This is a genomic window from Pseudomonas sp. R25(2017) (genome assembly GCF_002112565.1).
In the GTDB taxonomy this organism is placed as follows: Bacteria; Pseudomonadota; Gammaproteobacteria; order Pseudomonadales; family Pseudomonadaceae; genus Aquipseudomonas; species Aquipseudomonas ekonensis.
The window spans coordinates 228313-339055 of sequence record NZ_NEHZ01000004.1 but is presented as its reverse complement, the minus strand read 5'-3'; the positions used below and the strand labels follow the sequence as shown (position 1 = coordinate 339055).

The following is a 110743-nucleotide window of genomic DNA, read 5'->3' as shown; positions in this document are numbered from 1 at the left end:
GGAATCCCACAGGCTGATGGGCGAGAATCCGATGCCGGTGTGCAGCCCGGCCCTGCTCGGCCACAAGACGCACCTGACGCCGGACGAGATCGCCGATCTGCCCCTGCTGCAGCAGACCACTCGCCCGTATGCCTGGCGCCAGTGGTTCAACTCACAGCACCTGAATGTGCCCCGCGACATGACAGGCCCGCGCTACGAGCTATTCTCCATGCTTGCCCAGGCGGCCATGCACGACATGGGCATTGCGCTGATTCCGCCGTTCCTGATCCAGCGTGAACTGGCCGAAAAACGCTTGGTGATCGCCAACCCGAACGCGCTCTCCAGCATCAAGGCGTATTACCTGATGATTCCCGAGCGAAAAGTGGAATCGGCGTCGCTGAAGGCATTTCGCGACTGGCTGGTGAACCAGGCACACGGCTACAACCTAGAGGAATAAAGGCCTACAGCTTTTGCTGACCTCGTAGTCAACAAAACTGAAGCACTACAGATATAAGTATTTGTCGCAAATCCGCAGACTGTATCCGAAAGTCGTACAGACGTCCCACAAGCGCCTGACGACGTGGCTTTGCGCCACCCAATGCGACTCATCACGGCCCATTCACGCCACCGATGAGATTTTTTTTCAAATTCAGCCAGAATCCTTGAAAGGCACGGCCTGCAAGGGATTCAGCTGGCCATCTGCGACATTCGGTCACGGGATGACTTGTAGTTAATTTTCCGTCACCCGTCATAATCCCTTGAAGGGCATAAACTTCGCCTGCAAAATGCCGCGCCCCGCCTTGATTCGGCGGGGTCGTGCTGATCGGCCGCCCCAGCCGCACCATCCGAAGTGCATGGGTTTACTCAATAAGATCACGCAGGAGATTTGACGTGCACATTGGTGTTCCTCTCGAAACCCAGACCGGTGAAACACGGGTTGCTGCAACCCCGGAAACCATCAAGAAGCTGATCGGCCAAGGTCATAAGGTCACTGTGCAAAGCGGCGCCGGCATCAAGGCCAGTGTTGTGGACAGTGCCTATGAGGCGGCAGGCGCAACCATCGGCAGCGCCAACGATGCGTTCGGCGCCGAGCTGATCCTCAAGGTGGTCGCCCCCAGCGACGCCGAACTGACGCTGATCAAGCGCGGAACGGTGCTGGTGGGCATGCTCAACCCCTTCAGCAACGAAACCATCGCCAAAATGGCCGAGTGCGGGATCACCGCCTTCGCCTTGGAAGCGGCGCCGCGCACCTCCCGGGCCCAAAGCCTGGACGTGCTGTCGTCCCAGGCGAACATCGCCGGTTACAAGGCCGTGCTGCTGGCCGCCCACTACTACCCGCGCTTCATGCCGATGCTGATGACGGCAGCCGGCACCGTGAAAGCGGCGCGCGTGCTGATCCTCGGCGCAGGCGTGGCCGGGCTGCAGGCGATCGCCACGGCGAAACGTCTGGGTGCGGTGATCGAAGCGTCTGACGTGCGTCCTGCCGTCAAGGAGCAGATCGAATCCCTCGGCGCCAAGTTCGTCGACGTGCCCTACGAGACCGACGAGGAGCGCGAATGCGCGGTCGGCGTCGGCGGTTACGCCCGTCCGATGCCGGCGAGCTGGATGCAGCGCCAGGCCCAGGCCGTGCACGAGCGCGCCAAACAGGCCGACATCGTCATCACCACCGCCCTGATTCCGGGCCGCAAGGCGCCGACGCTGCTGAGCGCGGAAACCGTGGCGCAGATGAAGCCAGGTTCCGTGGTCATCGATCTGGCCGCAGCCCAGGGCGGTAACTGCCCGCTGACCGTGGCCGACCAGGTCGTGGTGAACAGCGGCGTGACCATCGTCGGCCCGACCAACCTGGCCGGCGAGGTCGCGGCGGACGCCTCGGCGCTGTATGCCCGCAACCTGCTGGACTTCCTGAAGCTGGTCTTCACCAAGGAAGGCCAGTTCGAAGTGAACCTCGAAGACGACATCGTCGCCGCGTGCCTGATGTGCCGCGACGGCCAAGTCATCCGCAAAAACGCCTAAGCAGGGATTCAGACGATGGAAGAGCTTATTTCCCCCGGTATCTACAACCTGATCATCTTCGTGCTGGCGATCTATGTCGGTTACCACGTGGTCTGGAACGTTACGCCTGCGCTGCACACGCCGCTGATGGCGGTGACCAACGCCATTTCGGCGATCGTGATCGTCGGCGCCATGCTCGCCGCCGCCCTCACCATCACCCCGCTGGGCAAGGCCATGGGCACCCTCGCCGTGGCGCTGGCGGCGGTCAACGTGTTCGGTGGCTTCCTGGTCACCCGCCGCATGCTTGAGATGTTCAAGAAGAAAGCCCCGAAAGCCGCACAAGAAGAGGCGCCGAAGTAATGAGCATGAACCTCGTCACGACGCTCTACCTGATCGCGTCGATCTGCTTCATCCAGGCCCTCAAGGGCCTGTCGCACCCGACCACGTCGCGCCGCGGCAACCTGTTCGGCATGCTCGGCATGGCGCTGGCGATCCTCACGACCGTAGGCCTCATCTATAAGCTGGGCGCTGAGCTTGCCACCGCCGGCATCGGTTACGTGATCGTCGGCCTGCTGATCGGCGGCACCGCCGGTTCGATCATGGCCAAGCGCGTGGAAATGACCAAGATGCCTGAGCTGGTCGCGTTCATGCACAGCATGATCGGCCTGGCGGCGGTGTTCATCGCCATCGCGGCGGTGGTCGAGCCGCAGTCGCTGGGCATCGTCAAGCAACTGGGCGACCCGATCCCGGCGGGCAACCGTCTGGAACTGTTCCTCGGTGCCGCCATCGGCGCGATCACCTTCTCCGGTTCGGTGATCGCCTTCGGCAAGCTGTCGGGCAAGTACAAGTTCCGTCTGTTTCAGGGTGCACCGGTACAGTTTGGCGGTCAGCACAAGCTGAACCTGCTGCTGGGCCTGGCCACGCTGGCGCTCGGCGTGACCTTCATGGTCACCGGCAACCTGGCCGCGTTCGCGCTGATGCTGGCTCTGGCGTTCGTGATGGGCGTGCTGATCATCATCCCGATCGGCGGCGCCGACATGCCGGTGGTGGTGTCGATGCTCAACAGCTATTCGGGCTGGGCGGCGGCGGGCATCGGCTTCTCGCTGAACAACTCGATGCTGATCATCGCCGGTTCGCTGGTGGGTTCAAGCGGTGCGATCCTGTCGTACATCATGTGCAAGGCGATGAACCGCTCCTTCTTTAATGTATTGCTGGGCGGTTTCGGCAATACCGCCGACGCGGGCCCGGCCGGCTCGAAAGAGGCCCGCCCGGTGAAGTCCGGTTCGGCCGACGACGCCACCTTCCTGCTGACCAACGCCGACACCGTGATCATCGTGCCGGGCTACGGCCTGGCGGTGGCCCGTGCCCAGCATGCGCTGAAGGAACTGACCGAGAAGCTGACCCACCACGGCGTGACCGTGAAGTACGCGATCCACCCGGTGGCCGGCCGGATGCCGGGGCACATGAACGTGCTGCTGGCGGAAGCCGAAGTGCCGTACGACCAGGTGTTCGAGATGGAAGACATCAACTCCGAGTTCGGGCAGGCCGACGTGGTGCTGGTGCTCGGCGCCAACGACGTGGTCAACCCGGCCGCCAAGAACGATCCGAAATCGCCGATCGCCGGCATGCCGATCCTTGAGGCGTTCAAGGCCAAGACCATCATCGTCAACAAGCGTTCGATGGCCAGCGGCTATGCCGGCCTGGACAACGAACTGTTCTACCTGGACAAGACCATGATGGTGTTCGGCGACGCGAAAAAGGTCATCGAAGACATGGTCAAAGCGGTCGAGTAACCCTCTCCCGCACCACCAAAACGCCCCGCTCCGTCGGGGCGTTTTCGTTGGCGCAGATCGTTGGACAATTTGCCGCGTTGTTACCGATCCGGTAACGGTGTTTTACTCGGAACCCGCTGAATAGACGCCTCTTTTGCGACCTTGGTAGCGGGACAGGCGTTCGCGAAATTCAATAGACTGCGCATCCTGCTACTCGCTGCCCGAGATAAAAATCCATGTACCGTGACCGTATTCGCCTGCCTTCGTTGTTGGATAAAGTGATGAGCGCCGCCGAGGCCGCCGCTTTGATTGAGGACGGCATGACCGTCGGCATGAGCGGCTTCACCCGCGCCGGCGAAGCCAAGGCCGTCCCCCATGCACTGGCCGAGCGGGCCAAGGTCACGCCGCTGAAGATCAGCCTGATGACCGGCGCGAGCCTGGGCAACGACCTCGACAAGCAACTGACCGAGGCCGGCGTGCTGTCGCGGCGCATGCCGTTCCAGGTCGACAGCACCCTGCGCAAGGCGATCAACGCCGGCGAGGTGATGTTCATCGACCAGCACCTGTCGGAAACCGTCGAGCAACTGCGCAACCAGCAGCTCAAGCTGCCGGACATCGCCGTGATCGAAGCCGTGGCCATCACCGAGCAGGGCCACATCGTGCCGACCACCTCTGTGGGCAACTCGGCGAGCTTTGCGATCTTCGCCAAGCAAGTGATCGTCGAGATCAACATGGCGCACAACGCCAACCTCGAAGGCCTGCATGACATCTATATCCCGACCTACCGTCCGACCCGCACGCCGATCCCCCTGGTGAAGGTCGATGACCGCATCGGCAGCACCGCCATCCCGATCCCTGCGGAGAAGATCGTCGGCATCGTCATCACCCAGCAGCCCGACTCGCCGTCCACCGTGCTGCCGCCGGATGCCGACACCAAGGCCATCGCCGACCACCTGATCGCGTTCTTCAAGCAGGAAGTCGACGCCGGGCGCATGACCGACAAGCTCGGTCCGCTGCAGGCCGGCATCGGCAGCATCGCCAACGCGGTGATGTGCGGACTGATCGACTCGCCGTTCCACGACCTGACCATGTACTCCGAAGTGCTGCAGGACTCGACCTTCGACCTGATCGACGCCGGCAAGCTGAGCTTCGCCTCGGGCAGTTCGATCACGCTGTCCGAACGCCGCAACAGCGATGTGTTCGGCAACCTGGAACGGTACAAGGACAAGCTGGTGCTGCGGCCCCAGGAGATCTCCAACCACCCCGAAGTGGTGCGGCGCCTGGGCATCATCGGCATCAACACGGCGCTGGAGTTCGACATCTACGGCAATGTCAACTCCACCCACGTCTGCGGCACCCGGATGATGAACGGCATCGGCGGCTCCGGCGACTTTGCGCGCAACGCCCACCTGGCGGTGTTCGTGACCAAGTCGATCGCCAAGGGCGGCGCGATCTCCAGCGTGGTGCCGATGGTCAGCCACGTCGACCACACCGAGCATGACGTCGACATCCTGGTCACCGAGATCGGCCTGGCCGACCTGCGCGGCCTGGCCCCGCGCGAGCGCGCCCGGGCGATCATCGACAACTGCGTGCACCCAGACTACCGCCAGGCCCTGAACGATTACTTCACCGCCGCCTGCGCCATCGGCGGCCACACGCCGCACATCCTGCGGGATGCCCTGAGCTGGCACATGAACCTGGAAGAAACCGGGCGCATGCTGGCTGTGTAATTCACACAGATCCCCCGCTGACGCAAACACAGTTTTCGTCAGCGGGGGATTGCAAACACTTAACCTGACAAAAACTGTACTTCTGTACCGGTACTTTTCAGCTGTTTTCCCCGCACCTTTCTCTCCAAATGAGCAATAACGCACCAATCAGGTGCGGACAGGTACAGTTTGCTCAATTTTGACCCGTACACCCCCTATAAACAGTTAACTGGTCACTCACAATACAAGTGAACTGTATCTACAGAGACTGGGCAAACGAGAGGATCATGGGCACCAGTTAAACCACTACCTGATCCCGCCACAAGCGGAAGGATGACCACCATGGAACGTACACTCAGTTCCGAACTGTTCTTCGAAGACAAAGCTGTAAAATCCCAGGCTTCCATGCCTCTGCGTGTTCTCGCCAACCTGATGCTGTGGCAGCGCCGCATCTCCAGCCGCCACCAACTGGCCCGTCTGGATTCGCGTCTGCTGGCTGACGCCGGTATCAGCGAAGCACAACGCTACGAAGAGCTCAGCAAGCCGTTCTGGCGCTAAGCAGCGTCGCTGGCCCTGGTCGCAAGACCCACCGCCAGCACCCGAATTGAAACGACAAGGCCCGTCGCGGGAAACCGCGACGGGCCTTGTCGTTTGGGCGTGCCAGAATCTGCGGAACAGGTGCACCGCACAATGACAGGTACAGTTTTAAAATTACTCAAACTGAACCAGTACAATTTAGCCTCGGTGTGTCTGCTCCGTTCTCGGCGCCAGGCTCAACATGACCTTCTCTCCCGCCGCCCAAGGAACAGGTCATGAATGAGTTACAGGACGTATCCAAAGAACAGAACCGGCCCTGCGCGCAACGTCCGTTCACGCGGCTGCTCAAAGGCCTGCTGCAAGGTCTGGAACGTGCCAAAACCCGGCGCCTGCTGGCCGGGCTCGATGGCCGGGATCTCGCCGACTTGGGCCTCAGCCACGCCGACCGGCTGAATGAAATGGATAAGCCGTTCTGGCGCTAGCACTCTGCCCACTGGGCGAATCCGGTGCGCAAGCCTAATATCCACGCAGAACGTGGCGAATGCTGTGCGATCGGCGTCTGACTCCCAGACACCGTGCCACCTCTCAATACGGTTTTATCCACAGGAGTTCTCCCATGTCCGCTCTTCGCCTGCTCAGCGCTGCCGCCCTGCTGGCCGTCGCCGCCAATGCCAGCGCCACCAGCTTCATCGTCACCACCGATGCCGTGGTCGGCGCGCTCAAGTCCTCCTCCGACGCCACCTCCGACGTCACTTCGTCCTTCCGCGACGACAAGATCGTCCTGGCCGCCCGTGACGACGCCGCCAGCTTCGTGGCCAGCGAAGGCGACATCCGCGGCGTGAAGCTGGAAAGCGCCCTGGATCACATCCGCCATCAGGCACCGCAACTGAACGCCACCGACGCGCAGCTGGCCCAGGCCATCCTGACCCTCTGAAACCGTTGCGTCACGGGACACGCCAGCCGTGTCCCGATGTTTCGGCGCTGGCTCTGGCCCGGGCGTTGCGTTAGCCTTCAGGCTCTTCAACCGCAGCCGAGCCCCATGCGTTTTCTTGCCAATCTGCTTATCCCTTCCGTTCTGACGGCAGCCTGCTGGGCCACGCCGGCCAACGCCTTCGATGTGTCCACGCAGAGCACCGTGGTCAGCGTCTACGCCACCGGCATGGTGTCTTCCGCGCCGTTCGACCGTAAACTGCTGCTCGCCGCGCACGACGATGCCGCGGCCTTCGTTGCCAGTGACGGCGAATTGCGAGGCGCCCGGCTGGAATCCGCACTGCATTACCTGCGCAAATCCCGGCCCAAACTTCATGTCAGTGACCTTGAACTGGCACAGGCAATTCTCGTCCAATAGTCATCCATGCCCTTTCGGAGTCGTTCCATGCGTAGCCCGCTGATTGCTGCCGCCCTTGGCCTGCTGTTGTTGGCCGATATGGCCCAGGCGCACACCCTGGTAGCCACCAGTAACATCATTGTCCGCGCCTCCCAGCGCACCATCGATTTCACCTCCGACACCACCACGTCGATCCGCGATTCGAAGATCATCCGCGAAGCCCATGACGACGCCGCCAGCTTCGTCGCCAGCAACGGCGACATCCGTGGCGCGCACCTGGAAGCCGCACTCAATACCTTGCGCACCCGCGTTCCGGAAGCCCGTGACGCCAGCGACCAGGTGCTGGCCGAAGCCATCCTCGCACTGTGAAGTCACTCGGCACCTGGCTGCTGGCCGGGGCGCTGTTGCTGACCGGCCACAGCGCCCACGCCGGCCTGCAACTGCGGCTCAAGACCGACGGCCTGAGCCCCGCCCAGCAACAGGCCAGCCAGGCGCTGCTCGATGAAGCCATGCAGGCGCTTCCGCCCAGCTTCATAGAGCGGCTGGACCGGCGGATCGACGTCGGCTGGACCGACGACATGCCCGGCAACGCCTACGGCCAGGCCACGCTGGTGGCCGAACTGGACCTGAACCGCAAATTGCTGGCCGGCCTCACCGACGGCAGCGCCGCCAAGGAAAAGACCGGCCGCCCCCACGGCACCGTCCGCCAGGAACTGCTGGCCACGGTGCTGCACGAAATCACCCATATCTACGACCGCGCCCGGCTGTGGCCCGCCGCCGAACGCACGCTGATCCAGCGCTGCACCCGGCGCAACGACAGCAGCGGCCTGGTCGGCATCCCGGATGAATGCCGTGGTCAGAACGGCCGCCGCTTCACCTTGAGCGACGATCCCCGCCTGCTGGATCTCGCCGGCTGGCAGCAATACGTCGGCCGCCGCGGCGAACGCGAGCAGCACAACCGGCAGATCGCCCGCAGCCCGGATCTGTACGAAACCTCCAGCCCCAAGGAGTTCGTCGCGGTCAACATGGAGTACTTCCTTCTTGACCCGAGCTACGCCTGCCGCCGGCCCGCGCTGTATCGCTACTACAAGGAACACTTCGGCTGGGCGCCGCCCGCCAAGGACACGTGCGCCAAGACCTTCGCCTTCCTCAACGCCGGCAACGACTTCGCCAAGCAGCCGCTGGGCCAGGTCGACCCGGAACGGGTCTACGCCGTCGACTACCTGCTGGCCGAGGCCAACCAGAACTGGGTCAGCCGCTGGGGTCACAGCATGCTGCGCCTGGTGATCTGCGCCCCCGGCCGGCCGCGCGGCCCGGACTGCCGGTTGGACCTGGACCAGCACCTGGTGCTGTCGTACCGCGCCTTCGTCGGCGACGTGCAACTGTCGAGCTGGGACGGCCTGGTGGGCAAATACCCGTCGCGGCTGTTCGTGCTGCCGCTGGCCCAGGTGATCGACGAATACACCAAGACCGAACTGCGCAGCCTGGCCTCGGTGCCGCTGAACCTGTCGCGCAGCGAGATAGAAGACGTGGTCGAGCACGCTGCCGAGATGCACTGGAGCTACGACGGCAACTACTTCTTCCTGTCCAACAACTGCGCGGTGGAAAGCCTGAAACTGCTGCGCAGCGGCAGCAATAACGCACAGCTTGCCGGCCTGGACAGCATCATGCCCAACGGCCTGCTGGAGGTGCTCAAGGGACGCGGCCTGGCGGACACCCGGGTGCTCGACGATCCGAAGGAAGCCCTGCGCCTGGGCTATCGCTTCGACTCGTTCCGCGAGCGCTATCAGGCGATGTTCGATGTCTTGAAGAAACAGTTGCCGATCCCGCAGGCCACCGTCGAAGACTGGCTGTCGCTGTCCGCCGAAGAACGCCGGCCTTGGTTCGAGCGCGCTGACCTTCGCACCAGCGCCGCGTTGCTGCTGTTGGAACAGGCCAGTTTCCGCCGCCAGTTGCTGCTGGCCCAGGACGAGGTGAAGCAGCGCTACCTCGGTGCCCGGGAGCTGGAGAACGGCGGCATGGAGAAGGCCAACGCCACCCTGCAGCAGATCCTCGCCAACAGCGGCTTCCTCAGCCGTCCGGCGGAGCTGCTCGACTCCCGCGGCTACGGCCTGCCGCAGCCGAGCGAGTTCAGCCGGCTGGAGGCCGAAAGCAGCCAGCGCCAGAAGCAGTTGCTGGCGCTGAGCGGCGACCTGGACAAGGAAGTGCGGGCCTTGCTGGAGCCCAAGCGCGCTGCGGAGATCGCGGCCAGCGAGGCCAATGTGAAGCAGATCGGCGAGCATCTGCGCAAACTGCACAAGGCAGCGGGCGGGTTGGAGTTGCCTTGACCGGCCTGCCGCATGGGCCGAACGAAAAAAGGGATCCGGAGCTTAGCCCCGGATCCCTTTTTACTGCCTGATCAGTCGATGGCGAGCGGCCCCCGCAACGGGAGCCTTGCCCTCAGCCGATGCGCGCCTTGCGCACGCCTTCGGCCAGCGAAGCGCACAAGCCCAGCACACCGTCGACCGCCTGCGCCGGCGTCTGCGCATTGGCGATGTGGTCGATCAGCGCCGAACCCACCACGACACCGTCGGCCAGGCGCGCGATGGACGCCGCCTGCTCCGGGGTGCGGATGCCGAAACCGATGCTGATCGGCAGGTCGGTGTGGCGACGCAGGCGCGCCACCGCTTCCTCGACATGCTCCAGCGTCGCGGCGCCGGCACCGGTCACACCGGCCACCGACACGTAGTAGACGAAGCCGGAGCTGCCGTTGAGCACCTTCGGCAGGCGCGCGTCGTCGGTGGTCGGGGTGGTCAGGCGGATGAAGTCCAGGCCTGCCGCCTGGGCCGGGTCGCACAGCTCGGCGTTGTGCTCCGGCGGTATGTCGACCACGATCAGGCCGTCGACGCCGGCCTCGTTGGCGTCGCTGATGAAGCGCTCGACGCCGTACTTGTGGATCGGGTTGTAGTAGCCCATCAGCACCAGCGGCGTGTCGCTGTTGCCCTGACGGAACTCGCGCACCATCTGCAAGGTTTTCGCCAGGTTCTGCTTGGCGCCCAAGGCACGGATGTTGGCCAGCTGGATCGCCGGGCCGTCGGCCATCGGGTCGGTGAACGGCATGCCCAGCTCGATCACGTCGGCGCCGGCGGCCGGCAGGCCCTTGAGGATCGCCAGCGAAGTGTCGTAGTCCGGGTCGCCGGCGGTGACGAAGGTCACCAGTGCGGCGCGGTTTTCCTGCTTGAGGGCGGCAAAACGTGTTTGCAGGCGGCTCATCAGTGTTTCTCCTGCGTCGATTGTTCCATGTGGTGCATGACGGTCTGCATGTCCTTGTCGCCGCGGCCGGACAGGTTGATCACCATCAGGTGATCCTTCGGCAGCTTGGGCGCGCGCTTGAAGGCTTCGGCCAGGGCGTGGGAGCTTTCCAGGGCCGGGATGATCCCTTCCAGTCGGCAGCACTGGTGGAAGGCGGCCAGGGCTTCGTCGTCGGTCACCGAGGTGTACTGGACGCGGCCGATGTCATGCAGCCAGGCGTGTTCGGGGCCGATGCCGGGGTAGTCGAGGCCGGCGGAGATCGAATGGGCGTCGATGATCTGGCCGTCGTCGTCCTGCAGCAGGAAGGTGCGGTTGCCGTGCAGCACGCCCGGCACGCCGCCGTTCAGGCTGGCCGCGTGCTTGCCGGTCTCGATGCCGTAGCCCGCGGCTTCGACGCCGACGATCTCGACGCTCTTGTCGTCGAGGAACGGGTGGAACAGGCCCATGGCGTTGGAGCCGCCGCCGATGCACGCCACCAGGCTGTCCGGCAGACGGCCTTCCTGGGCTTGCAGCTGCTCGCGGGTTTCCTTGCCGATGACGGCCTGGAAGTCACGCACCATCGCCGGGTACGGGTGCGGGCCGGCCACGGTGCCGATCAGGTAGAAGGTGTTGTCGACGTTGGTCACCCAGTCGCGCAGCGCTTCGTTCATCGCGTCCTTCAGGGTGCCGGTGCCGGCGACCACCGGGATCACCTCGGCGCCCAGGAGCTTCATGCGGAACACGTTGGCCTGCTGGCGCTCGATGTCGGTGGTGCCCATGTAGATCACGCAGTCCAGGCCGAAGCGCGCGGCCACGGTGGCGGTGGCCACGCCGTGCATGCCGGCGCCGGTCTCGGCGATGATGCGTTTCTTGCCCATGCGCCGCGCCAGCAGGATCTGGCCGATGCAGTTGTTGATCTTGTGCGCGCCGGTGTGGTTCAGCTCTTCGCGCTTGAGGTAGATCTTGGCGCCGCCGCAGAACTCGGTCAGGCGTTCGGCGAAGTACAGCGGGCTAGGACGTCCGACGTAGTCGCGCTGGAAGTAGGCCAGTTCCTCCTTGAATGCCGGATCTTCCTTCGCCGCTTCATATTCGCGGGCCAGGTCGAGGATCAGCGGCATCAGGGTCTCGGCGACGTAACGGCCGCCGAACGCGCCGAACAGGCCGTTGTCGTCCGGGCCGCTGCGCAGGTTGGAGGTGTTCGAAGTCTGGGTCATGGATGACTCCCGGTGAATTCGCCTAAGGGACAATGGCATTCACTCTACCCCTGACGATCCGGGCTGAAAACCGATAAGATCGCCGCAACCTGTCAGGAAAACTCACAAATAAAATGAGCCATGACCTCCCCCCGCTGAACGCCCTGCGCGCCTTCGAGGCCACCGCCCGGCTGAACAGTGTCAGCCAGGCCGCCGAGCAGCTTCACGTCACCCACGGCGCCGTCAGCCGCCAGCTCAAGGTGTTGGAAGAACACTTGGGCGTGAGCCTGTTCATCAAGGAAGGGCGCGGCCTGAAACTCACAGATGCCGGCGCCCGGCTGCGGGACGTCAGCGGCGAAGCGTTCGAGCGGCTGCGCAACGTGTGCGCCGAACTCAGCCAGAGCACCGCCGACGCCCCGTTCGTGCTCGGCTGCTCCGGCAGCCTGCTGGCACGCTGGTTCATTCCACGGCTGGGACGGCTGAACGCAGACTTGCCGGACCTGCGCCTGCACCTGTCGGCCGGCGAAGGCGACCTCGACCCCCGGCGGCCCGGCCTCGACGCCCTGCTGCTGTTCGCCGAACCGCCATGGCCGGCGGACATGCAAGTCTACGAGCTGGCCGCCGAGCGCATCGGCCCGGTCATGAGCCCGTTGTTCAGCGGCGCCGCCAGGCTGCACGGCGCACCGGCCGAGGCCCTGTTGAGCGAGCCGGTGCTGCACACCACCTCCCGTCCGCAAGCCTGGCCGGCCTGGGCACGGCAAAGCGGCCTCGACGCCAAGGCGCTGAAGCTGGGGCAGGGTTTCGAGCATCTGTATTACTTGCTGGAGGCGGCGGTCGCCGGCCTCGGCGTGGCCATCGCGCCGGAACCGCTGGTGACGGAAGACTTGAAGGCTGGGCGCCTGATCGCGCCGTGGGGCTTTTGCGAAACCCCGGCGCGACTGGCGCTATGGCTGCCCAAGCGCGCCGCCGACGGGCGCGCCCGGCAATTGGCGCAATGGCTGAAGAACGAATTGCGCCAGACCGATCACTCGCCGCGCTTGAACAGCAGGTAAGCGGCCAGCAGGCCCAACGCACCGACCGCCACGCCGGCGGTCGTCCAGGGATGTTCCTGCGCGTAGTCACGGGTGGCGATCCCGGTCTCGCGGGTCTTGGTCTTGACCTCTTCATAGGCGTCGCTGAGCAGGCTGCGCGAATGCCGCAACGCACTTTCGGCATTGCCCGTGAGTGCCTTGAGGGTCTTGCGCGACTCGTCCGAAGCGTCGTCCTTCAGGCTTTCCAGCGACTTGAGCAGACTCTCGATCTCGGCTTCCATGCTTTGCAGCGAAGCTTTGCGTAACGAGGTGTTGGCCATGGTGGTTCTCCTGCATTGGTGAGAAACGGCGTGTGATGGTTGGGACTTCGCCCGTCCCGGAAAGTGCAGAAAATCTGAGCCGCCTCCCCCGCGGCATGCCGGAACCGACACGGCAAATCGCTGCTAGGCTCTATGGCACACTTCAAGGAGAGCGCCATGAGCGACCATCACACCTACAAGAAGATCGAGCTGGTCGGTTCGTCCACCAGCAGCATCGAAGACGCCATCAACAACGCGCTGGCCGAAGCCAGCAAGAGCGTCAAGTACATGGAATGGTTCGAAGTGACCGAGACCCGCGGCCACATCAGGGACGGCAAGGCCGCCCATTTTCAGGTGACCCTCAAGGTCGGGTTCCGGATTGCCAGCAGCTGAGTTTGGTCTACGCTTCTGAACTTGCGCGCTGGCCGAGTGCCATAGGAATGGCAAAGCGCTACAGGGCGAGCGCACCGGACGAACGCTCCGGTGCCGTCTCTTTCGATCCGACCAGGGAGTGCAACCGATGAAGAAGTTCATGTTGGCGGTAGGTTTGTTGAGCCTTGCGGGTGGCGCATTCGCTGCCGGCAAGTCGTGTGAGGAACTTAAGGCCGAGATCGCGGCCAAGCTGGATGCCAAGGGCGTTTCCGGCTATTCGCTGGAGATCGTGGACAAGGGGGCAGCGGCGGGCGGCAAGGTCGTCGGCAAATGCGAAGCCGGCGCCAAGGAAATCGTCTACAAGCGAGGCTGACGGCGCCTGAAAATCAAAAGCCGACGCAACGCGTCGGCTTTTTTGTGGCCATCGTTTCCAGCGAAACGGACTCAGCCCTTCATCACCTGCGCCAGCAGCTCATAGGAATGCAGCCGGTCAGCGTGCTCGTACAGGTCGCAGGTGAAGATCAGTTCATCGGCCTGGGTCTGCTCGATCAGCACCTCCAGCTTGGCGCGGATCTTCTGCGGACCGCCGACCATCGCCAAGCCGAGGAAGTCCCCCACCGCCTCGCGCTCATGGGGCAGCCACAGGCCGTCCATGGTCTTCACCGGCGGCCTTTGCACCAGGCTTTGCCCACGCATCAGCGCCAGGATCCGCTGGTACACCGAGGTGGCCAGGTAATCGGCCTGCTCGTCGGTGTCGGCCGCCACCAGCGGCACGCCCAGCATCACGTACGGCTTGTCGAGCACCGCCGACGGCTGGAAGTGGTTGCGGTAGACGCGGATCGCCTCGTGCATGTAGCGCGGGGCGAAGTGTGAGGCGAAGGCGTAGGGCAGGCCCCGCTGGCCCGCCAGTTGCGCACTGAACAGGCTGGAGCCCAGCAGCCACACCGGCACCTGGGTGCCGGTGCCCGGCATCGCGATCACCCGTTGGTCCGGGGTGCGCGGGCCGAGGTAGCGCACCAGTTCGGCGACGTCCTCGGGAAAATCGTCGGCGCTGCCGGAACGCTCACGGCGCAACGCCCGGGCGGTCATCTGGTCGGAGCCGGGCGCACGGCCCAGGCCCAGGTCGATCCGGCCCGGATACAGGCTCTCCAGGGTGCCGAACTGTTCGGCGATCACCAGCGGCGCATGGTTGGGCAGCATCACCCCGCCGGAGCCGACGCGGATGCTCGACGTGCCGCCCGCCAGGTAGGCCAGCAACACCGAGGTGGCGGAACTGGCGATGCCGTCCATGTTGTGGTGCTCGGCGACCCAGAACCGGGTGTAGCCGAACTTCTCCACGTGCCGGGCCAGATCCAGCGAGTTGCGCAGCGACTGGCCGGGGCTGCCGTTCTCGCGCACCGGCACCAGATCGAGGGTGGAAAACTTTACGTCGGACAGTTGCTTCATAAAGTGCTTCTCCGGGTGAGGGTGCAGGTTCATCCATGCGAACGCCGACCTGCCCCGTTCATAGGCGTGTCCTGTGCAATGAGGGCATATACCCGAGTTTCAATAGCCGATTGGAAAATTCCTACTAAAAAAGTCAACGATTCTCATGGGGCAGAGGTTTGAGCCGGGTCAGAACCTGCCCGGCCAAACGGTGGTCGAATGGTTGACCGCAGCCTTCGCGCATCTTCGTGCGCGCTGCGTCGAGGGAGCTTCAACCATGAAACGTTTTGCTGTGGCGGTGTTTGGTCTGACCCTGGCCAGTGCAGTGCTGGCGGCCCCGAAACCCTGCGAGGAACTCAAGGCCGAGATCGAAGCCAAGATCCAGGCCCAGGGCGTGACCTCCTACACCCTGGAGATTGTCGCCAACGAGGAAGTCCACGATCAGAACATGGTCGTCGGCTCGTGCGAAAACGGCACGAAGAAGATCATCTACCAGAAGAACGACCGCTGATCCGGGCTAGATGATGCAGTTGACCTCACGGTCCTCGGCGACGATTTCCCGCTTGGCGTTGTACAGCCGGGCGCTCGGCGTGAAAGCCAGGGAGCGGCCTTCGAGCAGGTAGCGCTGGCCCGCCTCGAAATGATCGTAGCGGATAGTCAGGTAGCACAGGCGCTCGACGGGCCCGGTCATCAGGCTGCCGCCGCCGCCGAACACCTCAAAGTCGAAGCGCACCCGCAGTTCGTGGCTGCCGGGTGTGACCTGAAAGAAGCGCCCGTCCCTCAGGCGCTGGTTGTCGAGCCGCTCGGCCATCAACAACTTGCCGCCAGGGGTGGGCGTCGAGAAGTCGACCCAGGCCATCGCGGGATCGACCGGCGGCATCGGCGTCTGGCAACCGGCGATCAGGCCGGCCGCCAGCAACAGCATCAACGTGCGCATGATGAATGTCCGTGGATTCGGGCACCCAGCATAACGCCGATCAGGTGCGCTGACAGCCCGCCGGCTTGGCCTGCCCCACCACCTTGCGCTGCTGATCGTACAGTTTGGCCCATGGCCGGAAACCGATGTTGCCGGCCTGCAACTGATAGCGCTCGCCGGCGTTGAAGTCCTTGAAGGTCAGGCTCAACCGGCAATCGCGCCACAGCGGCTCCGCATCCGGGCCGATGTTGGTCGCCTCCACCGGGAACTGGTAACGCACCTTCAGCTCATGGCTGCCGGGCTGCACTTCGAAATATCGTTTGTCGACCGCCGCCCTGGCATCGACCTCCAGAGCCTGCAGCGCCGTGTCCTGCTGGCGGGACTCCAGGTCGATCCAGGCTTGCGAAGGGTCAGGGGCGGGCATTCCGAATCCGGCACAGCCGGTCAGCGTCAGCAGGCCGGCGGTCAGCATCAACTTGCGCATGGCGAAGCTCCTATGGGCGGGATAGTCTTGCGGGCAGACTGTCCGGGGGTTTCTTATTTTGTTCAGGCCGCTACCCAGCCTTGGGTTACTTGATCGCGTTTTGCGGATTTTGTTTCCGGGTGTTTTGCTTTTGCTGCTCAACGGTTGCGCAAGCCTCAGTTACTACAGCCAGTTGGCCGGCGGTCAGCTGCAACTGCTGCGGGCCCGGGAACCGGTCGCCGAGGTGATCGCCGACCCCGCCCGCGACCCCAAACTGCGCGCGCACCTGGCCGAGTCGCAGAAGGCCCGGGACTTCGCCAGCCGTCACCTGCACCTGCCGGACAACCAGAGCTACCGGCTCTACGCCGACATCGGCCGGCCGTTCGTGGTGTGGAACGTGTTCGCCACCCCGGAGTTCTCCTTGAGCCCGCAAAACCATTGCTTCCCCATCGCCGGCTGCGTGGCCTACCGCGGCTACTACAGCCAGGGCGCGGCCCGGGGCGAAGCGGCGATCCAGCGCCTCAAGGGCATGGACGTGTCGATCGGCGGCGTCGAGGCCTATTCGACCCTGGGCTGGTTCAACGACCCGATCCTCAATTCGATGACGGGCTGGGGCGACGAGCGCCTGGCCACGCTGATCTTTCACGAACTGGCCCATCAGCGCTTCTATGTGCAGGACGACACCGAGTTCAACGAGTCCTTCGCCACGTTCGTCGAGCAGGAAGGCACGCGGCAATGGCGGGCGTTCCGCGGGCTGGCGCCGGACAACGGCTCGCGCCTGCAGCAGCGCGACCAGTTCATCGGCCTGATCCTCGACACCCGTGCCCGTCTGGAAGCGCTCTACGCACAACCGCTGGCGGCCGAGGTCATGCGCCAGCGCAAGGCCGAGGCGTTCGAACGGTTTCGCCGGGATTACCGGGCCCTGCGTGACCGGCAGTGGGCCGGGGACAAACGCTACGATGCGTGGGTGAACGCGCCGCTGAACAATGCGCGGCTGTTGCCGTTCGGGCTGTATGACCAGTGGGTGCCGGCGTTTGCGGCGCTGTTCGGGCAGGTGGGTGGGGATTGGGTGAGGTTCTACGCCGAAGTCGAGAAGTTAGGCAAATTGGGCGCAGTTGAGCGCAAGTCGGCGCTCAAGGCCTTGGCGAACCCTGAACCAGCCGGCTGAACCGACCGGCTGGTTCCCACAGAAACGCCTCAACACGTGTGGGAGCCAGCCTGCTGGCGATGGCTGCCCGATCAGCGCCGCAGGAACGCCTGATGCAGCTCGTCCAGCGTCTCGAAGTGATAGGCCGGTGCCTCGGCGCTCAGCTCCTCATGGCTGCCGAACCCATAGCCCACCGCCGCCGCGTCCAGCCCGTTGCGGCGTGCGCCGATCAGGTCGTGCTTGCGGTCGCCGATCATCAGTGTGTCGGCCGGATCCAGTCCTTCCTCGGCGATCAAATGGGCAATCAGCTCGACCTTGTCGGTGCGGGTGCCGTCCAGTTCGCTGCCGTAGATCACCTTGAAGTGCCGGGCGAAATCGAAATGACGGGCGATCTCCCGGGCGAACACCCAGGGTTTGGAGGTCGCGATGTACAGTTGCCGGCCCTGGTCACCGAGGGTTTCCAGCAACGGCATGACACCGTCGAACACCCGGTTTTCGTAGAGACCGGTGACCTTGAAGCGCTCACGGTAGAAATTCACCGCCTCCCACGCCTTGGCCTCGTCGAAGCCATAGAACTGCATGAACGCCTGCAGCAGCGGCGGGCCGATGAAGTGTTCCAGCTTGCTCAGGTCCGGCTCGTCGATGCCGAGCTTGGCCAAGGCGAACTGGATGGAGCGGGTGATACCCTCGCGCGGGTCGGTCAGGGTGCCGTCGAGGTCGAACAGTACGGTCTGGTAATGCATGAAAATTCCTGGGCTTGTGCGGGACGGTTCAGATCTGGTCGTAGCCTTCGGCCAGGTGCAGATCCTTGAGCTTCACGTAGTTCGCCGCGCTGTAGGTGAAAAAGGCGCGTTCCTTGTCGGTCAGCGGCCGGGCCTGCTTCACCGGGCTGCCCACGTACAGGAAGCCGCTTTCCAGGCGCTTGCCCGGCGGCACCAGGCTGCCGGCGCCGACGATCACGTCGTCCTCGACCACCGCGCCGTCCATGACGATGCTGCCCATGCCGATCAGCACCCGGCTGCCCACCGTGCAGCCGTGCAGCATGACTTTGTGGGCGACGGTCACGTCGTCGCCGATCAGGCACGGGAAACCGTCCGGGTTGAAGGGGCCGGCGTGGGTGATGTGCAGCACGCAGCCGTCCTGGATGCTGGTGCGCGCACCGATGCGGATGCGGTGCATATCGCCGCGGATCACGGTCAGCGGCCACACGGAGCTGTCTTCGCCGATTTCGACGTCGCCGATCACCACCGCGGAGCCGTCGACAAAGGCGCCTTTGCCAAGGCGCGGGGTGTGGTTCTGGTACTTGCGAAGGGACACGATAAGTTCTCTCTCTGTCGCCGATAGCTGCGGTCGCTGCCGATTGTAATTAAGATGGGCCCACGATTCTAAATGCCTGTTCCCTTCTGCCAAGGTGCCAACCGTGAGCGTGAACAACCCACTTCTGCAGCCCTACGACCTGCCGCCGTTCTCCGCGATCCGTGCCGAACACGTGCAGCCCGCCATCGAAACCATCCTGGCCGACAACCGCGCCGCCATCGCCGAGATCCTCAAGGCCCAGGGCACGAACCCGACCTGGGCCGGCCTGGTGCTGGCGATGGACGAACTCAACGACCGCCTCGGCGCCGCCTGGAGCCCGGTCAGCCACCTCAACGCCGTGTGCAACAGCGCCGAACTGCGCGAAGCCTACGAGGCCTGCCTGCCGGCCCTGAGCGCCTACTCCACCGAGATGGGCCAGAACCGCGAGCTGTTCCAGGCGTACGAAGCGCTGGCCAACAGCCCGGAAGCCGCCGGCTTCGACGTGGGCCAGAAAACCATCCTTGAGCACGCCCTGCGCGACTTCCGCCTGTCGGGCATCGACCTGCCGGAAGCCGAGCAGAAGCGCTACGCCGAAGTGCAGAGCAAACTGTCGGAGCTGGGCAGCCGCTTCTCCAACCAGTTGCTCGACGCCACCCAGGCCTGGACCAAGCACCTCACCGACGAGGCCGCCCTCGCCGGCCTGACCGACTCGGCCAAGGCGCAGATGGCCGCCGCCGCCCAGGCCAAGGGGCTGGACGGCTGGCTGATCACCCTGGAGTTCCCCAGCTACTACGCGGTGATGACCTACGCCCAGGACCGCGCGCTGCGCGAGGAAGTCTACGCCGCCTACTGCACCCGAGCCTCGGACCAAGGCCCGAACGCCGGCCAGAACGACAACGGTCCGGTGATGGACGAGATCCTCGACCTGCGCCAGGAACTGGCCAAGCTCCTGGGTTTCGCCAGCTTCTCCGAACTGAGCCTGGCCACCAAGATGGCCGAGTCCAGCGACCAGGTGTTGAGCTTCTTGCGCGATCTGGCCAAGCGCAGCAAGCCGTTCGCCGCCCAGGACCTGCAGCAGCTCAAGGCCTACGCCGCCGAGCAGGGCTGCGCGGACCTGCAGAGCTGGGACAGCGGCTTCTACGGCGAAAAGCTGCGTGAACAACGCTACAGCGTGGCCCAGGAAACCCTGCGCGCCTACTTCCCGATCGACAAGGTGCTCAGCGGCCTGTTCGCCATCGTCCAGCGCCTGTACGGCATCGAGATCGCCGAGCTCAAAGGCTTCGACGCCTGGCATCCGGACGTGCGCCTGTTCGAGATCAAGGAAAACGGCCAGCACGTGGGCCGCTTCTTCTTCGACCTGTACGCCCGCGCCAACAAGCGCGGCGGCGCCTGGATGGACGGCGCCCGCGACCGTCGCCGCACCGTCGAAGGCGTGCTGCAGAGCCCGGTGGCCAACCTGGTGTGCAACTTCACCCCGGCCGACAGCGGCAAGCCGGCGCTGCTGACCCACGATGAAGTCACCACCCTGTTCCACGAATTCGGCCATGGCCTGCACCACCTGCTGACCCGCGTCGACCATGCCGGCGTGTCCGGCATCAACGGCGTGGCGTGGGATGCGGTCGAGCTGCCGAGCCAGTTCATGGAGAACTGGTGCTGGGAGCCGGAAGGCCTGGCGCTGATCTCCGGCCATTACGAAACCGGCGAACCGCTGCCCCAGGACCTGCTGGAGAAAATGCTCGCGGCGAAGAACTTCCAGTCCGGCCTGATGATGGTGCGCCAACTGGAGTTCTCGCTGTTCGACTTCGAGCTGCACGCCACCCACGGCGACGGCCGCAGCGTGCTGCAAGTGCTCGAAGGCGTGCGCGACGAGGTCTCGGTGATGCGTCCGCCGGCCTACAACCGCTTCCCCAACAGCTTCGCCCACATCTTCGCCGGCGGTTATGCGGCCGGCTACTACAGCTACAAGTGGGCGGAAGTGCTGTCGGCGGATGCGTTCTCCAAGTTCGAAGAGGACGGCGTGCTCAACGCCGACACCGGCCGCGCCTTCCGCGAAGCCATCCTGGCCCGCGGTGGCTCGCAGGAGCCGATGGTGCTGTTCGTCGACTTCCGTGGCCGTGAGCCGTCGATTGACGCACTCTTGCGTCACAGCGGCCTGAGCGAGGACGCGGCAGCATGAGCGAGGCACCTGTGAAGACGAAGAAACGCTTTATCGCCGGAGCGGTCTGCCCGGCGTGCAGCGAGCCGGACAAGCTGATGATGTGGAGCGAGGACGACATTCCCCATCGCGAATGCGTGGCCTGCGGTTACGCGGACACGCTCAACGAGCAAGGCCTGTCGGTTCCGAAGGAGCTGGGCACGCGGGTCAACACCGTCGCGCTCAAGCCTGCGCCGGACAAGAGCGTGCAGGCGGTGCAGTTCTTCCCGAATCCGAAGCTGAAGAAAAAGTCAGACGACTGACCTGCCGTCAGCCCCGGACAGGGAGCCTCTGCGGCGAGGGCGCCAGTGCCTCGCCGCAGAAGGTCCGGTTCACTTGAGGTTGACGCTCTGGAACCAGCTCTTCATCGAGCACGTGGCGAAGGGGCTGGTGCTGCAGTCGCCATTGGCCAGCGCCGTACGCAACTTGTCGACATCGGCCTGCATCACGTAGCGGACGCCGTCCTTGAAGTGCCCGCTTTCGCCAAACCCGCCCTGAGTCATCTCATTCAGCGCATCTTCCTTGCTCCAGCCCTGCACCACGATTCGGTACATCGCCGCCATCAGGCCGGTGCGGTCGGAGCCGTGCTTGCAGTGCATCAGCACCGGGCCCTCGGCCTCGGCGGTCTGGATCGCACGCAACGTCTTGAGCACATCACTGTCATCCACGTGGTTGGTGCGGTAAGGCAACTGCACAAGGTTCACGCCAGGGGACTTCAGCCAGCCCGAGTCGGACTCCGGCAAGAAGTTGATGACCGTGGCCACCTTCAGGTTCTTCAGCAGCGGCACGGCGCCGCCGTCGGGCAACGCGCTGCGGTAGAGGGTCGGCGACATCTGGAACAGGTTGTATTGCACCTCCACCGGCTGCGCCCATTCGGCAGGACGGGCCGCCGGAGCCTCGGCGGCCTGGACCGGCACCCAGTGCAACACGACAGCAAGCGAAAGACACATGGCGGGGAGGAAACGCAATCGGGACATGCTCGGTGGACCGTAGGGATTCATGATGGAAGGGCCTCGCAGCTTCAGGGTTCGGCAGTCAAATCCCTGTGAGGCGCTTGTCAAAGAATCGTGAACCGACCGGTGCCCTTCGTCGCAATCACGGTTTTTTCAGATGAATCGATTCATCTCGATGCTTAGCCTGCTACCATTTGTCACATGATGTTGCAGACGCGTTCCCCTTCTCCTGGCCGTTCCGGCCACGTCGCAGCCAAACAACCTTAAGCCACCCGCAGAGGCGGCTGACAACCATCAATGCCTGATGAGGTGCACCCCCATGTCTGATGAAAGTCGAGACAACCCGCGGCGTGAGTTCTTGCGCAAGTCCCTGACCCTGATTCCCGTCGTCACCCTGGCCGGCAGCGGTCTGGGCAGCAGCGTGCTGCAGGCCGCCCCTGAAGCCGCGCCTGCTGCGCCTGCCGCAAAACCGGCTGCGGCCCAGACGGGCGAGTATCAGCCAAGCTATTTCACCGCCGAAGAGTGGGCGTTCATCAACGCCGCCGTCGCGCAGTTGATCCCCAACGACGCCCAAGGCCCCGGCGCCCTCGAAGCCGGCGTGCCGGAATACATCGACCGTCAGATGAACACGCCTTACGCCGCCGGCGCCCTGTGGTACATGCAAGGCCCGTTCAACGCCGACGCCGCGCCGGAAATGGGCTGGCAGAGCAAACTGGTGCCCAAAGAGATCTATCGCCTGGGCATCGCCGCTGCGGATCAGTGGGCAAAATCCCTCAACGGCAAAACATTTGCCGAGCAAGACAGCGCTACCCGAGACGAATTGCTCAGGCAGCTCGAAGCCGGAAAACCGCAGTTCGACGCCGTCCCGGCCAAGGTTTTCTTCAGTCTGCTGCTGCAGAACACCAAGGAAGGGTTCTTCTGCGACCCGATCCACGGCGGCAATAAAGGCATGGTCGGCTGGACCCTGATCGGCTTCCCCGGCGCCCGCGCCGACTTCATGGACTGGGTGGAGCGCAACGAGGCGTACCCCTTCCCGGCCGTTTCGATCCGCGGCGAGAGGGCGTGAACATGGCAACGGTAATGAAAAAAGTAGATGCGGTGATCGTCGGCTTCGGCTGGACCGGCGCAATCATGGCCAAGGAGCTGACCGAGGCTGGCCTCAACGTGCTGGCGCTGGAGCGCGGGCCGATGCAGGACACCTACCCTGACGGCAACTATCCCCAGGTGATCGACGAACTCACCTACAGCGTGCGGAAAAAACTCTTCCAGGACGTTTCCAAGGAAACCGTCACCATCCGCCACAGCGTCAACGACATCGCCCTGCCGAACCGCCAATTGGGCGCGTTCCTGCCGGGCAACGGCGTGGGCGGTGCAGGCCTGCACTGGTCGGGCGTGCACTTTCGGGTCGATCCGATCGAGCTGCGCATGCGCAGCCACTACGAAGAGCGCTACGGCAAGCACTTCATCCCCAAGGACATGACCATCCAGGACTTCGGCGTCAGCTATGAAGAGCTGGAGCCGTTCTTCGACTTCGCCGAAAAGGTCTTCGGCACCTCCGGCCAGGCCTGGACGGTGAAGGGGCAACTGGTGGGCCAGGGCAAGGGCGGCAACCCCTATGCGCCGGATCGTTCGAACCCGTTCCCGCTGGAATCGCAGAAAAACACCGTTTCCGCACAGCTGTTCGGCAAAGCGGCCACGGAGGTCGGCTACAAACCCTACAACCTTCCTTCCGCCAATACCTCGGGACCTTACACCAACCCCTACGGTGCACAGATGGGCCCGTGCAACTTCTGCGGATTCTGCAGCGGCTACGTCTGCTACATGTACTCCAAAGCCTCGCCGAACGTGAACATCCTGCCGGCGCTCAAGCCTTTGCCGAATTTCGAGCTGCGGCCCAACGCCCATGTGCTTCGGGTCAACCTCGACAGCAGCAAGACCAAGGCCACCGGCGTCACCTACGTCGACGGCCAGGGCCGGGAGATCGAGCAGCCGGCGGATCTGGTGATCCTCGGCGCGTTCCAGCTGCACAACGTGCGGCTGATGCTGCTGTCCGGCATCGGCAAACCGTATGACCCGGTCAGCGGCGAAGGCGTGGTCGGACGCAACTTCGCCTACCAGAACATGGCCACGATCAAGGCGTTCTTCGACAAGGACACCCACACCAACAACTTCATCGGCGCCGGCGGCAACGGGGTGGCGGTGGACGACTTCAACGCCGACAACTTCGACCACGGCCCCCACGGTTTCGTCGGCGGCTCGCCGATGTGGGTCAACCAGGCCGGCAGCCGGCCGATCGCCGGCACTTCCAACCCGCCGGGCACGCCCGCCTGGGGCAGCGCCTGGAAACGCGCCACCGCCGACTACTACACCCATCAGGTGTCGATGGACGCCCACGGTGCACACCAGTCCTACCGGGGCAACTACCTCGATCTGGATCCGGTGTACCGCGATGCCTACGGCCTGCCGCTGCTGCGGATGACCTTCGACTGGCAGGAAAACGACATCAAGATGAACCGCTTCATGGTCGAGAAGATGGGCAAGATCGCCGAAGCCATGGGCCCCAAGGCCATCAACGTGATCAGCAAGAAGGTCGGCGAGCACTTCAACACCGCGTCCTACCAGACCACCCACCTCAACGGCGGCGCGATCATGGGCACCGATCCGAAGACCAGCGCCCTGAACCGCTACCTGCAGAGCTGGGACGTGCACAACGTGTTCGTCCCTGGCGCCTCGGCATTCCCGCAAGGTCTGGGCTACAACCCGACCGGGCTGGTCGCCGCCCTGACCTACTGGTCGGCGAAGGCGATCCGCGAGCAGTACCTGAAAAACCCCGGCCCGCTGGTCCAGGCTTAAGGAGCGATGACCATGAAGACTTTCGTTATCGCGACCCTGGCGTTGCTCGGCAGTGCCTCCCTGTACGGCGCCGACGTCGATCCATCTTTGATCAGGCAAGGTGAGTACCTGGCCCGCGCAGGCGACTGCGTGGCCTGCCACACCGCCAAGGACGGCAAACCGTTCGCCGGCGGCCTGCCGATGGAAACCCCGATCGGCACGATCTACTCGACCAACATCACCCCGGACAAGCGCGGCATCGGCGGCTACAGCTTCGAGGACTTCGACCGGGCCGTGCGCCATGGCGTGGCCCGCAACGGCAGCACGCTGTACCCGGCGATGCCGTACCCGTCCTACGCCCGCGTCAACGAAACCGACATGAAGGCGCTGTACGCGTTCTTCATGCACGGCGTCGAGCCGGTGGCCCAGGAGAACAAGGCCAGCGACATTCCCTGGCCGTTGAGCATGCGCTGGCCGCTGACGGGCTGGCGCTGGCTGTTTGCGCCGAAGGTCGAGGACTACAAAGCTACCTCGGACGATGCCGTCATCAGCCGTGGGGCTTATCTGGTGGAAGGCCTCGGACATTGCGGCGCTTGTCATACGCCACGGGCCCTGACCATGCAGGAAAAGGCCCTGAGCGCAGGCGAAGGCAGCACTTTCCTGTCAGGCAGCGCACCGTTGGAAGGCTGGATCGCCAAGAACCTGCGCGGCGACCACAAGGACGGCCTCGGCGGCTGGAGCGAAGAGCAACTGGTGCAGTTCCTGAAGACCGGGCGCAGCGACCGCAGCGCGGTGTTCGGCGGCATGAGCGACGTGGTCACCCACAGCATGCAGTACATGACTGACGCCGACCTGACCGCGATCGCCCGCTACCTGAAATCGCTGCCGGCCAAGGATCCCGCCGACCGCCCGCACCAATACGACGAAACGGCCGCCAAGGCCCTGTGGAACGGCGACGACAGCCAGCGCGGCGCAGCGGTGTACATCGACAACTGCGCGGCCTGCCACCGCACCGACGGCCACGGCTACACCCGCGTGTTCCCGGCGCTGGCGGGCAATCCGGTGCTGCAATCGGAAGACCCGACCTCGCTGATCCACATCGTGCTCCAGGGCGGCACGCTGCCGGCGACCCACGCGGCGCCGTCGGCCATCACCATGCCGGGGTTCGGCTGGCGGCTGTCGGACCAGGAAGTGGCGGACGTGGTGAGCTTCATCCGCGGCAGTTGGGGCAACAAGGGAGCGCCGGTCAGCGCAGATGAGGTCAAACACTTGCGTGCCGAACAGATGAAGACGGCATCGACGCAAGAGCCTGCCCACTGACACACCGCAACATAAAAAAGGCCCTCCCCGCGGCAATGCGGGCAGGGCCTTTTTTATTGCACGCCGCAACTTTCGCGGCATGCCAAGCCTCAAGGCGTTTTGATACTGACATAAGCCTTGACCAACGCCAGCAACTTGGCCTTATCGTCTGCATCGATATCACCGTCGCCATCGATGTCTTTTTCGTTGCGAACAGTGAACGTCTTGCCGCCGTCGTAGGAAGCGGCGATGAGTGTGCGGGAATCGACCAGGGAGTCCGTCGACACAGCGTTCTCAGCATCCCAGCCGGACTCCTTCAGCGCGAATTGCAGGGATACCAGCACTTCCTTGGGATTGACCGGAGTGGGGCCGAGTTTCTGCAAAAAGATGCCACGAGGATTGAGGTAAGACATGGTTAATTCCTTTTATTTAAATCATCCGAGTTACAACGCAGGCAATCCTAACGCCATAGCAACTAACGAAACTACGCTGAATATATAACCTCACGTTTCTCTCAACTAACGATCCCGATACCGACGCGTTGCGGAGTCAGAACCCGCAGGGGCCGAGCGGCAGAATCGCCGAACGGCACTGGCCGTTTGCGAAGACCAAGGATACTGTATGCACATACAGCACACAGGACACCGCCGATGCACACGCCCTTGCCTCCCCGCGGCCGCGGCACCGCCGCCAACCCGCACAACCGCTTCGCGCCGAGCCGCTCGGTGGCCGAGGACGACGGCTGGCATCAGGAAGTGCCGCAGACCCAAGGCACCGAGGTGCGGATCGAGACGGCGAAAACCATCATCACCCGCAACACCTCACCAGACCTGCCCTTCGACCGCTCGGTCAACCCGTACCGCGGTTGCGAGCACGGCTGCATCTATTGCTACGCCCGGCCCAGTCACGCCTACTGGGACCTGTCGCCGGGGCTGGATTTCGAAACCAAACTGATCGCCAAGACCAACGCCGCCCAGGTGCTGGAAGAACAGCTGGGCAAGCGCGGCTACCAATGCGCGCCGATCAACCTGGGCTCCAACACCGATCCCTACCAGCCCATCGAACGCGAGCAACGGATCACCCGCCAGATCCTCGAAGTGCTGCTGCGCCACCGGCATCCGGTGACAATCGTCACCAAGGGTTCGCTGATCCTGCGCGACCTCGACCTGCTCACCGAACTGGCGCAACAGAGGCTGGTGGCGGTGATGATCAGCCTCACCACCCTGGACGACGAGCTCAAGCGCATCCTCGAGCCCCGCGCCGCCGCGCCCAAGGCCCGGCTGCGGGCAATCCGGGTGATGCGCGAAGCGGGCATCCCGGTGGGCGTGCTGTGCTCGCCGATGATTCCGATGATCAACGACAGCGAGATCGAAAGCCTGCTCACCGAGGCCCACGCGGCCGGCGCCCAGAGCGCGGCGTACATGATGCTGCGCCTGCCGCTGGAGGTGGCGCCGCTGTTCGAGGAGTGGCTCCAGGCGCATTACCCGCAGCGCGCGACCCATGTGCTGAGCCTGATCCGCCAGAGCCGCGGCGGCGAGCTGTACGACAGCCGCTTCGGCGCCCGCATGCGGGGCGAAGGGCCGTTCGCCGACCTGCTGGCCCAGCGGTTCGCCAAGGCGCTGAAGCGTCTGGGGCTCGACCGTCGGGAAGGCTTCGGCCTCGATTGCTCGGCCTTTTGTCCGCCGGGTCGCCAGATGTCGCTGATTTAGCGACAATTGCCCCAAGGTTGAGTGACGGAACCGCTCGACCGGTTGCGCCGGTCACGTTTTTTGTGACCTGGAACACAGGTTCCAGAGCCTTTGATTCAGTTTGAGTTAAGTTTCGGCGGTTACCTTGTTCATCGAGTGACTGACGGGTCAGGATCGGCCCGGATGTTTGAACAGCCACTGGCTTCACACCGGAATACACGGGAATGACTCCCCGAATCCGCCAAAGAGGATGAATCATGAGTGACAAGGATAAACAGCCGTTGGCTGCGTCGGCGCCGGCCCCTGAGGCGGAAACCGCCGATGCAGCGCTGAAGCACATCGTCGACGGCTTTTTGCATTTTCATCATGAGGTCTTTCCGCAGCAGGAAGAACTCTTCAAGAAACTCGCCACGGCCCAGTCGCCACGGGCGATGTTCATCACCTGCGCCGACTCGCGCATCGTCCCCGAACTGATCACCCAGAGCTCCCCCGGCGATCTGTTCGTGACCCGCAACGTCGGCAACGTCGTACCGCCCTACGGCCAGATGAACGGTGGCGTGTCCACCGCCATCGAATACGCCGTGCTCGCCCTGGGCGTGCAGCACATCATCATCTGCGGCCACTCCGACTGCGGCGCCATGCGTGCGGTGCTCAACCCGGACAGCCTGGAGAAGATGCCGACGGTCAAGGCCTGGCTGCGCCACGCCGAAGTCGCGAAAACCATGGTGCAGGACAACTGCAACTGCGCCAACGAAAAAGAAAGCATGCCGATCCTCACCGAGGAAAACGTCATCGCCCAACTGCAGCACTTGCGTACCCATCCCTCGGTAGCCTCGCGCATGGCGAACGGTCATCTGTTCATCCATGGCTGGGTCTACAACATCGAAACCAGCGAAATCAAAGCGTACGACGCGGACCAGGGCTGCTTCCTGCCGCTGGACGGCAGCCATCCGATCCCGGTGGCGACGCCAAAAGCGCGCTTCTAGATCCTCCTAAAAATCTCTGTGGTTTGACGCCGGCCGCTGTTTCAGCGGTCCGGCCTCGCCACGCCTGAAGAAAAGTCCGGGAGAATCCCTATGCGTGCCGCTCAATTGAAAGCTGTTCTGCCACGGGAGCTGTTGGCTTCGGTGGTTGTGTTCCTGGTCGCCCTGCCGCTGTGCATGGGCATCGCCATCGCGTCCGGCCTGCCGCCGGCCAAGGGCCTGATCACCGGAATCATCGGTGGGCTGGTGGTGGGTTGGCTGGCCGGCTCCCCGCTGCAGGTCAGCGGGCCGGCGGCGGGTCTTGCGGTGCTGGTGTTCGAGCTGGTGCGCCAGCACGGCGTCGAGATGCTCGGGCCGATCCTGCTGCTGGCCGGGCTGCTGCAACTGGCGGCCGGGCGCCTGAAGCTCGGCTGCTGGTTCCGGGTCACTGCGCCGGCGGTGGTGTACGGCATGCTCGCCGGGATCGGCGTGCTGATCATCCTGTCCCAGGTGCATGTGATGCTCGACGCCGCGCCGAAACCCTCCGGCCTGGACAACCTCACCGCGTTCCCCGGTGCCGTGGCCCAGGCCCTGCCGTCGTTCGGCTGGCAGGCCGGGCTGTTGGGGCTGGGAACCATCGCGGTAATGTGGCTGTGGGAGAAGTTCCGCCCGCATTCGCTGCGCTTCGTGCCCGGCGCGCTGCTGGGCGTCGGCCTGGCCACGGGCGCCAGTCTGTTGCTGGCGCTGCCGGTCAAACGCGTCGAGGTGCCGGACAACCTGGCGCAGGCCATCGACTGGCTCAAGCCGGCGGACCTGCTCAACCTCGCCGACCCTGCCTTGCTGGTCGCGGCGTTCGCCGTGGCCTTCATCGCCAGCGCCGAGACCCTGCTGTCCGCTGCGGCGGTGGACCGCATGCACAGCGGCCCGCGCTCGGACTTCGACCGTGAACTGTCGGCGCAGGGGGTAGGCAACATGCTCTGCGGCCTGGTCGGCGCGTTGCCGATGACCGGGGTGATCGTGCGCAGTTCGGCCAACGTCCAGGCCGGCGCCACCACACGCTATTCGACGATCTTCCATGGTCTGTGGCTGCTGGCGTTCGTGCTGTTGCTGTCGAGCCTGCTGCAGAGCATTCCGGTGGCGAGCCTGGCCGGCGTGCTGGTCTACACCGGGTTCAAGCTGGTGGATCTGAAGGTGTTCCGCGGCCTGGGCCGTTACGGCCGGATGCCGATGTTCACCTACGCCGCCACGGCGCTGGCGATCATCTTCACGGACTTGTTGACCGGCGTGCTGATCGGCTTCGGCCTGACGCTGCTGAAACTGGCGCTGAAGGCCGCACGGCTGAAGATCAGCCTGATCGACCTGCCGCAGGAAGGGGAAATGGAGATGCGCCTGACGGGCGCGGCGACGTTCCTCAAGGTGCCGGCGCTGACCCAGGCCCTGGCCAGCGTTCCGCCGGGCACGACGGTGCATGTGCCGCTCAACAACCTGAGCTACATCGACCACGCCTGCCTGGAACTGCTGGAGGAATGGGGCAGGGCCAATGCCGCCAAGGGGTCGAGGCTGCTGATCGAATCCCGGGGGCTCAAGCGCAGGCTTGAAGGGCGGGTGCGCACCACCGTCGGCATCGGCACGGCCGGCTGAAACAAACCTTGTGGGAGCCGGGATCAGGCGGCCGGCTGGTCCAGCTCCAGGCCCACGCCCAGGCGGCGGCCCATGCACGGCCAGCGTTTCCAGGCGGCGCCGGTGTCCGGGCTGCTGAGCTTCTCGCGGTAGGCCTCCACCGACTCCAGCGCGAAGCTGTCGTCGTCGAGCATGCTGTCCACCGCGTGGTGCACCACTTCGTCGAGTTGGTTGGCGAATGCCTCACCCAGCAGCTGGTGGGCAATCAGATTGGCGACCGTCATGTCCAAGGGGATCAGTGGCTGGCCGAAATGCTTGATGTACAGGTCGTTGACCTCTTCGACAAACCGGTGGGCCAGATAGGCCTCGTCCAGCAGGCTGTCCAGGCCCACGGGGGGCTGGAGGAAGTACTGCTCGGCGATTTTCAGCACCGGTTTGATCTGTGACTCGATTCCCGCTTCCCTGGCGACTTCATTGGCTGCGTCCAGCAGGTCCGGCACTTCATCGATGTAGGCGGCGACGAAGCGCGTCAGGACGGCTTCGGCACCGGTTTCCGGCAACTGGATCGCCGGGTGCAGGTGAGGCAATTGATTTTCCAGCTGACGGGTCAGCCGTCCGGTGTCTTTCTCGTGTTCTCGGGCTATTCGGATCTGCTCGCGCAATGCGGCGGTGTTCATGAAAACTCCAGGGTACAGGGCAATGAAATAGGGAAGACATAACTTAGCTGGCTTACGAAAAATGCTAAGACGCATTTGTCATAATTATTTCATCCTTGATACACCGGGGTTATATCGGTGTGCCACCACTCCGCTGCATCCTTCTCCATTCGTGCCCTGGAACGCAAGTGCCAGCTGTTTCATGCGATTTACGCGCTCGCGTTGCGAGGTTCAAGTCGCTGTCTATACTCGCCAGTGAATGGAGTTAGCTGATGATGCCTGACTGCCCGCGCAGCAAGGCCCGGCGATTCAAGTTCGTAGTCTGATGCAGCCGCTCCCTTGCCGCAGGCGTTGCGCCTACGGGACAACAAGAACGATAAGGGGAACCCGCAATGATGCGACATCCACACGTCTGGATGGGCCTCCTGTTGTGGTCGATTTTCAGCCAGGCGCAAGCGGCCTGGACTGTGAATATGGCGCCTGGAGCGACTGAGATCAGTCACGCTGTGTTCGACCTGCACATGACCATCTTCTGGATCTGCGTGGTGATCGGGATCATCGTCTTCGGCGCGATGTTCTGGTCGATGATCCTGCACCGCCGCTCCACCGGCCAGGTCGCGGCACGCTTTCACGAGAGCACCACCGTCGAGATCCTCTGGACCGTCGTGCCGTTCCTGATCCTGGTGGCGATGGCCGTTCCGGCGACCGCCACCCTGATCAAGATGTACGACACCAGCGAGCCGGACATCGACATCCAGATCACCGGCTACCAGTGGAAGTGGCACTACAAGTACCTGGGCCAGGACGTCGAGTTCTTCAGCAACCTGGCCACCCCCGCCGAACAGATCCACAACAAGCAGGCCAAGGGCGACCACTACCTGCTGGAGGTCGACAAGCCGCTGGTGCTGCCGACCGGCGCCAAGGTGCGCTTCCTCGTCACCTCCGCCGACGTGATCCACTCCTGGTGGGTGCCGGCCTTCGCGGTCAAGCGCGACGCCATCCCCGGGTTCGTCAACGAAGCCTGGACACGCATCGACAAGCCCGGCCTCTACCGCGGCCAGTGCGCCGAGCTGTGCGGCAAGGATCACGGCTTCATGCCCATCGTGGTCGACGTGAAGGAGAAGGCCGACTACGACAAGTGGCTCGCCGAGCGCAAGGCCGAGGCCGCGCAGCTCAAGGAGCTGACCAGCAAGGAATGGACGCTGGACGAGCTCAAGGAGCGCGGCGACAAGATCTACCACACCACCTGTGTGGCCTGTCACCAGGCCGAGGGCCAGGGCCTGCCGCCGATGTTCCCGGCGCTCAAGGGCTCGAAGATCGCCACAGGCCCCAAGGAGGCGCACCTGAGCCTGGTGTTCCACGGCAAGCCCGGCACCGCCATGGCGGCGTTCGGCAAACAGCTGTCGGAAGTCGACATCGCCGCCGTCGTGACCTACGAACGCAACGCCTGGGGCAACAACAAGGGCGACATGGTCACGCCCAAAGAAGTGCTGGAGCTCAAACAGGCGGAAAGCAAATGAGCCGCGCCGCCGCGTCCTCCCGCCAACGTCCGGGGCTGCGCGCCCCGCACGGCCCTGCCCGTCCGCTTGAAGGAGAAAGGCCATGAGCGCCGTTATCGATGACCACGGTCATGCCGACCACGCCCACGGCCCCGCCAAAGGCCTGATGCGCTGGGTGCTGACCACCAACCACAAGGACATCGGCACGCTGTACCTGTGGTTCGCGTTCTGCATGTTCCTGCTCGGCGGCTCGTTCGCCATGGTGATCCGCGCCGAGCTGTTCCAGCCCGGCCTGCAGATCGTCGAGCCGGCGTTCTTCAACCAGATGACCACCATGCACGGCCTGGTGATGGTGTTCGGCGCGGTGATGCCGGCGTTCGTCGGCCTCGCCAACTGGATGATCCCGCTGATGATCGGCGCGCCGGACATGGCCTTGCCGCGGATGAACAACTTCAGCTTCTGGCTGCTGCCGGCGGCGTTCCTGCTGCTGGTCTCGACCCTGTTCACCCCCGGCGGCGGGCCGAACTTCGGCTGGACGTTCTACGCGCCGCTGTCCACCACCTACGCGCCGGAAAGCGTGACGTTCTTCATCTTCGCCATCCACCTGATGGGGATCAGCTCGATCATGGGCGCGATCAACGTGATCGCCACCATCCTCAACCTGCGCGCCCCCGGCATGACCCTGATGAAGATGCCGCTGTTCGTCTGGACCTGGCTGATCACCGCGTTCCTGCTGATCGCGGTGATGCCGGTGCTGGCCGGCTGCGTGACGATGATGCTGATGGATATCCACTTCGGCACCAGTTTCTTCAGCGCCGCCGGCGGCGGCGACCCGGTGCTGTTCCAGCATGTGTTCTGGTTCTTCGGCCACCCCGAGGTGTACATCATGATCCTGCCGGCCTTCGGCGCCGTCAGCGCGATCATCCCGACCTTCGCGCGCAAGCCGCTGTTCGGCTACACCTCGATGGTCTACGCCACGGCGAGCATCGCGTTCCTGTCGTTCATCGTCTGGGCGCACCACATGTTCGTGGTGGGCATCCCGCTGGTGGGCGAGCTGTTCTTCATGTACGCCACCATGCTGATCGCGGTGCCGACCGGGGTGAAGGTGTTCAACTGGGCCAGCACCATGTGGCAGGGCTCGATGACCTTCGAGACGCCGATGCTGTTCGCGGTGGCGTTCGTGATCCTGTTCTCCATCGGCGGCTTCTCCGGGCTGATGCTGGCCATCGCCCCGGCGGACTTCCAGTACCAGGACACCTACTTCGTGGTCGCCCACTTCCACTACGTGCTGGTGCCGGGGGCGATCTTCGGGATCTTCGCCTCGGCCTACTACTGGCTGCCGAAGTGGACCGGCCACATGTACGACGAAACCCTCGGCAAGCTGCATTTCTGGCTGTCCTTCATCGGCATGAACCTGACGTTTTTCCCGATGCACTTCGTGGGACTTGCGGGCATGCCCCGGCGGATCCCGGACTACAACCTGCAGTTCGCCGACTTCAACATGGTGTCGTCGATCGGCGCGTTCATGTTCGGCGCCACGCAGATCTTCTTCCTGTTCATCGTGATCAAGACCATCCGCGGCGGCGCGCCGGCGCCGGCCAAGCCTTGGGACGGCGCCGAAGGGCTGGAGTGGAGCGTGCCGTCGCCGGCGCCGTACCACACCTTCACCACGCCGCCGGAAGTCAAATGAACACCGGCCGCCATGCAGGCGCGAGCCTGCTCGCGAAGAACGATGACGCGCTGTGCCTGCAGCACCGGGTCGTCCGCTTCGCGAACAGGCTCGCGCCTGCAGGGGGCTCGGTGAGGAGCTGGAACCATGGCTGACTCGGTCTCGATGAAAAAACTGGTCACCCGCCTGCTGAGCGTGGTGGTGGCGATGTTTGTCTTCGGCTTCGCCCTGGTGCCGCTGTACGACGTGATGTGCAAGGCCTTCGGCATCAACGGCAAGACCGCCGGGCAATACGAGGGCGAGCAGACCGTCGACACCTCGCGCCAGGTGCGCGTGCAGTTCCTGTCGACCAACACCGCCGACATGCCGTGGGACTTCTACCCCAAGCATGACGAGCTGACAGCCAACCCCGGTGCGGTCAACGAGATGATCTTCATCGCCCGCAACCCCACCGACAAGCCGATGAGCGCCCAGGCCGTGCCGAGCATCGCGCCGAGCAACGCGGCGGCGTATTTCCACAAGACCGAATGCTTCTGTTTCACCCAGCAGGTGCTGCAGCCCGGTCAGCAGATCGAGATGCCCGTGCGCTTCATCGTTGACCGCGACATGCCCAAGGATGTGAAGCACCTGACGCTGTCCTACACGCTGTTCGACATCACCGCCCGTCATCCACCGGTGGCCGCAAGCACTGGCGGTTAAGCGTGCCCGATAAGGAGAACAATAAATGGCGACTCATGAGCACTATTACGTTCCGGCCCAGAGCAAGTGGCCGATCGTGGCGACCGTCGGCATGGTCACCACGGTGTATGGCCTGGCGACCTGGTTCAACGACCTGAAGGCGGCGCGCCCGGAATCCCACGGCCCGCTGATCTTCTTCATCGGCGGCCTGCTGCTGGCGTACATGCTGTTCGGCTGGTTCGGCGCGGTGATCAAGGAAAGCCGTGCGGGGCTGTACAGCCCGCAGCTGGACCGCTCGTTCCGCTGGGGCATGAGCTGGTTCATTTTCTCGGAGGTGATGTTCTTCATCGCCTTCTTCGGCGCGCTGTTCTACGTGCGGCACGTGTCGGGGCCGGCGCTGGGCGGCGAAGGCACCAAGGGCATCGCCCACATGCTGTGGCCGAACTTCGAGTTCGTCTGGCCGCTGCTGAACAACCCGGACTCCAAGCTGTTCCCGCCGCCCAAGGAAGTCATCAGCCCCTGGGGCCTGCCGCTGATCAACACCATCTTGCTGGTGAGCTCCAGCGTCACCGTGACCATCGCCCACCATGCCCTGAAAAAGGGCCACCGCGGCGCGCTGAAGCTGTGGCTGGCGGTCACCGTGCTGCTGGGCTGCGGGTTCCTCGCGCTGCAGGCCGAGGAGTACATGCACGCCTACCACGAACTGGGCCTGACCCTGGGTTCGGGCATCTACGGCGCGACGTTCTTCATGCTCACCGGTTTCCACGGCGCCCACGTGACCATCGGCACGATCATCCTGTTCGTGATGCTGGTGCGCATCATGCGCGGGCATTTCGACGCCGAGCACCAGTTCGGCTTCGAGGCGGCGAGCTGGTACTGGCACTTCGTGGACGTGGTGTGGATCGGCCTGTTCGTGTTCGTCTACGTGCTCTGAGGCTCACCAGGGCGCATGCGAGACCAGTTGGCCGCTCCAGAAGCCCCAGGCGATCAGGCCGACGGTGGCGGCGGCCAGGGTGACCCGAACGCTCAAGGCGATCACCAGACGGTTCGAGCCGCTGTCGTCCTTGACCAGAAAGAACAGGCCGCTGAACAGGCTGATCACCGTGGCGATCAGCATCAGGACGATGGCTGCCTTGAGCATCATGGCAAGACTCCGGGGGGACAGGCGATGCAATTGAGTATAGCGGTCGCACGCACCGGCTCCGGGGCACGGCCATGAAGCGCTTCCGGCCCGGCGTCGTGCCGACGGTGGCGGTGGTTCTGCTGCTGCCGCTGATGGTGTCGCTGGGTGTCTGGCAGCTGGGCCGCGGCGCTGAGAAGACCGCCTTGCTCGCCAGCTACGCCGAACGCCGCGCCGCCGAACCGATGGCCGCCGCCGAACTGCTGCACAGCGCCGATCCGGCCTTCCGCCGGGTGCACCTGCACGGCCGCTTCGATGCCGACCACAGCCTGCTGCTCGACAACCGCCAGCGCGACGGCAAGGTGGGCGTCGAGCTGCTGCAGCCGTTCCAGGACCGGCGCACCGGCCAGTGGCTGCTGGTCAACCGCGGCTGGCTGCCGTGGCCGGATCGGCGCCTTGCCCCACAGTTCACGACCCCGGCCGACGCGGTGGACATGGATGCCTGGGTCTACGTCGCCCCCGGGGCGACCTTCCAGCTGCATGCCGATCCGGTCAGCGACGCCTGGCCGCAGACCGTCACCGCCGTCGAGCCGGCGCGGCTGTGGAAAACCCTCGACCGCGACGGCTTCGCCTATGAAGTGCGCGCAGAACCCGGCCCCGCCAGCTACGTCACCGACTGGCCGGTGGTGGCGATGGGCCCGGAAAAACACCTCGGCTATGCCGTGCAGTGGTTCGCCATGGCCACCGCCCTGCTCGGCCTTTACCTGTATCTCGGCTGGCACAACGCAAAGGAGAAACACCATGGGAGCGGCCATGAATCCACCCAGCATGTCTGAAGCCAAGCCGGCGGCCGGTCGCCGCCGCGGACGCATCCAGCTGCTGCTGATCGTGCTGGGCGTGGTCGGCCCGATGATCCTCGCCACCGGCATGTACAAACTGCAGTTCTGGGTGCCGGAAGGCCGCAGCTACCACGGCGAGCTGATCGGCAACGGCCAGACCCGCGCCGACCTCGGCGTGACGGCCGACGAGGAGCGCTGGCAGATGCTGGTGACCGCCCCCGGCGATTGCGCCGCGGACTGCCAGCAATTGGTGTACCTGGCGCGGCAGATCCAGATCGGCCTGGGCCGCGACGCCGGGCGAGCCAGCCACGCCCTCGCCGCCGCGCAGCCGCTGGGCGCCGACTACGAAGCCCGGCTGGCCCGCGACTACCCGCAACTTCAGCGCTACCCGCTGGACACCGCCGGCCTGCGCAAGACCGCCGGGGACGCGTCCGCGCCGCAGCTGTGGATCATCGACCCCCACGGCAACCTGGTGCTGCGCTACGGCCCGGACGTCAACGGCAAGGATCTGCTCAACGATCTGCGCCACCTGCTGAAACTGTCGAACATCGGATAGGGACATCGTCATGGCCAAACCCGGATTTCGCCTTGCGCTGTTCGCCACCCTGCTGGCGCTGATCGTGGTGCTGCTCGGCGCCTACACCCGCCTGACCCACGCCGGCCTCGGCTGCCCCGACTGGCCGGGCTGCTACGGCTTCATCAGCGTGCCCAAGAGCGAAGCCCAGCTGGCCCATGCCGAGCTGCACTTCCCGGACTCGCCGGTGGAGGCGCACAAGGGCTGGAACGAGATGATCCACCGCTATTTCGCCGGCACCCTGGGCATGCTCATCGCGGTGTTGGCCGGGCGGGCGTGGGTCGATCGCCGGCACCCGGGGCAACCGCTGAAGCTGCCGCTGTTCCTGCTGGCGGTGGTGTTCGCCCAGGCGGCGTTCGGCATGTGGACGGTAACGCTGAAACTGTGGCCGCAAGTGGTCACCGGGCACCTGCTGGGCGGCTTCGCGACCTTGAGCCTGTTGTTCCTGCTGACGTTGCGGCTGTCCGGCGTGCTGCCGGCCCTGAGCGTGCCGCGCCGCCTGCAATATTGGGCGACCGCAGGCCTGGTGCTGGTGATCGGCCAGATCGCCCTCGGCGGCTGGGTCAGCTCCAACTACGCGGCGGTGGCCTGCATCGACTTCCCCACCTGCCACGGCCAATGGCTGCCGCCGGCGGACTTCGCCAACGGCTTCCACCTGACCCAGCACATCGGCCCCAACTACCTGGGCGGGCAACTGGACAGCGACGCCCGCACCGCCATCCACCTGACCCACCGCATCGGTGCCCTGCTGGTGACCCTGGTGCTGCTGGGGCTGGCCTGGCAACTGAAGGCGGTGGGCATGACCCGCCTCGCCGGGCTGGTGCTGGCCGCCCTCGCCGCGCAGATCACCCTGGGCGTCAGCAACGTGCTGTTCCATCTGCCGCTGCCGGTGGCCGTGGCGCACAACGCCGGCGGCGCCGCGCTGCTGCTGACGATGGTGCTGGTCAACTATCACGCGCGCACCGCCCTGGTGCGGATCAAACGGCCGATGCCGGCCGGCTGGCGCCTGAGCCCGCGCAGGCACCCTGCCGCGCCGGTCACCCTCAAAGGAGAGACGCCATGGCGATTCTGATCGGCGAACGCCCTGCCCAAGCGCTGTGGCGCGACTACCTGGAGCTGACCAAACCGAAGGTGGTGGTGCTGATGCTCATCACCTCGCTGGTGGGCATGTTCCTGGCGACCCGGGCCGGCGTGCCGTGGACCGTGCTGGTGTTCGGCAACCTGGGCATCGCGCTGTGCGCCGGCGGCGCGGCGGCGGTCAACCATGTGGTGGACCGGCGCATCGACGCGGTGATGGCCCGCACCCACAAGCGGCCGCTGGCCGAAGGCCGGGTGGCGCCACTGGCGGCACTGACGTTCGCCCTGGCGCTGGCGCTGGCCGGCCAGGCCCTGCTGCTGGCCTTCACCAATGCCCTGACCGCCTGGCTGACCCTGGCCTCACTGCTCGGCTACGCGGTGGTCTACACCGGTTTCCTGAAACGGGCGACCCCGCAGAACATCGTCATCGGCGGCCTCGCCGGCGCCGCCCCGCCGCTGCTGGGCTGGACCGCCGCCACCGGCCACGTCAGCGCCGAACCCCTGCTGCTGGTGCTGATCATCTTCGCCTGGACGCCGCCGCACTTCTGGGCCCTGGCCATCCACCGCAAGGAGGAATACGCCAAGGCCGACATCCCGATGCTGCCGGTCACCCACGGCGAGCACTACACCAAGGTGCACATCCTGCTGTACACCTTCGCCCTGCTGGCGGTCAGCCTCCTGCCTTACGTGATCCACATGAGCGGGCTGCTGTACCTGATCTGCGCGCTGGGGCTGGGCGCCCGGTTTCTGCAATGGGCCGTTGTGCTGTACCGTGGCACTCGGCCGCACGCGGCGATCAACACCTTCAAGTACTCTATTTATTACTTGTTCCTGCTGTTCATCGCCCTGCTCGTAGACCACTACCTATTGTTGAACCTATGACTCGAACCCAGAAAACCGTCTTCATCCTCGTCGCCGTGATCGCGCTGATCCTCGGCCTGACCGTCAACAAGGTGCTGAGCGGCAAGGGCCAGGGCGACCCCACCGCGCTGATCGACGCCGGCATCATCCTGCTGCCGCAGAGCCGCAGCCTGCCGGACGTGACCATGACCGACCAGGACGGCAAGGCCGTCACGGTCAACGAGCTCAAGGGCAAATGGAGCCTGCTGTTCTTCGGCTACACCTTCTGCCCGGACATCTGCCCGACCACCCTCGCCCAACTGCGCCAGATCAAGAGCGAACTGCCCAAGGACGCGGTCGACAAGCTGCAGATCGTCCTGGTCAGCGTCGACCCCAACCGCGACAACCCGAAACAGCTCAAGCAGTACCTGGGCTATTTCGATCCGCAGTTCATCGGCCTGACGCCCAAGTCGGTGGAGGAACTGCAGAAGGTCGCCAACGCGGTGAGCATCCCGTTCATCCCGGCTGACACCAGCAAGCCGAACTACACCGTCGACCACAGCGGCAACCTCGCGGTGATCGGCCCGGACGGCACCCAGCGCGGCTTCATCCGCGCGCCGCTGAACAACGCCAAGCTAGTGGCGCAGTTGCCGGTGATGCTCAACCGGCCTTGAAGCAGGCACAAAAAAAGGGACGCCCGAGGCGTCCCTTTTTCATTGCCGCAGCGATCAGAACGCCGGCAGCACCGCCCCCTTGTACTTCTCGGTGATGAATTGCTTCACCTCCGGGCTGTGCAGGGCGGCGGCCAGTTTCTTCATCGCGTCGCTGTCCTTGTTGTCCCCGCGGGACACCAGGATGTTCACGTACGGCGAGTCGTTGCCTTCGATCACCAGCGCGTCCTTGGACGGATCGAGCTTGGCTTCCAGCGCGTAGTTGGTGTTGATCAGCGCCAGGTCGACCTGGGTCAGCACGCGCGGGATGGTCGCGGCTTCCAGTTCACGGATCTTCAGGTCTTTCGGGTTCTCGGCGATGTCCTTGACGGTGGACAGGATGTTCTTCGAGTCCTTGAGCTTGATCACGCCGGCCTTGTCCAGCAGCAGCAGCGCACGGCCGCCGTTGGTGGCGTCGTTCGGGATCACCACGTTGGCGCCGCTCGGCAGCTCGTCGAGCTTCTTGAACTTGCTGGAGTAGGCGCCCAGGGGTTCCAGGTGCACGCCGGCCACGGCCACCAGGCTGGTGCCCTTGGCCTTGTTGAACTCATCGAGGTACGGCTGGTGCTGGAAGAAGTTGGCGTCCAGGCGCTTCTCGGCCACCTGCACGTTCGGCTGAATGTAGTCGGTGAACACCTTCACCTTCAGGTCCACGCCTTCCTTGGCCAGCGCCGGTTTCACGAACTCGAGGATCTCGGCGTGGGGCACCGGGGTCGCGGCCACGGTCAGGGTTTCGGCGGCGTGGGCCGAGAAAGCGGCGGCGGCAGCGAGGGCAACGAACAGTCTTTTCATTCAGCTAACTCCTTGTGGGTATCCGCCGGCGGCGCCTTGGCGCCTGCCGGGGAAGGCCGGCTCATGTTTTTCTGTGACAGGATCGATTATTTGCGCGAGAAGTGGACGACCAGCCGGTCGCCCACCATTTGCAGCACTTGCACCAGGATCAGCAGCAGCACCACAGTCACGACCATCACGTCGGTCTGGAAGCGCTGGTAGCCGAAACGGATCGCCAGGTCGCCCAGGCCGCCGGCGCCGACCACACCGGCCATCGCCGTGTAGGACACCAGTGTAATCGCTGTCACCGTAATCGCCGCGAAGATGCCCGGACGGGCCTCCGGCAGCAGCGCGTTGACGATGATCTGCCGGGTGGTCGCGCCCATCGACTGGGTGGCTTCGATGATGCCGCGGTCCACCTCGCGCAGGGCGGTTTCCACCAGCCGCGCGAAGAACGGCGTCGCGCCCACCACCAAAGGCGGAATCGCACCGGCCACGCCCAGCGACGTGCCGGTGATCAGCACGGTGAACGGGATCATCACGATCAGCAGGATGATGAACGGCAGCGAACGCAGGATGTTCACCACCAGCGACATGATCGCGTAGACGCCGCGGTTCTCCAGCAATTGGCGCGGGCTGCACAGGAACAGCAGCACGCCGAGCGGCAGGCCCAGCAGGACGGTGAACAGCAGCGAGCCGCCGAGCATCATCAGGGTGTCGCCGGTGGCCAGCCAGATTTCCAGCCAGTCGATGTTTTCGAACAGGGACTTGAGCAGTTCCATCAGCGGAGCACCTCCATGTGAACGTCGGCGGCGGTGAAGCGGGCGAACGCCGCGTCCATGTCGCCGCCGGTGACGGCGAGGGTCAATTGCCCGTAGGGAACGTCTTTGATGCGGTCGATGCGGCCGGCCAGGATGCTGTAGTCCACCCCGGTCTCCCGGGCGACGGTGCCGAGCAGCGGCGCGTAGGTCGCGTCGCCCTGGAACGTCAGGCGCACGATGCGGCCCGGCACGTGGGCGAAGTCATCGCGTTGTTCGTTTTCGTCGATCTGCTCGTCTTCCTGGACGAAACGCTTGGTCGTCGGGTGCTTCGGATGCAGGAACACGTCCGCCACCGGGCCTTGCTCGACGATCGTGCCGGCGTCCATCACCGCCACCTGGTCGCAGACGCGGCGGATCACGTCCATCTCGTGGGTGATCAGGACGATGGTCAGTTTCAGCTCGCGGTTGATCTCGGCCAGCAGTTGCAGCACCGAGGCGGTGGTCTGCGGATCGAGGGCGCTGGTGGCCTCGTCGCACAACAGGATCTTCGGCTTGGTCGCCAGGGCGCGGGCGATGCCGACGCGCTGCTTCTGGCCGCCGGACAGTTGCGCCGGGTACTTCTTGGCATGGTCGGACAGACCGACCCGGGCCAGCAGTTCGGCCACGCGGCGGTCGATCTCGCTGCGCGACAGTTCGCCGGCCAGGGTCAGCGGCAACGCGACGTTGTCGGCCACGGTCTTGGACGCCAGCAGGTTGAAGTGCTGGAAGATCATCCCGACCTGCTGCCGGAAACGGCGCAGGCCGTTGGCGTCCAGCGCGGTGATCTCTTCGCCGTCGACGATGATCTTGCCGCCGCTGGCGTCCTCCAGGCGATTGATCAGACGCAGCAGGGTGCTTTTGCCCGCGCCGGAATGGCCAATCAGGCCGAACACCTGACCGTTCTCAATCGACAGACGGGTCGGGTGCAGCGCAGTGATGTCCTTACCGGCGACGCGGTAAGTCTTATGGACGTTTTGAAACTCGATCACGTAGCGAACCTTGTGGGGCGCGTTGAAAAGGGTCAGCGGTTAGCCGGGCGCGCATTTTAGCCTGTCCGTATAGAGGTTCTTAGCATTTATTTCGCAAACAACCTTTCTTTTGGCAATAACGCGATCAAAGGTCATAAAAAAGGAACGGTCCGGCGTCTCGGTCAGTCACTCGAATAACCCCTGGAAATGCCCCATGGCTATCGGCACCGCGCCGGAAAACCTGACGGGCCCCGACCCAAACGAGGAGTTCAAGCCTGATGAGCACCAAAAAACCCGCTGCCGAGAAGAGCCGACTGGCCGGAACGGACACCCCCGACCGCGCCAACACCAACGCCAAGCTCGACCGTCTGGAGCCGTTCCGCTCCGACGCCACCGGCCAGGCCCTGCGCACCAACCAGGGCGTCAAGGTCGCCGACAACCAGAACACCCTCAAGGCCGGCGACCGCGGGCCGTCGCTGCTGGAAGACTTCATCATGCGTGAGAAGATCACGCACTTCGACCATGAGCGCATCCCGGAACGCATCGTCCACGCTCGCGGCGCCGGCGCCCACGGCTTTTTCCAGAGCTACGGGAACCATTCGGCGCTGACCAAGGCCGGTTTCCTGCAGGATCCGGCGAAGAAAACACCGGTGTTCGTCCGTTTTTCCACCGTGCAGGGGCCGCGCGGCTCCGGCGACACGGTGCGCGACGTGCGCGGCTTCGCCGTGAAGTTCTTCACCGAGGAAGGCAACTTCGACCTGGTGGGCAACAACATGCCGGTCTTCTTCATTCAGGACGCGGTGAAGTTCCCCGATTTCGTCCACGCGGTGAAACCCGAGCCGCACAACGAAATCCCCACCGGCGGCTCGGCCCACGACACCTTCTGGGATTTCGTTTCGCTGGTGCCCGAGTCGGCGCACATGGTGATCTGGGCCATGTCCGACCGGGCGATCCCGAAAAGCCTGCGCAGCATGCAGGGCTTCGGCGTGCACACCTTCCGGCTGGTCAACGCCGAGGGCACCTCGCGCTTCGTCAAGTTCCACTGGCGCCCCACCGCCGGCACCTGCTCGCTGGTGTGGGACGAGGCCCAGAAGCTCGCCGGCAAGGACACCGACCACCATCGCCGCGACCTCTGGGAAGCCATCGAGACCGGGGACTACCCGGAGTGGGAACTAGGGGTGCAGGTCATCGAGGAACAGCACGAGCACGACTTCGAGTTCGACCTGCTCGACCCCACCAAACTGATTCCCGAGGAGATCGTGCCGATCACGCCGCTGGGCAAGATGACCCTCAACCGCAACCCGGACAACTTCTTCGCCGAGACCGAGCAGGTCGCGTTCTGCCCCGGCCACATCGTGCCGGGGATTGACTTCTCCAACGATCCGCTGCTGCAGGGGCGTCTGTTTTCCTACACCGATACGCAGATCAGCCGACTCGGCGGGCCGAACTTTCACGAGCTGCCGATCAACCGTCCGCTGGCGCCGTTCCACAACGGCCAACGCGACGCCCAGCACCGTTCGACCATCGACAAAGGCCGCGCCTCTTACGAGCCGAATTCGATCGACGGCGGCTGGCCGAAGGAAACCCCGCCCGCCGCGCAGGACGGCGGTTTCGAGAGTTATCCGGAGCGCATCGACGCAAACAAGATCCGCCAGCGCAGCGAATCCTTCGGCGATCACTTCTCCCAGGCCCGGCTGTTCTTCAACAGCATGAGCCCCCACGAGCAGGAGCACATCATCGCGGCCTACAGCTTCGAACTGGGCAAGGTGGAGCGCGCGACCATCCGGGCGCGGGAGGTCAACGACATCCTCGCCAACATCGACCTGGAGCTGGCCAGGCGCGTCGCGGAAAACCTGGGCCTGCCGGCGCCGGCCAAAGGCACGGTGGCGGTGCGCAAGTCCTCGCTGGAGCGCTCGCCCGCGCTGAGTCAGGCCAACTTGCTGCCGGAAAACATAAAAACCCGAAAAGTGGCGATTCTGGCCGCGAACGGCGTCGATAGTGCAGCCATCGACGCCATGAAGAAAGCACTCAGGGCCGAAGGCGCCCACGGGAAGCTGCTCGGCCCGACCTCGGCGCCGCTCAAGGCCGCCAACGGCAAGACCCTGGCGGTGGACGCGTCGATGGAAGGCATGCCGTCGGTGGCCTTCGACGCGGTGTTCGTGCCGGGCGGTGCGGCGTCGGTCAAGGCCTTGGGCGGTGACGGGGTGGCGTTGCACTACCTGCTGGAGGCGTACAAGCACCTGAAGGCAATCGCCTTGCAGGGCGAGGCCGAACAATTGCTGGACATGCTGAAGCTGGAAAAGGACGCGGGACTGGTGACGGGCAAAGACGCCGGGGCGCTGACCCAGGCGTTCTTTGCCGCGATCGGGCAGCACCGGGTCTGGGAACGGGAAGCCAAGGCGAAGGCGGTTCCTGCATAAGGGTTCCCCGGTGCCCATGAGGACGCCATCGCCAGCAGGCTGGCTCCAGGATTCGGAACGCCGCAGATCCCTGTGGGAGGCCAGCCTGCTGGCGATGGACTCCGGACTTGGCGCTTAAGGCTTGCGCGGGCTCAAGACCATCTGCGCCGGTACGGTGCGCACGGTCTGCTTGCGGATCTGCAGGTCGAAGCCCGGATCCAGCTTCTTCACGCGCTTGGTCAGCAAGGTCGCCAGCCACGGGTAGTCGGCGGTGCGCGGGGCCTGCAGGGTCACTGCGCAGTCGTAATTCACCACATCGGCGGCGATCGCATCCAGTTGCCGACGCAATTTGCGGCTATCGGTGATGTTCAGCGCCACCGTGGTGCTTTCCGCTGTCGGGTCGATCACCCGCGCCTTGGGCTTGGACTCCGCCGCCTGCAGCGCCGCTTCAGCCTTTTCCAGCTCGGCCTTGCGGGCTTCGGTGATGGCGCCGTTGACGCCGCCGGTCAGCGCCGGGGCCTTGGGCATCAGGGCCCGGGCACGGCTCAGGGCCATGGCGGCGGCGTTCACGTCGCCCTTCTGCAGCACGATCTGGCTGCGGCGCAGGTAGGCTTCGGCCAGTTGCCTCTGGTACTGCTCAAGGGACTGGTCGTTGGGGGTTTCTGCCTGCAAGGCCGCCAATTGGTCTTCGGCGGTGGCCAGTTCGCTGCTGGCCAGGCTTTGCTCCAGTTGTGCGATGGCCGTGGCCCGCGCGTCGGGGGCTTCGGCCACCGGCGGCGTGCTTTGGCAAGCGCCCAGCAGCACGGAAAATGCGACAAGGAGCAGATAACGGGAGGCGAACGGCTTCATTCCTGCGACTCTCTAATTGCGCAAAAAGCGAGCAAGTCTACACCCCTCGACGGGGCAGGACAAAACTGAGCAGAAACAGTGCGGCCGCCGTCACAACGATCGAAGGGCCGGCCGGGGTGTCCTTGAACCAGGACAGCGCCAGCCCGCCGCACACGGCCAGCATGCCCAACAGGCTCGCACCCAGCGCCATCTGCTCCGGGGAGCGGGCGTGACGCTGTGCCGCAGCCGCCGGGATGATCAGCAGCGAGGTGATCAACAGCACGCCGACGATCTTCATCGCCACCGCGATCACCACCGCGATCAGCAGCATCAGCGCCATGCGCAGCCCGGCCACCGGCAGGCCTTCGACCTTGGCCAGCTCTTCGTGCACGGTGATCGCCAGCAACGGCCGCCACAGCGTCACCAGCAACGCCAGCACCGCCGCGCTGCCGCCGAGGATCCAGGCCAGGTCGGTGGGGCTGATCGCCAGCAGGTCACCGAACAGATAGGCCATCAGGTCGATCCGCACTTCATGCATGAAGCTTAGTACCACCAGGCCAAGGGAGAGCGTGCTCGGCGCGAGAATTCCCAGCAGCGTGTCGGAGGCCAGCGGCTGGCGCTGCTGCAGCGTCACCAGCACCACCGCCAGCAGCAGGCAGCCGACGGTGACCGCCACGGTCGGACTGACATCCAGCAGAAATCCCAGGGCCACGCCCAGCAGGGCGGCGTGGGACAGGGTGTCGCCGAAGTAGGCCATGCGCCGCCAGACCACGAACGAGCCCAACGGCCCTGCGACCACCGCCAGCGCCAGACCTGCAAGCAGGGCGTAGAACAGAAAATCAGCCATGCTTGCAGCCATCTCCGTGAACATGGGGTTGGCCCGCCGGGGCCGCCTTGACCACCGAACCGTGCAGGTCGTGGGCGTGGTCGTGATGGTGGTGATAGATCGCCAGGCTCGGCGCGTTGTTGCCGAACAGCTCGACGAAGGCCGGGTCGCCGCTGACCTGCTCCGGATGCCCGGAACAGCAGACGTGGCGGTTGAGGCAGACCACCTGGTCGGTGGTGCTCATCACCAGGTGCAGGTCATGGGAGACCATCAGCACGCCGCAGCCGTGGCGGTCGCGCAGCCGCGTGATCAGGCTGTACAGCTCGGCCTGGCCGGCCACGTCGACGCCCTGCACCGGCTCGTCGAGCACCAGCAGCTCGGGTTCGCGCAGCAGCGCCCGGGCGAGCAGCACGCGCTGCATCTCACCGCCGGAAACGCTCTGCACCGGGCTGTCGATGACGTGCTCGGCGCCGACCTCCCTGAGTGCCGCCAGGGCCCGTGTGCGGTCGACGCCCGGCACCAGACGCAGAAAACGCAGCACCGACAGCGGCAAGGTCGGATCGACATGCAGCTTCTGCGGCATGTAGCCGACCCGCAGCTTCGGCTTGCGCCAGACGCGGCCGCTGTCCGGCTTGAGCAACCCGAGCACGGCGCGCACCAGGGTGGTCTTGCCGGCGCCGTTGGGGCCGATCAGGGTGACGATCTGCCCCGGCTCGACGCTCAGGTGAATGTTGTCCAGCACGCTCTGCCCGGCGAACCGGACCGCGACCTGCTCGAGACGGATCAGCGTGTCGCTCATCAAGCCCCCCGGCAGCCGGAGCAGAGGCCGACCACTTCCACGGTCTGGGCCTCGACGACGAAGCCGACATCCTTGGCGCTGTGGATGATCGCGTCGCTGATGGCCTTCTGCTCAAGCTCGATGGCGGCGTGGCATTGGCGGCAGATCAGGAACTGGCCCTGATGCGCGTGCTCCGGGTGGACGCAGCCGATGAAGGCGTTGAGCGAGGAGATGCGGTGCACCAGGCCGTTCTCCAGCAGGAAATCCAGCGCCCGGTACACGGTCGGCGGCGCGGCGCGACGGCCGTCCTGCTCGCTCAGCACCGCGAGGATGTCGTAGGCGCCCAGCGGCTTGTGGCTCTGCCAGACCAGTTCCAGCACCCGCCGACGCAGCGCGGTCAGGCGCAGGCCCTTGCGTGCGCACAGGGCGTCGGCCTCGGACAAAGCGCTGTGCACGCAATGAGAGTGGTCGTGGGGGCGGCTGGCAATCGGTGTAATGGGCATGAGCGGCGACGAGTTTGGCTAGAGACGTTATTATGTTACCCGTTCTCGCCTCCTTGAGTGGTCATCGTGTCCCGACTTTTTTCTGTTTTTGTCGCATTCGTCACCGGTTTCCTGCTGATCGGCACGGCCCAGGCCGAGGTCAAGGTGCTCACCAGCATCAAGCCGCTGCAACTGATCGCCGCCGCCGTGCAGGACGGCGTGGCGATTCCCGAAGTGCTGCTGCCGCCCGGCGCCTCGCCGCACCACTACGCCCTGCGCCCGTCAGACGTGCGCAAGGTGCAGTCGGTGGATCTGCTGTACTGGATCGGCCCGGACATGGAAGGTTTCCTGCCCCGGGTGCTGAACGGCCGCACGCTGCCGAGCGTCGCCGTGCAGGATCTGCCTGGCCTGAAGCTGCGCCGCTTCGCCGAGGACAGCCACTCGCACGCCGAAGAGGCCGACGAGCATGACCACGACCACCGTCCGGGTACCCTGGACGCGCATTTGTGGCTGTCTCCGGTGAACGCACGGGTGATCGCCGACAAGATGGCCGCCGACCTGAGCGCCGCCGACCCGGCCAACGCCCAGCGCTACCAAAGCAACGCCAAGGCGTTCGACGGGCGCCTCGATGCGCTGGACGCGCGCCTGAAGAAACGTCTGGCCGGCATCGAAGGCAAACCCTACTTCGTGTTCCACGAAGCCTTCGACTACTTCGAAGACGCCTACGGCCTCAAGCACGCCGGCGTGTTCAGCGTCGCGGCGGAGGTGCAGCCGGGCGCACAGCACGTGGCGGCGATGCGGGCGCGGCTGCAGGAAGTCGGCAAGACCTGCGTGTTCAGCGAACCGCCGCTGCGCCCACGCCTGGCGGAAACCCTGGTGGCCGGGCTGCCGGTGAAACTGGCGGAACTGGATGCGCTCGGCGGCTACACCCCGGCGACCGCCCAGGGTTACGAGCAAGTGCTGGAAAAGCTGGGCAACGACCTGGCGGGTTGCCTGGAGTCGCTGTAAGCGATCCTGTGGCGAGGGATCTTGCTTCCGTTTAGCGCTCAAGGTTCCGTCGACTGCCCGGAACCTTGAAGGGGCATGGCACCCGATGCGAGCACGTTCGCCCGCCACCCGGTCAGAGCGCGAACGGCAACTGGACGCTGATGGCCTGGCGCTGCGCCAGGCGCTGCTCGAATTCCTTCGGATCGTGGATCAGCACGTCCTGCCCGGCGAACGACTCCGCCGCGATCAAACGCGACAGCCAGAACCGCACGCACGCCACCCGCAGCATCACCGGCCACAGTTCGGCTTCCGCCGCCGTGAACGGACGCAGCGCCGCGTAGGCCCCCAGAAACGCCCGCGCCCGCTGGCCGTCGATCTGCCCGGCGTCGTCGGAGCACCAGTCGTTCAAGGCGATGGCCACGTCGTAGAGCATCGGCCCCGAGCAGGCGTTGTAGAAGTCGATCAGCCCGGTCAGGTGCGTGCCTTCGAACATGGCGTTGTCGCGGAACAGGTCGGCGTGGATGTTCGCCCGCGGCAACGCGAGGATCTTCTCTTTCTGCACGGTGATTTCGTCCAGCGCCTTTTGCAGCAGCGCCCGCGGCTCGTCGCCCAGATGCGACAGGAACTGCGTCCCCTCCTCCAGCATCCAGTCCAGGCCGCGGTCGGTCTTGCGCTTGATCATGTTGGCGCCCTGGGTCGCCAGGTGCAGATGGGCCTGCAGCTCGCCGACCTGCGCGCAGTGCTGGGCGTTGGCCTGCTTGATGTGCTTGCCGGCCAGGCGCGGCTGCAGCAGCGCCGGCTTGCCCTTGAGCTCGCGCAGGGCCTCGCCGTCGGTGGTGCGCAAGGCGTACGGCACCGGCAGGTCGGCCTTATGCAGCACGTCGAGCAGGTCGATGAAGAACGGCATCTCCTGCACCGGGCCGCGCTCGACCAGGGTCAGGACGAACTCGCCCTGTTCCAGGCTGATGAAGAAATTGGTGTTTTCGCTGCCGGCGGCGATCCCCTGGAAATCGAGCAGACGGCCGAGCCCGTAAGGGGCGAGAAAGGTTTCCAGCTCGGGCCGAGCCAGGGGGGTGAACACAGACATGGTCAAAAACTGCTCAGTTCTGGCGCCGGGGTCGGGCCGGCGCCGGGTGAAATTAAGGAACTACTTCCATTCAAAGATCTTCCATGACGGAATCAGCATATCCGGCTGGTCCGAACGGATGAAGTTCGCGTCGGTACCGTCGGCACGCACCAGAAAGTACGGCGGCGCGCCCTTCACGGTGACTTTGATCGCATACAGGAAACCGTTCTGGCGGTACTCCTGGATCGTCCTGTCGCCCTCCGTGCGAATGGTGACCTCCGGATCCGCCGACGGCGCATCATCCGCCGCGATCGCGGCCATCGGTGAGACAGCGATCAGACTGACCAGCAGCAAGCGATTTAACGTACGCATGATAACCTTGTCCCTTTGTCGTCAACGGTCCCGCTATTCTAGCGCCGGACCCGCCGAAAAGGTTGATCCTGCACATGAGCCAAGCCCCCCTCGTCCTGGTGGACGGTTCGTCCTACCTTTACCGCGCCTTTCATGCGCTGCCGCCGCTGACCACCTCCAAAGGCATGCCGACCGGCGCGGTCAAAGGCGTGCTGAACATGCTCAAGAGCCTGCGCAAGCAATACCCGGACAGCCCGTTCGCCGTCGTCTTCGACGCCAAGGGCGGGACGTTCCGCGACGAAATGTACGCCGAATACAAGGCCAACCGGCCGAGCATGCCCGATGACATGCGCGTGCAGATCGAGCCGCTGCACCAGAGCGTGATCGCCCTCGGCTTCCCGCTGCTGTGCGTCGAAGGCGTCGAGGCCGACGATGTGATCGGCACCCTGGCCCGCAGCAGCGCGGCCGCCGACCGGCCGGTGATCATCTCCACCGGCGACAAGGACATGGCGCAACTGGTCGACGGGCACATTACCTTGGTCAACACCATGTCCGGCAGTTCGATGGACGTGGAGGGCGTTAAGGAGAAGTTCGGTGTCGCACCGGAGCAGATCATCGATTATCTGGCCCTGATGGGCGACTCCTCCGACAACATCCCCGGTGTGCCCGGCATCGGTCCGAAAACCGCTTCAGGCCTGCTGGTGGGCGTCAACGGCGGCCTGACCGAACTCTACGCGCAGCTCGACATCGTGCCGACCCTGCCGATCCGCGGCGCCAAGACCCTGCCGGCCAAGCTCGAAGAGCACAAGGAGATGGCGTTCCTCTCCTATCAGTTGGCGACCATCAAGGTCGACGTGCCGCTGGACATCACTCTCGACGACCTGCACATGGGCGCCGAGGATCCGGCCAAGCTCCTTGAGCTTTACACGCTGATGGAGTTCAAGGGCTGGATCAACGACCTGGAGCGCGACGCCAAGCGCGTCGAACTCAAGGCCGCGGCCGAGCTTGAGCCGGCCGCCGACCTGTTCAGCGCCGCCGAAGCCGAAGCGCCGCAAGCGACCGGCGCAACCCGCTACGAGACCGTCCTCGACCAGGCGCGTTTCGATGTCTGGCTGGAAAAGCTCAAAAGCGCCGAACTGTTCGCTTTCGACACCGAAACCACCGGCATCGACGCGCAACAGGCGCAACTGGTCGGCCTGTCGTTCGCCGTGCAGGCCAACGAAGCGGCCTACGTTCCGCTGACCCATTCCTACATCGGCGTACCGGATCAGCTCGACCGCGACACCGTGCTGCGCGCGCTCAAGCCGATCTTGGAGGATCCGAACAAGCTCAAGGTCGGCCAGCACGCCAAGTTCGACATGAACATCCTCGCCAACTGCGCCATCGGCGGCGACCCGGCCAACGGCATCACCGTGCGCGGGATCGCCTTCGACACGATGCTCGAATCCTACGTGCTGAACTCCACCGCCACCCGCCACGACATGGACAGCCTGGCGCAGAAGTACCTGGACCACACCACCGTGAGCTTCCAGGACATCGCCGGCAAGGGCGCCAAGCAACTGACCTTCGACCAGATCGCCCTGGAACAGGCCGGCCCGTACGCCGCCGAAGACGCCGACGTGACCCTGCGCCTGCACCAGGCCCTGATCGAAAAGCTCAACGCCATCCCGAGCCTGGCCAGCGTGCTGACCGACATCGAGATCCCGCTGGTGCCGGTGCTGGCGCGCATCGAGCGTCAGGGCGCGTTCGTCGACGCCGCCCTGCTCGGCGTGCAGAGCATCGAGCTGGGCGACAAGATGGTCGCTCTGGAGCGCGAAGCGTTCGAGATCGCCGGTGAGGAATTCAACCTGGGCTCGCCGAAGCAGCTGGGCGTGATCCTTTACGAGAAGCTCGGCCTGCCGGTGCTGAAGAAGACCGCCACCGGGCAGCCCTCCACCGCCGAAGACGTGCTGGCGCGGCTCGCGGAGGACGACTACCGGTTGCCGAAGGTGCTGATGGAGTACCGCTCCATGAGCAAGCTGAAAAGCACCTACACCGACCGCCTGCCGGAACAGATCAACCCGCGCACCGGACGCATCCACACCTCCTACCATCAGGCGGTGGCGTCCACCGGACGGCTGTCCTCCAGCGACCCGAACCTGCAGAACATCCCGGTGCGCACCGCCGAAGGCCGCAGGATCCGCCAGGCGTTCGTCGCGCCGGCCGGCTACAAGCTGCTGGCGGCGGACTACTCGCAGATCGAACTGCGGATCATGGCCCACCTGTCCCGCGACGAAGGCCTGATGAACGCGTTCCGCAACAACCTGGACGTGCACACCGCCACCGCCGCCGAAGTGTTCAAGGTCGAACTCAACGAAGTGACCTCCGATCAGCGCCGCAGCGCCAAGGCGATCAACTTCGGGCTGATCTACGGCATGGGCGCGCAGAAGCTGGGCAAGGACATCGGCGTCGACACCAAGACCGCCAAGGCTTACATCGACACCTACTTCGCCCGTTACCCCGGCGTGCGCGAATACATGGAGCGCACCCGCAAGCAGGCGGCCGACCAGGGCTACGTGGAGACTTTCTTCGGCCGCCGCCTGTACCTGCCGGAGATTAACTCCAACAAGCCGCAGGAACGCGCCGCCGCCGAACGCACGGCGATCAACGCCCCGATGCAGGGCACGGCGGCGGACATCATCAAGAAGGCCATGGTGGCGGTGGACAACTGGCTGCAGGCGTCGGGACTGGATGCCAAGGTGATCCTGCAGGTCCACGACGAACTGGTGCTGGAGGTCCGCGAGGATCTCGTCGGTCAGGTCAGCGAAGAAATCCGCACGCACATGAGCGGCGCGGCGAAACTGGATGTTCCGCTGCTGGTCGAAGTGGGTATCGGCAACAACTGGGACGAGGCTCACTGAGCCGTCTGGGACGGGCCTTCGCTGCGGCATGGCGTCGCGGCGAAGGCCCGGGAACGGGCTTAGTTCCGATCGCTCTTGGAATTATTCCAAAGCTTTTTGAAAAAAATCTGAACTAATCTTGCGAAGGGCCACTCAGAGTTACTGAATGGCTGGTGAAGCCCTTCGATGCTCCTATGTTGTGTTAAGTGTTGGCAGATATCTGAACCCCGCCCTAGCGGTTCGGAACTTGAACCCCGGAACTTCTCCCTCCCCATATGAAGTCCGGGGCTTTTTTTGCCCGCGATTTACTCGGCCGCCGCTTCGGCGCCCTTGTCCGCAAGCTCCATCCAGCCCGCCAGCACGGTGTAGGCCTCTTCCAGGCCCATGCGCTTGGGCGCGGAGAACAGCTGGATCGAGACCGTATCGCCCCACCCCTTGCGGATCTCCGACTGCACCTTGAGCAGCGTGTTCTTGGCGGCGCCGTAGGTCAGCTTGTCCGCCTTGGTCAGCAGGATGTGCATCGGCATGCCGGCGGCGACGGCCCAGTCGAGCATCAGCCGGTCGAAGTCGGTCAACGGGTGGCGGATGTCCATCAGCAGGATCACCCCCATCAGACTCTCGCGACCGCCCAGGTAAGCCTCGAGGTGACGCTGCCAGTGCTGCTTGAGCGGGATCGGCACTTTCGCATAACCGTAGCCCGGCAGGTCGACCAGACGGCGTTCATCGTCTAGCTTGAAGAAATTCAACAGCTGCGTGCGGCCCGGGGTTTTCGAGGTGCGCGCCAGGCTGGCGTGGGTCAGGGTGTTCAGCGCGCTGGACTTGCCGGCGTTGGAGCGGCCGGCGAAGGCCACTTCGTAGCCCTGGTCGCTGGGGCATTGATCGACTTTGGCGGCGCTGAGCATGAAGGTGGACTGTTGGCACAGGCCGAGGATGGGGTTCTTGAGCTGCATGGGATTTCCGATGTGGACGGCGCCGGGAATGGGCGCGGCAAGCGAGGTCGCTTCCGTTTCAGTGACGCCAGTATATAATGCCGCAGATTTTGTGTGCGCTTTGTCCCAGCGTAGGATGAAGTTCACGAGAGCGACAGACCTTGATTGCGCAACAGAACGCAGAACGCTCTCAACCCTGAAAAGGTCGTTTTATGACGAAATGGCTGCTGGCTGCCGGGCTTCTGATGCCGCTTCACAGCATTCAGGCCGCACAGGATCCGGAAGCCGTGTACAACCGTGTCTGTGGTGCCTGTCATTCCGGCCAGCTCCCTACGGCGCCCCGCAAGGGCGATCGGGAAGCCTGGACGCCGAGATTGGCCAAGGGCATGGAGACGCTGGTGCAACACGTGACCCAGGGTTTCAAGGCGATGCCGCCGCGTGGTTTGTGCATGGACTGCAGTACCGAGGATTACCGAGCCATCATCCTCTGGATGAGCGAGTAAGCCCGGTCCATAACTCTTAACCCTTAGCCGTAGTTGGATTAGCTGATGAACAAACTGATCGTGAGTCTGCTGTTGACCGTGGGAATCTCAGGCTTCGCCCATGCTGCAGGCGATGCCGCCGCAGGCCAGGCCAAAGCCGCCGTATGCGGTGCCTGCCATGGCCCGGATGGCAACAGCATGGCGCCAAACTTTCCGAAACTGGCGGGCCAGGGCGAACGCTACCTGACCAAGCAACTGCACGACATCAAGTCGGGCAAGCGCACCGTCCTGGAAATGACCGGCCTGCTGACCAACCTGAGCGATCAGGACCTTTCCGACATCGCCGCCTACTTCGCCAGCCAGAAAGGCAGCGTCGGCGCCGCCGATCCCAAGATCGTGGCCCGCGGCGAAGCGCTGTTCCGTGGCGGCAACCTTGAAAAAGGCCTGCCGGCCTGCACCGGCTGCCACTCCCCGAACGGCGCCGGCAACGCGGCCGCCGGGTTCCCGCACCTGGGTGGCCAGCACGCCCAGTACATCACCAAGCAGCTGACCGATTTCCGCAAGGAAGAAGCCGGACGCACCAACGACGGCGACGCCATGACCATGCGCACCATCGCCCGCAAGCTGAGCGACGAGGACATCGCCGCCGTCTCCAGCTACATTCAAGGCCTGCACTGAGGCCAGGCTTGCCGGCGTGATCCGGGCGTTGCGCGCAAGGGAATCCCCCGCTACGTTAACGCTCGATTAATCCGCTCAAGCAAGTATAAAAAGGGTGGCCTTGGCCGCCCTTTTTTGTGGCCGCTGCCGTTACACTACAGGACTCATGCCCGCCACGACCTGTCCGCAGACAGGCTGCGCGAGGCGACCCATTTGCCCAGGAGTAAAGCATGCGTAATCTGATCATCAGCGCCGCCCTCGTCGCTGCCAGCCTGTTCGGCGTGACCGCCCAGGCCGCCGAGGCCCCTGCCGCCCCTTACGTCGAACTGAGCAATCCGGTGCCGGTCGCCGTGCCTGGCAAGATCGAAGTGGTGGAGCTGTTCTGGTACGGCTGCCCGCACTGCTACGCGTTCGAGCCGGTGATCAACCCATGGGTCGAGAAGCTGCCGGCCGACGTCAACTTCGTGCGCATCCCGGCCATGTTCGGCGGCCCGTGGGACGCCCACGGCCAGATGTTCCTGACCCTGGAAGCCATGGGCGTCGAGCACAACGTCCACGCCGCCGTGTTCAACGCCATCCAGAAGGAACACAAGAAGCTGACCGACAAGAACGACATGGCCGACTTCCTCGCCACCCAGGGCGTGGACAAGGACAAGTTCCTCGCCACCTTCGACTCCTTCGCCATCAAGGGCCAGATCGTCAAGGCTCGTGAACTGGCCAAGAAATATGAAATCTCCGGCGTTCCGACCATGATCGTCAACGGCAAGTACCGCTTCGACATCGGCTCTGCCGGTGGTGCCGAAGAGGCCCTGAAACTGGCTGACCAACTGGTCGCCAAAGAGCGAGCGTCCAACAAGGCCGCCGCCAACTAAGCGCGGCGACCGCCATGCGCCGCTGGAGAGCCGAACGCCTCGTCGGCCTGCACGATCCGCAGGTCAACGAGCATCACCTGGAGTCCACGGGCCTGCCCGCAGACAGCCGTCTGCGCTTGCTCAGCTTCAACATCCAGGTCGGCATCTCCACCGAGCGCTACCGGCACTACCTGACCCGCAGCTGGCAGCACCTGCTGCCGCACAACGGGCGCTCCGGCAACCTGCAGAAGATCGGCAGCCTGCTCGGCGATTTCGATCTGGTGGCCCTGCAGGAAGCCGACGGCGGCAGCCTGCGCTCGGGCTACGTCAATCAGGTCGAGCACCTGGCCCAGCTCGGCGCTTTCCCCTACTGGTACCAACAGCTCAACCGCAACCTCGGCCGCCTGGCCCAGCACAGCAACGGCGTGCTCAGCCGCTTGCGGCCGTGGGCGATCGAAGACCATCCGCTGCCCGGGCCCAAGGGCCGCGGCGCCATCCTGCTGCGCTTCGGCGAAGGCCCGGAGGCGCTGGTGGTGGTGATGATGCACCTGGCCCTCGGCCCCCGCGCACGCACGCTGCAACTGGCGTACATCCGCGACCTGATCGGCGACTACAGGCACCAGGTGCTGATGGGCGACATGAACACCCACGCCAGCGACCTGCTGCAGCACTCTCCGCTGCGCGACCTCGGCCTGCTGGCCCCGCAGCTTGAAGCGACTTTCCCCAGTTGGCGCCCCCAGCGCTGCCTGGACCATATCCTGCTCAGCCCGACCCTGACCCTGGAAAAGGTCGAAGTGCTGCCGCAACCGATTTCCGATCACCTGCCGGTCGCGGTAGAGATTCGTCTGCCGGGTTCGCTCACGGCCGATGCATTGCCCGCGTTGAGTCCTGCCCTTCGCGGAAGCCCTGAATGAGCGACGAAGCCCAGCGCTGGAAAGAGAAATACCTCAAAAGCATCGAACAGCAGGAAAAGCTCGAACGTCGTTGGGACGCCCGGCTCGACCTGCTGCGCCGCGGCCTGGTGCGCAGCACCCTGGCGGCCGAAGGCACCGACCGGGTGGTCGACCAGTGCATGAAAGAGATGCGTGATGTGGTGCGCACCGACGACATGGACGCCGGCCTCGCCGCCCTGCTGCCGCGCCTGGAAAAAGCCGTGCTCGACTCCGAGCAGCGCCGGGAGACGCGGATCAACCAGGTCAGCACCGCGCTGAATGCGCTGGTCACCCAGTTGCAGGCCTTGCCGCTGCCGCGGGACGTCGCCCGGCCGCTGAAGAAGTTCGCCAAACAACTCGACGACCGGGTCGGACAGGCCCGGGAAATGCCGCTGCTGCTCAGCGAACTCAGCGGCTTGCAGGGCAAGGCCCTGAGCCAGTTGGAGACGCCGGCGGAACCGGGCCGGCCCGGACTGCTGCAGCGCCTGTTCGGCCATCGCGACAATGACGAGCAGCCGGAGCCGGTGCTGCCGATACCGACGGCTCCGGCTTCCGAGCACACCGAACCGACGCACGCCCCACCGGCCGACCTGCGGCAAGAGACCGCCCCCAGCCCAGTCGCCGAGCCTGAAGAGGCCGCACCCGCCGGCCACCTGCCGGGGGCCAGCCTCGCCACCGAAGCGACGGCGCCCGCACCGCTGCCGAGCCCGGCCAGCCCGCCGGAGCCGGAGCCGGAGCCGGAGCCGGAAGTATTCGCCTTCACGCCGCAGCCACCGGTCGCCGAGCGCACGCCCCAGGCACCCGTTGCGGCGATCACCGAACCGGCCACCCCCGAACCGGTTCCGGCTGCACCAATGCCCGCGCCGGTCGCGGTCAATCCGGACGAGCTGATCCAACCCGGCGAAAACACCGCCGCGATGATCCTCGACAGCCTGCCCCTGCCCGAGCCCATCGCCCTGGCATTGGCGGCCATCGACCCCGAACAGGCCGAGCACGACATCCTCTACGCCCTGCCGGATTCCCCTGAGCCGTCCTACAGCTCGGTGGCTCGGCACATCGAAGACACCCTGATCGGCCTGCTGGACGACCTGACGCTGCCCGAGCGCCATCGCCCGCAAGCCGAGGCAATGCGCGATCGGTTGAAGAACGGCTTGAACTGGTACGAACTGTTGCCGATCCTCGACGATCTGGCGACGTTGATGCTGGCCATCACCGACAGCGGCCAACACGAATTCGAGGTGTACCTGCAACAGCTCAACGAACGCCTCGAAGCGTTCCAGAGCAACCTCAAGGCCGCCAGCGAGGGGCACGCCGACAACAGCTCCGCCGCCCGGGCCATGGACACGCAGATCCGTGAGCAGGTCGACGGCCTGCAGAACAGCGTGCAGGAAGCCGCCGACCTGGACGACCTCAAGCAAGTGCTGGAAAACCACCTGGAAGGCCTGCTCGGCACCATGGATCAGCACCAGAAGCAGCGCGACGCCCGCGAGCAGGAAGTCGCCGCACGCCTCAAGAGCCTGGCCGAGCGCGTGGCCCACATGGAGCAAGAAGCGCTCGGCTACCGCGAGCACCTCGAAGAGCAACGCCAGAAGGCCCTGATCGATCCCCTCACCGGCCTGCCTAACCGCGCCGCCTGGAGCGAGCGGCTCGAGCAGGAAATGACCCAGTGGCAGCAACACGGCAACACCTTGAGCCTGGCCATGCTCGACCTCGACCACTTCAAGCGGATCAACGACAACTACGGCCACCTGGCCGGCGACAAGGTGCTGAAGATCATCGCCACGGTGCTGCGCAAACGCCTGCGCGGCACCGATTTCATCGCCCGCTTCGGTGGCGAGGAATTTGTCCTGCTGCTGCCGGCCACCACCCCGGCGGTCGGCGCCCGGTTGCTGGAGACCTTGCGCGCGGCCATCGAGGCGTGCCCGTTCCACTTCAAGGGGGAGCGGGTCACGATCACCATTTCCATGGGATTGGCGTCGTTCAGACCGGGAGAACGCAGCGATCAGGTGCTCAAAAGAGCCGATCAGGCGCTGTACCGGGCAAAAAACGCCGGACGCAACCGGGTGGAGGCCGGCTGAGGCAATTGTTCCATTTTGTTTAAATCGGGCCGATGGCCGTCTGCGGGCCGGGCAGTACGTTACACTGTTGCATTATTGTCTTGCGTGTACTGCCCTAAACCATGAAATTCCTTGCTCTCCTCGTGTCGCTGCTCGTGCTGGCCGGTTGCGCCAGCGGCCCGCGATTCGACACCAGCCACCCTTCAGCCAACCACGACAGCCGCATCCAATACGTGGTGGTGCACTACACCACTGCCTCGCTGGAGCGCTCGCTGCAACTGCTGACCCACGGCGAAGTCAGCAGCCATTACCTGATCGGCGACGACAAGAAGGCGACCATCTACAAACTGATGGACGAAAACCTGCGCGCCTGGCACGCCGGCGAAAGCGAGTGGCAGGGCCGCACCTGGCTGAACTCAAGCTCGATCGGCATAGAAATCGTCAACCCCGGCTTCCGGGACACCCCGAACGGCCGTGTGTGGTATCCGTACAGCGAAGCCCAGGTGCAGTCGCTGATCGTGCTGCTCAAGGACATCAGCAAACGCAACGGCATCAGCCCGCGCCACATCATCGGCCACAGCGACATCGCGCCGCTGCGCAAGCTCGATCCGGGCCCGCTCTTCCCCTGGAAGCGCCTGGCCGCCGAAGGGCTGGGCCTGTGGCCGAACGAGCAGGCGGTCGCCCAGCGGCAGGCGCAGTTCAATGCGCAGCTGCCGGACATCGGCTGGTTCCAGATGCAATTGGCGCGGCTGGGTTACGCCACCCCGCAGACCGGCGAGCTGGATGTGGCGACCCGCCACGTGCTCGCGGCGTTCCAGATGCATTACCGCCCTTCGCGCTTCGACGGCACGCCGGACGCGCAAACGGCAGCGTTGCTGGTGGTGCTGAACCAGACAAAATAATGACGCCCGCCCGACGGTCAGGGCGAAATCGCAATCAGCAGCTATAACTCATTGGTAATTCTTCGGATATCCATGATGGTAGCTACCCGAGAGACGTTGCGTGGCTGGTTTTATCGCCCGTGGTTTTTGGCGATGCTCGCGGCTGTCCTCAGCGCAAGCCTTTTGATCACCGGCGGGCTGTTCGTGGCGGTGCGCCAGGTCGAACAGAACGAGAGCCAGGAGATGAACGCCCAGGGCGCACGCTTCCTCGCCCGCCTCGAGCAACTGTTCGGCCAGCTGCGCGAAAGCCTCGACGACCTGGAGGCCCAACCCCTGCGCAGCTGCGACGAGGAAATGATCGCCACCCTGCAGCAGGTCACGTTCAATTACCGCTTCGTCTACGAAGCCGCCTACATGGACGCTTCGCGGATCTGCTCCAACCGTCCGCGCCAGGATGCCCTCTCGGTGGTGCGCCCGCCGGACATCAAGGGCCCGACCTACAGCTACTGGCTCAACACCACCACCGAACCCGACGAAAACCGCGCCGCCCTGATGCTCGGCCGCGGCAACTTCCGCGTGGCCACCTCCCGCGGGCACCTGACCGACATGGTCGACCTGTCGCCCGGCAGCAGCCTGCTGGTGGTGCTCGATCACGGGTCGCGGGCGATTCCGGTGCTCGGCGTGCCGCAGGCCTGGCCGCCCACCGACCATTGGCCGCCGAAGAACCCGGACGCGCTGCAGGTGACCCAGACGCGCCTGATCTATCGCATGCCCACCGACAACCCGGAGTACCAGCTGGTGCTGATCACCCCGCGCACCGGCATGCACATCCCGGAGCTCTGGTGGTGGATGGTGCCGCTGTGCCTGATGCTCGGCGCCTTCGTCGGCCTGCTGGTGTTCTGGCTGGTGCGCCAGCGGCAGTCGCTGGACGCCGAGCTGCACGGCGCGATCCGCCGGGGCGAGCTGCAGGTGCTGTACCAGCCGATCTTCGACCTCGACAGCCGCAACTGCGTCGGCGCCGAGGCCCTGCTGCGCTGGCGCCGGCCGGACGGCACGCTGACCAGCCCCGACCTGTTCATCCCGATGGCGGAGAACACCGGGCAGATCCGGCAGATGACCGACTTCGTCCTGCAGCGCCTGCTGGAGCAGCTGGGCCAGCTGCTGCGGGCCAATCCGCAACTGTACATCTCGGTGAACTTGGCGGCCTGCGATGTGATGGTGCCGCGCATCGGCCAGGTCATGGCCCGGCTGCTGGCCCTGCACCGGGTCGCGGCGCGGCAGATCGCGTTCGAGGTCACCGAACGCGGCCTGATCGACGTGGTGGTGGCGCGGGAGAACCTGCAAGCGCTGCGCGATGTGGGGCATCAGGTGCTGATCGACGATTTCGGCACCGGCTATTGCAGCCTCGCCTACCTGCAGACCCTGCCGGTGGACTGCCTGAAGATCGACAAGGCGTTCATCGATGCCCTCGGTCACGACGCCGCCAGCAGCGGGGTCGCGCCGCACATCATTCACATGGCGCAGGCGCTGGATCTGAAGGTGATCGCCGAGGGCATCGAGCTCGAGTCCCAGGCGGCGCTGCTCAGCAGCGAAGGCGTGAAGTTCGGCCAGGGCTGGCTGTTCGCCCACGCCCTGAGCGCGGTGCAGTTCATCGAGCTGATCACCCGCGGCCGGCGCCTGGCCGGGCGCCGGATCGACGACGAAGCCTAGACCGCCAACGCCATGTAGAACTGCGTGCCCTGCCCCGGCCGCGAATAGACGCCCATCCGGCCGCCGTGCAGCTGGACGATTTCCTTGCACAGCGCCAGGCCCAGCCCCGCGCCGCCCTTCTTGCGCCCGACCTGAACGAACGGTTCGAAAATCCGTCCCTGCTGACCGTAGGCGATGCCTTCGCCGTTGTCCTCGACGCTGATGATCACCCGCTCGCCGTGGCGCCGGGCCTGAAGGCGGATCAGCCCGTCCCGGGCGGTGTGGCGCAAGGCATTGTCGATCAGGTTGTCCAGCACCCGGTCCAGCTGCGCCTGATCGGCCTGCAGCCGCGGCAACGGCTCCTGCACCTCGACGCTCAGGGTGACGCCCTTCTCGGCCGCCGCGCCGGCAAAACGCGATTGCGCCTGCTCCAACAGATCCCCGATCGAGCACGGCGCCAGCGACAGCTTCTGCAGACCGCTCTGGTAGCGCGAGAAGTTGAGCAGGTCGTTGATCAGTTGCATCAGGCGCTGCATCTCTTCGTTGACCGTGTCCAGCAGATCGGATTCCCGAGAGTCCTCGGCGAACTTCGCCCGCTCGCGGAACAGGCCGAACGCCATGTGCATGCCGGTCACCGGCGTGCGCAGCTCATGGGACGCGCGCAGGACGAATTCACTGCGGACCCGTTCGAACGCGCGCTGCTCGGTCACATCGTGCAGCACCATCACCGCCCCGAGGATATGGCCCTGGGTGTGGCTGACCGGGGTCAGGCTGAACGTCAGCAGCCGCGCCTCGCCGTCGACTTCGACACTCAGATCCTCCGGTGCCCGCTCCAGCGAGCCGCCCCGCAGCACCGATTGCAACTGGACATCCAGTTCGGGCCGGCCCAGCGCCGCGCCCAATCCTTGCCCGCACCGGTCGCTGTCCCAGCCCAACTGCCGCTGGGCCACCGGGTTGAGGTGTTCCAGGCGCCCTTCGCGGTCGATCATCAGCAGGCCGTCATCGATGCTGTCGAGCACCGCCTGCAAGCGCTGCTGGCCGGCCAGCAGCTCGTCGACGTTGGTGGCCTGGTGCTCGCGCAGGGCTTCGGCCATCAGGCCGAAACGCCGGGTCAGCTGGTTCATTTCCAGGGCGGGGGAAATCGGCAGGGTCACCTCGAAATTGCCTTGGCCGATGCTGTCGGCCGCTTTGGCCAGGGCCTCGATGGGGGCGCCGAAACGCCGGGCGATCCCGTGGGCGGTCACAAAACCGATGATCAGCACCGCCAGGCCCACCAGCCCGAGCAGGCCGGCGATCAGCAACGCCCGTTGGCGGGCGGCCTGCTGCACCGCATTGATGTTGTCGAGGGCGCGCTTGTGTTCGGTGACCAAACCGTTGCGCAGAGTGTTGAAGCGTTCGCGCAACTCACCGCTGTCGCTCAAGGAGGTGGCCGACCGGTCATAAGCCTCCATGAAACGCTGGTAATCGTCCTTGGCCTGCATGAACCCGTACGGGTTGTCGTCGCCTTGGGCTTCGTGGGCGATGCCCTCCTCCAGCAGTTCGCGGTAATGCTGTCGCGAGGCTTCGAACGCCGCAGGGTCGGGCTTTGCCGACAGCATCATGATCAATTGGTCGCCCAGGGTCTGGCGCAGCTTGAGCCCCAGGTCAAGGGTGACAAAGTTGTTGCGCACCAGCGCTTCCTGGCTGCCGGCCATCTGCATGACGCTGACCAGGCCCAGCAGCAGCCCCAGCAGGGCCACGGTGATCAGCGCGGAAATGCTCAAGAACAACCGGGTACGCAACTTCATTGCCAGCTTCATCGTCACCCGCTCACAGGTTGTATTGCTTGCGCTTGCGGTACAGGGTCGAGGCGTCGATGCCCAGTGTCTTGGCCGCCTGGTCGAGGGTGCCGGCGGTGGCCAGCACCGCGCCGATGTGGGCCCGCTCCAGTTCGTCGAGGCTCAGGGCGGCGCCGATCCGCGGCGTATTGGCGGCCGGTTGCTCGGCCATGCCCAAGTGGCTGATTTCCACCCGCTCCTGAGGGCAAATGATGCTGGCGCGCTCGACCACGTTGCGCAGCTCCCGGATGTTGCCCGGCCAGCGGTAGCTGAGCATCGCCTCGCGGGCCTCGTCGCTGAACACCCGGGCCGGACGCGCGTATTCCTTGACGAAACGGGCCAGGAAACGCTCGGCCAGGGTGAGGATGTCCTCGCTTCGTTCACGCAGCGGCGGCAGGTGCAGGGTGATGACGTTCAGGCGGTACAGCAGATCCTCGCGGAAACGCCCGTCACGCACCATGTCTTCCAGGTTGAGGTTGGTGGCTGCCAAGATCCTCACATCGGCGCGCCGAGTGACCGGATCCCCTACCCGCTCGTATTCCTTGTCTTGAATGAAACGCAGCAGTTTCGGCTGCAAGGTCAGGGGAAAATCGCCGATCTCGTCGAGAAACAGCGTGCCGCCGTCGGCCTGGTTGACTCGCCCGAGCGTGCTCTCGCTGGCGCCGGTGAACGCGCCGCGGCTGTGCCCGAACAGTTCGCTTTCCATCAGTTCGGCGTTCAGCGACGGGCAGTTGACCGTGACGCAGGACTTCTTCTCGCGCTTGCTCCAGCCATGGATGGCCCGGGCCAGCTCGCCCTTGCCGGTGCCGGACTCGCCCAGGATCAGGATGTTGGCATCGGTGCCCGCCACTTGGCGCGCGGTCTCCAGCACCACCTTCATTGCCGGGCTGTGGGAGTCGAGGCCGTCCTTCGACTGGCGGATTTCGCCTTCGAGGGCTTCCAGGCGTGCCGAGAGCCGGCGCACTTCCAGTTGCTTGGCCGTGGCCAAGCGCAACTGATCGGGGCTGCACGGCTTGACCAGGTAATCGGCGGCGCCGGCCTGGATCGCATCCACCGCGGTGTCGACCGCCGAATGGGCGGTGACGATCACCACCCGCATCCACGGCGCCTGAACGCGCATCTGCGCCAGGACGTCCAGACCGTTGTCCTCGCCCAGGCGCAGATCCAGAAAGCACAAGTCGAACACCTGCCGCTGCAGCAGCGCATCGGCCTGGGCGGCGCTGGTGGCGGTGGCCACCGTATAGCCCTCGTCTTCGAGGCAATAGCGGAACGTTCGCAGGATGGCGGATTCATCGTCCACCAGCAGAATGCGGCCTTGATGCTCAGTGGCTGATTCCATTTTTCCTACGCTCCATAAGTGAATGTCTTGGTTTAGTCCCGGAAAAATCGGGCAAGTTGCATGGTCGATTCTGATCGATTCCAGTCATGGCAGGGTAGCTCCCTCCTGCCCTTACGGCTAATCCGCTGATTTTTCTGACTTTTGCGGTCGATCACGGATTTCGCCATTACCTCCCGCCTCATTTCTGACATCCGCGCCCCGCCATCCATTCAAAAAGAATGAAATGTCTGTCGGAGCGGTCGTGCAATTCGCACGACGGTGACAGGCGGCATCGTGCAGGATGCGTCGTCATTTTCCTTGATTGATTTTATAAGTTATTGATTTTATTGATTATTTTTGATCAAAAAAAGCTGGCATGCGCTCTGCAAAGACTCCCTCAGACCGGGCAGACATCGATCGCCCCAACGAATAAGAGTGAGGACACCAGGATGACTCGCCCAAGCGCCACCACCGCTCGCCTCTCGTCCCTGCAGATCCAGCAAGGCCTGTTCGGCCTGCTCGCGCTGTTGGTCACCCTGATCGCGTGCCAGCAATACCTGCGCTGGGAACAGAGCCAGACGCCTGAACCCCTGATCTCGATCCAACACCCCGTACAGACCCATTTCAGCGCGGTCGCCAGCCGCCAGGCCGAGGACGTCGCGCTGCGCATGGTCGACGTCGACCAGCCGCAACCGCTGGATCAGGCGCCCCGCGAAGAACGCTGGATCTTTTGAATGAATCTGGGCGTCGAACGCCGAGACGGGCAACACCCTTAAAACAGAAGTGAGGAGAATCATCATGTTGAGCTGGGCAATCACCTTCCTGATCATTGCCATCATCGCCGCCGTGCTGGGCTTCGGTGGTATCGCGGGCACTGCCACGGGCATCGCCAAGATTCTCTTTGTCGTGTTCCTGGTGATGTTCATCGCGTCCTTCATCTTCGGCCGCCGCGGCCGAGGCTGACCATGAGCGTCGTGAAGACACTGGCGGCCGCCCTGCTCATGGGCGGCTGCGCCATGGCGATGGCGGCCAATGATGGCCAGACGCGCGTCAACGAGCTGCTCAATGCCGACCCCCAATACCGGGACACCTGGCAAAAAGTGGTGAAGAAAGAGGAACGCCTGCCGGAATGGGTGATGAACCTCTCCGGAGCGCCGCAGCAGCAAATGAATGCCGTCGAAGAGGATGGCGACCAGTACCTGGTGGGGCCGCTGTGCGAGACCGAGCAGACCTGCCTGAACCACCGCCTGATCGTCGCCTTCAGCTTCGACAAGAAGCAGGCCTACGCCCTGCTGGTCGATGTGCCGGAGGGGCTGCCGGCGGACAAGTCGCCGACGCGGCATGCCACTTACCGATTCCTGGGCAAGCCCGATGAAGGCATGCAGGGACTGCTGACCGAAACGCTGAGGAAGGATCCGAACTGGTATTGAACATGAGGGCAGCGCCAAGCTGCCCTTCATTGCGCCCGCCCGAGGAAGGCCGGCGCATGGCCAAGGGGCCGGGACGTTCTGACTGTTGCAGGGTCGGAGTGACCTACGGGTACAGGGAGTGCCTGCGATGAGGGCCGGGCCAGGGCAATGAAGCTGCGCGCAAGTTCGCCGGCCCGTCCGAGGTCCGACGGACTTGCCGAAAGCTTCGAACGCGCCAAACGTTGATCTAGAGCGTCCTGCTCACCGTTGAATCGTTCAGACTGTGGCGAAAACCGTTTCGCCGTGTTTCGCGGCGACCGTATATCGATAAAGAACCCGATTTCACATCGGGCCTTTTCGTTTTCCGTTGTAGGTTTTTTCCCAAATTTTCTTCCGATTCAGGACACCGTAAAAACAAGCCAGCTACGCTGAAATGGCCGGTTCACGGCGCTTATGCCTGCTTGAATGTCGCAATCGAACCGCTTGGGACGCCAGTTTCAATTGAAAAATCTCATGCCGATTCGGCATAGGGTAGTCGCTTACGGCATTAGACGGCGCAACCCCGCATCGGAATAGTTGCGCCTTTTTTCGCCTGCCGGAGAGCGTAATCATGCGCTCCGGAGCACCTTATACGGAGGCAGATGCACAGACTTTTGCGCCGAGCGCGTTCCAGTTCCTGCATGTGCCTGAGTCAAACGCAAGTAAGGGTAAAAATAATGAAGAAGGCAAAGCTCAGCCTCGCCTGGCAAATCCTGATCGGTCTCGTATTGGGGATTGCCATTGGCGCGTTGCTCAACCACTTCAGCGCCGAAAAGGCCTGGTGGATCAGCAACGTCCTGCAACCGGCAGGCGATATCTTTATCCGTCTGATCAAGATGATCGTGATCCCGATCGTCATTTCCTCCCTTATCGTCGGCATCGCCGGCGTGGGCGACGCCAAGAAGCTCGGGCGCATCGGTCTGAAGACCATCATCTACTTCGAGATCGTCACCACCATCGCCATCGTCGTCGGCCTGCTGCTGGCCAACGTGTTCCATCCGGGTGCCGGCATCGACATGAGCACCCTGGGCACCGTGGACATCTCCAAGTACAAGGCCACCGCCGCCGAAGTACAGCATGAACACGCGTTCATCGAGACCATCCTCAACCTGATCCCGTCGAACATCTTCGCGGCCATGGCCCGCGGCGAGATGCTGCCGATCATCTTCTTCTCCGTGCTGTTCGGCCTCGGTCTGTCGAGCCTGCAGTCGGACCTGCGCGAACCGCTGGTGAAGATGTTCCAGGGCGTCTCGGAAAGCATGTTCAAAGTCACCCACATGATCATGAACTACGCCCCGATCGGCGTGTTCGCCCTGATCGCGGTGACCGTGGCCAACTTCGGTTTCGCCTCGCTGCTGCCGCTGGCCAAGCTGGTGATCCTGGTTTACGTCGCCATCGCGTTCTTCGGCTTCGTGGTGCTGGGCCTGATCGCTCGCCTGTTCGGCTTCTCGGTGATCAAGCTGATGCGCATCTTCAAGGATGAGCTGGTGCTGGCCTACTCCACCGCTTCGTCCGAAACCGTGCTGCCGCGCGTGATCGAGAAGATGGAAGCCTACGGCGCGCCGAAGGCCATCTGCAGCTTCGTGGTGCCGACCGGCTACTCGTTCAACCTTGACGGCTCGACCCTGTACCAGAGCATCGCGGCGATCTTCATCGCCCAGCTGTACGGCATCGACCTGTCGATCAGCCAGCAGCTGCTGCTGGTGCTGACCCTGATGGTCACCTCCAAAGGCATCGCCGGCGTGCCGGGCGTGTCCTTCGTGGTGCTGCTGGCCACCCTGGGCAGCGTCGGCATTCCGCTGGAAGGCCTGGCGTTCATCGCCGGCGTCGACCGCATCATGGACATGGCGCGCACCGCCCTGAACGTGATCGGCAACGCCCTGGCCGTGCTGGTCATCGCCCGTTGGGAAGGCATGTACGACGACGCCAAGGGCCAGCGCTACTGGAACTCCCTGCCGCACTGGCGCAGCAAGGACAAGGTTCCGGCGGCCCAGGCCACCAAGAACTGACACACGCCCTGCTGGCTTCCTGCAGTCAGCGGCCGCACAAACAAACCCCGGATCATTTCCGGGGTTTGTCGTTTTCGGCAGCCCCGCTATCATTCGCCGCATCTTCCGGGGGAATTTGACTGATGCTTAACGGCCTGTGGCTTGGCTTCTTCATCGTGGCGGCCGTGTCGGCGCTGGCGCAGTGGCTGGTGGGCGGCAACGCCGGGATCTTCGCGGCGATGGTCGAAAGCATCTTCGCCATGGCCAAGCTGTCGGTCGAGGTCATGGTGCTGCTGTTCGGCACCCTCACCCTGTGGCTGGGCTTCCTGCGCATCGCCGAGAAGGCCGGCATCGTCGAATGGCTGGCCAAGGCCCTGGGCCCACTGTTCCTGCGCCTGATGCCGGAAGTGCCGCCGGGCCATCCGGCCATCGGCCTGATCACCCTCAACTTCGCCGCCAACGGCCTGGGCCTGGACAACGCCGCCACCCCCATCGGCCTCAAGGCCATGAAGGCCCTGCAGGAGCTCAACCCCAGCGCCACCGTGGCCAGCAACGCGCAGATCCTGTTCCTGGTGCTCAACGCCTCATCCCTGACCCTGCTGCCGGTCACCATTTTCATGTACCGCGCCCAGCAAGGCGCGCCAGACCCGACCCTGGTGTTCCTGCCGATCCTGCTGGCCACCAGTTGCTCGACCATCGTCGGCTTTCTCTCGGTGGCGGTCATGCAGCGCCTGCGTATCTGGGATCCGGTGGTGCTGGCCTACCTGCTGCCCGGCGCGCTGATCCTCGGCGGCTTCATGGCGCTGCTGGCGACGATGTCCGCCACGGCGTTGGCCGGATTGTCGTCGATCCTCGGCAATCTGACGCTGTTCGGCTTGATCATGCTGTTTCTGGTGATCGGCGCGCTGCGCAAGGTGAAGGTGTACGAAGCGTTCGTCGAAGGGGCCAAAGAGGGCTTCGACGTGGCCAAGAACCTGTTGCCGTACCTGGTGGCCATGCTTTGCGCCATCGGCGTGCTGCGGGCCTCCGGGGCGCTGGACTTCGGCCTCGACGGGATCCGCCACCTGGTGCAGTGGGCCGGCTGGGACACCCGTTTCGTCGATGCGCTGCCGACGGCGATGGTCAAGCCGTTCTCCGGCAGCGCCGCGCGGGCGATGCTGATCGAGACCATGAAGACCTCCGGCGTGGACAGCTTCCCGGCGCTGGTGGCGGCGACGATCCAGGGCAGCACCGAGACCACGTTCTACGTGCTGGCGGTGTACTTCGGCGCGGTGGGCATCCAGCGGGCGAGGCACGCGGTGGGGTGTGCGCTGCTGGCGGAGTTGGCCGGCGTGCTCGGCGCCATCGGCGTGTGCTACTGGTTCTTCGGCTGATCGCCGATCTGAGACGAAAGCCGGACTGCCGGCGATTGCCCGTAGGCCGACAGGCCGCCATCGCCAGCAGGGCTGGCTCCCAGAGGATTCTGTGCGGTGCTCAAGGCCGGGGTTGCGATGCGAATCGCTGGCCTTGCTCCACCGCCCACGCCACCACCTTCGCGGTCAGGCGGTCGCTGGCCTGGCCGAACCCGGCGACTGCCGCCGGCACCTTTACATCGCTCAGCGGCTGGCGTTCCTCGAAGCGGCGGCTGGCGAGGATGCGCTGGTCGTAGCCACGCACCAGCAACGCATCCAGGCGCACCACGACGCTGGCGCCGTTGCCCTCATATTCCGTCTGAAACGCTTGCAGGCTGCCGCCCAGCTCCAGGTCCGCCTGGAAGTTGCTGTCGTCGGTGCTCAGCAGCGACACCCGGCCGTCACGCTGGAAACCGTCGAGCAGGCGGTTGCGCAGCAGCACCGGCGCCGGGTCGCTCCAGCGCGAGGCCTTGTAGGTGCTGATCACGTCGCCCTGAGGGATCACGGCGATGCCCGGCCGGTTCAGCGCTTCGCTGGCCTGCAGTTTGTTCAGGCGCAGCGACCAGTGCTGGACGGCCGCCGGGCCGGTCGGGGCGGGAGCCTGGGCGGCGGGCAGGCGGTAGACGTCCAGCGGCTCCGGCTTGGGCAGGATCGAACACGAAGCGGCCAGCACGAAACCGGCGAAAAGGGCGAGGCGGGTCGGCTTCATGGGGTGAATTCCTTGTTCTTGTCGTTGCCCAGCAGGTAGCCGCTGGGGTTGGCCTCCAGGCGTTGGGAGATGGCGCGCAGCGAGCTCAAGGTTTCGCGCAGTTCCCGCACCGCCGGCGCCAGGCCGTTGAGGCCTTGCAGGCCACTGTCCAGGGACGTCTGGTTCTTGCTCAGCAGGCCGTTGATCGTGGCGCTGCTTTGCTCCAGGGATTTCATCGCCTGCTCGGCGCTGCCCAGAGCCTGCTTGCCCTGATCGTTGAGCAGGCCGTTGGCGTTGCGCATCAGCGCCGACGTCTGTTCGAGCATGCTGCCGGCCTGTTTGCCCACCGCCGCCAGTTGCTGCATGGCCTGGCGCAGGTCGCCGCGCTGGTCGTTGATCGCGCCGGTGGTCTGTTCCAGGTGGGCGAGGGTGTTGCTGATGCGCTCGACGTTCTGCGCCGAAAACATCTGGTTGGCGTTGTGCAGCAGCTCGTTGACCCCGGTCATCAGGTCGTTGCTGTCATTGAGCAGGCGGGAGATGGGCGAGGGTGTGGCGACGATGGTCGGCAGCTTGCCGTCGCGGCCCTTGAGGTTCGGGCTCTGCGGCGTGCCGCCGCTGAGCTGGATGATCGAGGTGCCGGTGATGCCGGTCAGGGCCAGCTTGGCCAGGGTGTCTTCCTTGATCGGGGTGTCGCCGCCCAGGCGGATCCGCGCCAGCACCCGGCGCGGGTCTTCCGGATCAAGCCTGAGGCTGACCACGTCGCCGACCTTGATCCCGCTGTACTGCACCGCGCTGCCCTTGGACAGGCCGCTGACCGCCTCGTTGAACACCACTTCGTAATCCTTGAACTCGGTGTCGACGCTGGACTTGGCCAAAAACAGGCCGAAGAGCAGGGCGCCCGCCACCACGATCACGGTGAACAGGCCGATCAACACATGATGGGCTCGGGTTTCCATGTCAGACCTCGTTGAGCTGTGAAGCGGCGCCGAGCGCCGAGCGGCCCCGGGGGCCGTGGAAGTATTCGTGGATCCACGCGTCGTCGGTTTCCGAGACCTGGTCGATCGGCCCGGCCACCAGCACCTTCTTCTGCGCCAGCACCGCCACGCGGTCGGTGATGGTGTAGAGCGTGTCCAGGTCGTGGGTCACCAGAAACACGCTCAGGCCCAGGGCGTCGCGCAGGGTCAGGATCAGTTGGTCGAACGCGGCGGCGCCGATCGGGTCGAGCCCGGCGGTGGGCTCGTCGAGGAACAGGATGTCCGGATCCAGCGCCAGCGCCCGGGCCAGCGCCGCGCGCTTGATCATGCCGCCGGACAGGGATGCGGGGTACTTGTCCGCCGCCGACAGCGGCAGCCCGGCCAGCGCCAGCTTCACCGCCGCCAGGTGTTCGGCGTCGTCGCGGCTCAGGCCCGCGTGCTCGATCAGGGGCAGGGCGACGTTCTCGGTCACGGTCAGCGAGGAGAACAGCGCGCCCTTCTGGAACAGCACGCCGAAACGCCGCTCGATCAGCGAGCGCTCGTGCTCCGGCAGGCTCGGCAGGTTCTGGCCGAACACCGTGACGTTGCCTTCGCTGGGCCGGCGCAGGCCGACGATGCTGCGCAGCAGCACCGACTTGCCGCTGCCGGAGCCGCCGACCACGGCCAGGATCTCGCCCTTGTACAGGTCCAGGTCCAGGTTCTCATGCACGCTCTGGCGGCCGAAACGGTTGCACAGGCCACGAACTTCGATGACCGCCTCGGCGGGCGCGCGGGGTGGACGGCTCACCAGCTCATCTCCATGAAGAACAGGGCGGCCACCGCGTCGAACACGATGACCACGAAAATCGACTGCACCACGCTGGAGGTGGTGTGGGCGCCGACCGATTCGGCGCTGCCGCTGACCTTGAAGCCTTCGAGGCAGCCGATCGCCGCGATGATGAACGCGAAGACCGGCGCCTTCACCAGCCCCACCAGGAAGTGCTGTACGCCGATGTCGGTCTGCAGCAGCGACAGGAACATCGCCGGGGAAATCCCCAGCGACACCGCGCAGACCACACCGCCGCCGACGATGCCGCAGAGCATCGCCAGGAACGTCAGCATCGGCAGGGCCACCAGCAGCGCCAGCACCCGGGGCACCACCAGCAGTTCCATCGGGTCGAGCCCGAGGGTGCGGATCGCGTCGATCTCTTCGTTGGCCTTCATCGAACCGATCTGCGCGGTGAAGGCGCTGGCAGTGCGGCCGGCCATCAGGATCGCGGTCAGCAACACGCCGAATTCGCGCAGGAAGGAGAACGCCACCAGATCCACGGTGAAGATGCTCGCGCCGAAACCGGCCAGCACCGTCGCCCCGAGGAACGCCACCACGGCGCCTACCAGGAAGGTCAGCAGGGCGACGATGGGCGCGGCGTCGAGGCCGGTCTGCTCGATATGCGCCACCACCGGGGTGATCCGCCAGCGCTTGGGCCTAAGCAGGCTGCGGGCGATGGTTTCCAGGATCAGGCCGATGAAGCCCAGCAGTTGCAGGGTGTCTTGCCAGACCGTGTCCACCGCGCGGCCGATGCGGGTCAGCAGTTGCACGCTGACGCTGATTTCCGGTTCCTTGACCGGCACGCAGAAGTCGGTCAGCGAGCGGTACACCGTCTGCAGCAACGCACGGTCGGCGTTGGAGAGGGTGCAGTCGGGGTGTTCGGCGGACTGGCCCAGGCGTTCGGAACCGAGCAGTTCCACCAGCAACGAGGCGCCGGCGGTGTCGAGGGCGCCGAGGCCGTTGAGGTCGATGGGGGTGTCGGCGCCGTACTGGCCGCGCAGCGTTTGGCACAGGTGCTTGAGCCCGGCGTAGTGGGCCAGCGTCCAGTCGCCCGTGACCCGCAGGCGGGCAGGGGTGAGCGTGGTGTCCAGCCGGGCGTTGCCGGCCATCGGGCTGCTGGTCATAGGCTCCGTGCGTGTGCGGCTGTTACGGGAACCTACGTAATAGCACGAACCCGATTACTTTTCTTTGGCCGGTGTGCTGTCCGGGACGGTGAAACGCAGCACGCCGATCACCTGGCCGTCCTCGGTCAACACCCGCACCTGCCATTTGCCCGCCGGGTCGGCCGGGAAGTTCTGCTTGTGCGTCCACGCCCGGTAGCCTTCCTTGCGCCCGCCGTGGATGTCGAGGGCGATGCGGTCGACCTCTTTGCCGTTGAACTGCCACACGTGATAGATCCGCTCGTCCAGCCCCCGCGGCGCGCTGATCGCGGTGTAGGCGTAGAGCCCGCCGTTGCGGATCTGCTCGACGCTGACCTCTTCGAGGCTGTCGCCGGGGGTGCGGTCCTGCAGTTGGGTGCTGATCGCCACGTCCGTCATCCACAGCGTGGCCGGCGGCACCCACGAACGCAGCACCCAGCCGACGGCGCCGATGCCCAGGGTGATGCTGAGGATGGCCAGCGCGTTGCGCACGGTGCGGATCGGGAAGATCGACGCCAGGCTGGGGAACGACAGCGCCACGGCGATGCCCAGCGCCCATTTGAAGCTCTGCGAGGTGGTCAGGTGCAGGATCACCGGCAGCGCGGTGAGGAGGGCGGCGAACAGGGTCAGGGTGTGCAGCGCCAGAAACGCCCAGCGCCGCCGCGCCAGCCATTTGTAGTAGAGCGGGTCGGTGATCGAAATGAACGCGGCGATGCTCAGCAGGCCGGTGAACACCAGTTGGCCGCTGTTCCAGGTCGTGGTGATGAAAAAGAACGGCAGGACGAAGAACAGGCTTTCCTGGTGGATCATCTGCGTGGCGTAGCGCAGCAGCGGTTCGGGGATCTCGCGCTTGAAGATCCGGGTGAACAGCTGGGTGAGGCTGTTTTCCAGCATCAGCCAGATCCAGCTCAGCAGCATGATCGTGGCGATCCAGCTGGCCAGCCCTTGCTGGCGGTCCACCAGGATGAAGCTGCCGGCCCCCGAGATGAAACCGCCGAGCGCAATGACCCCGGGATAGCGCTTCATCAGTTCGAGGATGCGCTGGATCAGCTGGGTCAGTTTGAGCATGGGGGCAGTTCGCGGCGGTCGAGGAAAAACTGCGACAGAGTACCGCCCGCCGGGCGCCGTGGCGAGGCTGCCGATCAGTAAAATCAGCGGACAGGCCCCTGTGGGAGCCGGCCTGCCGGCGATGGCTTCGTGTCAGCCCCATCACCGTTGCATGACACACCGCGATCGCCAGCAGGCTGGCTCCTACAGGATCAGCGGTTGTCAGGCTTGCGGTGGCGCAGGCGCCAGCCCAGCACGATCAGCAGCAGGGCGCCCAGGCCGCCGCCCAGCAGCCACAGCACCTGGTCGTCGCCGAGCAGCGGCTTCTCGATCCGCAGGTAGCCGGGCTGCAGCAGCAGTTCGCGCATCGCCTTGTTCGCCGCCGCAAGCGTCACCCCTTGCAGCTCCCGGGCGGGGTCGGCGAAGCGGCCGTCCTCGTAGTCGCCCAAGGCGCTCCAGTAATAGTCGGCCAGCGCGCTGTTGCCCTGCACGGCCCAGGCCTGGTGGGCGATGGCCGCCTGCTTGAGGCGGGCGAAGGTGTCGGGATCCAGGCCGTCCCTGAGCAGGTCGGCCTTGAGCCCCTCCAGTTCGCGTTCGGCCTGGGCGATGTCGTCGCGATCCACATCGGCGTTGAGGCTCATGAAGCCGACGCCGCCGAACACCTCGCGCTCGGCCCACGGCCCGTAGGACAGCGCGTGGTCCAGGCGCAAGCGGCGGTACAGCGCCCAGTCCAGGTAGTTCTTGAGCAGGTCGAAGGTTTCGTCGTACTGGTCGTCCAGCACCGGTTCGGGCACCAGCCAGTGCAGCTTGGCGCCGTTGCCGATGAAGCCGCGCATCAGCGTGCGCTCGTGGGCGGCGCTGCTGCTGATGTCCGGCAGCGTCCGGTGCTCGCTGGGGTCGACCGGCTCCAGCGCGCCCCAGGCCCGTTCCAGATAGGCCGGCAGCAGCCGGTCGAGCTCGCCGACCACGATCAGGGTCATGTTGTTGGGCGCGTACCAGGCCTTGCGCACCTTCTGCAGCTGCTCGCGGGTCAGGCCGTCGACCTCGGCCCGCTGCGGGCATTTGAGCCCCAGTTCCACCGCCAGTTGATTGCTCGCGCTGTGGCCCAGGTCCTGGCGGTCGAGCCAGCGCCGCAGGTGCGTGTAGTGGCCGCCGTCCTCGCGCTCGACCACACGCTTGGCCGCGTCGATCGCGTTGTCGTCGATGCGCGTGCGGGTCAGCAGGTCCAGCAGCAGGTCGAGCACCTTGCGCTGGTTCTTCGCCGGCGCCTCGATGACGAACGTGGTGTCGGCGTTGCTGGTGAAGGCGTTCCATTCACCGCCCAGGGCCTGCATGCGCTCCTCGAGGCCGCCTTCACCGGTGGCGTCGGTGCCGCTGAACAGCAGGTGTTCGAGCAGGTGCGGCAGTTCCTTTTCGTCGCAGCCGAAATCGTCGATGCCGACCCCGACCACCAGCCGGATCGCCACATGCCCGCGCTCGGTGCCGGGCTTGAGCAGCACCTGCAGGCCGTTGGGCAGGGCGTAGCCTTCGACCTGGAAGCGATCCAGGGCCAGGGCGGGCAGGGAACCGAGCAGCAGGCAGGCGAACAGCAGGCGACGCATAACGAGTTTCCGTACGGCTGAAAGGGGGATCCGGGGTGCCTGAAAGGCCCTCACCGCCAGCAGGCTGGCTCCCGCAGGGGGATGGGGTACCAATGAGGGCCTGAAGGCCGGATCACTGTAACTGACTGGCCACGGTTGCAGACGTTCAAGGCGAATGCGTGATGTCCGTCATGTCGTCCGCCGCCAGCGCGCCGGTGTCCGACGTCTCCAGTACCACATAGGCGCTGCCGCAGAACAGTGAATTGAGCCGTTTCATGTCCGCGATCAGTTCCAGGTGCAGCGAGCTGGTTTCGATGCTCTGCACGATCTTGCGCTGCAGGCGGCTGACGTGGGCGTGGGCCAGGCGCCGCTCCTGGGCGCGGAACCGGCGCTTCTCCCGCAGCAGTTGGCGCGCGCTTTCCTTGTCGCCGCTGAGGAACACCGACAGCCCCAGCCGCAGGTTGGCGATCAGCTGAGCCTGCAGCCCGGCCAGTTCCTCCAGCCCGTCCTCGGAGAACGAACGGCGTTGGGACGTCTTTTGCTGCTGCACCTTGCGCAGCATGCGTTCGATCAGGTCGGCGGCCAGCTTGAGGTTGATCGCCAGTTCGATGATTTCCGCCCAGCGCCGGCTGTCCTGTTCGCCCAGGTCTTCCCGGGGCATCTGCGCCAGGTACAGCTTGATCGCGCTGTACAGCGCCTCGACGTCATCGGTCAGCCGGCGCACTTCCTGGGTCACGGCGGTCTGCTTGCCGCGCAGCGCATCGAGGGCGGCGTCGAGCATGTTGTCGATCAGGTCGCCCATGCGCAGGGTTTCCCGGGCGGCGTTGGCCAGGGCCAGGCTCGGCGTGGTCAGCGCCGTCGGATCGAGGTGGCGGGGCCGGGCGGTGCCGTTGGCCTGTTCGCGCTCCGGCAGCAGCCAGGCGCACAGCCGCGCCATCGGCCCGACGCTGGGCAACAGCACCAGGCAGCGCACGGTGTTGTAGAGCAGGTGGAAGCCGATGACCATTTCCTGGGCGCTGAAATCCAGGCTGTCCAGCCAGTGCACCAACGGGTCGAGCACCGGAATGATCAGCAGCAGCCCGATCAGCTTGTACAGCAGGCTGCCCAGCGCCACCTGCCGGCCGGCGGCGTTCTGCATGCTGGCGCTCATGAACGCCAGCACGCCGCTGCCGATGTTGGCGCCGATCACCAAGCCGATCGCCACCGGCAGGCTGATCACGTTGGCGCCGGCCAGGGTCGCGGTCAGCAGCACGGCGGCGAGGCTGGAATAGGAAACCATCGCGAACAACGCACCGACCAGGGCGTCGAGCAGGATGTCTCCGGTCAGCGAGGCGAAGATCACCTTCACCCCTTGGGCATGGGTGATCGGCGTGGCCGCCTCGACGATCAGCTGCAGCGCCAGAATGATCAGCCCCAGGCCGATGGCGACCCGGCCCATCTGGCCCAGCCGCGTCTGCTTGCGCGACAGGAAGAAGATCACCCCGATGAAGATCAGCAGCGGCGACAGCCACGACAGGTCGAAGGTCAGCACCCGTGCCATCAGCGCCGTACCGACGTCGGCGCCGAGCATGGTGGCCAGGGCCGGGGTCAGCGCCATCAGGCCCTGGCCGACGAAGGAGGTGACGAGCATGGCGGTGGCGTTGCTGCTCTGCACCATCGCGGTCACGACGATGCCGGCGATGAAGGCCAGCCAGCGCTTGGACATGTTCTGGCCGATGACGTGGCGCAGGTTGGAGCCGTAGACCCGCAGGATCCCGGTGCGGACGATGTGCGTGCCCCAGATCAGCAGGGCCACGGCGGAAAGCAGATTGAGCAGGGTGAGCATTGCAGGCCCCCTGTGATGACGGCGCCCCAGAGGGGCAAGTGGACGGTGCCGCGCGTTTTCTACGAGTTGTGTTTAAGCTGTAGTCGGCTAACGGTCTGGGCGCCAGCATCGCACAGCCCAAGCGTCGATTGAAACAAAAGCGTCATGAAACCCGAACCCGGCCCCACCGCAAAAACAGTGGGAGCGAGCCTGCTCGCGATGGGGCCGTCACGTTCGACCGTTGGGTCGACTGACAGACCGCCATCGCGGGCAAACCCGCTCCCACAGGGTATTGCGCGTGACCTGACGGGTTACTGGCCCGGCACGTCCTTGCGCAGCTTCACCGGTTCCTGCTGCTGTTTCTTCCTCGCGATCGCGCCGCGCATCTTGATGTTGATCGCTTCGACGGCCAGCGAGAACGCCATGGCGAAGTAGACGTAGCCCTTAGGCACATGCACGTCGAACGCTTCGGCGATCAGCACGGTGCCGACCACCAGCAGGAACGACAGCGCGAGCATCTTCAGCGACGGGTGCTTGTCGATGAACTCGCTGATCTTGCCCGAGGCCAGCATCATCACCAGCACGGCCACGACGATCGCAGCGACCATGACCGGCACGTGGGAGACCATGCCCACGGCGGTGATGACCGAGTCCAGGGAGAACACGATGTCGATGATCGCGATCTGGATGATCGTGTAGAAGAAATTGCCGCCCTTGCCCGAAGGCGCGTCGTCGCTTTCGTCTTCGCCCTCCAGCGCGTGGTACATCTCCTGGGAGCTTTTCCACAGCAGGAACAGACCGCCGAAGAACAGGATCAGGTCGCGGCCGGAAATGCCCTGGCCGAACACCACAAACAGGTCGGCGGTCAGGCGCATGACCCAGGTGATCGACAGCAGCAACAGGATCCGGGTGATCATGGCCAGGCCCAGGCCGAAGATCCGGGTGCGGGCCTGCATGTGCTTGGGCATGCGGCTGACCAGGATCGAAATCATGATGATGTTGTCGATCCCCAGGACGATCTCCAGGGCGGTCAGGGTGAAGAAGGCAACCCAGATCTCAGGGTTGGTCAGCCATTCCATGTGTATTCCTTTGAGCGAGTGTTAAACCACGACGCCAGCATGGAGCTGGCGGCGTGGAAGATTGGTGCCGTTGCAGTTACAGAGTGCTGAACAGCGGAAAAGTCCCCAACAGCAACGCGGCCGCCAGTATGCACAGGCAGACCAGCACTGCCCACTTGAGCGTGAAGCGCTGGTGGTCGCCGAACTCGATCCCGGCCAGGGCCACCAGCAGGTAGGTGGACGGCACCAGCGGGCTGAGCAGGTGGACGGGCTGGCCGACGATCGAGGCACGGGCCATTTCCACCGCGGTGATGCCGTAATGGCTGGCCGCTTCGGACAGCACCGGCAGCACGCCGTAATAGAACGCGTCGTTCGACATGAAGAACGTGAACGGCATGCTCACCAGCGCCGTGATCACCGCCAGGTAAGGGCCCAGGAAATCCGGGATCACCGCCAACAGGCTCTTGGACATGGCGTCGACCATGCCGGTGCCCGACAGGATACCGGTGAAGATGCCCGCCGCGAAGATCAGGCTGACCACTGACAGCACGCTGCCGGCGTGGGCCGCGACACGGTCCTTCTGCTGCTGCAGGCAAGGGTAGTTGACGATCATCGCGATGCTGAACGCGACCATGAACAGCACCGGCAGCGGCAGCAGGCCGGCGATCAGGGTGCACATCAGGGCCAGGGTCAGCAGGCCGTTGAACCAGATCAGCTTCGGACGGCGGGCGTCCGGGAACTGCGAGACGCTGATTTCGCTGTGGTCGATCTCGTCGCCGACCAGGTGCAGCTCGCCCAGGCGCGCTCGCTCACGCTTGCCGTAGAAGTAGGCGATGACCAGGATCGCCACCACGCCGGCGGCCATGGCCGGGATCATCGGCACGAAGATGTCCGACGGATCCACGTGCAGCGCACTGGCGGCACGGGCGGTCGGGCCTCCCCACGGGGTCATGTTCATCACGCCGCCGGCGAGGATGATCAGGCCGGCCATGATCCGCGGGCTCATGCCGATGCGGCTGTACAGCGGCAGCATGGCGGCCACGCAGATCATGTAGGTGGTCGCGCCGTCGCCGTCCAGGGACACGACGAGCGCCAGGACGGCGGTGCCGACCGACACCTTCAGCGGGTCGCCCTTGACCAGCTTGAGGATCTTGCGCACGGCCGGGTCGAACAGGCCGGAGTCGATCATCAGGGCGAAATACAGGATGGCGAACATCAGCATCACGCCGGTCGGCGCAAGCTTGGTGATGCCTTCGAGCATCATCGGGCCGATCTTCGGCGCAAAGCCGCCGAACAGCGCGAACAGGATCGGGATGATGATCAGGGCGATCAGCGCGGACAGGCGCTTGGTCATGATCAGGAACATGAACGTGATGACCATGGCGAAGCCAAGGAAAGTCAGCATGGGAATACTCCAGGCGTAGCGCGGCTAGGGAATGGGCGGACCTTGGGGGATCAGCGCAGAACGGGAAGCACGGAACGTACGGGCGGAGTGACAGCGAGGAGGCGGGTTGCAGAGGACATCAGAATCACCATTGTTGTTGTTAATTGGGCCGGGCGGGCGAGGTTGCGCACGCATTGGCCAGCCGGTCTGGTGCCGGCAGTGGGGGCGATCCTAATCGGGGAAGCTTTCAGCCAGCTTTCGCCGGCGAAAGCTTTGGGCGAACGGCCAACCGGCCGTCGGAAGCGGCTAGAGTCAACGGATCCGGGCACGGGAGGGAAAGGCCATGAACGAACTGCACCACGGCGGATGCCACTGCGGACACATCCGCTATCAGATCAGCGGGCCCCTGCATGACATCGCCCACTGCCATTGCTCGATCTGCCGACGGGTCAGCGGCGGCATCGTCACCACGTGGCTGACGGCGCCGGCGGCGGATTTCCGCTGGCTGGCCGGCACGCCGGTGCACTATGCGTCGTCGGACACCTGCACGCGGTTCTTCTGCCCGCAGTGCGGGGCGCAGCTGGCGCTGGCGACGCGGCTGAGCCCCGAGAGCATCGACGTCACCGTCGCCACCCTCGACCACCCGGAACAGGCGCCGGCCGACCGGCACATCTGGACCGACAGCCGGCTGCCGTGGCTGCACCTGGACGAGCACCTGCCGCAAGAGCCGGAAGAAACCCTCTGATCAAAAAATGGACAGGTTCAGCGGCCGCACCGCACCCATCCAGATCGCGTGCTCGGTGTGGTCGAGCAGGTCGTCGCCGGTGTCCGGGTGCAGGAACACCACCAGCCCCTTGCGGTTGAGCGCCAGCCAAGGCAACACATCCCCCAAGAGCTCGGGGCCGAACGCCAGTTGGCAGCTCCAGTCCGGGTGCGGGCCGACCGGGCGCTCGTGCATCCGGCCCATTTTCAGGGGAAACCGTTGCGCGGCCTGCTCGCACAGGGCCCGGGCCTGCTCGATCGTGCCGGCATCGTAGTAGATGTGGGCGTGATAACCCTTGATCTGTTGCATCTGCAATCCTCTGCATCGAAATTGAAAGCCGCTCACACCGCCACCGACGGCAAAGCCAACCCGTTCAACGACTGGGCGCTGCCGGCCTGCTCGGCCATCAGCCAGTCGACGAACCGTTGGATCAATGCCCCACGTCGTTTGCGCGGCGGCAGCACCACGTAATAGCCGAGCCGCGACAGGGTGGTCTCGGCGATGGGCCGGCACAGCAAGCCCTGGCTCAGCAAGTTATCCACAAGGTGGCGCCAGCCGATGGCCACGCCCTGGCCGCCGATGGCCGCCTGGATCAGCAGCGTGTAGTTGTCGAAACGCAATTGCCCCGGCGCCGGCGGGGTGGTGAGGCCGAGCTCGCGGAACAGTCCGCTCCAGTCGAACCAGCGGCTGCTGTTCTCGCCCCGCAGGTGCAGCAGCGGAAACTCCAGCAACGCCTGGGGCGACAGGGGAAGGGCGCGGTCCTTGAGCAGTTGCGGGCTACACACCGGGAACACTTCTTCGCTGAACAGCCAGTGGCTTTCGCCCTGCTTGAAGCGTCCGTCGCCGAACAGCACCGCCACGTCGATGTCGGTGCGCAGCATGTTGTGGCTGCGCTCGCTGGTGACCAGGCTCACGTCCACCTGCGGGTTAGCCGCGTGGAAGCGGTGCAGGCGCGGCATCAGCCAGTAGGCGGCGAAGGCGAAATCGGTGGCGACCTGCAACACCTCATGCTGCTGTTGTGCGCTGATCGCGCTCAATCCTGCGTCGATGTTCTGCAAACCGAGGGCAACCTGCTCGAACAGCAACGCACCGACCTCGGTCAGGCCGATGCCCCGGTAGATCCGGTCGAACAACCGCGCGCCGAGCTGCTCCTCCAGCCGCTTGATCTGCTGGCTGACGGCCGGCTGCGTGGTGCCCAGCTCCACCGCCGCAGCGGTGAAACTGCGGTGACGGGCCGCCGCCTCGAAGGCGCGCAACAGGTCCAGCGAAAGGTCGCCAAGGGCTTCATACATAAGCGATGCTTATCCTAGTCATTGTTCGGCACGGGCTTTACCGAACCGGGCATGGAATCCATGCTCAATCGCAGCAATGTCGCATAACTCTCCACTATGGAATGCCGCGATCACATGAAGCGCAAGAACATTCTTTTCATCATGGCCGATCAGATGGCCGCGCCCATGCTGCCGTTCTACGGCCCGTCGCCCGTCAAGCTGCCGAACCTCAGCCGTCTCGCCGAGCAGGGCGTGGTGTTCGACGCCGCCTACTGCAACAGCCCGCTGTGCGCGCCGTCGCGCTTCACCCTGGTCAGCGGCCAATTGCCCAGCAAGATCGGCGCCTACGACAACGCCGCCGATTTCCCCGCCGACGTCCCGACCTACGCCCATTACCTGCGCCGCCTCGGCTACCGCACCGCGCTGTCGGGCAAGATGCACTTCTGCGGCCCGGACCAACTGCACGGCTACGAAGAACGCCTGACCAGCGACATCTACCCCGCCGACTACGGCTGGGCGGTGAACTGGGACGAGCCAGACGTGCGCCCCAGCTGGTACCACAACATGTCCTCGGTGCTGCAGGCCGGGCCGTGCGTGCGCACCAACCAGCTCGATTTCGACGAAGAAGTGGTGTTCAAGGCCCGCCAGTACCTGTACGACCACGTCCGCGAGGACGGCGACCGGCCGTTCTGCCTGACCGTGTCGATGACCCACCCGCACGACCCGTACACGATTCCCAAGGCGTTCTGGGACTTGTACGACGATGCCGACATCCCGCTTCCGGTCACCCCGGAGCAACATTCGCTCGACCCGCATTCCCAGCGACTGCTCAAGGTCTACGACCTGTGGGACAAGCCGCTGCCTGTGGATAAGATCCGCGACGCGCGCCGGGCCTACTTCGGCGCGTGCAGCTACATCGACGACAACGTCGGCAAGCTCCTGCAGACCTTGGAGGAAACCGGGCTGGCCGACGACACCGTCATCGTGTTCTCCGGCGACCACGGCGACATGCTCGGCGAGCGCGGGCTCTGGTACAAGATGCACTGGTTCGAGATGGCCGCCCGGGTGCCGCTGCTGATCAGCGCCCCCGGCCAATTCGGCGCCCGCCGGGTCAGCGCCGCCGTGTCCACCGCCGACCTGCTGCCGACCTTCGTCCAATTGGCCGGCGGCAGCCTGGAACCGGGCCTGCCGCTGGACGGCCGGTCACTGGTGCCGCACCTGCAAGGGCAGGGCGGGCACGACGAAGTGTTCGGCGAATACATGGCCGAAGGCACCGTGAGCCCGTTGATGATGATCCGGCGCGGCGCCTACAAATTTATCTACAGTGAAGACGACCCTTGCCTGCTGTTCGATGTGGACAATGATCCGCACGAGCTGGAAGAACTCAGCGCATCGCCGCAGCATCGCCAGCTGTTCGACGATTTTCTCGCCGAGGCGCGGGCCCGCTGGGACATCCCGGCGATCCACCGGGACGTGCTCGCCAGCCAGCGGCGGCGGCGCTTCGTCGCCGGGGCGCTGACCCTCGGCACGCTCAAGAGCTGGGATCACCAGCCGCTGGTGGACGCCAGCCAGCAGTACATGCGCAACCACATCGACCTCGATGACCTGGAGCGCAAGGCCCGTTATCCACAACCCTGCCAAAACCAATAACGCAAAGGGGAAGTCCATGGTCAAGTTATCCACAATCGTGACGGTCGGCCTGATCAGCCTGGGCAGCGCCCAGGCCTGGGCCGAGGCAAGCTGCGAAACCGTGAAGATGGCCGACCCCGGCTGGAGCGACATCGCCGCCACCAACGCCATCACCGGGTTCCTGCTGGACGGCATGGGCTACAAGCCCAAGGTCGACACCCTCGCGGTGCCGATCACCTTCGGCGGCCTGAAGGACGGCCAGGTCGACGTGTTCCTCGGCAACTGGATGCCGGCGCAGCAGGGGTTCTACGACAAGTTCGTGGCCACCGGCGACGTCACCCAACTGGCGAAGAACCTCGACGGCACCGAGTTCACCCTGGCCGTGCCCGACTACGTGTGGGACGCCGGCGTGCATGACTTCGCCGACCTGAACAAGTACGCCGACAAGTTCGACAAGAAGATCTACGGCATCGGCTCCGGCGCGCCGGCCAACATTTCCTTGCAGGAGATGATCAAGAAGGACGACTTCGGCATGGGCCAGTGGAAGCTGATCGAGTCCAGCGAACAGGCGATGCTCGCCGAAGTGTCGCGGGCGGTGAAGAAGCAGAAATTCGTCACCTTCCTCGGCTGGACGCCGCACCCGATGAACGTGCAGCTGAAAATGCATTACCTCAAGGGCGGCGAGAAGTACTTCGGCGACACCGGCAGTGTGCATACCCTGACGCGCAAAGGCTACGCCGAAGCCTGCCCGAACGTGGGCCGGCTGCTGACCAACCTGTCGTTCACCCAGCAGATGGAGAACAGCATCATGGCCGAGGTGGTGAACAAGAAGATCAGCAACGCCGACGCGGCCAAGGCGTGGATCAAGGCCAACCCGGCGGTGCTGGAGAAATGGCTGGACGGGGTGAAGACCGTGGACGGCAAAGACGCACTGCCTGCGGTCAAGGCCCGGCTCTGAACGCTGTGGCGAGGGCGCTTGCTCCCGCCGGGCTGCGCACTCCAGCGGGAGCAAGCGCCCTCGTCACAAGCCACAAGCTAAAACTGCAAGCCACCCGTGAGGGTGTGTGCCTGATACCCTTGCGCAAAATCCCGTCCGAGAGGATCCATGGCCCTCCCCAGCCGCCGCTCACTGCTGCCCTTCCTGACCTGGCTGCCCCGGCAAACCCGCGCCAGCGTCGGACGCGACCTGATCGTCGGCCTCAGCGGCGCGATCCTCGCGCTGCCCCAGTCGGTCGCCTACGCCCTGATCGCCGGGCTACCGCCGGAGTACGGGCTGTATGCGGCGATCGTCCCGGTGCTGATCGCCTGCCTGTGGGGCTCCTCCTGGCACCTGATCTGCGGACCGACGGCGGCGATCTCGATCGTGCTGTACGCCAGCGTCAGCCCGTTGGCCGTCCCCGCCTCGCAGGACTACGTCACCCTGATCCTGCTGCTGACCTTCCTGGCCGGGATCTTCCAGTGGCTGCTCGGCCTGCTGCGCTTCGGCGCCCTGGTGAATTTCGTGTCGCACTCGGTGGTGCTCGGCTTCACCCTCGGCGCGGCGGTGGTGATCGCCGTCGGCCAGTTGCCGAACCTGCTGGGCCTGGACCTGCCCGCCAAGGCCACGGCGCTGGCGAGCCTGACGGATCTGCTGAGCCACCTGGGGGCTGTGGATAAGCCGTCGCTGGCCCTGGGCCTGGCCACCGTGGGGGTGGGCGCCATGCTCAAGCGCCTGCTGCCGCGCTGGCCGACGTTGTTGATCACCCTGGCGCTGGGCAGCCTGCTGGTGTGGCTGTGGCCGGCGATGTTCGGCCATGTGCGCCTGGTCAGCGCGTTCACCGGCAGCCTGCCGCCGTTCAGTGCGCTGCCGCTGGATCTGGACCTGATCCTGCGTCTGCTGCCCAGCGCGGTGGCGGTGGGCATGCTCGGGCTGGTCACCAGCCTGTCGATCGCCCGCTCCATCGCCGCCCGTTCGCAACAGTTGCTCGACGCCAACCAGGAAGTCCGCGCCCAGGGGCTGTCGAACATCGTCGGGGCGTTCTTTTCCGGTTCGCTGTCCGCCGGGTCGTTCACCCGCTCGGGGCTGAGCTACGAGGCCGGCGCCTGCTCGCCGCTGGCCGGGGTGTTTTCGGCGGTGTGGGTGGCGCTGTTCGCGCTGTTCGGCGCCGCGCTGATCGCGCACATTCCGATCCCGGCCATGGCCGGCAGCATCCTGCTGATCGCCTGGGGGCTGGTGGACCATCGCGGCATCCGCGCCTTGCTGCGGGTCAGCCGCGCCGAGTTCGCGGTGATGGCCCTGACCTGCGCCGCCACGCTGCTGCTGGAACTGCAGACGGCGATCTACGCCGGGGTGCTGGCGTCGCTGTTCTTCTACCTCAAGCGCACCTCGCAGCCGCGGGTGCAGCATTGGCGCGACGGCGAGGACGATGTGCTGCGGGTCGGCGGCTCGATTTTCTTCGGCGCCAGCCACTACCTGCAGGTGCGCCTGCAACGCCTGCACGGCGCCCGGGTGGTGATCGAGGCGCAGCAGATCAACTTCATCGATTACTCGGGGGTGGAGATGCTGCACCAGGAAGCCCGGCGCCTGCTGAGCCAGAACCGTTGCCTGACGTTGCGCCGGGCGCGGCCGCAGGTGGTGGAGGAGTTGCTCAAGCTGGAAGGGCCGCAGAAGTGCCCGATCCGCTTCGAGGATTGACCGCAGAGCCCGCTGGGGGAGCGGACCTGCTCGCGATGGCGGTCTGTCTGTCGCAGCGATGCTGGAGGTGACGCCTTCATCGCGGGCAGGCTCGCTCCCTCAGGGTCATTGCGCCAATTGGCGGCGCAGTTCGGCCAGCACCGGCGCGGTGTCGGGGCGCACCCCGCGCCACAGGAAAAACGCTTCCGCCGCCTGCTCGGCGAGCATCCCCAGCCCGTCCATGACCACCCCGGCGCCGTGTTCGCTGGCCCAGCGGCAGAACGCGGTGGGTTCCTTGCCGTACATCATGTCGTAGCACAGGGTCTTGCCCGGCTCGATCAGGCTCGGGGCGACCGGCGGCACGTCGCCGGTGAGGCTGGCCGAGGTGGCGTTGATGATCACGTCCACCGGCTCCTGCAGCCAGTCGAAACCGCTGGCCGACACCGGCCCAAGGTCGCAGAACAGTTCGGCCAGCAGCTCGGCCTTGTCCACCGTGCGGTTGGCGATGATCACCGACGCTGGCCGCTCGGCCAACAACGGCTCCAACGCGCCGCGCACCGCGCCGCCGGCCCCCAGCAGCAGGATGCGTTTGCCGGTCAGGCTGAAACCGGCGTTGACCGTCAGGTCGCGCACCAGCCCGGCGCCGTCGGTGTTGTCGCCCAGCAGGCTGCCGTCGGCCTGCCGGCTCAGGGTGTTCACCGCACCGGCCCGTTGCGCGCGGGCGGTCAGGCTGTCGGCCAGGCGATAGGCCTCTTCCTTGAACGGTACGGTGACGTTGGCGCCGCGTCCTTCCCGGAAGAACGCCGTGGCGCAGTCGCTGAAGCCGTCCAGCGGCGCCAGCAGGGTGCTGTAGTCGAGCTGCTGGCCGGTCTGCCCGGCGAACAGCGAGTGGATCATCGGCGATTTGCTGTGGCCGATCGGGTTGCCGAAAACGACGTAACGGTCCATCGACACTCCTCAGGCCTGAGCCAGCCAGTCGCGGTCTTGCAGGAAGTAGTCGGTCAGGCGCGCCTCTTCGCTGCCCGGCTCGGCTTTCCAGTCGTAGGCCCAGCGCACCTGTGGCGGCAGCGACATCAGGATCGATTCGGTGCGCCCGCCCGACTGCAGGCCGAACAGGGTGCCGCGGTCGTACACCAGGTTGAACTCGACGTAGCGCCCGCGGCGGAATTCCTGGAACTCACGCTGCTTGGCGGTGAACGCCTCGTGCTTGCGGCGCTGGACGATCGGCAGGTAGGCGTCGATGTAGGCATCGCCGATGGCGCGCATGAAGGCGAAGCTGGTGTCGAAGTCCCACTCGTTCAGGTCATCGAAGAACAGGCCGCCGATGCCGCGCGGCTCGTGGCGGTGCTTGATGTGGAAGTAGGTGTCGCACCAGGCCTTGTAGCGCGGGTAGACGTCCGGGCCGAACGGCGCGCAGGCCTGGGCGGCGATGCGGTGCCAGTGGACGCAGTCTTCTTCGTTGCCGTAGTACGGGGTCAGGTCGAAGCCGCCGCCGAACCACCAGACCGGTTCTTCGCCTTCCTTTTCGGCGATGAAGAAGCGCACGTTGGCGTGGGACGTCGGCACGTGCGGGTTGTGCGGATGGATCACCAGCGACACGCCCAGGGCCTCGAAGCCGCGTCCGGCCAGCTCCGGCCGGTGGGCGCTGGCCGACGGCGGCAGGCCGCTGCCGAAGACGTGGGAAAAGTTGACGCCGCCCTTTTCGATCACCGTGCCGTTCTCGATCACCCGGGTGCGACCGCCGCCGCCGGCCGGACGGGACCAGGCGTCTTCGACGAAGCGCGTGCCGCCGTCTTCGGTCTCCAGCGCGGCGCAGATGCGGTCTTGCAGGTCGAGCAGATACGCCTTTACGGCGTCGGTGCGGGTCGTCATGGCATCACCTTGGATCGGGCAAAACTGCGCGCGGCCCCCGCAAACAAGGGGCGCCGCGCAAATGGGCGCACAGCATACCATCGCAGGCGAACCTGCCGCAGTTGACGAAGATCAAGCTTGGGGGTTCGATAGCAGGCTTCCCGAATGTCTCAAGGAGCAGGCAGATGGCCAAGCGTATCCAGTTCCGCGCCCACGGCGGCCCCGACGTGCTCGAATACGTCGACTACTCGCCCGTCGAGCCCGGCCCGCAGCAGGTCCGCGTGAGCAACAAGGCCATCGGCCTGAACTTCATCGACACCTACTACCGCAGCGGTCTGTATTCGCCGCCGTCCCTGCCGTCTGGGCTCGGCGCCGAAGGCGCGGGCATCGTCGAGGCGGTGGGCAGCGCGGTGACCCGGTTCAAGGTCGGCGACCGCGTGGCCTACGGCAGCGGCCCGCTGGGGGCCTACAGTGACGTGCATGTGCTGCCCGAAGCCAACCTGGTGCACCTGCCGGACGCCATCGGTTTCGAGACCGCCGCCGGCGTGATGCTCAAGGGCCTGACCGTGCAGTACCTGCTGCGCCAGACCTACGAGCTCAAGGGCGGCGAAACCATTCTGTTCCACGCGGCGGCCGGCGGCGTCGGCCTGCTCGCCTGCCAGTGGGCCAAGGCCTTGGGCGTGAAGCTGATCGGCACCGTCAGCTCCAAGGAAAAGGCTGAACTGGCCAAGGCCAACGGTGCCTGGGCGACCATCGACTACAGCCACGAGAACGTCGCGCAACGGGTGCTGGAACTGACCGACGGGAAGAAGGTCCCGGTGGTGTACGACGGCGTCGGCAAGGACACCTGGCCGGCCTCGCTCGACAGCGTGGCCCCGCGCGGGCTGGTGGTGAGCTTCGGCAATGCGTCCGGCGCGGTGGAGGGGGTCAACCTGGGGATCCTCGCGGCCAAAGGTTCGCTGTACGTGACCCGCCCGACCCTGGCGACCTACGCCAACAACGCCGAGAACCTGCAGCGCATGGCCGACGAGCTGTTCGGGATGATCGCCGCCGGCAAGCTCAAGGTGGAGATCGGCCAACGCTATCCATTGGCGGACGCCGCCAAGGCGCAGACCGACCTGGCGGCGCGCCGCACCACCGGCTCGACCATCCTGTTGCCCTGAAGCCAGCCTGCTGGCGATGGCGGTGCAGCCTGTCTCAGGCCGGGCGCACCACGTTGCCGGTCGCCAGGTCGCGGATCAGGCTCGGGTTCTTGCGCCCGCCGAGCATGCCGCCGAGCACCAGGTCGACCTGGCCGCGGAAATACTGCTCGACCCGCAGCCGGGTGCGCGCCGCCGGACGCCCCTGGGGGTTGGCCGACGTCGACACCAGCGGCCCCACCAGCGCGCACAGGTCACGCACCTGCGGATGATCGCTGACCCGCAGCGCCACGGTGTCATGCACGCCGGTGATCCACTCGGGCAGCAGGTTCTGGTGCGGCACCAGCCAGGTGTTGGGCCCGGGCCAGGTGGCGGCCATGCGGTCGATCCACTCCTGCGGGAAGTCTTCGAACAGGAAGTCGAACTGACGGATGTTGTCGGCGACCAGGATCAGCCCCTTGTCCGCCGACCGGTTCTTGATCGCCAGCAGCCGATCCACCGCCTCCTCGTTCCACGGGTCGCACCCCAGCCCCCAGACGGCTTCGGTTGGGTAGGCAATCACCGCCCCGGCGCGAATCTCTCGTGCGGCTTGCTGCACACGCCAACTGTTGACCATGAAACACTCTCCGCAAACAGGTTTCGCGCAGTTTACCGATCTTCCCCGTAAAACCCAGCCTCCCGAGCGTCAGCTCACCCGCGCCAGCCAGCGGCCGCTTTCGCACACGGCGCGGCCGTCCATCTCCAGCTCGGTCAGCGCCGCCAGCACTTTGGGCAGCGCCCAGCCGCAGCTTTCGGCCAGGGCTTCGCTGGTGTGCGGCGCGGCATGCAGCAGCCGCAGCAACGGGTGATCGGCCGGCGACGGGGCTGTGGACAACGGCACGCGCTGCCAGCCGCGCAGGGCTTCGAGGATGTGCTCGATGGTCTCCACCAGCGCCGCGCCGTCGCGGATCAGCTGATGGCAGCCCCGGGCGCCGGGATGATGGATCGAACCAGGTATCGCAAAGACCTCGCGCCCCTGTTCCGCCGCCAGCCGGGCGGTGATCAGCGAACCGCTGGCCACGCTGGCCTCGACCACCAGCACGCCGAGCGCCAGGCCGCTGATGATCCGGTTGCGCCGGGGAAAGTTGCTGGCGACGGGGCCGGTGTCCAGCGGAAACTCCGACACCACTGCGCTGCCGGAGGCGATCATCGCGTCGGCCAGCCGTCGGTTGCGCTGTGGATAAAAATTTTCCAGCCCCGTGCCCAAGACGCCGACGGTGCGCCCGCCGACGTCCACGGCGGCCTGGTGCGCCGCCGCGTCGATGCCCAACGCCAACCCGCTGGTGATGACGAACCCGGCCCCGGCCAGGCTGCGCGAGAACGCGGCGGCGCTGTCCATTCCAGGGCGCGACGCGCGGCGGCTGCCGACCATCGCCAGTTGCGGCCTCTCCAGGATCTGCGGGTCGCCGGCCACGAACAGCAGCGGCGGCGGATCGGCAATCTGCGCCAGCAGCGCCGGGTAATCGGGCTGGCCCCACATCAGCACATGCCGGTCCGGCCGCTCTAGCCAGCGCAATGCGTGGCTGGCGCCATCGCGCACCTGCGGACAACGCCGGGCCTCGGCGCAGGTCGCCGGCAACCCCAGCGCCCGCCAGGCGCTGGCCGGAGCGCTGATGGCCTTGGACGCCGAGCCGAAGGCTTCGAGCAGTTTGGCGAAACGTTTGGGACCGATGTCCGGCATACGGTGGAGGCGCAGACGCGCCTCCAGTTCCGCCGGGGAAACCGGCGTACAGGCAGACAGTTGCATGGATCATCCTTGACCGTCGGGCGTCCCGAACCATTCGGGACAAGCTGTGGATAACTCTGTTGGTAACTTGTGAAGCCAACTAAGGGTTGCGCACCTTGTCCAGCACCGCCAACGAGCGCGTGGCGTTCAGCACCAGGCCGTAACTGAGCTTGTCGTAGGTGCGGAACACCATCAGCAGGCCGGCGCGCTCGTCCGGGATCTTCAGCGGCTGGCCGGTGATCCGGTCGCGCACGGTTTCCCCGGTCTTCATCACCACCAGCACGTTGCCTTCGGCCAGGCCGTCGCGCTTGCCCTTGTTCAGCGTCACCACGTCCATGGCGCCGATCTGGGTGACGCCCCGCGGCACGTCGATGATCAGGCCGTTGATGTCGGTCTGCGGCGCGCTGGGCATGAAGGTCGAGTTGATCGAGCGCTCCTCGCCGCTGAACAGACGGTCGCCCAGGCGCACTTCCTGGGTGGTGCGCTGCAGGGCGAGGGTGGCCACGTCGCCTTCGGTGGCGATGATCTCGCCGCCGCCGACGTCATCGGCGTTGATCCCCAGGAACTCCTTGCTCTGCGGGTCGGTGTAGACCTTGCCCTGGCGGAAGATCCCGTACACCGGCCGGCTCATGTCGAAGCGGCCGCGGGCGAAGATCCGGTCGCCGGTGCCGCTGAGCACCCGTTCGGCATCGCCGGCGACGATGTACGGCGCCTTGTCGAAATCCTCGGCCTTGTCGACGATCCGGTTGCTGAGCAGGAAGCTGTTGATGGATTTGAGCGGAATGCTCGGGATGGCCTCGGCCACCGGGCTGCTGCGCACCCGCGGCGACAACTTGATGGTGCCGCGCGAGGCGCCGCGGTTGAGGGTCAGGCGCGGCTGGCCGTTGACGTAGTCGAGCGTCAGCGTGTCGCCCGGATAGATCAGGTTGGGGTTTTCGATCTGCGGGTTGGCGTGCCACAGCTGCGGCCATTGCCAGGGCTCGCGCAGGTATTTGCCGGAGATGTCCCAGAGGGTGTCCCCCGAAACCACCGTGTATTGCCGTGGAAAACCTTCCTTGAGCTGCACTTGCCCGTGCGCGGCGCCGGCCGAGGCCAGAAGCAGCAGGGCGAACAGTGTTTTCCTCATGCGGTGAATCCCTTTATCATGTGCATTCGCGTGAATCGTCAGAGCCCCCGTGGCTCGCCCCGGCCTGCACTGCAAAAGCCAGGGGCTACGCTTCACAACGGTAGCCTGCATCCTCGGACCCGCCAGGCCATCGACCCGACTTTACCTCACACGTGCAGCAATCAAGCCTATGGCCATTTTGAACATCCTCGAATTTCCGGACCCGCGCCTGCGCACTATCGCCAAACCTGTGGCCGTAGTGGACGACGAAGTGCGTCAACTGGTCGATGACATGTTTGAAACAATGTATGAAGCGCCGGGCATCGGCCTCGCCGCGACCCAGGTCAACGTGCACAAGCGTATCGTCGTGATGGACCTTTCCGAAGACCGCACCGAGCCCCGGGTGTTCATCAACCCCGAGTTCGAGCCGCTGACCGACGAAATGGATCAGTACCAGGAAGGGTGCCTGTCGGTGCCGGGCTTCTACGAAAACGTCGACCGCCCGCAGAAGGTCAAGATCAAGGCCCTGGACCGCGAAGGCCAGCCTTACGAACTGATCGCCGAAGGCCTGCTCGCGGTGTGCATCCAGCACGAATGCGACCACCTCAACGGCAAGCTGTTCGTCGATTACCTGTCCACGCTCAAACGCGACCGCATCAAGAAGAAGCTGGAAAAGCTCCACCGCCAGAACGCTTGATGCCCTCCTTCAAAGGCTTGCTGCGGCAAGCCTTTTTCTTTTTCAAGACGCTTTGCACTTAGAGACCCCCGAATGACTGAGCCACTGCGCATCGTTTTTGCCGGCACCCCGGAATTCGCCGCCGAACACCTCAAGGCCCTGCTGGCCAGCCCTTACGAGATCGTGGCGGTCTACACCCAACCGGACCGTCCGGCCGGCCGCGGGCAAAAACTGATGCCGAGCCCGGTCAAGCAGCTGGCTGTGGATAACCATATCCCGGTGCTGCAGCCGCCGACCCTGCGCAACGCCGACGCCCAGGCCGAACTGGCCGCCCTCAAGCCTGACCTGATGGTGGTGGTGGCCTACGGCCTGATCCTGCCGCAAGCGGTGCTGGACATCCCGCGTTTGGGCTGCATCAACAGCCACGCGTCCTTGCTGCCGCGCTGGCGCGGTGCGGCGCCGATCCAGCGCGCCGTGGAAGCGGGCGACGCCGAAAGCGGCGTGACCGTGATGCGCATGGAGGCCGGCCTGGACACCGGGCCGATGCTGCTGAAGGTCGTCACCCCGATCAGCGCCGACGACACCGGCGGCAGCCTGCACGACCGTCTCGCCGAAATGGGCCCGCCGGCCGTGGTACAGGCGATCGCCGGCCTCGCCGCCGGGACGCTGGAAGGCGAGGTGCAGGACGACGGCCTCGCCACCTACGCCCACAAGCTGAACAAGGACGAGGCCCGCATCGACTGGCGCCGTCCGGCCATCGAACTGGAACGCCTGGTGCGCGCCTTCAACCCGTGGCCGATCACTCACAGCACCCTCGACGGCGAAGCGCTGAAAGTGCTGGCGGCCACCCTGGCCGACGGCAAGGGCGCCCCCGGCACCATCCTCGGCGCCAGCAAGGACGGCCTGATCGTCGCCTGCGGCGAGCAGGCGCTGTGCCTGACCCGCCTGCAACTGCCCGGCGGCAAGGCGCTGAACTTCAGCGACCTGTTCAACAGCCGCCGCGAGAAATTCGCCGTCGGCATCGTCCTCGGCGAAACGGCGGACACCCCATGAATCCACGTCTGGCAGCCGCCAAGGCCTTGGCCGCCGTCCTCAGCGGAAAAGCCTCGCTCAACAGTTCCCTGCCCACGCAACTGGACAAGGTCGAGGACCGCGACCGCGGCTTCACCCAGGATCTGGCGTTCGGCACCGCCCGTTGGCAGCCGCGGCTGTCGGCCCTGGCGGAAAAACTGCTGCAGAAGCCGTTCAAGGCCGCCGACGCCGACGTCGAGGCCCTGATGCTGGTAGGCCTCTACCAATTGCTCTACACCCGGGTGCCGGCCCACGCGGCCATCGGCGAAACCGTCGGCTGCGCCGACAAGCTGAAGAAGCCTTGGGCCAAAGGCCTGCTCAACGCCGTGCTGCGCCGGGCGCAACGGGAAAGCGAAGCGCTGTTCGCCGAACTGGCGCGGGACCCGGTGGTGCGCACCGCCCACCCGCGCTGGCTGCAGAAATCCCTGAAGGCCTTCTGGCCCGAGCAGTGGGAAGCGATCTGCGAGGCCAACAACGCGCACCCGCCGATGATCCTGCGGGTCAACCGCCGCCATCACAGCCGCGACGCCTACCTCGCGCTGCTGACCGACGCCGGGATCGCCGCGCAGCCGTGCGCCTTCAGCCGCGACGGCATCGTGCTTGAGGCCGCCGCCGACGTGCGCAGCCTGCCGGGCTTCGCCGAGGGCTGGGTCAGCGTCCAGGATGAAGCCGCGCAACTGGCCGCCGACCTGCTGGACCTGGCGCCGGGCCAACGGGTGCTGGACGCCTGCTGCGCCCCCGGCGGCAAGACCTGCCATATCCTCGAAGCCGAACCGGCGCTGGCCGGCGTGGTGGCGGTGGACCTGGAAGCCAAGCGGCTGGTGCGGGTGAAGGAAAACCTCGAACGCCTCGGCCTGAGCGCCGAACTGATCGCCGCCGACGGCCGCGACACCGCCGCCTGGTGGGACGGCAAGCCGTTCCAGCGGATCCTGCTCGACGCGCCGTGCTCGGCCACTGGCGTGATCCGCCGCCATCCGGACATCAAGCTCACCCGCCAAGCCGACGACATCGCCGCCCTCGCGCAACTGCAGGGCGAGCTGCTCGACACGATGTGGAAAACCCTGGAGGTGGGCGGCATCCTGCTCTACGCCACCTGCTCGACCTTGCCCACCGAGAACACCGAGGTCATCGCCGCGTTCCTTGAGCGCACCCCGGGCGCCCGGGAGCTGGACCTGGCCACGGCGGCCGGCATCAGGCAGCCCCACGGCCGTCAATTGCTGGCCCAGCAAGGCGGACACGACGGGTTCTACTACGCCAAGCTGATCAAGATCGCTGCCGCGCGCGGCTAAACGGATTCAACGGAGTGACTGGATGAAGATCATCATCCTCGGCGCGGGGCAGGTCGGCGGCACGCTGGCCGAACACCTGGCCAGCGAAGCCAACGACATCACCGTGGTCGACACCGACGGCGAGCGCTTGCGCGATCTCGGCGACCGCCTCGACATCCGCACCGTGCAGGGCCGCGGCTCGCTGCCCACTGTGCTGCGCCAGGCCGGCGCGGACGACGCCGACATGCTGGTGGCGGTGACCAACAGCGACGAGACCAACATGGTCGCCTGCCAGGTCGCCCACACCCTGTTCCACACCCCGACCAAGATCGCCCGGGTGCGCGAGGCCGCCTACCTGACCCGCGAGGAGCAGCTGTTCCAGAACGAAGCGATTCCGGTGGACGTGCTGATCAGCCCCGAGCAGGTGGTCACCAACTACATCAAGCGCCTGATCCAGCATCCGGGCGCATTGCAGGTGATCGACTTCGCCGAAGGCCAGGCCCAACTGGTGGCCGTGCGCGCCTACTACGGCGGGCCGCTGGTGGGCCAGCAGCTGCGCCAGTTGCGCGAGCACATGCCGAACGTCGAGACCCGGGTCGCCGCGATCTTCCGCCGCGACCGGCCGATCCTGCCCCAGGGCGACACGGTGATCGAGGCCGACGACGAAGTCTTCTTCATCGCCGCCCGGGAGGACATCCGCGCGGTGATGAGCGAAATGCGCCGCCTCGACGAAACCTACAAGCGCATCGTCATCGCCGGCGGCGGGCAGATCGGCGAACGGCTGGCCGAAGCCATCGAAAGCCGCTATCAGGTGAAGATCATCGAGATGAACCCGGCGCGCTGCCGCTACCTCTCCGACACCCTCGACAGCACCGTGGTGCTGCAGGGCAGCGCTTCGGACCGCGACCTGCTGCTGGAAGAGAACATCGCCGACGCCGACATCTTCCTGGCCCTGACCAACGACGACGAGGCCAACATCATGTCGTCGCTGCTGGCCAAGCGCCTCGGGGCGAAGAAGGTGATGACGATCATCAACAACCCGGCCTATGTGGACCTGATCCAGGGCGGCGACATCGACATCGCCATCAGCCCGCAGCTGGCGACCATCGGCACCCTGCTGGCCCACGTGCGCCGCGGCGACATCGTCAGCGTGCATTCGCTGCGCCGGGGCGCGGCGGAGGCCATCGAGGCGGTGGCCCACGGCGACGCGAAGTCGAGCAAGGTCATCGGCAAGGCCATCGAACACATCGCCCTGCCGCCGGGCACCACCATCGGCGCGATCATCCGCGACGAAGAAGTGATCATCGCCCACGACGACACGGTGATTCAGGCCGGCGACCATGTGATCCTGTTCCTTGTGGACAAAAAGCACATCCGCGATGTGGAGAAGCTGTTCCATGTGGGGTTGAGCTTCTTCTGAGGCTTGCGCAGCCGGCCCCTGTGGGAGCGGGCCGGCTCGCGAAAACGGTCTGTCGGGCCCCGACCGACAACTGACACAACCGGAAAAGGAGTCCACCGATGATCGAATCCCTGGAGAAAATGCTCGCCAAGGGTGTGGATAACGCACTGCTGCGCTTCGGCCTGGGCAAGGGTTACCTGGATCTGGGGGAGAACGCCAAGGCGGCGGAGCATCTGCAGCGCTGCGTGACGTTCGATCCGAAGTATTCGGCGGCGTGGAAGCTGCTGGGCAAGGCGCAGCTCGCGGCGGGCTCGCCCGACGCCGCGCGCCAGGCCTGGGAGCAGGGCCTGGAGGCCGCCCGCGCCCACGGCGACAAGCAGGCGGAAAAGGAAATGACGGTGTTCCTCAAGAAGCTCGACCGCCAGCCCCGCTGATCCCGCGACGCTACAGGTAACGCAGGCCGATGCCTTCGGCGTCCACCGTCACCACTTCCATCCGCACCCGCGGCGCGCCTGTGGGCAAGTCCTGGACCTGGCCGTACACCACGGCGCCCTTGGGCAGCGACGCCAGGCGCGGATGCTCGACGTACACCCCGGTCGTGGATAGGTTGCGGGTCTGGCCCAGGCATTCGCCGAAGCTTTCGTGAGTGATCTTGATGCGAAACGATTTGCGGTGTTCGGACATCTTCTGCGCCCTTGAATGAACGGTTGTGGATAACCTTGCCCAAGAAGGTTATCCACAGATCGTGCCAATCGACTCAATACCAGCGGGCCTCGCCCGGCGGACGTTTCTTGAAGCGTTTCATGCTCCACATGTACTGGCTGGGGTAGGCCGCGACGTAACGCTCGACCACCTGGCTCATGGCCGCGCAGGACACCTCGGTGTCGGTGCTGTACATGGCTTCGGGCGCGGCTTCGAGGATCACCTTGTAGCCGGAGCCGTCGGGCAGCCGCAGGGCGTGCAGGAACACGCCGACCGCCTTGCCGCCGGCCAGCATGTTCGGCACGAACTTGCTGGTCAGGGCCTGGGTGGCGAAGAACGGCACGAAGATCCCGGCGGATTCGGCCGGTTCCGGGTCGGCAGGGATGCCCACTGCACCGCCTTTGCGCACTTCCTTGATGACGCTGAGGATGCCTTCCTTGGTGGAGGCGGCGACGCGGTTGCCCAACTGCACCCGCTGCTTGCGCAGTAATTCGTCCACCGCCTTGAGCTTCGGCGGGCGGTAGAAGATGATCGGTTTGCACTGGCTGCAGTAGAAGTGGTTGAGCACTTCCCAGTTGCCCAGGTGGCTGGTGATGCCGACCACGCCCTTGCCGGACGCCAAGGCGTCCTTGAGGATGTCCAGGCCTTCGACTTCACGCACCAGTTCGATGGAGCGCCGGGCCGGCCAGATCCAGGCGCAGGCGCTTTCGGTCAGGGACTTGCCGATGTCCTTCAGGCTCTGGCCGACCAGGCGCTCGCGCTCGGCCGGATCCATTGCGGGAAAACACTTGGCCAGGTTGATCCGCACCACGTCGCGGGAGCGGTTAGGGGTTTTCCACATGATCCAGCCGATCGCCGAACCCACGGCCTGCACGGCCCGCCACGGAAGCAGGGCAAACAGCCGCAGAGCGCCTACCAGCAAGGCGCCTTTAAACTTATCCACAGGTCACTCCTGATCTTGTGCTGTGCGCGAGGCGGCCATTCTAACCGGCGTTGGCGAGCTGCGCGTAGCGGTCGCAGTCCCGGGTGTGGTCCATGACCATGCCCGAGGCCTGCATCAGCGCGTAGCAGATGGTCGGGCCGACGAAGGTGAAGCCGGCCTTCTTCAGGCCTTTGCTCATGGCCTCGGCCTGCGGGGTGATGGCGGGAACCTCGCTGCGGTCCTTGAAATGGTTGACCACCGGCTCGCCGTCGACGAACGACCAGAGGAACCCCGCCGGATCCTCCAGCGCCAGCCAGGCCCGGGCGTTGCGCCGGGCGGCCTCGAGCTTGAGGCGATTGCGGATGATGCCCGGATCGAGCATCAGCTCGGCGATGTACGCGTCGCTCATCTGCGCCACCCGCTGCGCGTCGAAGCCGAACAGCACCTGGCGGTAGCGTTCGCGCTTGCGCAGCACGGTGATCCACGACAGCCCGGCCTGGAACCCTTCGAGCAAAAGCAACTCGAACAATCCCTGCGCCTCGCGCAGCGGCGTTCCCCACTCCTGATCGTGGTAAGCCATGTACAGCGGATCTTCGGTGCACCAAAAGCAGCGTGGCATAAGGCTCCAGGGGGTGGTGGCGCGACTGAATCGGGTATACTCCCGCTCTTTAAATCGCAGCCCAAGAAACAGGTGAATTTCGTGAGCCAGCCTACGCCAGCCGTGCGTACCTTCCAAGACTTGATCCTCGCGCTCCAGCAGTACTGGGCCGAGCAAGGTTGTGTGGTACTTCAGCCCTACGATATGGAAGTAGGCGCCGGCACTTTCCACACCGCTACATTCCTGCGCGCCATCGGTCCCGAAACCTGGAACGCCGCCTACGTGCAGCCAAGCCGCCGCCCGACTGACGGCCGCTACGGCGAGAACCCGAACCGCCTGCAGCACTACTACCAGTTCCAGGTGGTGCTGAAGCCGAACCCGGAAAACTTCCAGGAGCTGTACCTGGGCTCCCTCAAGCACGTGGGCCTCGACCCGCTGGTGCACGACATCCGTTTCGTCGAAGACAACTGGGAATCGCCGACCCTCGGCGCCTGGGGCCTGGGCTGGGAAGTCTGGCTCAACGGCATGGAAGTGACCCAGTTCACCTACTTCCAGCAGGCGGGCGGCATCGAGTGCTACCCGGTGACCGGCGAAATCACCTACGGCCTTGAGCGCCTGGCCATGTACCTGCAAGGCGTGGACTCGGTCTACGACCTGGTCTGGGCCGACGGCCCGTTCGGCAAGGTGACCTACGGCGACGTGTTCCACCAGAACGAGGTGGAACAGTCCACCTACAACTTCGAGCACGCCAACGTCGACAAGCTGTTCGAACTGTTCGACTTCTACGAAAGCGAAGCCAAGCGCCTGATCGAACTCGACCAGCCGCTGCCGCTGCCGAGCTACGAAATGGTGCTGAAGGCTTCGCACACCTTCAACCTGCTGGATGCGCGCCGGGCGATCTCGGTGACCGCGCGTCAGCAATACATCCTGCGCGTGCGCACCCTGGCGCGTTCCGTCGCCCAAGCCTACCTGCTGGCCCGCGCCAAGCTGGGCTTCCCGATGGCGACCCCGGACCTGCGTGACGAAGTACTGGCCAAGCTGGAGGCTGCACAATGAGTGCTCAAGATTTTCTGGTTGAACTGGGCACCGAAGAACTGCCACCCAAAGCCCTGAACACCCTGGCCGAAGCGTTTTTGGCCGGCATCGAGAAAGGCCTGCAGGCCGCCGGCCTGAACTACCGGGGTAAGGCCGTCTACGCCGCGCCGCGCCGTTTGGCCGTGCTGATTTCCGCGCTGGACACCCAGCAGCCGGACCGCAGCATCAACCTCGACGGCCCGCCGCGCCAGGCCGCCTTCGACGCCGAAGGCAATCCGACCCAGGCCGCCCTGGGCTTCGCCAAGAAGTGCGGCGTGGAGCTGAGCGAAATCGACCAGAGCGGTCCGAAGCTGCGCTACAGCCAGAACATCGCCGGCAAGCCGACCGCCAGCCTGCTGCCGACCATCGTCGAAGACTCGCTGAACGACCTGCCGATCCCCAAACGCATGCGTTGGGCTGCGCGCAAGGAAGAGTTCGTGCGTCCGACCCAATGGCTGGTGATGCTGCTCGGCGACCAGGTCATCGACTGCACCATCCTGGCCCAGAAGGCCGGCCGTGAGTCCCGCGGCCACCGTTTCCACCATCCGGAAAACGTGCGCATCGGCTCGCCGTCGAGCTACCTGGCCGACCTGCGCGCCGCCTACGTGCTGGCCGACGCCAACGAGCGCCGCGAGATCATCAGCAAGCGCACCGAAGAGCTGGCCACCCGCCAGGAAGGCACCGCGATCGTGCCGCCGGCGCTGCTCGACGAAGTGACCGCGCTGGTCGAATGGCCGGTGCCGCTGGTGTGCTCGTTCGAGGAGCGTTTCCTCGATGTGCCGCAAGAAGCCCTGATCACCACCATGCAGGACAACCAGAAGTACTTCTGCCTGCTGGACGCCGACGGCAAGCTGCTGCCGCGCTTCATCACCGTGGCCAACATCGAGAGCACCGATGCGCAGCAGATCATCGCCGGCAACGAGAAAGTGGTTCGCCCGCGCCTGACCGACGCCGAGTTCTTCTTCAAGCAGGACAAGAAGCAGAAGCTCGAAGCGTTCAACGACCGTCTGCAGAACGTGGTTTTCCAGGAAAAGCTCGGCAGCGTCTACGACAAGGCCGAACGCGTTTCCAAGCTGGCGGCCTACATCGCTGCGCGCATCGGCGGCAACGCGTCGTGGGCGGCCCGCGCAGGCTTGCTGTCCAAATGCGACCTGGCCACCGAAATGGTCGGCGAGTTCCCGGAAATGCAAGGCGTGGCCGGCTACTACTACGCCCTCAATGACGGCGAGCCGCAAGACGTCGCCCTGGCGCTGAACGAGCAGTACATGCCGCGCGGCGCCGGCGCCGAACTGCCGGCCACCCTGACCGGTGCAGCCGTGGCAATCGCCGACAAGCTCGACACCCTGGTCGGCATCTTCGGCATCGGCATGCTGCCGACCGGCAGCAAGGACCCGTATGCCCTGCGCCGTGCGGCCCTGGGCGTGCTGCGGATTCTGATCGAGAAGCAACTGGACCTGGACCTGAACGATGCCGTGGCCTTCGCGGTGAACGGCTTCGGCGCCAAGGTCAAGGCGGCAGGGCTGGCCGACTCGGTGCTGGAGTTCATCTTCGACCGTCTGCGTGCCCGTTACGAAGACGAAGGCGTGGATGTCGCCACCTACCTGTCGGTGCGTGCCCTGAAGCCGGGTTCGGCGCTGGACTTCGACCAGCGCGTGCAAGCGGTGCAGTCCTTCCGCAAACTGCCGGAAGCGGCGGCGCTGGCGGCGGTGAACAAACGTGTGTCGAACCTGCTGAGCAAGGTGGAAGGCTCGGTGCCGACCGTGGTCGAGGCCAAGTACTTCGACAACGCCAACGAGTTCTCCCTGTACTCCGCCATCCAGCAGGCCGACCAGGCCGTGCAGCCGATGGCCGCTTCGCGCCAGTACAGCGAATCGCTGGCGCGCCTGGCCGCCCTGCGCGAGCCGGTGGACGCGTTCTTCGAGGCCGTGATGGTCAATGCCGACGACGCCAACGTACGGGCCAACCGCTACGCGCTGCTGGCGCGCCTGCGTAACCTGTTCCTCGGCGTCGCCGACATTTCGCTGCTGGGTTGAGGTATTGCCGTTGAAACTGCTGATTCTCGATCGGGACGGAGTGATCAATTACGACTCCGACGCTTACATCAAGTCGGTGGAGGAGTGGATTCCGTTGCCCGGCTCGATCGAAGCGATCGCGCAGTTGAGCAAGGCCGGCTGGACGGTGGCGGTGGCCACCAACCAGTCGGGCATTGCCCGCGGCTACTACGACCTCGCCACCCTGGAGGCCATGCACGCGCGCCTGCGCGCGCTCGTGGCCGAGCAGGGCGGCGAAGTCGGGCTGATCGTGCATTGCCCGCACGGGCCGGACGAGGGCTGCGATTGCCGCAAACCCAAACCCGGCATGCTCAAGGCCGTTGCGCAGCATTACGGCGTGCCCCTGGCCGGCGTGTGGTTCGTGGGCGACAGCCTTGGTGACCTGGAGGCCGCCAAAGCCGTCGATTCACAGCCTGTTCTGGTGAAGACCGGAAAGGGCGAAAAGACCCAAGCCAAAAACTTGCCGGTCGGCACCTTGATTTTTGACGATCTGGCGGCGATTGCCGCAGAACTTATCCACAACTAGAGTGCTTCTGACGTTCCTGACCAAGGATTGATCGGGAGTGCGCTTGAACAGTCGGGCATCGCCCGTAACGGTAAACGTCGCCATGTCGATACTGCAGGCCATCAGAATTGCTCTCTTTTACCTGCTGCTGGGCACCAGTTCCCTGCTGTGGTGCAGCCTGAGCTTTTTCATCGCGCCCTTTCTGCCGTTCAAGGCGCGCTATCGCTTCATCAACGTGTACTGGTGCCGCTGCGCCTTGTGGCTGAGCAAGGTATTCCTCGGCATCCGCTACGAAGTCAAAGGCGCGGAAAACGTGCCTGACCGGCCCTGCGTGATTCAGTCGAACCACCAGAGCACCTGGGAGACGTTCTTTCTCTCCGCCTATTTCCAGCCCTTGAGCCAGGTGCTCAAGCGCGAACTGCTGTACGTGCCGTTCTTCGGCTGGGCGATGGCCATGCTGCGCCCCATCGCCATCGACCGCGACAACCCGAAAGCCGCGCTCAAGCATGTGGCGGCCAAGGGCGACGAACTGCTCAAGGACAACGTGTGGGTACTGATCTTCCCTGAAGGCACCCGCGTTCCCTACGGCACCATGGGCAAGTTCTCACGGGGCGGTTCTGCCCTGGCGGTGAACGCGTCGCTGCCGGTGCTGCCGGTCGCCCACAACGCCGGCAAGTTCTGGCCCAAGACCGGCTGGGGCAAGAAACAGGGCGTCATCACCGTGGTCATCGGTCAGCCGATGTACGCCGAAGGCGCAGGACCTCGGGCCATCGCCGAGCTGAACGACCGGGTCCAGGCCTGGAACGAGCAGGCCCAACGGGATATGGGCTCGCTGCCGCCGGCGCCTGTCGCCAATGGTGAGGCCACGGTCTGAGATTTTGTGGATAACCTGTGTACGAGTTCGTTGAAAAGTGGCGGATTCAAGTTTTAACTGGTTGATTTACTTATATATTTCCCAAGCTCATAAAACCCCGGAAATGGTGCATAAGTTTTTCCGGGCGCAAAGGAACCGGCTGATATAGCCGGTTTTTTTATGCGTGCTCTTCCGCCAACAGCGGCAGCTCCAGACGGAACGTAGTGCCTTGACCGACCACGCTCAGGCACTCGATCCGCCCGCCGTGGTGATCCACCACCGCCTTGACCATCGAAAGCCCCAACCCGACGCCGTCGATGCCCTGGGCAGAGGAAAAACGCCGGTACTGGCTGAACAGTTCAGGCAGTTCCCCGGCGGCGATGCCCTTGCCCTGATCCGTCAGTTCGATGCACAACCAGTCTTCGTGACAACGGATCCGCAGGCGCACTGCCGTTCCCGGATCGCTGTACTTGATCGCGTTCTCCAGCAAGTTGAACAGGGCCCGGGTCAGCAGGCCCTGATCGGCCATGACCAAGCGCTCCTGGGCAGGCTCGTCTATGTCGTGAAGCAATTCGATGCGCTTTTGCTGGGCGATGGGCAGGGCCTGATCCAGCACGTCCAGCACCAGCATCGCGAACAGGCTCGGCTGGAACTGATAGGCCTGGGATTCGGCGCGGGCCAGCAGCACGAAGCCATCGGTGAGATCCAGCGCCCGCCGCACCTGGCGCTCGATCTGCTCGAACAAGGGCGAGTCCGCGCCGGCCTGGTGCCGGTGCACGTCCAGCAGGGCGAGGATCGCCGAATGCGGGGCGCGCAGATCGTGGGAGAGAAACCGCAACAGCACGCTGCGCTGCTCTTCCGCCGCACGCTCGGCGCTGAGGTCAGTCAGGCTCAGCAGCCAGCCGATCGGCATGTCGCCGTCCACCGGCAGCAACGCCGCCCGTTCCAGCCGCAGGCTGCGTTCCTTGCGGTCGCGGAACTCCAGCAGGGGCAGGGCAGACAGCAGCGGGCGTGGCACTTGGTCCAGCTCCGGGTAGCCGAGGCGGGCCAGTTGATCGAGCACGTCGTCCCCCACCAGGTCGCTGCCGAACAGGTTCCGCGCATTGCGGTTGCCCAGCAGAATCTGGCCATGAGGATCGCTGATCAGGGTGGCCACCGGCAGGTATTCCAGGCCATCGGCAATGAAACGTCGGGTATCGCGGGTGCGGCTCATGGCCTGTTCCAGCGCCATGATCTGCCCCTGCAGACGGTCGGCGCCCTGAAACCGGGCGCGGCGGCGCTCAGGGAACACCTTCGGTTCGCTGTCCAGTCGCGCCAGCTCCCAGCCGAAGTACGTCAGCACCACGCTCAGGCGCCGCCAGTTCCAGATCAGATAACCGAACAGCATGCCCAGCACCGCCGGCGTCGGCGACCACCAATGGCGCAGTTCCGCCAGCCCGACGCTGGCCAGCAGCGCGCAGGCCATGCCGATCAAGGTCAGCCACAGCGCCAGGCGCGGACGCCACAGCAGCAAGCCCAGCACGCTCGTCACCAGCGCCACCGACAGCAGCGCGCCCATGACGGGCGAGGGGTCATCCAGGTTGATTTGCGAACGCCACGACAGCAGCGCAGTCAGCGGCAATAGCACTAGACTTATCCACAACCACTCACGCACCAGTCGCCGAAACAGCCTCTGCACTTGGCTCGGCACCCGACTTTCATGCCGGCGCGGGTTATTCATGGGGAACGGGGCAGGGCGGGTTGAATGGTTTCATCGGCCAAAGGTCTGAGGGCGTGTCTGAATGATTTCAAGGAATCATAGCGGACGCCGGAACACCGGGCCGCCGACTTTTGCAGTCCCGACCCACCGCCCAACGAAAAGGAATGATCGCGTATGCGCGTTGCGATACTGGACGACGAACCGGCCGAACTGCGCCGGGTCGAGCAGACCCTGCAGCAAATGGCCGAGAACGGCGAACAGCCCTGGTCGCTGCACAGCTTCGAGAGGGGCGAAGAGCTGCTGCGGCAACTGCGCCGGGAAACCTTCGACCTGCTGATCCTCGACTGGCAACTGCCGGACCTCACCGGCCTGTCATTGCTGCGCTGGACCCGCGAGCACATGGAAGCGCCGCCGGCCGCCATCATGCTCACCAGCCGCGACGGCGAAAACGACATCGTCCAGGCGCTCAATGCCGGGGCCGACGACTACGTCAGCAAGCCGTTCCGTCCCAATGAACTGAAAGCCCGGGTGTCGGCCGTGCTGCGCCGCCACGCCCAACAACGCCCGGCCGCCGGCGAAGTGCTGCACTTCAACGATCTGGTGTTCGACGACGGCGAACTGACCGTCACCCGCGACGGCAGACCGATCGCCATGACCGAACGCGAATACCGCCTGGCCCGCTGCCTGTTCAGCAACCTCGGCCGGCCGCTGTCCCGGGACTACCTGTACGAACGCTTCTGGCCCCATGAGGAAATGTCGTCTTCACGACCGCTGGACACCCACATCTATCGCCTGCGCAACAAGCTGGGGCTGACGGCGGACCGGGGTTGGCAGTTATTGACGATCTATGGGTATGGGTATCGGTTGGAGAGTGTGGGGACTTAGTCACCAGTGCACCCGTGAGCATTCACTCTTCGGAGGAGTTGCCACGGAGCTTTTTCGCGGCTGCTTCGATTTGTTGGATGCTCTTTTTCGGTACGGGAAGTTCCTCAGGCATGGTTCCACCCAAGTCAGCGATGGTTTCCCGTACCTTTCTGCCAACCTCCAGATGCACCTGATTGGCCTGCTGCTTACCTTGCACCTTATCGCGACGCAGCTTTTCCTCAGCCTGGGTGGCACGGAACAGATTGGCGGCCAGTTCGGTCGACCCCATGTGATCCAGTATTCTCTGACTTTTTTTCAAACCTTTCCGCTGATGAATGGCCCTTTGATCGAGGCCGCCATAAAGCCCCTGATAACCATGATTCTGGAAGACAGCGAAATCGAGACCCGATTCGACCCCAGCCTGCTGCGCAGCTTCAACTAATTGCTTGTTGTGTTCTCGTAACTCGTTACGCAGCAGCAAACGCTTCTGATCATCCCTCAACGCCTGAAAGGAGGCATCGTCTGAGAGTTCTTGGCGTCTTGTCTGAACCGCGAAATAGGTCTGTCCCGCCGCGATGACAGATTTCGCAGGATCGCCATTCTGGACAGTCAGATAGCAGGCATAGCGAGAAAGGTGAAAATCCTTCAGCTCCCGCTGAGCCCCTGACCCTAAAGAAACCATTTTGGTGGTTTCAACAAAATGGTTGCCGACTGGATGATGACTGAGCTCGCAAGCCTGTACCGCTTTGCCGATGACGTTTTCGAAGTTCCGCCACTCCCGGTACTCCAAGAGGGGAGCAAGCTCTCGTGCAGACCAGTATTCCCCATCCTCATCGGATAGATGCCTGATCTCCTCAAAAGACTGGTGTTGCTCACTCAAAGGTCAATCCTCCCATGGAGAGCCGGAACAGACTCAGCTCAAAACTCACGTGAGACTCGCACTGATACATCGACTGATCAATGGCGTATTAACAACTGCACACATTGTCGGGCGGGGACATACGGTTTCCAGAGGAACCTGTACTGATTCAAAATGTGAACAGCCCGGTGAATCCAAGACTCACCGGGCTGTTCATTTGTTGGCCGTAGACCGCGTCTAGATCAGAAATCCAGGTTCGCCACCGACAGGGCATTGCTCTCGATGAAGTCACGACGAGGCTCGACCGCATCACCCATCAGGGTGTTGAAGATCTGGTCCGCGGCGATGGCATCTTCGATGGTCACTTTCAGCATGCGGCGCACGGTCGGGTCCATGGTGGTTTCCCACAGCTGATCCGGGTTCATCTCACCCAGACCTTTGTATCGCTGGATGGTGTGGCGCTTGGTGCTTTCGGCCATCAGCCAGTCCAGGGCTTCCTTGAACTCGGTGACCGGCTTCTTGCGTTCGCCGCGCTGGATGTACGCGCCCTCGTCCAGCAGGGTGCTCAGCTGGGCGCCGAGGGAAACGACGGTCTTGTAGTCGTTGCTGCCGAAGAAGTCGCGGTTGAAGGTGACGTAGTTCGACAGGCCGTGGGAGATCTGCTCGACCTCCGGCAGCCACACGCCACGCTCGCGGTCTTCGCGCAGGCTGGCCTTGTAGACCAGGCCGGACTTCTCGACGGTGCGCAGGCGCACTTCGTACTTGGCCAGCCATTCCTGCATGGCGGCGTGGTTGCCCAGCATCTCCAGGCTCACCGCCGGCAGGTAGATGAAGTGCTCGGTCAGCTCCTGCGGGTACAGGCGCGACAGGCGCTTGAGGGTCTTCATCACCATGCGGAAGTCGTTCACCAGGCGCTCCAGCGCTTCGCCGGAAATGCCCGGGGCGTCTTCGTCCAGGTGCAGGCTGGCGTCTTCCAGGGCCGACTGCGTCATGTACTCTTCCATGGCGTCGTCGTCCTTGATGTACTGCTCCTGCTTGCCCTTCTTGACCTTGTACAGCGGCGGCTGGGCGATGTAGATGTAGCCGCGCTCGATCAGCTCAGGCAACTGACGGAAGAAGAAGGTCAGCAGCAGGGTGCGGATGTGCGAACCGTCGACGTCAGCATCGGTCATGATGATGATGTTGTGATAACGCAGCTTTTCGATGTTGTACTCTTCGCGGCCGATGCCGCAGCCAAGCGCGGTGATCAGCGTGCCCACTTCCTGGGACGAGATCATCTTGTCGAAGCGGGCCTTCTCGACGTTCAGGATCTTGCCCTTGAGCGGCAGGATGGCCTGGGTCTTGCGGTTGCGCCCCTGCTTGGCAGAGCCGCCCGCGGAGTCACCTTCCACGAGGTACAGTTCGGACAGCGCAGGATCCTTTTCCTGGCAGTCGGCCAATTTGCCCGGCAGGCCGGCGATGTCCAGCGCGCCTTTGCGGCGGGTCATCTCACGGGCCTTGCGCGCCGCTTCACGGGCACGGGCCGCGTCGAGCATCTTGCCGACGACCAGCTTGGCTTCGTTCGGGTTCTCCAGCAGGAAGTCGGAGAAGTACTTGCCCATTTCCTGTTCGACCGCGGTCTTCACTTCGGAAGAGACCAGCTTGTCCTTGGTCTGGGAACTGAACTTCGGATCCGGCACCTTCACCGAGATGATTGCGGTCAGGCCTTCACGGGCGTCGTCACCGGTGGTGGCGACCTTGTGCTTCTTGGCCAGGCCTTCCTGCTCGATGTAGTTGTTCAGGTTACGGGTCAGCGCGGAACGGAAGCCCACCAGGTGGGTGCCGCCGTCGCGCTGCGGAATATTGTTGGTGAAGCACAGAAGGTTTTCGTTGAAGCTGTCGTTCCACTGCAGGGCGATTTCGACGCCGATGCCGTCCTCACGCTGGATGTTGAAGTGGAACACCTGGTTGACCGCGGTCTTGTTGGTGTTCAGGTATTCAACGAATGCGCGCAGGCCGCCTTCGTACTTGAACAGCTCCTCTTTGCCGCTGCGCTCGTCCTTGAGGACGATGCCGACGCCGGAGTTGAGGAACGACAGTTCGCGAATGCGCTTGGCCAGGATGTCCCAGCTGAAGTGGATGTTCTTGAAGGTTTCCTTGGAAGCCTTGAAGTGGATCTGGGTACCGGTGGTTTCGCTGTCGCCCACGATCGCCATCGGCGCCTGAGGCACGCCGTGCACGTAGGTCTGCTCCCAGATCTTGCCGCTGCGGCGAACGGTCAGCACCAGCTCTTCGGACAGGGCGTTCACCACCGACACACCTACACCGTGCAGGCCGCCGGAGACCTTGTAGGAGTTGTCGTCGAACTTACCGCCGGCGTGGAGGACGGTCATGATGACCTCGGCGGCGGAAACGCCTTCCTCCTTGTGCACATCCACCGGGATGCCGCGACCGTTGTCGCGCACGGTGATGGATTCATCTGGGTGGATGATGACGGCGATGTCGTCGCAATGGCCGGCGAGGGCTTCGTCGATCGAGTTGTCGACCACCTCGAACACCATGTGGTGCAGACCGCTGCCATCGTCGGTGTCACCAATGTACATACCGGGACGTTTGCGCACGGCATCCAGGCCTTTCAGCACTTTAATGCTCGATGAGTCGTACGTATTTTCTTCGCTCAATGCCTTCACTCCCGATGGTCGTGGGTCTGGGTGATACGGCCCTGTTCCACGTGGAACAGAGCGACTGGCGTTTCCGTCTGCCAGCCTTCCCTCAAAAATTCGTGGTCTACACAGGTGATAAAGACCTGGCAGCGTAAGTCTTCCAGCAAGCGGCACAGCGCACGGCGGTGCTGCTCGTCCAGCTCGGACGGCAAGTCATCCACCAGATAAATACACTGCCCGCGACGGGCCTGGCTCACCAGGTGCCCCTGGGCGATCCGCAAGGCGCAGACCACCAGCTTCTGCTGCCCCCGGGACAAGATGTCCGCGGCGTTGTGCGCACCCAATCGAAGGCGCAGGTCAGCGCGTTGCGGCCCGGCCTGGGTATGGCCCATCTGCTGATCCCGTTGCAGGGAGCCGGCAAGCACGGCGCTCAGTTCCCGATCCTTGTCCCAGCCCCGGTAATAGCTGAGCGTCAAACCCTCGAGCTCAACCAGTTCGCTCAAGGTCTGTTCAAAGACCGGTTTCAAGGCTTTGATGTAAGCGCGGCGGTATTCATCGATTTCAGCGCTGGCCTGGCACAGTTCCCTGTCCCAAACCGCTTGCGAAACGGCGTCAAGTGTACCATGCCGCAGCCAGGAGTTTCTCTGGCGCAAGGCCTTCTGCAAACGCTGCCAAGTGGCCATGAACCGCGGTTCGACGTGGAACACGCCCCAGTCCAGAAACTGCCGGCGGATCTTCGGCGCGCCTTCCAGAAGGCGAAAACTGTCCGGGTTGATCAACTGCAGCGGCAGGATTTCCGCCAGTTGCGCAGCGCTGCGGGCGTTCTGCCCGTCGATGCGGATCTGGAACTCACCCTGGCGGTCGCGGGATATCCCCAGCGCGCTGTGTCCGCCTTCGGCCAGCTCGACCTGGCCGAACACGGTGCAGCTGAGCTGTTCGTGCTGAATGACCGGCAACAGCCGCGTGCTGCGAAACGAACGGGCAAGCCCCAGCAGGTGAATGGCTTCCAGGACACTGGTTTTGCCGCTGCCGTTGGCGCCGTAAAGGATGTTGATGCGGGGAGAGGGGGAGAAGGTCACCGGGTGCAGATTGCGCACCGCGGTGACCGAGACGCGACTGAGCGACATCTAGTTGGCGCTGATTACAGACGCATCGGCATGACAACGTAAGCCGAATCGTCGTTGTCGGATTCCTGCACCAGCGCACTGCTGTTGGAGTCGGACAGGATCAGGCGAACCTGCTCGGTGGTCATCACGCCCAGCACGTCCAGCAGATAGCTGACGTTGAAGCCGATCTCCAGCGAGCTGCCGTTGTATTCCACGCCCACTTCTTCTTCCGCCTCTTCCTGCTCCGGGTTGTTGGCCTGGATCTTCAGCTGGCCGCTGGCCA

General features: G+C 64.9%; 112 protein-coding genes (2 of these 112 running past the window's edge). 64 read left to right on the top strand and 48 right to left on the bottom strand.

What is annotated here, in order from left to right:
• The 11 genes from CAG31_RS07605 to CAG31_RS07555 all read left to right on the top strand — a co-directional run.
• On the top strand, positions 1-436 hold the 3' portion of the coding sequence (locus CAG31_RS07605) for a LysR family transcriptional regulator (RefSeq protein ID WP_085579503.1). Its footprint begins 464 nt before the window's first position; only the last 436 of its 900 coding nucleotides appear in the window; the start codon falls outside the window, past its left edge; its stop codon occupies positions 434-436.
• A 434-nt stretch (positions 437-870) separates the two neighbouring features.
• The gene (locus tag CAG31_RS07600; RefSeq protein ID WP_085579501.1) at positions 871-1992 is read left to right on the top strand and encodes a Re/Si-specific NAD(P)(+) transhydrogenase subunit alpha; all 1122 of its coding nucleotides are present in this window, start codon (positions 871-873) and stop codon (positions 1990-1992) included.
• A gap of 15 nt (positions 1993-2007) precedes the next feature.
• A complete protein-coding gene (locus CAG31_RS07595) occupies positions 2008-2331 on the top strand; it encodes an NAD(P) transhydrogenase subunit alpha (RefSeq protein ID WP_085579499.1) in 324 nt (107 codons plus the stop codon).
• Entirely contained in the window at positions 2331-3764 is a 1434-nt protein-coding gene (locus CAG31_RS07590; RefSeq protein ID WP_085579497.1) for an NAD(P)(+) transhydrogenase (Re/Si-specific) subunit beta, read from the top strand. Before CAG31_RS07595 ends, CAG31_RS07590 begins: the two co-directional genes overlap by 1 nt.
• Positions 3765-3979: 215 nt before the next feature.
• The gene (locus tag CAG31_RS07585) at positions 3980-5473 is read left to right on the top strand and encodes an acetyl-CoA hydrolase/transferase family protein (RefSeq protein WP_085579495.1); all 1494 of its coding nucleotides are present in this window, start codon (positions 3980-3982) and stop codon (positions 5471-5473) included.
• A 321-nt stretch (positions 5474-5794) separates the two neighbouring features.
• A complete protein-coding gene (locus tag CAG31_RS07580) occupies positions 5795-6010 on the top strand; it encodes a DUF1127 domain-containing protein (RefSeq protein ID WP_085579493.1) in 216 nt (71 codons plus the stop codon).
• A 254-nt stretch (positions 6011-6264) separates the two neighbouring features.
• Positions 6265-6471, top strand: coding sequence for a DUF1127 domain-containing protein (locus CAG31_RS07575; RefSeq protein ID WP_085579491.1), 207 nt, complete (start codon positions 6265-6267; stop codon positions 6469-6471).
• 134 nt (positions 6472-6605) lie between these two features.
• Positions 6606-6923: a DUF2388 domain-containing protein gene (locus tag CAG31_RS07570; protein ID WP_085579489.1), complete on the top strand. Its 318-nt coding sequence runs from the start codon at positions 6606-6608 to the stop codon at positions 6921-6923.
• A 105-nt stretch (positions 6924-7028) separates the two neighbouring features.
• Positions 7029-7337, top strand: a complete 309-nt coding sequence (locus CAG31_RS07565) for a DUF2388 domain-containing protein (protein WP_085579487.1) — start codon at positions 7029-7031, stop codon at positions 7335-7337.
• 27 nt (positions 7338-7364) lie between these two features.
• Entirely contained in the window at positions 7365-7685 is a 321-nt protein-coding gene (locus tag CAG31_RS07560; RefSeq protein WP_065260625.1) for a DUF2388 domain-containing protein, read from the top strand.
• Positions 7682-9643 (top strand): DUF4105 domain-containing protein, encoded by a 1962-nt coding sequence (locus CAG31_RS07555; protein WP_085579485.1) that lies wholly within the window; start codon positions 7682-7684, stop codon positions 9641-9643. The genes CAG31_RS07560 and CAG31_RS07555 overlap by 4 nt, the downstream gene beginning before the upstream one ends.
• Positions 9644-9755: 112 nt before the next feature.
• On the opposite strand, the gene trpA is transcribed toward CAG31_RS07555, so the two are convergent.
• Together trpA and trpB are read right to left on the bottom strand one after the other, a co-directional pair.
• Positions 9756-10568 (bottom strand): tryptophan synthase subunit alpha, encoded by an 813-nt coding sequence (trpA, locus tag CAG31_RS07550; RefSeq protein ID WP_085579483.1) that lies wholly within the window; start codon positions 10566-10568, stop codon positions 9756-9758.
• Entirely contained in the window at positions 10568-11800 is a 1233-nt protein-coding gene (gene trpB / locus CAG31_RS07545; protein WP_085579481.1) for a tryptophan synthase subunit beta, read from the bottom strand. The genes trpA and trpB overlap by 1 nt, the downstream gene beginning before the upstream one ends.
• Before the next feature lie 113 nt (positions 11801-11913).
• Here trpB and CAG31_RS07540 point away from each other — a divergent pair, with 113 nt between their 5' ends.
• Positions 11914-12831: a LysR family transcriptional regulator gene (locus CAG31_RS07540; RefSeq protein ID WP_085579479.1), complete on the top strand. Its 918-nt coding sequence runs from the start codon at positions 11914-11916 to the stop codon at positions 12829-12831.
• Here CAG31_RS07540 and CAG31_RS07535 read toward each other — a convergent pair.
• The gene (locus tag CAG31_RS07535; RefSeq protein ID WP_085579476.1) at positions 12804-13130 is read right to left on the bottom strand and encodes a YqjD family protein; all 327 of its coding nucleotides are present in this window, start codon (positions 13128-13130) and stop codon (positions 12804-12806) included. The two genes, CAG31_RS07540 and CAG31_RS07535, sit on opposite strands and share 28 nt — an antisense overlap.
• 156 nt (positions 13131-13286) lie before the next feature.
• On the opposite strand from CAG31_RS07535, the gene CAG31_RS07530 reads away from it, so the two are divergent.
• Together CAG31_RS07530 and CAG31_RS07525 are read left to right on the top strand one after the other, a co-directional pair.
• A complete protein-coding gene (locus CAG31_RS07530; protein WP_085579474.1) occupies positions 13287-13502 on the top strand; it encodes a dodecin in 216 nt (71 codons plus the stop codon).
• Positions 13503-13629: 127 nt separating this feature from the next.
• Entirely contained in the window at positions 13630-13854 is a 225-nt protein-coding gene (locus CAG31_RS07525; RefSeq protein WP_085579472.1) for a DUF1161 domain-containing protein, read from the top strand.
• Between the two features lie 71 nt (positions 13855-13925).
• On the opposite strand, the gene CAG31_RS07520 is transcribed toward CAG31_RS07525, so the two are convergent.
• Entirely contained in the window at positions 13926-14927 is a 1002-nt protein-coding gene (locus CAG31_RS07520) for an LLM class flavin-dependent oxidoreductase (protein ID WP_085579470.1), read from the bottom strand.
• Positions 14928-15183: 256 nt separating this feature from the next.
• On the opposite strand from CAG31_RS07520, the gene CAG31_RS07515 reads away from it, so the two are divergent.
• Positions 15184-15417: a DUF1161 domain-containing protein gene (locus CAG31_RS07515; protein ID WP_085579468.1), complete on the top strand. Its 234-nt coding sequence runs from the start codon at positions 15184-15186 to the stop codon at positions 15415-15417.
• A gap of 6 nt (positions 15418-15423) precedes the next feature.
• On the opposite strand, the gene CAG31_RS07510 is transcribed toward CAG31_RS07515, so the two are convergent.
• Together CAG31_RS07510 and CAG31_RS07505 are read right to left on the bottom strand one after the other, a co-directional pair.
• Positions 15424-15843: a hypothetical protein gene (locus CAG31_RS07510; protein WP_085579466.1), complete on the bottom strand. Its 420-nt coding sequence runs from the start codon at positions 15841-15843 to the stop codon at positions 15424-15426.
• Between the two features lie 40 nt (positions 15844-15883).
• Complete coding sequence (locus CAG31_RS07505; RefSeq protein WP_085579464.1) at positions 15884-16306, bottom strand: hypothetical protein; 423 nt, start codon at positions 16304-16306, stop codon at positions 15884-15886.
• A gap of 58 nt (positions 16307-16364) precedes the next feature.
• On the opposite strand from CAG31_RS07505, the gene CAG31_RS07500 reads away from it, so the two are divergent.
• Positions 16365-17453, top strand: coding sequence for an aminopeptidase (locus CAG31_RS07500; RefSeq protein ID WP_085579462.1), 1089 nt, complete (start codon positions 16365-16367; stop codon positions 17451-17453).
• Positions 17454-17524: 71 nt separating this feature from the next.
• On the opposite strand, the gene CAG31_RS07495 is transcribed toward CAG31_RS07500, so the two are convergent.
• Together CAG31_RS07495 and CAG31_RS07490 are read right to left on the bottom strand one after the other, a co-directional pair.
• Positions 17525-18175 (bottom strand): HAD family hydrolase, encoded by a 651-nt coding sequence (locus tag CAG31_RS07495; RefSeq protein WP_085579460.1) that lies wholly within the window; start codon positions 18173-18175, stop codon positions 17525-17527.
• A gap of 28 nt (positions 18176-18203) precedes the next feature.
• Positions 18204-18749 (bottom strand): gamma carbonic anhydrase family protein, encoded by a 546-nt coding sequence (locus tag CAG31_RS07490; RefSeq protein ID WP_085579458.1) that lies wholly within the window; start codon positions 18747-18749, stop codon positions 18204-18206.
• Positions 18750-18852: 103 nt separating this feature from the next.
• Between CAG31_RS07490 and prlC the strand changes: the two genes are divergently transcribed.
• A complete protein-coding gene (gene prlC / locus CAG31_RS07485; RefSeq protein ID WP_085579456.1) occupies positions 18853-20904 on the top strand; it encodes an oligopeptidase A in 2052 nt (683 codons plus the stop codon).
• Positions 20901-21185 (top strand): YheV family putative zinc ribbon protein, encoded by a 285-nt coding sequence (locus CAG31_RS07480; protein WP_085579454.1) that lies wholly within the window; start codon positions 20901-20903, stop codon positions 21183-21185. The genes prlC and CAG31_RS07480 overlap by 4 nt, the downstream gene beginning before the upstream one ends.
• A 69-nt stretch (positions 21186-21254) precedes the next feature.
• Here the strand turns inward: CAG31_RS07480 and CAG31_RS07475 are convergent, their stop codons facing one another.
• Positions 21255-21899, bottom strand: a complete 645-nt coding sequence (locus CAG31_RS07475) for a tyrosine-protein phosphatase (protein WP_085579452.1) — start codon at positions 21897-21899, stop codon at positions 21255-21257.
• Positions 21900-22194: 295 nt separating this feature from the next.
• Here CAG31_RS07475 and CAG31_RS07470 point away from each other — a divergent pair, with 295 nt between their 5' ends.
• The 3 genes from CAG31_RS07470 to CAG31_RS07460 are packed head-to-tail and all read left to right on the top strand — an operon-like array spanning position 22195 to position 26027.
• Positions 22195-22941: a gluconate 2-dehydrogenase subunit 3 family protein gene (locus CAG31_RS07470; protein WP_085579450.1), complete on the top strand. Its 747-nt coding sequence runs from the start codon at positions 22195-22197 to the stop codon at positions 22939-22941.
• A gap of 2 nt (positions 22942-22943) precedes the next feature.
• Complete coding sequence (locus tag CAG31_RS07465) at positions 22944-24728, top strand: GMC family oxidoreductase (protein ID WP_085579448.1); 1785 nt, start codon at positions 22944-22946, stop codon at positions 24726-24728.
• A gap of 12 nt (positions 24729-24740) precedes the next feature.
• Positions 24741-26027 (top strand): cytochrome c, encoded by a 1287-nt coding sequence (locus tag CAG31_RS07460; protein WP_085579446.1) that lies wholly within the window; start codon positions 24741-24743, stop codon positions 26025-26027.
• An 89-nt stretch (positions 26028-26116) separates the two neighbouring features.
• Here the strand turns inward: CAG31_RS07460 and CAG31_RS07455 are convergent, their stop codons facing one another.
• Positions 26117-26419 (bottom strand): hypothetical protein, encoded by a 303-nt coding sequence (locus CAG31_RS07455; protein ID WP_085579444.1) that lies wholly within the window; start codon positions 26417-26419, stop codon positions 26117-26119.
• 237 nt (positions 26420-26656) lie between these two features.
• Here CAG31_RS07455 and CAG31_RS07450 point away from each other — a divergent pair, with 237 nt between their 5' ends.
• The 3 genes from CAG31_RS07450 to CAG31_RS07440 all read left to right on the top strand — a co-directional run bounded on the left by CAG31_RS07450 (position 26657) and on the right by CAG31_RS07440 (position 30297).
• Positions 26657-27715: a PA0069 family radical SAM protein gene (locus CAG31_RS07450; RefSeq protein WP_085579442.1), complete on the top strand. Its 1059-nt coding sequence runs from the start codon at positions 26657-26659 to the stop codon at positions 27713-27715.
• A 236-nt stretch (positions 27716-27951) separates the two neighbouring features.
• Complete coding sequence (locus tag CAG31_RS07445; RefSeq protein ID WP_085579440.1) at positions 27952-28680, top strand: carbonic anhydrase; 729 nt, start codon at positions 27952-27954, stop codon at positions 28678-28680.
• Positions 28681-28770: 90 nt separating this feature from the next.
• A complete protein-coding gene (locus CAG31_RS07440; protein ID WP_085579438.1) occupies positions 28771-30297 on the top strand; it encodes a SulP family inorganic anion transporter in 1527 nt (508 codons plus the stop codon).
• A gap of 23 nt (positions 30298-30320) precedes the next feature.
• Here the strand turns inward: CAG31_RS07440 and CAG31_RS07435 are convergent, their stop codons facing one another.
• Positions 30321-30953 carry a hypothetical protein gene (locus CAG31_RS07435; protein WP_085579436.1) on the bottom strand — a complete coding sequence of 211 codons (633 nt, stop codon included), beginning with the start codon at positions 30951-30953 and terminating at the stop codon, positions 30321-30323.
• Positions 30954-31324: 371 nt separating this feature from the next.
• Between CAG31_RS07435 and coxB the strand changes: the two genes are divergently transcribed.
• From coxB to CAG31_RS07415, 5 genes are all read left to right on the top strand, one after another.
• Positions 31325-32452, top strand: a complete 1128-nt coding sequence (gene coxB, locus CAG31_RS07430) for a cytochrome c oxidase subunit II (RefSeq protein WP_085579434.1) — start codon at positions 31325-31327, stop codon at positions 32450-32452.
• An 82-nt stretch (positions 32453-32534) separates the two neighbouring features.
• Positions 32535-34121, top strand: coding sequence for a cytochrome c oxidase subunit I (gene ctaD, locus CAG31_RS07425; protein WP_085579432.1), 1587 nt, complete (start codon positions 32535-32537; stop codon positions 34119-34121).
• A complete protein-coding gene (locus tag CAG31_RS28400; protein WP_176243860.1) occupies positions 34118-34255 on the top strand; it encodes a hypothetical protein in 138 nt (45 codons plus the stop codon). Before ctaD ends, CAG31_RS28400 begins: the two co-directional genes overlap by 4 nt.
• On the top strand, positions 34248-34799 hold the full coding sequence (locus CAG31_RS07420; RefSeq protein WP_085579430.1) for a cytochrome c oxidase assembly protein: 552 nt from the start codon (positions 34248-34250) through the stop codon (positions 34797-34799). Before CAG31_RS28400 ends, CAG31_RS07420 begins: the two co-directional genes overlap by 8 nt.
• Before the next feature lie 25 nt (positions 34800-34824).
• Positions 34825-35712 carry a cytochrome c oxidase subunit 3 gene (locus CAG31_RS07415; protein WP_085579428.1) on the top strand — a complete coding sequence of 296 codons (888 nt, stop codon included), beginning with the start codon at positions 34825-34827 and terminating at the stop codon, positions 35710-35712.
• Between the two features lie 3 nt (positions 35713-35715).
• Here the strand turns inward: CAG31_RS07415 and CAG31_RS07410 are convergent, their stop codons facing one another.
• Positions 35716-35919 (bottom strand): twin transmembrane helix small protein, encoded by a 204-nt coding sequence (locus CAG31_RS07410; RefSeq protein WP_085579525.1) that lies wholly within the window; start codon positions 35917-35919, stop codon positions 35716-35718.
• 74 nt (positions 35920-35993) lie between these two features.
• Between CAG31_RS07410 and CAG31_RS07405 the strand changes: the two genes are divergently transcribed.
• The 5 genes from CAG31_RS07405 to CAG31_RS07385 are packed head-to-tail and all read left to right on the top strand — an operon-like array spanning position 35994 to position 39902.
• Positions 35994-36734: an SURF1 family protein gene (locus CAG31_RS07405; RefSeq protein ID WP_085579426.1), complete on the top strand. Its 741-nt coding sequence runs from the start codon at positions 35994-35996 to the stop codon at positions 36732-36734.
• A complete protein-coding gene (locus CAG31_RS07400) occupies positions 36700-37293 on the top strand; it encodes a hypothetical protein (protein ID WP_085579423.1) in 594 nt (197 codons plus the stop codon). Before CAG31_RS07405 ends, CAG31_RS07400 begins: the two co-directional genes overlap by 35 nt.
• 10 nt (positions 37294-37303) lie before the next feature.
• Positions 37304-38383 (top strand): heme A synthase, encoded by a 1080-nt coding sequence (locus CAG31_RS07395; RefSeq protein WP_085579421.1) that lies wholly within the window; start codon positions 37304-37306, stop codon positions 38381-38383.
• Positions 38371-39270, top strand: a complete 900-nt coding sequence (gene cyoE / locus CAG31_RS07390; RefSeq protein ID WP_085579419.1) for a heme o synthase — start codon at positions 38371-38373, stop codon at positions 39268-39270. The genes CAG31_RS07395 and cyoE overlap by 13 nt, the downstream gene beginning before the upstream one ends.
• Positions 39267-39902, top strand: coding sequence for an SCO family protein (locus tag CAG31_RS07385; protein WP_085579417.1), 636 nt, complete (start codon positions 39267-39269; stop codon positions 39900-39902). The genes cyoE and CAG31_RS07385 overlap by 4 nt, the downstream gene beginning before the upstream one ends.
• 54 nt (positions 39903-39956) lie before the next feature.
• Here the strand turns inward: CAG31_RS07385 and CAG31_RS07380 are convergent, their stop codons facing one another.
• The 3 genes from CAG31_RS07380 to CAG31_RS07370 form a co-directional block, all read right to left on the bottom strand.
• Positions 39957-40730 (bottom strand): MetQ/NlpA family ABC transporter substrate-binding protein, encoded by a 774-nt coding sequence (locus tag CAG31_RS07380; RefSeq protein ID WP_085579415.1) that lies wholly within the window; start codon positions 40728-40730, stop codon positions 39957-39959.
• 86 nt (positions 40731-40816) lie between these two features.
• Positions 40817-41491: a methionine ABC transporter permease gene (locus tag CAG31_RS07375; protein WP_085579412.1), complete on the bottom strand. Its 675-nt coding sequence runs from the start codon at positions 41489-41491 to the stop codon at positions 40817-40819.
• Positions 41491-42498 carry a methionine ABC transporter ATP-binding protein gene (locus CAG31_RS07370; protein ID WP_085579410.1) on the bottom strand — a complete coding sequence of 336 codons (1008 nt, stop codon included), beginning with the start codon at positions 42496-42498 and terminating at the stop codon, positions 41491-41493. The genes CAG31_RS07375 and CAG31_RS07370 overlap by 1 nt, the downstream gene beginning before the upstream one ends.
• Before the next feature lie 257 nt (positions 42499-42755).
• On the opposite strand from CAG31_RS07370, the gene katE reads away from it, so the two are divergent.
• Positions 42756-44897: a catalase HPII gene (gene katE / locus CAG31_RS07365; protein WP_085579408.1), complete on the top strand. Its 2142-nt coding sequence runs from the start codon at positions 42756-42758 to the stop codon at positions 44895-44897.
• 114 nt (positions 44898-45011) lie between these two features.
• Here katE and CAG31_RS07360 read toward each other — a convergent pair whose 3' ends face one another.
• Genes CAG31_RS07360 through CAG31_RS07345 form a run of 4 tightly spaced genes read right to left on the bottom strand, consistent with a single transcriptional unit; the run spans position 45012 to position 47811 of the window.
• Positions 45012-45725: a PA5502 family lipoprotein gene (locus tag CAG31_RS07360; protein WP_085579406.1), complete on the bottom strand. Its 714-nt coding sequence runs from the start codon at positions 45723-45725 to the stop codon at positions 45012-45014.
• A 37-nt stretch (positions 45726-45762) separates the two neighbouring features.
• The gene (gene znuB, locus CAG31_RS07355; RefSeq protein WP_085579404.1) at positions 45763-46551 is read right to left on the bottom strand and encodes a zinc ABC transporter permease subunit ZnuB; all 789 of its coding nucleotides are present in this window, start codon (positions 46549-46551) and stop codon (positions 45763-45765) included.
• Entirely contained in the window at positions 46544-47329 is a 786-nt protein-coding gene (gene znuC / locus CAG31_RS07350; RefSeq protein WP_085579402.1) for a zinc ABC transporter ATP-binding protein ZnuC, read from the bottom strand. Before znuC ends, znuB begins: the two co-directional genes overlap by 8 nt.
• Positions 47329-47811: a Fur family transcriptional regulator gene (locus CAG31_RS07345; protein WP_085579400.1), complete on the bottom strand. Its 483-nt coding sequence runs from the start codon at positions 47809-47811 to the stop codon at positions 47329-47331. The genes znuC and CAG31_RS07345 overlap by 1 nt, the downstream gene beginning before the upstream one ends.
• A gap of 57 nt (positions 47812-47868) precedes the next feature.
• On the opposite strand from CAG31_RS07345, the gene CAG31_RS07340 reads away from it, so the two are divergent.
• Positions 47869-48798: a zinc ABC transporter substrate-binding protein gene (locus tag CAG31_RS07340; protein WP_085579398.1), complete on the top strand. Its 930-nt coding sequence runs from the start codon at positions 47869-47871 to the stop codon at positions 48796-48798.
• Between the two features lie 112 nt (positions 48799-48910).
• Here the strand turns inward: CAG31_RS07340 and CAG31_RS07335 are convergent, their stop codons facing one another.
• On the bottom strand, positions 48911-49864 hold the full coding sequence (locus tag CAG31_RS07335) for a homoserine kinase (RefSeq protein WP_085579523.1): 954 nt from the start codon (positions 49862-49864) through the stop codon (positions 48911-48913).
• A gap of 60 nt (positions 49865-49924) precedes the next feature.
• Entirely contained in the window at positions 49925-50215 is a 291-nt protein-coding gene (locus tag CAG31_RS07330) for a DUF2782 domain-containing protein (RefSeq protein WP_085579396.1), read from the bottom strand.
• A gap of 74 nt (positions 50216-50289) precedes the next feature.
• Here CAG31_RS07330 and polA point away from each other — a divergent pair, with 74 nt between their 5' ends.
• Complete coding sequence (gene polA, locus CAG31_RS07325) at positions 50290-53094, top strand: DNA polymerase I (RefSeq protein ID WP_085579393.1); 2805 nt, start codon at positions 50290-50292, stop codon at positions 53092-53094.
• A gap of 284 nt (positions 53095-53378) precedes the next feature.
• Here polA and yihA read toward each other — a convergent pair whose 3' ends face one another.
• Entirely contained in the window at positions 53379-54023 is a 645-nt protein-coding gene (yihA, locus tag CAG31_RS07320; RefSeq protein ID WP_085579391.1) for a ribosome biogenesis GTP-binding protein YihA/YsxC, read from the bottom strand.
• A 191-nt stretch (positions 54024-54214) separates the two neighbouring features.
• Here yihA and CAG31_RS07315 point away from each other — a divergent pair, with 191 nt between their 5' ends.
• The 7 genes from CAG31_RS07315 (at position 54215) to CAG31_RS07280 (ending at position 61572) form a co-directional block, all read left to right on the top strand.
• Positions 54215-54505, top strand: coding sequence for a cytochrome c5 family protein (locus CAG31_RS07315; protein WP_085579389.1), 291 nt, complete (start codon positions 54215-54217; stop codon positions 54503-54505).
• Between the two features lie 45 nt (positions 54506-54550).
• Positions 54551-55162 (top strand): cytochrome c, encoded by a 612-nt coding sequence (locus CAG31_RS07310; protein ID WP_085579387.1) that lies wholly within the window; start codon positions 54551-54553, stop codon positions 55160-55162.
• Positions 55163-55371: 209 nt separating this feature from the next.
• Entirely contained in the window at positions 55372-56013 is a 642-nt protein-coding gene (locus CAG31_RS07300) for a thiol:disulfide interchange protein DsbA/DsbL (RefSeq protein ID WP_085579383.1), read from the top strand.
• A 14-nt stretch (positions 56014-56027) separates the two neighbouring features.
• A complete protein-coding gene (locus CAG31_RS07295) occupies positions 56028-56906 on the top strand; it encodes an endonuclease/exonuclease/phosphatase family protein (protein ID WP_085579381.1) in 879 nt (292 codons plus the stop codon).
• Positions 56903-59002 (top strand): GGDEF domain-containing protein, encoded by a 2100-nt coding sequence (locus CAG31_RS07290; protein WP_085579379.1) that lies wholly within the window; start codon positions 56903-56905, stop codon positions 59000-59002. The genes CAG31_RS07295 and CAG31_RS07290 overlap by 4 nt, the downstream gene beginning before the upstream one ends.
• A 101-nt stretch (positions 59003-59103) precedes the next feature.
• A complete protein-coding gene (locus CAG31_RS07285) occupies positions 59104-59883 on the top strand; it encodes an N-acetylmuramoyl-L-alanine amidase (RefSeq protein WP_085579377.1) in 780 nt (259 codons plus the stop codon).
• 72 nt (positions 59884-59955) lie between these two features.
• On the top strand, positions 59956-61572 hold the full coding sequence (locus CAG31_RS07280; RefSeq protein ID WP_085579375.1) for an EAL domain-containing protein: 1617 nt from the start codon (positions 59956-59958) through the stop codon (positions 61570-61572).
• Here CAG31_RS07280 and CAG31_RS07275 read toward each other — a convergent pair.
• Both CAG31_RS07275 and algB read right to left on the bottom strand, forming a co-directional pair.
• Entirely contained in the window at positions 61569-63350 is a 1782-nt protein-coding gene (locus CAG31_RS07275; protein ID WP_085579373.1) for a KinB sensor domain-containing domain, read from the bottom strand. The two genes, CAG31_RS07280 and CAG31_RS07275, sit on opposite strands and share 4 nt — an antisense overlap.
• A gap of 10 nt (positions 63351-63360) precedes the next feature.
• Positions 63361-64707, bottom strand: a complete 1347-nt coding sequence (gene algB / locus CAG31_RS07270) for a sigma-54-dependent response regulator transcription factor AlgB (protein WP_085579371.1) — start codon at positions 64705-64707, stop codon at positions 63361-63363.
• A gap of 428 nt (positions 64708-65135) precedes the next feature.
• On the opposite strand from algB, the gene CAG31_RS07265 reads away from it, so the two are divergent.
• From CAG31_RS07265 to CAG31_RS07245, 5 genes are all read left to right on the top strand, one after another.
• Entirely contained in the window at positions 65136-65420 is a 285-nt protein-coding gene (locus CAG31_RS07265) for a hypothetical protein (RefSeq protein WP_085579368.1), read from the top strand.
• Between the two features lie 64 nt (positions 65421-65484).
• Positions 65485-65649, top strand: a complete 165-nt coding sequence (locus CAG31_RS07260) for a DUF1328 domain-containing protein (protein ID WP_085579366.1) — start codon at positions 65485-65487, stop codon at positions 65647-65649.
• 2 nt (positions 65650-65651) lie between these two features.
• Complete coding sequence (locus tag CAG31_RS07255; protein ID WP_085579364.1) at positions 65652-66116, top strand: inhibitor of vertebrate lysozyme family protein; 465 nt, start codon at positions 65652-65654, stop codon at positions 66114-66116.
• 695 nt (positions 66117-66811) lie between these two features.
• The gene (gene gltP / locus CAG31_RS07250; protein WP_085579362.1) at positions 66812-68143 is read left to right on the top strand and encodes a glutamate/aspartate:proton symporter GltP; all 1332 of its coding nucleotides are present in this window, start codon (positions 66812-66814) and stop codon (positions 68141-68143) included.
• Between the two features lie 122 nt (positions 68144-68265).
• Positions 68266-69495 (top strand): nucleoside recognition domain-containing protein, encoded by a 1230-nt coding sequence (locus CAG31_RS07245; protein ID WP_085579360.1) that lies wholly within the window; start codon positions 68266-68268, stop codon positions 69493-69495.
• A 100-nt stretch (positions 69496-69595) separates the two neighbouring features.
• Here the strand turns inward: CAG31_RS07245 and CAG31_RS07240 are convergent, their stop codons facing one another.
• From CAG31_RS07240 to CAG31_RS07200, 9 genes are all read right to left on the bottom strand, one after another.
• A complete protein-coding gene (locus CAG31_RS07240; protein WP_085579358.1) occupies positions 69596-70222 on the bottom strand; it encodes an ABC-type transport auxiliary lipoprotein family protein in 627 nt (208 codons plus the stop codon).
• A complete protein-coding gene (locus tag CAG31_RS07235; RefSeq protein WP_085579356.1) occupies positions 70219-71157 on the bottom strand; it encodes an MlaD family protein in 939 nt (312 codons plus the stop codon). The genes CAG31_RS07240 and CAG31_RS07235 overlap by 4 nt, the downstream gene beginning before the upstream one ends.
• A gap of 1 nt (position 71158) precedes the next feature.
• Complete coding sequence (locus CAG31_RS07230; RefSeq protein ID WP_085579354.1) at positions 71159-71962, bottom strand: ABC transporter ATP-binding protein; 804 nt, start codon at positions 71960-71962, stop codon at positions 71159-71161.
• Positions 71959-73107, bottom strand: coding sequence for an ABC transporter permease (locus CAG31_RS07225; protein ID WP_085579352.1), 1149 nt, complete (start codon positions 73105-73107; stop codon positions 71959-71961). The genes CAG31_RS07230 and CAG31_RS07225 overlap by 4 nt, the downstream gene beginning before the upstream one ends.
• A 54-nt stretch (positions 73108-73161) precedes the next feature.
• Positions 73162-74190 carry a DUF5924 family protein gene (locus tag CAG31_RS07220; RefSeq protein ID WP_085579350.1) on the bottom strand — a complete coding sequence of 343 codons (1029 nt, stop codon included), beginning with the start codon at positions 74188-74190 and terminating at the stop codon, positions 73162-73164.
• A gap of 191 nt (positions 74191-74381) precedes the next feature.
• Entirely contained in the window at positions 74382-75770 is a 1389-nt protein-coding gene (locus CAG31_RS07215) for a pitrilysin family protein (protein ID WP_085579348.1), read from the bottom strand.
• Positions 75771-75915: 145 nt separating this feature from the next.
• Positions 75916-77574, bottom strand: a complete 1659-nt coding sequence (locus CAG31_RS07210) for a Na/Pi cotransporter family protein (protein WP_085579346.1) — start codon at positions 77572-77574, stop codon at positions 75916-75918.
• A 290-nt stretch (positions 77575-77864) separates the two neighbouring features.
• Positions 77865-78632 (bottom strand): TerC family protein, encoded by a 768-nt coding sequence (locus tag CAG31_RS07205; protein WP_085579344.1) that lies wholly within the window; start codon positions 78630-78632, stop codon positions 77865-77867.
• 76 nt (positions 78633-78708) lie between these two features.
• Entirely contained in the window at positions 78709-80016 is a 1308-nt protein-coding gene (locus CAG31_RS07200; protein WP_085579342.1) for a CitMHS family transporter, read from the bottom strand.
• A 322-nt stretch (positions 80017-80338) separates the two neighbouring features.
• Here CAG31_RS07200 and CAG31_RS07195 point away from each other — a divergent pair, with 322 nt between their 5' ends.
• Entirely contained in the window at positions 80339-80740 is a 402-nt protein-coding gene (locus CAG31_RS07195) for a GFA family protein (RefSeq protein ID WP_085579340.1), read from the top strand.
• Here the strand turns inward: CAG31_RS07195 and CAG31_RS07190 are convergent, their stop codons facing one another.
• Entirely contained in the window at positions 80741-81067 is a 327-nt protein-coding gene (locus tag CAG31_RS07190) for a DOPA 4,5-dioxygenase family protein (protein ID WP_085579338.1), read from the bottom strand. It abuts the gene before it with no gap.
• Between the two features lie 32 nt (positions 81068-81099).
• Entirely contained in the window at positions 81100-82050 is a 951-nt protein-coding gene (locus CAG31_RS07185) for a LysR family transcriptional regulator (protein ID WP_085579335.1), read from the bottom strand.
• Positions 82051-82164: 114 nt separating this feature from the next.
• On the opposite strand from CAG31_RS07185, the gene betC reads away from it, so the two are divergent.
• From betC to CAG31_RS07170, 3 genes are all read left to right on the top strand, one after another.
• Positions 82165-83679 carry a choline-sulfatase gene (betC, locus tag CAG31_RS07180; RefSeq protein ID WP_085579333.1) on the top strand — a complete coding sequence of 505 codons (1515 nt, stop codon included), beginning with the start codon at positions 82165-82167 and terminating at the stop codon, positions 83677-83679.
• Between the two features lie 16 nt (positions 83680-83695).
• Positions 83696-84616, top strand: a complete 921-nt coding sequence (gene choX, locus CAG31_RS07175) for a choline ABC transporter substrate-binding protein (RefSeq protein ID WP_085579330.1) — start codon at positions 83696-83698, stop codon at positions 84614-84616.
• 147 nt (positions 84617-84763) lie between these two features.
• Positions 84764-86332 (top strand): SulP family inorganic anion transporter, encoded by a 1569-nt coding sequence (locus tag CAG31_RS07170; RefSeq protein ID WP_085579328.1) that lies wholly within the window; start codon positions 84764-84766, stop codon positions 86330-86332.
• A 105-nt stretch (positions 86333-86437) separates the two neighbouring features.
• Here the strand turns inward: CAG31_RS07170 and aroE are convergent, their stop codons facing one another.
• Both aroE and hemF read right to left on the bottom strand, forming a co-directional pair.
• Positions 86438-87259 (bottom strand): shikimate dehydrogenase, encoded by an 822-nt coding sequence (gene aroE, locus CAG31_RS07165; RefSeq protein WP_085579326.1) that lies wholly within the window; start codon positions 87257-87259, stop codon positions 86438-86440.
• A 9-nt stretch (positions 87260-87268) separates the two neighbouring features.
• Complete coding sequence (hemF, locus tag CAG31_RS07160) at positions 87269-88183, bottom strand: oxygen-dependent coproporphyrinogen oxidase (protein ID WP_085579323.1); 915 nt, start codon at positions 88181-88183, stop codon at positions 87269-87271.
• 164 nt (positions 88184-88347) lie between these two features.
• On the opposite strand from hemF, the gene CAG31_RS07155 reads away from it, so the two are divergent.
• A complete protein-coding gene (locus tag CAG31_RS07155) occupies positions 88348-89325 on the top strand; it encodes an NADPH:quinone reductase (protein ID WP_085579321.1) in 978 nt (325 codons plus the stop codon).
• A gap of 34 nt (positions 89326-89359) precedes the next feature.
• Here CAG31_RS07155 and CAG31_RS07150 read toward each other — a convergent pair whose 3' ends face one another.
• From CAG31_RS07150 to CAG31_RS07140, 3 genes are all read right to left on the bottom strand, one after another.
• Positions 89360-89917 (bottom strand): L-threonylcarbamoyladenylate synthase, encoded by a 558-nt coding sequence (locus CAG31_RS07150; RefSeq protein ID WP_085579318.1) that lies wholly within the window; start codon positions 89915-89917, stop codon positions 89360-89362.
• Between the two features lie 69 nt (positions 89918-89986).
• Entirely contained in the window at positions 89987-91087 is a 1101-nt protein-coding gene (gene dprA, locus CAG31_RS07145) for a DNA-processing protein DprA (protein WP_085579316.1), read from the bottom strand.
• A 79-nt stretch (positions 91088-91166) separates the two neighbouring features.
• Entirely contained in the window at positions 91167-92192 is a 1026-nt protein-coding gene (locus tag CAG31_RS07140; RefSeq protein WP_085579314.1) for a LysM peptidoglycan-binding domain-containing protein, read from the bottom strand.
• 169 nt (positions 92193-92361) lie between these two features.
• Here CAG31_RS07140 and def point away from each other — a divergent pair, with 169 nt between their 5' ends.
• From def to CAG31_RS07115, 5 genes are all read left to right on the top strand, one after another.
• Positions 92362-92868, top strand: a complete 507-nt coding sequence (gene def / locus CAG31_RS07135) for a peptide deformylase (RefSeq protein WP_085579312.1) — start codon at positions 92362-92364, stop codon at positions 92866-92868.
• A 72-nt stretch (positions 92869-92940) separates the two neighbouring features.
• Positions 92941-93900: a methionyl-tRNA formyltransferase gene (fmt, locus tag CAG31_RS07130; RefSeq protein WP_085579310.1), complete on the top strand. Its 960-nt coding sequence runs from the start codon at positions 92941-92943 to the stop codon at positions 93898-93900.
• Positions 93897-95207, top strand: a complete 1311-nt coding sequence (gene rsmB / locus CAG31_RS07125; protein ID WP_085579308.1) for a 16S rRNA (cytosine(967)-C(5))-methyltransferase RsmB — start codon at positions 93897-93899, stop codon at positions 95205-95207. Before fmt ends, rsmB begins: the two co-directional genes overlap by 4 nt.
• Positions 95208-95229: 22 nt before the next feature.
• The gene (gene trkA, locus CAG31_RS07120) at positions 95230-96606 is read left to right on the top strand and encodes a Trk system potassium transporter TrkA (RefSeq protein ID WP_085579306.1); all 1377 of its coding nucleotides are present in this window, start codon (positions 95230-95232) and stop codon (positions 96604-96606) included.
• Between the two features lie 98 nt (positions 96607-96704).
• Positions 96705-97019 carry a tetratricopeptide repeat protein gene (locus tag CAG31_RS07115; protein WP_085579304.1) on the top strand — a complete coding sequence of 105 codons (315 nt, stop codon included), beginning with the start codon at positions 96705-96707 and terminating at the stop codon, positions 97017-97019.
• 10 nt (positions 97020-97029) lie between these two features.
• Here the strand turns inward: CAG31_RS07115 and CAG31_RS07110 are convergent, their stop codons facing one another.
• The 3 genes from CAG31_RS07110 to CAG31_RS07100 all read right to left on the bottom strand — a co-directional run bounded on the left by CAG31_RS07110 (position 97030) and on the right by CAG31_RS07100 (position 98828).
• Positions 97030-97269 (bottom strand): PilZ domain-containing protein, encoded by a 240-nt coding sequence (locus CAG31_RS07110; RefSeq protein ID WP_085579302.1) that lies wholly within the window; start codon positions 97267-97269, stop codon positions 97030-97032.
• Positions 97270-97342: 73 nt separating this feature from the next.
• Positions 97343-98230 (bottom strand): lysophospholipid acyltransferase, encoded by an 888-nt coding sequence (locus tag CAG31_RS07105; RefSeq protein WP_085579300.1) that lies wholly within the window; start codon positions 98228-98230, stop codon positions 97343-97345.
• A 40-nt stretch (positions 98231-98270) separates the two neighbouring features.
• Positions 98271-98828 carry a DNA-3-methyladenine glycosylase I gene (locus tag CAG31_RS07100; RefSeq protein WP_085579298.1) on the bottom strand — a complete coding sequence of 186 codons (558 nt, stop codon included), beginning with the start codon at positions 98826-98828 and terminating at the stop codon, positions 98271-98273.
• Between the two features lie 81 nt (positions 98829-98909).
• On the opposite strand from CAG31_RS07100, the gene glyQ reads away from it, so the two are divergent.
• The 4 genes from glyQ (at position 98910) to CAG31_RS07080 (ending at position 103311) form a co-directional block, all read left to right on the top strand.
• A complete protein-coding gene (gene glyQ, locus CAG31_RS07095; RefSeq protein ID WP_022641565.1) occupies positions 98910-99863 on the top strand; it encodes a glycine--tRNA ligase subunit alpha in 954 nt (317 codons plus the stop codon).
• Complete coding sequence (glyS, locus tag CAG31_RS07090; protein WP_085579296.1) at positions 99860-101914, top strand: glycine--tRNA ligase subunit beta; 2055 nt, start codon at positions 99860-99862, stop codon at positions 101912-101914. The genes glyQ and glyS overlap by 4 nt, the downstream gene beginning before the upstream one ends.
• Before the next feature lie 4 nt (positions 101915-101918).
• Positions 101919-102458, top strand: a complete 540-nt coding sequence (gene gmhB, locus CAG31_RS07085) for a D-glycero-beta-D-manno-heptose 1,7-bisphosphate 7-phosphatase (protein WP_170929991.1) — start codon at positions 101919-101921, stop codon at positions 102456-102458.
• A gap of 82 nt (positions 102459-102540) precedes the next feature.
• Positions 102541-103311 (top strand): 1-acyl-sn-glycerol-3-phosphate acyltransferase, encoded by a 771-nt coding sequence (locus CAG31_RS07080; RefSeq protein WP_085579292.1) that lies wholly within the window; start codon positions 102541-102543, stop codon positions 103309-103311.
• 157 nt (positions 103312-103468) lie between these two features.
• On the opposite strand, the gene CAG31_RS07075 is transcribed toward CAG31_RS07080, so the two are convergent.
• The gene (locus CAG31_RS07075) at positions 103469-105010 is read right to left on the bottom strand and encodes a HAMP domain-containing sensor histidine kinase (protein ID WP_085579290.1); all 1542 of its coding nucleotides are present in this window, start codon (positions 105008-105010) and stop codon (positions 103469-103471) included.
• Positions 105011-105163: 153 nt separating this feature from the next.
• Here CAG31_RS07075 and CAG31_RS07070 point away from each other — a divergent pair, with 153 nt between their 5' ends.
• Positions 105164-105874 carry a response regulator transcription factor gene (locus CAG31_RS07070; protein WP_085579288.1) on the top strand — a complete coding sequence of 237 codons (711 nt, stop codon included), beginning with the start codon at positions 105164-105166 and terminating at the stop codon, positions 105872-105874.
• Between the two features lie 22 nt (positions 105875-105896).
• On the opposite strand, the gene dinD is transcribed toward CAG31_RS07070, so the two are convergent.
• The 4 genes from dinD to dnaN form a co-directional block, all read right to left on the bottom strand.
• The gene (dinD, locus tag CAG31_RS07065) at positions 105897-106733 is read right to left on the bottom strand and encodes a DNA damage-inducible protein D (protein ID WP_085579286.1); all 837 of its coding nucleotides are present in this window, start codon (positions 106731-106733) and stop codon (positions 105897-105899) included.
• A 221-nt stretch (positions 106734-106954) separates the two neighbouring features.
• Positions 106955-109372, bottom strand: a complete 2418-nt coding sequence (gene gyrB / locus CAG31_RS07060; protein WP_085579284.1) for a DNA topoisomerase (ATP-hydrolyzing) subunit B — start codon at positions 109370-109372, stop codon at positions 106955-106957.
• Positions 109373-109377: 5 nt separating this feature from the next.
• Positions 109378-110481 (bottom strand): DNA replication/repair protein RecF, encoded by a 1104-nt coding sequence (recF, locus tag CAG31_RS07055; protein WP_085579282.1) that lies wholly within the window; start codon positions 110479-110481, stop codon positions 109378-109380.
• Positions 110482-110495: 14 nt separating this feature from the next.
• Positions 110496-110743: the 3' portion of a DNA polymerase III subunit beta gene (dnaN, locus tag CAG31_RS07050; RefSeq protein WP_085579280.1), read on the bottom strand. The gene runs 856 nt beyond the window's last position; the window shows 248 of its 1104 coding nt (coding positions 857-1104); its start codon lies off the right edge, out of view; it ends in the stop codon at positions 110496-110498.

Excerpts from the sequence above, each read along its gene's own strand:
- CAG31_RS07595 (WP_085579499.1), top strand. The coding sequence starts at position 2,008 with ATGGAAGAGCTTATTTCCCCCGGTATCTACAACCTGATCATCTTCGTG.
- CAG31_RS07590 (WP_085579497.1), top strand. The coding sequence starts at position 2,331 with ATGAGCATGAACCTCGTCACGACGCTCTACCTGATCGCGTCGATCTGC.
- CAG31_RS07585 (WP_085579495.1), top strand. The coding sequence starts at position 3,980 with ATGTACCGTGACCGTATTCGCCTGCCTTCGTTGTTGGATAAAGTGATG.
- CAG31_RS07580 (WP_085579493.1), top strand. The coding sequence starts at position 5,795 with ATGGAACGTACACTCAGTTCCGAACTGTTCTTCGAAGACAAAGCTGTA.
- CAG31_RS07575 (WP_085579491.1), top strand. The coding sequence starts at position 6,265 with ATGAATGAGTTACAGGACGTATCCAAAGAACAGAACCGGCCCTGCGCG.
- CAG31_RS07570 (WP_085579489.1), top strand. The coding sequence starts at position 6,606 with ATGTCCGCTCTTCGCCTGCTCAGCGCTGCCGCCCTGCTGGCCGTCGCC.
- CAG31_RS07565 (WP_085579487.1), top strand. The coding sequence starts at position 7,029 with ATGCGTTTTCTTGCCAATCTGCTTATCCCTTCCGTTCTGACGGCAGCC.
- CAG31_RS07560 (WP_065260625.1), top strand. The coding sequence starts at position 7,365 with ATGCGTAGCCCGCTGATTGCTGCCGCCCTTGGCCTGCTGTTGTTGGCC.
- trpA (WP_085579483.1), bottom strand. The coding sequence starts at position 10,568 with ATGAGCCGCCTGCAAACACGTTTTGCCGCCCTCAAGCAGGAAAACCGC.
- trpB (WP_085579481.1), bottom strand. The coding sequence starts at position 11,800 with ATGACCCAGACTTCGAACACCTCCAACCTGCGCAGCGGCCCGGACGAC.
- CAG31_RS07540 (WP_085579479.1), top strand. The coding sequence starts at position 11,914 with ATGAGCCATGACCTCCCCCCGCTGAACGCCCTGCGCGCCTTCGAGGCC.
- CAG31_RS07535 (WP_085579476.1), bottom strand. The coding sequence starts at position 13,130 with ATGGCCAACACCTCGTTACGCAAAGCTTCGCTGCAAAGCATGGAAGCC.
- CAG31_RS07530 (WP_085579474.1), top strand. The coding sequence starts at position 13,287 with ATGAGCGACCATCACACCTACAAGAAGATCGAGCTGGTCGGTTCGTCC.
- CAG31_RS07525 (WP_085579472.1), top strand. The coding sequence starts at position 13,630 with ATGAAGAAGTTCATGTTGGCGGTAGGTTTGTTGAGCCTTGCGGGTGGC.
- CAG31_RS07520 (WP_085579470.1), bottom strand. The coding sequence starts at position 14,927 with ATGAAGCAACTGTCCGACGTAAAGTTTTCCACCCTCGATCTGGTGCCG.
- CAG31_RS07515 (WP_085579468.1), top strand. The coding sequence starts at position 15,184 with ATGAAACGTTTTGCTGTGGCGGTGTTTGGTCTGACCCTGGCCAGTGCA.
- CAG31_RS07510 (WP_085579466.1), bottom strand. The coding sequence starts at position 15,843 with ATGCGCACGTTGATGCTGTTGCTGGCGGCCGGCCTGATCGCCGGTTGC.
- CAG31_RS07505 (WP_085579464.1), bottom strand. The coding sequence starts at position 16,306 with ATGCGCAAGTTGATGCTGACCGCCGGCCTGCTGACGCTGACCGGCTGT.
- CAG31_RS07495 (WP_085579460.1), bottom strand. The coding sequence starts at position 18,175 with ATGCATTACCAGACCGTACTGTTCGACCTCGACGGCACCCTGACCGAC.
- CAG31_RS07480 (WP_085579454.1), top strand. The coding sequence starts at position 20,901 with ATGAGCGAGGCACCTGTGAAGACGAAGAAACGCTTTATCGCCGGAGCG.
- CAG31_RS07475 (WP_085579452.1), bottom strand. The coding sequence starts at position 21,899 with ATGTCCCGATTGCGTTTCCTCCCCGCCATGTGTCTTTCGCTTGCTGTC.
- CAG31_RS07470 (WP_085579450.1), top strand. The coding sequence starts at position 22,195 with ATGTCTGATGAAAGTCGAGACAACCCGCGGCGTGAGTTCTTGCGCAAG.
- CAG31_RS07465 (WP_085579448.1), top strand. The coding sequence starts at position 22,944 with ATGGCAACGGTAATGAAAAAAGTAGATGCGGTGATCGTCGGCTTCGGC.
- CAG31_RS07460 (WP_085579446.1), top strand. The coding sequence starts at position 24,741 with ATGAAGACTTTCGTTATCGCGACCCTGGCGTTGCTCGGCAGTGCCTCC.
- CAG31_RS07455 (WP_085579444.1), bottom strand. The coding sequence starts at position 26,419 with ATGTCTTACCTCAATCCTCGTGGCATCTTTTTGCAGAAACTCGGCCCC.
- CAG31_RS07450 (WP_085579442.1), top strand. The coding sequence starts at position 26,657 with ATGCACACGCCCTTGCCTCCCCGCGGCCGCGGCACCGCCGCCAACCCG.
- CAG31_RS07445 (WP_085579440.1), top strand. The coding sequence starts at position 27,952 with ATGAGTGACAAGGATAAACAGCCGTTGGCTGCGTCGGCGCCGGCCCCT.
- CAG31_RS07440 (WP_085579438.1), top strand. The coding sequence starts at position 28,771 with ATGCGTGCCGCTCAATTGAAAGCTGTTCTGCCACGGGAGCTGTTGGCT.
- CAG31_RS07435 (WP_085579436.1), bottom strand. The coding sequence starts at position 30,953 with ATGAACACCGCCGCATTGCGCGAGCAGATCCGAATAGCCCGAGAACAC.
- coxB (WP_085579434.1), top strand. The coding sequence starts at position 31,325 with ATGATGCGACATCCACACGTCTGGATGGGCCTCCTGTTGTGGTCGATT.
- ctaD (WP_085579432.1), top strand. The coding sequence starts at position 32,535 with ATGAGCGCCGTTATCGATGACCACGGTCATGCCGACCACGCCCACGGC.
- CAG31_RS28400 (WP_176243860.1), top strand. The coding sequence starts at position 34,118 with ATGAACACCGGCCGCCATGCAGGCGCGAGCCTGCTCGCGAAGAACGAT.
- CAG31_RS07420 (WP_085579430.1), top strand. The coding sequence starts at position 34,248 with ATGGCTGACTCGGTCTCGATGAAAAAACTGGTCACCCGCCTGCTGAGC.
- CAG31_RS07415 (WP_085579428.1), top strand. The coding sequence starts at position 34,825 with ATGGCGACTCATGAGCACTATTACGTTCCGGCCCAGAGCAAGTGGCCG.
- CAG31_RS07410 (WP_085579525.1), bottom strand. The coding sequence starts at position 35,919 with ATGCTCAAGGCAGCCATCGTCCTGATGCTGATCGCCACGGTGATCAGC.
- CAG31_RS07405 (WP_085579426.1), top strand. The coding sequence starts at position 35,994 with ATGAAGCGCTTCCGGCCCGGCGTCGTGCCGACGGTGGCGGTGGTTCTG.
- CAG31_RS07400 (WP_085579423.1), top strand. The coding sequence starts at position 36,700 with ATGGGAGCGGCCATGAATCCACCCAGCATGTCTGAAGCCAAGCCGGCG.
- CAG31_RS07395 (WP_085579421.1), top strand. The coding sequence starts at position 37,304 with ATGGCCAAACCCGGATTTCGCCTTGCGCTGTTCGCCACCCTGCTGGCG.
- cyoE (WP_085579419.1), top strand. The coding sequence starts at position 38,371 with ATGGCGATTCTGATCGGCGAACGCCCTGCCCAAGCGCTGTGGCGCGAC.
- CAG31_RS07385 (WP_085579417.1), top strand. The coding sequence starts at position 39,267 with ATGACTCGAACCCAGAAAACCGTCTTCATCCTCGTCGCCGTGATCGCG.
- CAG31_RS07380 (WP_085579415.1), bottom strand. The coding sequence starts at position 40,730 with ATGAAAAGACTGTTCGTTGCCCTCGCTGCCGCCGCCGCTTTCTCGGCC.
- CAG31_RS07375 (WP_085579412.1), bottom strand. The coding sequence starts at position 41,491 with ATGGAACTGCTCAAGTCCCTGTTCGAAAACATCGACTGGCTGGAAATC.
- katE (WP_085579408.1), top strand. The coding sequence starts at position 42,756 with ATGAGCACCAAAAAACCCGCTGCCGAGAAGAGCCGACTGGCCGGAACG.
- CAG31_RS07360 (WP_085579406.1), bottom strand. The coding sequence starts at position 45,725 with ATGAAGCCGTTCGCCTCCCGTTATCTGCTCCTTGTCGCATTTTCCGTG.
- znuB (WP_085579404.1), bottom strand. The coding sequence starts at position 46,551 with ATGGCTGATTTTCTGTTCTACGCCCTGCTTGCAGGTCTGGCGCTGGCG.
- znuC (WP_085579402.1), bottom strand. The coding sequence starts at position 47,329 with ATGAGCGACACGCTGATCCGTCTCGAGCAGGTCGCGGTCCGGTTCGCC.
- CAG31_RS07345 (WP_085579400.1), bottom strand. The coding sequence starts at position 47,811 with ATGCCCATTACACCGATTGCCAGCCGCCCCCACGACCACTCTCATTGC.
- CAG31_RS07335 (WP_085579523.1), bottom strand. The coding sequence starts at position 49,864 with ATGTCTGTGTTCACCCCCCTGGCTCGGCCCGAGCTGGAAACCTTTCTC.
- CAG31_RS07330 (WP_085579396.1), bottom strand. The coding sequence starts at position 50,215 with ATGCGTACGTTAAATCGCTTGCTGCTGGTCAGTCTGATCGCTGTCTCA.
- polA (WP_085579393.1), top strand. The coding sequence starts at position 50,290 with ATGAGCCAAGCCCCCCTCGTCCTGGTGGACGGTTCGTCCTACCTTTAC.
- yihA (WP_085579391.1), bottom strand. The coding sequence starts at position 54,023 with ATGCAGCTCAAGAACCCCATCCTCGGCCTGTGCCAACAGTCCACCTTC.
- CAG31_RS07315 (WP_085579389.1), top strand. The coding sequence starts at position 54,215 with ATGACGAAATGGCTGCTGGCTGCCGGGCTTCTGATGCCGCTTCACAGC.
- CAG31_RS07310 (WP_085579387.1), top strand. The coding sequence starts at position 54,551 with ATGAACAAACTGATCGTGAGTCTGCTGTTGACCGTGGGAATCTCAGGC.
- CAG31_RS07300 (WP_085579383.1), top strand. The coding sequence starts at position 55,372 with ATGCGTAATCTGATCATCAGCGCCGCCCTCGTCGCTGCCAGCCTGTTC.
- CAG31_RS07295 (WP_085579381.1), top strand. The coding sequence starts at position 56,028 with ATGCGCCGCTGGAGAGCCGAACGCCTCGTCGGCCTGCACGATCCGCAG.
- CAG31_RS07290 (WP_085579379.1), top strand. The coding sequence starts at position 56,903 with ATGAGCGACGAAGCCCAGCGCTGGAAAGAGAAATACCTCAAAAGCATC.
- CAG31_RS07285 (WP_085579377.1), top strand. The coding sequence starts at position 59,104 with ATGAAATTCCTTGCTCTCCTCGTGTCGCTGCTCGTGCTGGCCGGTTGC.
- CAG31_RS07280 (WP_085579375.1), top strand. The coding sequence starts at position 59,956 with ATGATGGTAGCTACCCGAGAGACGTTGCGTGGCTGGTTTTATCGCCCG.
- CAG31_RS07275 (WP_085579373.1), bottom strand. The coding sequence starts at position 63,350 with ATGAAGCTGGCAATGAAGTTGCGTACCCGGTTGTTCTTGAGCATTTCC.
- algB (WP_085579371.1), bottom strand. The coding sequence starts at position 64,707 with ATGGAATCAGCCACTGAGCATCAAGGCCGCATTCTGCTGGTGGACGAT.
- CAG31_RS07265 (WP_085579368.1), top strand. The coding sequence starts at position 65,136 with ATGACTCGCCCAAGCGCCACCACCGCTCGCCTCTCGTCCCTGCAGATC.
- CAG31_RS07260 (WP_085579366.1), top strand. The coding sequence starts at position 65,485 with ATGTTGAGCTGGGCAATCACCTTCCTGATCATTGCCATCATCGCCGCC.
- CAG31_RS07255 (WP_085579364.1), top strand. The coding sequence starts at position 65,652 with ATGAGCGTCGTGAAGACACTGGCGGCCGCCCTGCTCATGGGCGGCTGC.
- gltP (WP_085579362.1), top strand. The coding sequence starts at position 66,812 with ATGAAGAAGGCAAAGCTCAGCCTCGCCTGGCAAATCCTGATCGGTCTC.
- CAG31_RS07245 (WP_085579360.1), top strand. The coding sequence starts at position 68,266 with ATGCTTAACGGCCTGTGGCTTGGCTTCTTCATCGTGGCGGCCGTGTCG.
- CAG31_RS07240 (WP_085579358.1), bottom strand. The coding sequence starts at position 70,222 with ATGAAGCCGACCCGCCTCGCCCTTTTCGCCGGTTTCGTGCTGGCCGCT.
- CAG31_RS07235 (WP_085579356.1), bottom strand. The coding sequence starts at position 71,157 with ATGGAAACCCGAGCCCATCATGTGTTGATCGGCCTGTTCACCGTGATC.
- CAG31_RS07225 (WP_085579352.1), bottom strand. The coding sequence starts at position 73,107 with ATGACCAGCAGCCCGATGGCCGGCAACGCCCGGCTGGACACCACGCTC.
- CAG31_RS07220 (WP_085579350.1), bottom strand. The coding sequence starts at position 74,190 with ATGCTCAAACTGACCCAGCTGATCCAGCGCATCCTCGAACTGATGAAG.
- CAG31_RS07215 (WP_085579348.1), bottom strand. The coding sequence starts at position 75,770 with ATGCGTCGCCTGCTGTTCGCCTGCCTGCTGCTCGGTTCCCTGCCCGCC.
- CAG31_RS07210 (WP_085579346.1), bottom strand. The coding sequence starts at position 77,574 with ATGCTCACCCTGCTCAATCTGCTTTCCGCCGTGGCCCTGCTGATCTGG.
- CAG31_RS07205 (WP_085579344.1), bottom strand. The coding sequence starts at position 78,632 with ATGGAATGGCTGACCAACCCTGAGATCTGGGTTGCCTTCTTCACCCTG.
- CAG31_RS07200 (WP_085579342.1), bottom strand. The coding sequence starts at position 80,016 with ATGCTGACTTTCCTTGGCTTCGCCATGGTCATCACGTTCATGTTCCTG.
- CAG31_RS07195 (WP_085579340.1), top strand. The coding sequence starts at position 80,339 with ATGAACGAACTGCACCACGGCGGATGCCACTGCGGACACATCCGCTAT.
- CAG31_RS07190 (WP_085579338.1), bottom strand. The coding sequence starts at position 81,067 with ATGCAACAGATCAAGGGTTATCACGCCCACATCTACTACGATGCCGGC.
- CAG31_RS07185 (WP_085579335.1), bottom strand. The coding sequence starts at position 82,050 with ATGTATGAAGCCCTTGGCGACCTTTCGCTGGACCTGTTGCGCGCCTTC.
- betC (WP_085579333.1), top strand. The coding sequence starts at position 82,165 with ATGAAGCGCAAGAACATTCTTTTCATCATGGCCGATCAGATGGCCGCG.
- choX (WP_085579330.1), top strand. The coding sequence starts at position 83,696 with ATGGTCAAGTTATCCACAATCGTGACGGTCGGCCTGATCAGCCTGGGC.
- CAG31_RS07170 (WP_085579328.1), top strand. The coding sequence starts at position 84,764 with ATGGCCCTCCCCAGCCGCCGCTCACTGCTGCCCTTCCTGACCTGGCTG.
- aroE (WP_085579326.1), bottom strand. The coding sequence starts at position 87,259 with ATGGACCGTTACGTCGTTTTCGGCAACCCGATCGGCCACAGCAAATCG.
- hemF (WP_085579323.1), bottom strand. The coding sequence starts at position 88,183 with ATGACGACCCGCACCGACGCCGTAAAGGCGTATCTGCTCGACCTGCAA.
- CAG31_RS07155 (WP_085579321.1), top strand. The coding sequence starts at position 88,348 with ATGGCCAAGCGTATCCAGTTCCGCGCCCACGGCGGCCCCGACGTGCTC.
- CAG31_RS07150 (WP_085579318.1), bottom strand. The coding sequence starts at position 89,917 with ATGGTCAACAGTTGGCGTGTGCAGCAAGCCGCACGAGAGATTCGCGCC.
- dprA (WP_085579316.1), bottom strand. The coding sequence starts at position 91,087 with ATGCAACTGTCTGCCTGTACGCCGGTTTCCCCGGCGGAACTGGAGGCG.
- CAG31_RS07140 (WP_085579314.1), bottom strand. The coding sequence starts at position 92,192 with ATGAGGAAAACACTGTTCGCCCTGCTGCTTCTGGCCTCGGCCGGCGCC.
- def (WP_085579312.1), top strand. The coding sequence starts at position 92,362 with ATGGCCATTTTGAACATCCTCGAATTTCCGGACCCGCGCCTGCGCACT.
- fmt (WP_085579310.1), top strand. The coding sequence starts at position 92,941 with ATGACTGAGCCACTGCGCATCGTTTTTGCCGGCACCCCGGAATTCGCC.
- rsmB (WP_085579308.1), top strand. The coding sequence starts at position 93,897 with ATGAATCCACGTCTGGCAGCCGCCAAGGCCTTGGCCGCCGTCCTCAGC.
- trkA (WP_085579306.1), top strand. The coding sequence starts at position 95,230 with ATGAAGATCATCATCCTCGGCGCGGGGCAGGTCGGCGGCACGCTGGCC.
- CAG31_RS07115 (WP_085579304.1), top strand. The coding sequence starts at position 96,705 with ATGATCGAATCCCTGGAGAAAATGCTCGCCAAGGGTGTGGATAACGCA.
- CAG31_RS07110 (WP_085579302.1), bottom strand. The coding sequence starts at position 97,269 with ATGTCCGAACACCGCAAATCGTTTCGCATCAAGATCACTCACGAAAGC.
- CAG31_RS07100 (WP_085579298.1), bottom strand. The coding sequence starts at position 98,828 with ATGCCACGCTGCTTTTGGTGCACCGAAGATCCGCTGTACATGGCTTAC.
- glyS (WP_085579296.1), top strand. The coding sequence starts at position 99,860 with ATGAGTGCTCAAGATTTTCTGGTTGAACTGGGCACCGAAGAACTGCCA.
- CAG31_RS07080 (WP_085579292.1), top strand. The coding sequence starts at position 102,541 with ATGTCGATACTGCAGGCCATCAGAATTGCTCTCTTTTACCTGCTGCTG.
- CAG31_RS07075 (WP_085579290.1), bottom strand. The coding sequence starts at position 105,010 with ATGAATAACCCGCGCCGGCATGAAAGTCGGGTGCCGAGCCAAGTGCAG.
- CAG31_RS07070 (WP_085579288.1), top strand. The coding sequence starts at position 105,164 with ATGCGCGTTGCGATACTGGACGACGAACCGGCCGAACTGCGCCGGGTC.
- recF (WP_085579282.1), bottom strand. The coding sequence starts at position 110,481 with ATGTCGCTCAGTCGCGTCTCGGTCACCGCGGTGCGCAATCTGCACCCG.